The 115,343-nt window shown below is 59.7% G+C and carries 103 protein-coding genes, 3 tRNA genes and 1 riboswitch (2 of these 107 cut by a window edge); of the genes, 41 read left to right on the plus strand and 65 right to left on the minus strand.

The window, feature by feature from the left end; all coding sequences use genetic code 11:
* A protein-coding gene (locus tag GKO01_RS02740; protein WP_244901296.1) for a methyl-accepting chemotaxis protein crosses the window boundary here: on the minus strand, positions 1-178 show its beginning. Its footprint begins 1,268 nt before the window's first position; only the first 178 of its 1,446 coding nucleotides appear in the window; its start codon is at positions 176-178; the stop codon falls past the left edge of the window.
* Between the two features lie 169 nt (positions 179-347).
* A riboswitch (TPP riboswitch) is annotated at positions 348-476 on the plus strand.
* A 92-nt stretch (positions 477-568) separates the two neighbouring features.
* On the opposite strand from GKO01_RS02740, the gene GKO01_RS02745 reads away from it, so the two are divergent.
* From GKO01_RS02745 to pnuC, 3 genes are read left to right on the plus strand one after another with little or no spacing between them, the layout of a single operon-like run.
* A complete protein-coding gene (locus GKO01_RS02745; RefSeq protein ID WP_099285850.1) occupies positions 569-2,995 on the plus strand; it encodes a TonB-dependent receptor in 2,427 nt (808 codons plus the stop codon).
* 2 nt (positions 2,996-2,997) lie between these two features.
* A complete protein-coding gene (locus GKO01_RS02750) occupies positions 2,998-4,152 on the plus strand; it encodes a phosphotransferase enzyme family protein (RefSeq protein ID WP_099285647.1) in 1,155 nt (384 codons plus the stop codon).
* Positions 4,143-4,724 (plus strand): nicotinamide riboside transporter PnuC, encoded by a 582-nt coding sequence (pnuC, locus tag GKO01_RS02755; RefSeq protein ID WP_099285648.1) that lies wholly within the window; start codon positions 4,143-4,145, stop codon positions 4,722-4,724. Before GKO01_RS02750 ends, pnuC begins: the two co-directional genes overlap by 10 nt.
* A gap of 51 nt (positions 4,725-4,775) precedes the next feature.
* Here the strand turns inward: pnuC and GKO01_RS02760 are convergent, their stop codons facing one another.
* Genes GKO01_RS02760 through GKO01_RS02775 form a run of 4 tightly spaced genes read right to left on the minus strand, consistent with a single transcriptional unit; the run spans position 4,776 to position 10,996 of the window.
* Complete coding sequence (locus GKO01_RS02760) at positions 4,776-5,123, minus strand: hypothetical protein (protein WP_099285649.1); 348 nt, start codon at positions 5,121-5,123, stop codon at positions 4,776-4,778.
* Positions 5,124-5,135: 12 nt separating this feature from the next.
* Positions 5,136-6,602, minus strand: a complete 1,467-nt coding sequence (locus GKO01_RS02765; RefSeq protein WP_099285650.1) for an efflux transporter outer membrane subunit — start codon at positions 6,600-6,602, stop codon at positions 5,136-5,138.
* Positions 6,599-9,775, minus strand: coding sequence for an efflux RND transporter permease subunit (locus GKO01_RS02770; RefSeq protein ID WP_099285651.1), 3,177 nt, complete (start codon positions 9,773-9,775; stop codon positions 6,599-6,601). Before GKO01_RS02770 ends, GKO01_RS02765 begins: the two co-directional genes overlap by 4 nt.
* Before the next feature lie 6 nt (positions 9,776-9,781).
* Positions 9,782-10,996 carry an efflux RND transporter periplasmic adaptor subunit gene (locus GKO01_RS02775; protein WP_099285652.1) on the minus strand — a complete coding sequence of 405 codons (1,215 nt, stop codon included), beginning with the start codon at positions 10,994-10,996 and terminating at the stop codon, positions 9,782-9,784.
* Between the two features lie 114 nt (positions 10,997-11,110).
* Between GKO01_RS02775 and GKO01_RS02780 the strand changes: the two genes are divergently transcribed.
* Positions 11,111-11,791, plus strand: a complete 681-nt coding sequence (locus GKO01_RS02780) for a TetR/AcrR family transcriptional regulator (RefSeq protein ID WP_241009440.1) — start codon at positions 11,111-11,113, stop codon at positions 11,789-11,791.
* Here GKO01_RS02780 and GKO01_RS02785 read toward each other — a convergent pair.
* The 5 genes from GKO01_RS02785 to GKO01_RS02805 form a co-directional block, all read right to left on the minus strand.
* The gene (locus GKO01_RS02785) at positions 11,788-14,055 is read right to left on the minus strand and encodes a tetratricopeptide repeat protein (RefSeq protein ID WP_167383413.1); all 2,268 of its coding nucleotides are present in this window, start codon (positions 14,053-14,055) and stop codon (positions 11,788-11,790) included. The genes GKO01_RS02780 and GKO01_RS02785 overlap by 4 nt on opposite strands.
* 278 nt (positions 14,056-14,333) lie before the next feature.
* Positions 14,334-15,056: a MotE family protein gene (locus tag GKO01_RS02790; RefSeq protein WP_099285655.1), complete on the minus strand. Its 723-nt coding sequence runs from the start codon at positions 15,054-15,056 to the stop codon at positions 14,334-14,336.
* A 6-nt stretch (positions 15,057-15,062) separates the two neighbouring features.
* The gene (locus GKO01_RS02795) at positions 15,063-15,551 is read right to left on the minus strand and encodes a DUF6468 domain-containing protein (protein ID WP_099285656.1); all 489 of its coding nucleotides are present in this window, start codon (positions 15,549-15,551) and stop codon (positions 15,063-15,065) included.
* A gap of 14 nt (positions 15,552-15,565) precedes the next feature.
* Complete coding sequence (gene fliM / locus GKO01_RS02800; RefSeq protein WP_099285657.1) at positions 15,566-16,669, minus strand: flagellar motor switch protein FliM; 1,104 nt, start codon at positions 16,667-16,669, stop codon at positions 15,566-15,568.
* Positions 16,666-17,139, minus strand: coding sequence for a flagellar basal body-associated FliL family protein (locus GKO01_RS02805; RefSeq protein WP_099285658.1), 474 nt, complete (start codon positions 17,137-17,139; stop codon positions 16,666-16,668). Before GKO01_RS02805 ends, fliM begins: the two co-directional genes overlap by 4 nt.
* A gap of 63 nt (positions 17,140-17,202) precedes the next feature.
* On the opposite strand from GKO01_RS02805, the gene GKO01_RS02810 reads away from it, so the two are divergent.
* Both GKO01_RS02810 and GKO01_RS02815 read left to right on the plus strand, forming a co-directional pair.
* Positions 17,203-18,426: a lytic transglycosylase domain-containing protein gene (locus tag GKO01_RS02810; protein WP_099285659.1), complete on the plus strand. Its 1,224-nt coding sequence runs from the start codon at positions 17,203-17,205 to the stop codon at positions 18,424-18,426.
* A gap of 191 nt (positions 18,427-18,617) precedes the next feature.
* On the plus strand, positions 18,618-20,036 hold the full coding sequence (locus GKO01_RS02815) for an amino acid permease (protein ID WP_099285660.1): 1,419 nt from the start codon (positions 18,618-18,620) through the stop codon (positions 20,034-20,036).
* Positions 20,037-20,114: 78 nt separating this feature from the next.
* On the opposite strand, the gene GKO01_RS02820 is transcribed toward GKO01_RS02815, so the two are convergent.
* From GKO01_RS02820 to pstC, 7 genes are read right to left on the minus strand one after another with little or no spacing between them, the layout of a single operon-like run.
* Positions 20,115-22,217 carry a prolyl oligopeptidase family serine peptidase gene (locus GKO01_RS02820; protein WP_244901297.1) on the minus strand — a complete coding sequence of 701 codons (2,103 nt, stop codon included), beginning with the start codon at positions 22,215-22,217 and terminating at the stop codon, positions 20,115-20,117.
* A gap of 37 nt (positions 22,218-22,254) precedes the next feature.
* Positions 22,255-23,550: a sensor histidine kinase gene (locus tag GKO01_RS02825; protein ID WP_244901298.1), complete on the minus strand. Its 1,296-nt coding sequence runs from the start codon at positions 23,548-23,550 to the stop codon at positions 22,255-22,257.
* Positions 23,551-23,553: 3 nt separating this feature from the next.
* Complete coding sequence (locus GKO01_RS02830) at positions 23,554-24,276, minus strand: response regulator (protein ID WP_099285662.1); 723 nt, start codon at positions 24,274-24,276, stop codon at positions 23,554-23,556.
* Positions 24,273-25,007 carry a phosphate signaling complex protein PhoU gene (gene phoU, locus GKO01_RS02835; protein ID WP_099285663.1) on the minus strand — a complete coding sequence of 245 codons (735 nt, stop codon included), beginning with the start codon at positions 25,005-25,007 and terminating at the stop codon, positions 24,273-24,275. The genes GKO01_RS02830 and phoU overlap by 4 nt, the downstream gene beginning before the upstream one ends.
* Positions 25,008-25,013: 6 nt before the next feature.
* Complete coding sequence (gene pstB, locus GKO01_RS02840) at positions 25,014-25,802, minus strand: phosphate ABC transporter ATP-binding protein PstB (protein ID WP_099285664.1); 789 nt, start codon at positions 25,800-25,802, stop codon at positions 25,014-25,016.
* A 38-nt stretch (positions 25,803-25,840) separates the two neighbouring features.
* Positions 25,841-26,713 carry a phosphate ABC transporter permease PstA gene (gene pstA / locus GKO01_RS02845; protein WP_099285665.1) on the minus strand — a complete coding sequence of 291 codons (873 nt, stop codon included), beginning with the start codon at positions 26,711-26,713 and terminating at the stop codon, positions 25,841-25,843.
* A complete protein-coding gene (gene pstC / locus GKO01_RS02850) occupies positions 26,710-27,690 on the minus strand; it encodes a phosphate ABC transporter permease subunit PstC (RefSeq protein ID WP_099285852.1) in 981 nt (326 codons plus the stop codon). The genes pstA and pstC overlap by 4 nt, the downstream gene beginning before the upstream one ends.
* A gap of 365 nt (positions 27,691-28,055) precedes the next feature.
* On the opposite strand from pstC, the gene dps reads away from it, so the two are divergent.
* Positions 28,056-28,595, plus strand: coding sequence for a DNA starvation/stationary phase protection protein Dps (gene dps, locus GKO01_RS02855; protein ID WP_099285666.1), 540 nt, complete (start codon positions 28,056-28,058; stop codon positions 28,593-28,595).
* 61 nt (positions 28,596-28,656) lie between these two features.
* On the opposite strand, the gene GKO01_RS02860 is transcribed toward dps, so the two are convergent.
* The 8 genes from GKO01_RS02860 to GKO01_RS02895 all read right to left on the minus strand — a co-directional run bounded on the left by GKO01_RS02860 (position 28,657) and on the right by GKO01_RS02895 (position 41,242).
* Positions 28,657-29,100 carry a hypothetical protein gene (locus GKO01_RS02860; RefSeq protein WP_145994730.1) on the minus strand — a complete coding sequence of 148 codons (444 nt, stop codon included), beginning with the start codon at positions 29,098-29,100 and terminating at the stop codon, positions 28,657-28,659.
* A 92-nt stretch (positions 29,101-29,192) separates the two neighbouring features.
* Positions 29,193-30,419 carry a glycosyltransferase family 4 protein gene (locus tag GKO01_RS02865; protein ID WP_099285668.1) on the minus strand — a complete coding sequence of 409 codons (1,227 nt, stop codon included), beginning with the start codon at positions 30,417-30,419 and terminating at the stop codon, positions 29,193-29,195.
* Positions 30,420-30,554: 135 nt separating this feature from the next.
* Positions 30,555-31,520, minus strand: a complete 966-nt coding sequence (locus GKO01_RS02870; RefSeq protein ID WP_099285669.1) for a hypothetical protein — start codon at positions 31,518-31,520, stop codon at positions 30,555-30,557.
* Positions 31,521-31,703: 183 nt separating this feature from the next.
* Positions 31,704-34,667 (minus strand): glycosyltransferase, encoded by a 2,964-nt coding sequence (locus GKO01_RS02875; protein ID WP_244901299.1) that lies wholly within the window; start codon positions 34,665-34,667, stop codon positions 31,704-31,706.
* A 5-nt stretch (positions 34,668-34,672) separates the two neighbouring features.
* On the minus strand, positions 34,673-36,445 hold the full coding sequence (locus GKO01_RS02880; protein ID WP_099285670.1) for a tetratricopeptide repeat protein: 1,773 nt from the start codon (positions 36,443-36,445) through the stop codon (positions 34,673-34,675).
* A gap of 94 nt (positions 36,446-36,539) precedes the next feature.
* Positions 36,540-38,000: an HlyD family type I secretion periplasmic adaptor subunit gene (locus tag GKO01_RS02885; RefSeq protein WP_167383414.1), complete on the minus strand. Its 1,461-nt coding sequence runs from the start codon at positions 37,998-38,000 to the stop codon at positions 36,540-36,542.
* Between the two features lie 2 nt (positions 38,001-38,002).
* On the minus strand, positions 38,003-40,153 hold the full coding sequence (locus GKO01_RS02890; protein WP_099285855.1) for a peptidase domain-containing ABC transporter: 2,151 nt from the start codon (positions 40,151-40,153) through the stop codon (positions 38,003-38,005).
* A gap of 315 nt (positions 40,154-40,468) precedes the next feature.
* A complete protein-coding gene (locus GKO01_RS02895) occupies positions 40,469-41,242 on the minus strand; it encodes an SDR family oxidoreductase (protein ID WP_099285671.1) in 774 nt (257 codons plus the stop codon).
* 120 nt (positions 41,243-41,362) lie between these two features.
* Between GKO01_RS02895 and GKO01_RS02900 the strand changes: the two genes are divergently transcribed.
* Together GKO01_RS02900 and GKO01_RS02905 are read left to right on the plus strand one after the other, a co-directional pair.
* Positions 41,363-42,280 (plus strand): LysR family transcriptional regulator, encoded by a 918-nt coding sequence (locus GKO01_RS02900; RefSeq protein ID WP_099285672.1) that lies wholly within the window; start codon positions 41,363-41,365, stop codon positions 42,278-42,280.
* 79 nt (positions 42,281-42,359) lie between these two features.
* Positions 42,360-43,814, plus strand: a complete 1,455-nt coding sequence (locus GKO01_RS02905) for a protein adenylyltransferase SelO (protein ID WP_099285673.1) — start codon at positions 42,360-42,362, stop codon at positions 43,812-43,814.
* An 18-nt stretch (positions 43,815-43,832) separates the two neighbouring features.
* Here GKO01_RS02905 and GKO01_RS02910 read toward each other — a convergent pair whose 3' ends face one another.
* Positions 43,833-44,039, minus strand: coding sequence for a hypothetical protein (locus GKO01_RS02910; protein ID WP_099285674.1), 207 nt, complete (start codon positions 44,037-44,039; stop codon positions 43,833-43,835).
* A 222-nt stretch (positions 44,040-44,261) separates the two neighbouring features.
* Between GKO01_RS02910 and GKO01_RS02915 the strand changes: the two genes are divergently transcribed.
* The 7 genes from GKO01_RS02915 (at position 44,262) to mdoH (ending at position 52,658) form a co-directional block, all read left to right on the plus strand.
* The gene (locus GKO01_RS02915; RefSeq protein WP_099285675.1) at positions 44,262-45,527 is read left to right on the plus strand and encodes an adenosylmethionine--8-amino-7-oxononanoate transaminase; all 1,266 of its coding nucleotides are present in this window, start codon (positions 44,262-44,264) and stop codon (positions 45,525-45,527) included.
* On the plus strand, positions 45,524-46,702 hold the full coding sequence (locus GKO01_RS02920; RefSeq protein WP_099285676.1) for an aminotransferase class I/II-fold pyridoxal phosphate-dependent enzyme: 1,179 nt from the start codon (positions 45,524-45,526) through the stop codon (positions 46,700-46,702). The genes GKO01_RS02915 and GKO01_RS02920 overlap by 4 nt, the downstream gene beginning before the upstream one ends.
* Positions 46,699-47,325, plus strand: a complete 627-nt coding sequence (locus GKO01_RS02925; RefSeq protein WP_099285677.1) for an alpha/beta hydrolase family protein — start codon at positions 46,699-46,701, stop codon at positions 47,323-47,325. Before GKO01_RS02920 ends, GKO01_RS02925 begins: the two co-directional genes overlap by 4 nt.
* Positions 47,312-48,106 carry a methyltransferase domain-containing protein gene (locus GKO01_RS02930; RefSeq protein ID WP_099285678.1) on the plus strand — a complete coding sequence of 265 codons (795 nt, stop codon included), beginning with the start codon at positions 47,312-47,314 and terminating at the stop codon, positions 48,104-48,106. Before GKO01_RS02925 ends, GKO01_RS02930 begins: the two co-directional genes overlap by 14 nt.
* Positions 48,103-48,753 (plus strand): dethiobiotin synthase, encoded by a 651-nt coding sequence (gene bioD / locus GKO01_RS02935; RefSeq protein WP_099285679.1) that lies wholly within the window; start codon positions 48,103-48,105, stop codon positions 48,751-48,753. Before GKO01_RS02930 ends, bioD begins: the two co-directional genes overlap by 4 nt.
* 162 nt (positions 48,754-48,915) lie before the next feature.
* Positions 48,916-50,496, plus strand: coding sequence for a glucan biosynthesis protein (locus GKO01_RS02940; protein WP_099285680.1), 1,581 nt, complete (start codon positions 48,916-48,918; stop codon positions 50,494-50,496).
* A complete protein-coding gene (mdoH, locus tag GKO01_RS02945) occupies positions 50,472-52,658 on the plus strand; it encodes a glucans biosynthesis glucosyltransferase MdoH (RefSeq protein WP_099285681.1) in 2,187 nt (728 codons plus the stop codon). Before GKO01_RS02940 ends, mdoH begins: the two co-directional genes overlap by 25 nt.
* Before the next feature lie 85 nt (positions 52,659-52,743).
* Here the strand turns inward: mdoH and GKO01_RS02950 are convergent, their stop codons facing one another.
* Positions 52,744-53,235 (minus strand): DUF2501 domain-containing protein, encoded by a 492-nt coding sequence (locus GKO01_RS02950; RefSeq protein WP_099285682.1) that lies wholly within the window; start codon positions 53,233-53,235, stop codon positions 52,744-52,746.
* Positions 53,236-53,432: 197 nt separating this feature from the next.
* On the opposite strand from GKO01_RS02950, the gene GKO01_RS02955 reads away from it, so the two are divergent.
* Entirely contained in the window at positions 53,433-55,550 is a 2,118-nt protein-coding gene (locus GKO01_RS02955) for a S9 family peptidase (RefSeq protein WP_099285683.1), read from the plus strand.
* A gap of 136 nt (positions 55,551-55,686) precedes the next feature.
* Here the strand turns inward: GKO01_RS02955 and GKO01_RS15745 are convergent, their stop codons facing one another.
* The 5 genes from GKO01_RS15745 to GKO01_RS02980 form a co-directional block, all read right to left on the minus strand.
* Positions 55,687-56,541: a hypothetical protein gene (locus GKO01_RS15745; protein WP_145994731.1), complete on the minus strand. Its 855-nt coding sequence runs from the start codon at positions 56,539-56,541 to the stop codon at positions 55,687-55,689.
* A gap of 200 nt (positions 56,542-56,741) precedes the next feature.
* Positions 56,742-57,692, minus strand: a complete 951-nt coding sequence (locus tag GKO01_RS02965) for an efflux RND transporter periplasmic adaptor subunit (protein WP_099285685.1) — start codon at positions 57,690-57,692, stop codon at positions 56,742-56,744.
* 39 nt (positions 57,693-57,731) lie between these two features.
* Entirely contained in the window at positions 57,732-57,932 is a 201-nt protein-coding gene (locus GKO01_RS02970) for a DUF1656 domain-containing protein (RefSeq protein ID WP_099285686.1), read from the minus strand.
* Entirely contained in the window at positions 57,926-59,935 is a 2,010-nt protein-coding gene (locus GKO01_RS02975) for an FUSC family protein (protein ID WP_099285687.1), read from the minus strand. Before GKO01_RS02975 ends, GKO01_RS02970 begins: the two co-directional genes overlap by 7 nt.
* 168 nt (positions 59,936-60,103) lie before the next feature.
* A complete protein-coding gene (locus GKO01_RS02980) occupies positions 60,104-60,541 on the minus strand; it encodes a hypothetical protein (protein ID WP_099285688.1) in 438 nt (145 codons plus the stop codon).
* 215 nt (positions 60,542-60,756) lie between these two features.
* On the opposite strand from GKO01_RS02980, the gene ykgO reads away from it, so the two are divergent.
* The 3 genes from ykgO to GKO01_RS02995 all read left to right on the plus strand — a co-directional run bounded on the left by ykgO (position 60,757) and on the right by GKO01_RS02995 (position 61,888).
* Positions 60,757-60,882 (plus strand): type B 50S ribosomal protein L36, encoded by a 126-nt coding sequence (gene ykgO, locus GKO01_RS02985; protein WP_007281615.1) that lies wholly within the window; start codon positions 60,757-60,759, stop codon positions 60,880-60,882.
* Between the two features lie 41 nt (positions 60,883-60,923).
* Positions 60,924-61,553, plus strand: coding sequence for a tetratricopeptide repeat protein (locus GKO01_RS02990; RefSeq protein ID WP_174694215.1), 630 nt, complete (start codon positions 60,924-60,926; stop codon positions 61,551-61,553).
* A 92-nt stretch (positions 61,554-61,645) separates the two neighbouring features.
* Complete coding sequence (locus GKO01_RS02995) at positions 61,646-61,888, plus strand: hypothetical protein (protein WP_099285690.1); 243 nt, start codon at positions 61,646-61,648, stop codon at positions 61,886-61,888.
* Between the two features lie 10 nt (positions 61,889-61,898).
* Here GKO01_RS02995 and GKO01_RS03000 read toward each other — a convergent pair whose 3' ends face one another.
* Positions 61,899-64,139, minus strand: a complete 2,241-nt coding sequence (locus tag GKO01_RS03000) for a primosomal protein N' (protein WP_099285691.1) — start codon at positions 64,137-64,139, stop codon at positions 61,899-61,901.
* 45 nt (positions 64,140-64,184) lie between these two features.
* On the opposite strand from GKO01_RS03000, the gene GKO01_RS03005 reads away from it, so the two are divergent.
* Together GKO01_RS03005 and GKO01_RS03010 are read left to right on the plus strand one after the other, a co-directional pair.
* The gene (locus GKO01_RS03005; RefSeq protein ID WP_099285856.1) at positions 64,185-65,138 is read left to right on the plus strand and encodes a tyrosine recombinase XerC; all 954 of its coding nucleotides are present in this window, start codon (positions 64,185-64,187) and stop codon (positions 65,136-65,138) included.
* On the plus strand, positions 65,135-66,049 hold the full coding sequence (locus GKO01_RS03010; protein WP_099285692.1) for a retroviral-like aspartic protease family protein: 915 nt from the start codon (positions 65,135-65,137) through the stop codon (positions 66,047-66,049). Before GKO01_RS03005 ends, GKO01_RS03010 begins: the two co-directional genes overlap by 4 nt.
* On the opposite strand, the gene GKO01_RS03015 is transcribed toward GKO01_RS03010, so the two are convergent.
* The 5 genes from GKO01_RS03015 to GKO01_RS03035 all read right to left on the minus strand — a co-directional run bounded on the left by GKO01_RS03015 (position 66,019) and on the right by GKO01_RS03035 (position 70,144).
* Complete coding sequence (locus GKO01_RS03015; protein ID WP_099285693.1) at positions 66,019-66,438, minus strand: hypothetical protein; 420 nt, start codon at positions 66,436-66,438, stop codon at positions 66,019-66,021. The genes GKO01_RS03010 and GKO01_RS03015 overlap by 31 nt on opposite strands.
* Before the next feature lie 115 nt (positions 66,439-66,553).
* Positions 66,554-67,096, minus strand: a complete 543-nt coding sequence (locus GKO01_RS03020) for a hypothetical protein (protein WP_099285857.1) — start codon at positions 67,094-67,096, stop codon at positions 66,554-66,556.
* 73 nt (positions 67,097-67,169) lie between these two features.
* Entirely contained in the window at positions 67,170-68,444 is a 1,275-nt protein-coding gene (locus GKO01_RS03025) for an ammonium transporter (protein WP_099285694.1), read from the minus strand.
* Complete coding sequence (locus tag GKO01_RS03030; protein WP_174694216.1) at positions 68,444-68,782, minus strand: P-II family nitrogen regulator; 339 nt, start codon at positions 68,780-68,782, stop codon at positions 68,444-68,446. Before GKO01_RS03030 ends, GKO01_RS03025 begins: the two co-directional genes overlap by 1 nt.
* 138 nt (positions 68,783-68,920) lie before the next feature.
* Positions 68,921-70,144 carry a mechanosensitive ion channel family protein gene (locus tag GKO01_RS03035; RefSeq protein WP_099285858.1) on the minus strand — a complete coding sequence of 408 codons (1,224 nt, stop codon included), beginning with the start codon at positions 70,142-70,144 and terminating at the stop codon, positions 68,921-68,923.
* A 267-nt stretch (positions 70,145-70,411) separates the two neighbouring features.
* Between GKO01_RS03035 and GKO01_RS03040 the strand changes: the two genes are divergently transcribed.
* The 3 genes from GKO01_RS03040 to cysE are packed head-to-tail and all read left to right on the plus strand — an operon-like array spanning position 70,412 to position 73,137.
* Positions 70,412-71,089 carry a hypothetical protein gene (locus GKO01_RS03040; protein ID WP_099285695.1) on the plus strand — a complete coding sequence of 226 codons (678 nt, stop codon included), beginning with the start codon at positions 70,412-70,414 and terminating at the stop codon, positions 71,087-71,089.
* Between the two features lie 54 nt (positions 71,090-71,143).
* Positions 71,144-72,361, plus strand: coding sequence for a UbiH/UbiF/VisC/COQ6 family ubiquinone biosynthesis hydroxylase (locus GKO01_RS03045; protein ID WP_099285696.1), 1,218 nt, complete (start codon positions 71,144-71,146; stop codon positions 72,359-72,361).
* On the plus strand, positions 72,358-73,137 hold the full coding sequence (cysE, locus tag GKO01_RS03050) for a serine O-acetyltransferase (RefSeq protein ID WP_099285697.1): 780 nt from the start codon (positions 72,358-72,360) through the stop codon (positions 73,135-73,137). Before GKO01_RS03045 ends, cysE begins: the two co-directional genes overlap by 4 nt.
* A 44-nt stretch (positions 73,138-73,181) precedes the next feature.
* Here the strand turns inward: cysE and GKO01_RS03055 are convergent, their stop codons facing one another.
* Positions 73,182-74,342 carry an aldose epimerase family protein gene (locus GKO01_RS03055; protein WP_099285698.1) on the minus strand — a complete coding sequence of 387 codons (1,161 nt, stop codon included), beginning with the start codon at positions 74,340-74,342 and terminating at the stop codon, positions 73,182-73,184.
* 316 nt (positions 74,343-74,658) lie between these two features.
* Here GKO01_RS03055 and GKO01_RS03060 point away from each other — a divergent pair, with 316 nt between their 5' ends.
* The 3 genes from GKO01_RS03060 (at position 74,659) to GKO01_RS03070 (ending at position 77,758) form a co-directional block, all read left to right on the plus strand.
* On the plus strand, positions 74,659-75,477 hold the full coding sequence (locus tag GKO01_RS03060; protein WP_099285859.1) for an MlaA family lipoprotein: 819 nt from the start codon (positions 74,659-74,661) through the stop codon (positions 75,475-75,477).
* A gap of 10 nt (positions 75,478-75,487) precedes the next feature.
* Positions 75,488-76,081: an MlaC/ttg2D family ABC transporter substrate-binding protein gene (locus tag GKO01_RS03065; protein WP_099285699.1), complete on the plus strand. Its 594-nt coding sequence runs from the start codon at positions 75,488-75,490 to the stop codon at positions 76,079-76,081.
* A gap of 135 nt (positions 76,082-76,216) precedes the next feature.
* Positions 76,217-77,758: a hypothetical protein gene (locus GKO01_RS03070; protein WP_099285700.1), complete on the plus strand. Its 1,542-nt coding sequence runs from the start codon at positions 76,217-76,219 to the stop codon at positions 77,756-77,758.
* Positions 77,759-77,770: 12 nt separating this feature from the next.
* Here the strand turns inward: GKO01_RS03070 and GKO01_RS03075 are convergent, their stop codons facing one another.
* The 3 genes from GKO01_RS03075 to GKO01_RS03085 form a co-directional block, all read right to left on the minus strand.
* Positions 77,771-78,268, minus strand: a complete 498-nt coding sequence (locus GKO01_RS03075) for a GNAT family N-acetyltransferase (RefSeq protein WP_099285701.1) — start codon at positions 78,266-78,268, stop codon at positions 77,771-77,773.
* A gap of 75 nt (positions 78,269-78,343) precedes the next feature.
* Positions 78,344-80,023 carry an energy-dependent translational throttle protein EttA gene (gene ettA / locus GKO01_RS03080; RefSeq protein ID WP_099285702.1) on the minus strand — a complete coding sequence of 560 codons (1,680 nt, stop codon included), beginning with the start codon at positions 80,021-80,023 and terminating at the stop codon, positions 78,344-78,346.
* Positions 80,024-80,098: 75 nt separating this feature from the next.
* Positions 80,099-80,172 (minus strand) — tRNA-Ile (locus tag GKO01_RS03085).
* Positions 80,173-80,339: 167 nt separating this feature from the next.
* On the opposite strand from GKO01_RS03085, the gene GKO01_RS03090 reads away from it, so the two are divergent.
* The 4 genes from GKO01_RS03090 to GKO01_RS03105 all read left to right on the plus strand — a co-directional run bounded on the left by GKO01_RS03090 (position 80,340) and on the right by GKO01_RS03105 (position 85,612).
* On the plus strand, positions 80,340-82,559 hold the full coding sequence (locus GKO01_RS03090) for an FUSC family protein (RefSeq protein ID WP_244901300.1): 2,220 nt from the start codon (positions 80,340-80,342) through the stop codon (positions 82,557-82,559).
* 146 nt (positions 82,560-82,705) lie between these two features.
* A complete protein-coding gene (gene adhS, locus GKO01_RS03095; RefSeq protein ID WP_062030014.1) occupies positions 82,706-83,107 on the plus strand; it encodes an alcohol dehydrogenase subunit III in 402 nt (133 codons plus the stop codon).
* Between the two features lie 174 nt (positions 83,108-83,281).
* On the plus strand, positions 83,282-83,803 hold the full coding sequence (gene ppa / locus GKO01_RS03100) for an inorganic diphosphatase (protein ID WP_062030065.1): 522 nt from the start codon (positions 83,282-83,284) through the stop codon (positions 83,801-83,803).
* A 222-nt stretch (positions 83,804-84,025) separates the two neighbouring features.
* Positions 84,026-85,612: a carbohydrate porin gene (locus GKO01_RS03105; RefSeq protein ID WP_099285703.1), complete on the plus strand. Its 1,587-nt coding sequence runs from the start codon at positions 84,026-84,028 to the stop codon at positions 85,610-85,612.
* Here GKO01_RS03105 and GKO01_RS03110 read toward each other — a convergent pair.
* The 3 genes from GKO01_RS03110 to GKO01_RS03120 all read right to left on the minus strand — a co-directional run bounded on the left by GKO01_RS03110 (position 85,587) and on the right by GKO01_RS03120 (position 87,433).
* A complete protein-coding gene (locus GKO01_RS03110; RefSeq protein WP_099285704.1) occupies positions 85,587-86,993 on the minus strand; it encodes an FAD/NAD(P)-binding protein in 1,407 nt (468 codons plus the stop codon). The genes GKO01_RS03105 and GKO01_RS03110 overlap by 26 nt on opposite strands.
* Positions 86,994-87,159: 166 nt before the next feature.
* Positions 87,160-87,234 (minus strand) — tRNA-Gly (locus GKO01_RS03115).
* 124 nt (positions 87,235-87,358) lie between these two features.
* Positions 87,359-87,433, minus strand: a tRNA-Gly gene (locus GKO01_RS03120).
* Positions 87,434-87,605: 172 nt separating this feature from the next.
* On the opposite strand from GKO01_RS03120, the gene GKO01_RS03125 reads away from it, so the two are divergent.
* From GKO01_RS03125 to GKO01_RS03135, 3 genes are read left to right on the plus strand one after another with little or no spacing between them, the layout of a single operon-like run.
* The gene (locus tag GKO01_RS03125) at positions 87,606-88,559 is read left to right on the plus strand and encodes a thioredoxin family protein (protein ID WP_099285705.1); all 954 of its coding nucleotides are present in this window, start codon (positions 87,606-87,608) and stop codon (positions 88,557-88,559) included.
* A 4-nt stretch (positions 88,560-88,563) separates the two neighbouring features.
* Positions 88,564-89,250 carry an LON peptidase substrate-binding domain-containing protein gene (locus GKO01_RS03130; protein ID WP_099285706.1) on the plus strand — a complete coding sequence of 229 codons (687 nt, stop codon included), beginning with the start codon at positions 88,564-88,566 and terminating at the stop codon, positions 89,248-89,250.
* A 2-nt stretch (positions 89,251-89,252) separates the two neighbouring features.
* Entirely contained in the window at positions 89,253-89,432 is a 180-nt protein-coding gene (locus GKO01_RS03135; RefSeq protein ID WP_099285707.1) for a Trm112 family protein, read from the plus strand.
* A gap of 28 nt (positions 89,433-89,460) precedes the next feature.
* On the opposite strand, the gene GKO01_RS03140 is transcribed toward GKO01_RS03135, so the two are convergent.
* Together GKO01_RS03140 and GKO01_RS03145 are read right to left on the minus strand one after the other, a co-directional pair.
* Positions 89,461-91,029 carry a globin-coupled sensor protein gene (locus tag GKO01_RS03140; RefSeq protein WP_099285708.1) on the minus strand — a complete coding sequence of 523 codons (1,569 nt, stop codon included), beginning with the start codon at positions 91,027-91,029 and terminating at the stop codon, positions 89,461-89,463.
* Between the two features lie 100 nt (positions 91,030-91,129).
* A complete protein-coding gene (locus tag GKO01_RS03145) occupies positions 91,130-91,606 on the minus strand; it encodes a hypothetical protein (RefSeq protein ID WP_244901301.1) in 477 nt (158 codons plus the stop codon).
* On the opposite strand from GKO01_RS03145, the gene GKO01_RS03150 reads away from it, so the two are divergent.
* Complete coding sequence (locus GKO01_RS03150; protein WP_099285709.1) at positions 91,605-92,267, plus strand: protein-tyrosine phosphatase family protein; 663 nt, start codon at positions 91,605-91,607, stop codon at positions 92,265-92,267. The two genes, GKO01_RS03145 and GKO01_RS03150, sit on opposite strands and share 2 nt — an antisense overlap.
* A 12-nt stretch (positions 92,268-92,279) precedes the next feature.
* On the opposite strand, the gene GKO01_RS03155 is transcribed toward GKO01_RS03150, so the two are convergent.
* The 5 genes from GKO01_RS03155 to GKO01_RS03175 form a co-directional block, all read right to left on the minus strand.
* On the minus strand, positions 92,280-92,912 hold the full coding sequence (locus tag GKO01_RS03155) for a helix-turn-helix domain-containing protein (RefSeq protein WP_099285710.1): 633 nt from the start codon (positions 92,910-92,912) through the stop codon (positions 92,280-92,282).
* Between the two features lie 32 nt (positions 92,913-92,944).
* A complete protein-coding gene (gene lnt, locus GKO01_RS03160; protein WP_099285711.1) occupies positions 92,945-94,459 on the minus strand; it encodes an apolipoprotein N-acyltransferase in 1,515 nt (504 codons plus the stop codon).
* A gap of 76 nt (positions 94,460-94,535) precedes the next feature.
* Entirely contained in the window at positions 94,536-95,366 is an 831-nt protein-coding gene (locus GKO01_RS03165; protein WP_174694226.1) for a GNAT family N-acetyltransferase, read from the minus strand.
* Positions 95,367-95,437: 71 nt separating this feature from the next.
* Positions 95,438-95,971 (minus strand): Fur family transcriptional regulator, encoded by a 534-nt coding sequence (locus GKO01_RS03170; protein ID WP_099285713.1) that lies wholly within the window; start codon positions 95,969-95,971, stop codon positions 95,438-95,440.
* 105 nt (positions 95,972-96,076) lie between these two features.
* On the minus strand, positions 96,077-96,484 hold the full coding sequence (locus tag GKO01_RS03175; RefSeq protein WP_062029993.1) for a MucR family transcriptional regulator: 408 nt from the start codon (positions 96,482-96,484) through the stop codon (positions 96,077-96,079).
* A gap of 89 nt (positions 96,485-96,573) precedes the next feature.
* Here GKO01_RS03175 and GKO01_RS03180 point away from each other — a divergent pair, with 89 nt between their 5' ends.
* Positions 96,574-96,816, plus strand: coding sequence for a sulfurtransferase TusA family protein (locus tag GKO01_RS03180; protein ID WP_082790718.1), 243 nt, complete (start codon positions 96,574-96,576; stop codon positions 96,814-96,816).
* On the opposite strand, the gene GKO01_RS03185 is transcribed toward GKO01_RS03180, so the two are convergent.
* The 6 genes from GKO01_RS03185 to GKO01_RS03210 all read right to left on the minus strand — a co-directional run bounded on the left by GKO01_RS03185 (position 96,803) and on the right by GKO01_RS03210 (position 101,356).
* Entirely contained in the window at positions 96,803-97,246 is a 444-nt protein-coding gene (locus GKO01_RS03185) for a GNAT family N-acetyltransferase (protein ID WP_244901302.1), read from the minus strand. The genes GKO01_RS03180 and GKO01_RS03185 overlap by 14 nt on opposite strands.
* Complete coding sequence (gene tsaB, locus GKO01_RS03190) at positions 97,243-97,875, minus strand: tRNA (adenosine(37)-N6)-threonylcarbamoyltransferase complex dimerization subunit type 1 TsaB (protein ID WP_099285715.1); 633 nt, start codon at positions 97,873-97,875, stop codon at positions 97,243-97,245. Before tsaB ends, GKO01_RS03185 begins: the two co-directional genes overlap by 4 nt.
* Positions 97,872-98,492, minus strand: a complete 621-nt coding sequence (locus GKO01_RS03195) for a malonic semialdehyde reductase (RefSeq protein ID WP_099285716.1) — start codon at positions 98,490-98,492, stop codon at positions 97,872-97,874. The genes tsaB and GKO01_RS03195 overlap by 4 nt, the downstream gene beginning before the upstream one ends.
* A 3-nt stretch (positions 98,493-98,495) precedes the next feature.
* Positions 98,496-99,059, minus strand: coding sequence for a NifU family protein (locus GKO01_RS03200; RefSeq protein WP_099285862.1), 564 nt, complete (start codon positions 99,057-99,059; stop codon positions 98,496-98,498).
* A gap of 117 nt (positions 99,060-99,176) precedes the next feature.
* Positions 99,177-100,565: an ATP-binding protein gene (locus GKO01_RS03205; protein ID WP_244901314.1), complete on the minus strand. Its 1,389-nt coding sequence runs from the start codon at positions 100,563-100,565 to the stop codon at positions 99,177-99,179.
* Positions 100,566-100,585: 20 nt separating this feature from the next.
* Positions 100,586-101,356, minus strand: coding sequence for a response regulator (locus tag GKO01_RS03210; protein ID WP_099285864.1), 771 nt, complete (start codon positions 101,354-101,356; stop codon positions 100,586-100,588).
* A gap of 171 nt (positions 101,357-101,527) precedes the next feature.
* On the opposite strand from GKO01_RS03210, the gene fbaA reads away from it, so the two are divergent.
* Positions 101,528-102,604, plus strand: a complete 1,077-nt coding sequence (fbaA, locus tag GKO01_RS03215) for a class II fructose-bisphosphate aldolase (protein ID WP_099285717.1) — start codon at positions 101,528-101,530, stop codon at positions 102,602-102,604.
* Between the two features lie 64 nt (positions 102,605-102,668).
* On the opposite strand, the gene GKO01_RS03220 is transcribed toward fbaA, so the two are convergent.
* Positions 102,669-104,246, minus strand: a complete 1,578-nt coding sequence (locus tag GKO01_RS03220) for an efflux transporter outer membrane subunit (RefSeq protein ID WP_099285718.1) — start codon at positions 104,244-104,246, stop codon at positions 102,669-102,671.
* Between the two features lie 98 nt (positions 104,247-104,344).
* Here GKO01_RS03220 and GKO01_RS03225 point away from each other — a divergent pair, with 98 nt between their 5' ends.
* Positions 104,345-105,013 carry a TetR/AcrR family transcriptional regulator gene (locus GKO01_RS03225; protein WP_099285719.1) on the plus strand — a complete coding sequence of 223 codons (669 nt, stop codon included), beginning with the start codon at positions 104,345-104,347 and terminating at the stop codon, positions 105,011-105,013.
* Here GKO01_RS03225 and GKO01_RS03230 read toward each other — a convergent pair.
* The 4 genes from GKO01_RS03230 to GKO01_RS03245 form a co-directional block, all read right to left on the minus strand.
* Entirely contained in the window at positions 105,007-106,584 is a 1,578-nt protein-coding gene (locus GKO01_RS03230) for a DHA2 family efflux MFS transporter permease subunit (RefSeq protein ID WP_099285720.1), read from the minus strand. The two genes, GKO01_RS03225 and GKO01_RS03230, sit on opposite strands and share 7 nt — an antisense overlap.
* Entirely contained in the window at positions 106,581-107,687 is a 1,107-nt protein-coding gene (locus GKO01_RS03235) for an HlyD family secretion protein (RefSeq protein ID WP_099285721.1), read from the minus strand. Before GKO01_RS03235 ends, GKO01_RS03230 begins: the two co-directional genes overlap by 4 nt.
* Positions 107,688-107,847: 160 nt before the next feature.
* On the minus strand, positions 107,848-109,332 hold the full coding sequence (locus GKO01_RS03240; RefSeq protein WP_099285722.1) for a UdgX family uracil-DNA binding protein: 1,485 nt from the start codon (positions 109,330-109,332) through the stop codon (positions 107,848-107,850).
* Positions 109,329-110,561, minus strand: a complete 1,233-nt coding sequence (locus GKO01_RS03245; RefSeq protein WP_099285723.1) for a putative DNA modification/repair radical SAM protein — start codon at positions 110,559-110,561, stop codon at positions 109,329-109,331. Before GKO01_RS03245 ends, GKO01_RS03240 begins: the two co-directional genes overlap by 4 nt.
* Before the next feature lie 178 nt (positions 110,562-110,739).
* Between GKO01_RS03245 and GKO01_RS03250 the strand changes: the two genes are divergently transcribed.
* Both GKO01_RS03250 and GKO01_RS03255 read left to right on the plus strand, forming a co-directional pair.
* Complete coding sequence (locus tag GKO01_RS03250) at positions 110,740-112,212, plus strand: flagellin (RefSeq protein ID WP_099285724.1); 1,473 nt, start codon at positions 110,740-110,742, stop codon at positions 112,210-112,212.
* 138 nt (positions 112,213-112,350) lie between these two features.
* Positions 112,351-112,770 (plus strand): flagellar biosynthesis regulator FlaF, encoded by a 420-nt coding sequence (locus tag GKO01_RS03255; RefSeq protein WP_099285725.1) that lies wholly within the window; start codon positions 112,351-112,353, stop codon positions 112,768-112,770.
* Positions 112,771-112,927: 157 nt separating this feature from the next.
* Here GKO01_RS03255 and GKO01_RS03260 read toward each other — a convergent pair whose 3' ends face one another.
* Entirely contained in the window at positions 112,928-114,928 is a 2,001-nt protein-coding gene (locus GKO01_RS03260; protein ID WP_099285726.1) for a M1 family metallopeptidase, read from the minus strand.
* A gap of 33 nt (positions 114,929-114,961) precedes the next feature.
* On the minus strand, positions 114,962-115,343 hold the 3' portion of the coding sequence (locus GKO01_RS03265; RefSeq protein ID WP_099285727.1) for a methylenetetrahydrofolate reductase. 371 nt of this gene lie beyond the right edge of the window; only the last 382 of its 753 coding nucleotides appear in the window; its start codon lies off the right edge, out of view; it ends in the stop codon at positions 114,962-114,964.

Raw genomic sequence — 115,343 nt, forward strand, 5'->3', positions numbered from 1 at the left:
CCATACACTGCGAAAGCATCTGTTCATGCCGGTAATGAATAAACAGACGCTCGCAAAGCTGTTCGACCACAAACTGTACCACGGCGATCAGAACAAGAAGTGCAAACAGCACCTTGATTTTCTGTCGGACATAGGCGGTTTTTTCAATCCAGTTTAGCATGATCGCCTTTATTGACATCAGGTCTCACGCTCCGCTTGGACACCAGCGTGATGTTTTTTGAAAACTATACATGTCGTTATTAATAAAGAATGAAGAATACTCTCGAAATTGTTTGCAACACTCACCCTGCACGGCCCGGACAGAATCTGCTCATATTGACAATTTTCCGTCCCCAGACGATCTGTGACGCTTCACCGTGGGGAGCCCCGGCAAGGGGCTGAGATTCTGCTGTCATGACGCTTGTCCGTCATGGGCGCAGTGACCCATTGAACCTGATCCAGTTCACACTGGCGGAGGGATGGTGGTCGCTGCCTGCCGGACGCATTTTCACGAGCCCGCCAGCCAGCAGCTTGAACCTTTCCTATCAGCGCTGAACTTCCATTGCTTGCAGGCGAGGCGTTTTCCATCATGGCCCACGGACACCCCGGAGACTCTGCTGCACCCCGCCTGCGGTATCATGGCATCCTGCCCGCCCTGATCGGCACCACGGTCTGTCTGTCCGTCGCCCACGCGGCCGATACGAACAAACCGCAGACCCATCACACAGCGCCTGCCCCTTCAGCCGCGACTGCACCGCGCCCGGCATCAGCCGAACATATTATCGTCCACCGAATTCCAGACAGCGCGCCCGGAAACCAGCCGGGAGGCGGCCTGATCCACCCACAGGACGGTGTGAAATCCGTCAGTACGGTCAGTCAGGATTTCATTTCCAAACAGGCTCCCATGGCCACGGCCTTCCAGCTTGCCGCCATGCTGCCCGGCGCCAATGTATCCTCGTCCGATCCAATGGGATTTTCCCCCAATACCGACATCACCGTTCGCGGGCTCGACAACAGCGCCATCGGTTATGTGCTTGAAGGCATGCCGCTGAACGATGTCGCCGCGTATTCCGGCACGCCCAGCCAGTTCGCGGACAGTGAGAACTATCAGGAAATTGCCCTGTCGCAGGGCTCTGCCGATCTGGACAGTCCGGTGCTAAACGCCGCCGGGGGCCTGATGAACCTGACCTTCCGCGACCCCGCCCAAAAAGCGGGTGGTGACGCCAGCGTGTCTTACGGGTCCTACAACACCAACCGCGAATTCATCCGTCTCGACACCGGCGACATCGCCCATACCGGCATCCGTGGCTTTGTGTCCTACTCCCACGGCGCAACCGACAACTGGCGCGGGCCCGGACGCGACGAAAAGCAGCATGTCGATTTCAAGCTCCTCAAGGAATGGGGTCAGGGCAACCGCGCCAGCCTCATCGGCACTTTCAACACGACCATCACAAGCTGGTATCCCGAACCCACCATGGACACATGGAAATCGGACGGGATCAAAGGCCAGAACAACCTGCTGGCCCATTATGACAGCAGCAATCCGGAAAACGGCGCGAATTACTGGCGCCTGTGGCGGGACGGAGAGCGCACGCTTTACGGCGGCGCGCCGGTCCATCTGACCCTGACCGACCATCTGACGCTGGACGTCACACCCTACGCGCAGCTTGCCTATGGCAACTGGCCGGGCGGAAGCACCCTGTCCGAAACAGGACTTTATCAGGGCACACAGGCCCTGTCGGACACGCTGAACCTTCCCGGCGCACAGGACGGCGTGGGCGTAGTCCGCGCAGATTACACCCAGCGCAGCTATCGCTCGGGCTTTACCAGCGCGCTGCACTACAAAACCGGCTGGAACGATTTCGTCCTCGGATACTGGTACGATTACGGTGACGACAACGAGCAGCAGCCCTTCACGGCCGTTCAGACCAATGGCTACGCCCCGGACATCTGGGCGCAAAACGGCCGCGACGTAATCCGCCTGTCCAACGGCGAACGCCTTCTGGGCGGCAGCTTTCACACCATTTCCCAGACGAACGCACTGTTCGTCGGCGATCACATGTCCCTGCTGCACGACCATCTGGCCATCGACCTTGGCTTCAAAGCCGTCATGATGAGCCGCGATGGCACTAACAGCATGCCGGGCCCGCAATACCATGTCGGCTCCAACAGCATGGAGCCCCTGCCCCGTCTCGGCGTGCGCTGGCGCATTGACGCGGAAAACCAGATCTTCTTCAACGCCACGACCAATTTCCGCGCCCCGGACCAGAGCGCGCTGTACAACACCTATGACCCCTCTTCGGGCGAAATGTACGGAACCGGATCGGCTGATGTCCGGAACGAATATTCTATCTCCGAAGAGCTGGGATACCGCCGCACGGGGCGCTGGATCATCGGCAGCCTGACGCTGTTCAACTACAATTTCACCAACCGCCAGATCTCCACACAGGCCGTCCAGAACGGCTCTATCGTCAGCACGACGATGAACGCGGGTGGCCAGACTTCACGCGGCGTGGACGTAGAAATCGGCCTGCGACCCTGGCACCATTTCAGCCCCTATGTCTCGGGCGAATACCTGCACGCCACGATCGACAACGATCTGATTTCGGGCGGCGACCTGCTGCGTACCCGTGGCCGCATCGCTGTCCGCAGCCCGACCCTTCAGGCCGCGGCCGGGCTGAGCTACGATGACGGACACATCTTCGGCGTCGTCACCGTGCATTACACCGGCCACCAGTACGCGACCTTCATGAATGACGAGCGCGTCTCGGATCACACGACCGGCGATCTCGCCATCGGCTACCGCTTTTCGGACCATATCCATCTGCATCAGCCGACCCTGCGGATGAACTTCATCAACATCACGAACGAACACTACCTTTCCGGCGTGGCAAGCCCGACCATGAATGCGAAAGACACGACCGGCGTGTATGGCACCACCATCGCCGGAAGTGCCCCGAGCTACTTCATCGGAGGCGGGTTTGCGGCCCTGTTCACTGCTTCGACGGGATTCTGAGCATGGCGGAGGCTTCCGGGCAGTTCGGCGTCAATGGTCCCGAAAGCAGGCGGGACTGGGCCGCCCTATCTGATGCCGAAGCTCGCGATGTCCTCTCCCGTTTTCCGCTTCCTTCCCCCGCGCGGCAGGTCATCTGGCACGGACGACGCCCCTTTTCCTCCACGGGCGTCGTCCTTCTGGAAGATGGAAGCCGCGTTTTTCTCAAACGCCACGACCATTGCCTGCGCGATGCGGCAGCGCTTGCGGAAGAACACCGCTTCATCACACATCTGGCAGCGCAGGGTGTTCCGGTCGGCCAGACATGGCGCACCAAAAGCAGGGAGGCCGCACTCGATCTCAACGGATCGGCCTACGAAGTCTTTTCCATCATGCCCGGCCATGATCTTTACGAGACCGTGCAATCCTGGGAACCGTTCCACAACGTCCAACATGCTTTCTCCGGCGGCCAGCGTCTTGGCCAGCTTCACGCGGCTTCCAGGAGCTTCGACGCCCCTGCGCGCCCTTCCCGCCGCCCACTTCTCTCCACATTCGAGGTCATCACATCTCCCGACCTGATGACCGGGCTGGACCGCTGGATCCCACATCAGGCCGGGCTTGCCGAAGCCCTGACACACCACCGCTGGCGCGACGATATCCCCCTGGCCCTCCTGCCCTTTCATGAACGGCTGAAGCCACATCTCGGCACAATTCAGCCGCGCTGGGGACATGGCGACTGGCACCCGTCAAACCTGTTTTGGACCAGCACCGGGCCGGAAGCGCAGGTTTGCGGTATTCTCGATTTTGGGATGTCGGACCGCACCTGCGCCGCCTACGATCTCGCTGTCGCCATTGAACGCACCGCTATCGCGTGGCTCGATCCCGAAAACAACTGTCCTGTCAGTCTCGACCGCCTCCAAGCCTTCCTGTCAGGCTATCGGACACACTATGCCCTTTCGACGAAAGAGCGTCGCCTGGTGCCGCTTTTCCTGCCTCTCGTTCACGTCGAATATGCCCTGTCCGAAGTCGCCTATTACGAGACACTGGTTCATGACAGAGCCGGAGTGAAAGCCGCCTATACGGACTATCTTCTGGGTCACGCCCACTGGTTCTCGTCTCCTGCGGGGCAGCAATTCCTGCACTGGCTGACGGATAATCTCCAAACAGCGCCATGTCCCTGATCGAAATTCTGGGGGCCGTCCTCAGCGCACTTGCCGTCTGGCTGACATCGCGGCGCAGCATGATCTGCTGGCCCGTGTCTCTGGCCGCGGCAGGGCTTTATTCGTGGATTTTCCTTCAGGCCCGACTTTACGCCGATGCCGGGCTTCAGATCGCATTCTGCCTGTATGTCGTCTACGGCTGGCAGCACTGGCGCAAGATGGCGAAACCGGATGGCCGCATCCACGTCCGCCGCCCGACACGCCCCACACTTCTGAAAGGGCTGCTCTGCGGCGCGACGGGAAGTGCTGTCTGGGCGTTCGTCCTTGCCCGCTTCACCAACGATCCCACGCCCATCATGGACGCCACCCTCACGGCCTACAGCATTCTCGCCCAGTACTGGGACACCATGCGCTATCGTGAAACCTGGCTGCTATGGATTGTGGTGGACAGCGCCTATGTCGCCCTGTTCATAAGCCGCGGCCTTTATCCGACAGCCCTGCTCTATGCCGGTTTTGTCGTGCTGGCGGCAAACGGATACCGGCTCTGGAAACCCGAAATTTCTGCCGGAGCGGCATCCGGTCCGCACCCCTGAATGAAAAAAAGCCGCCCTGAATTTTCAGAGCGGCTTTTATCAAGACAGCATTCAGTCGACCGGTTCATCCTCCGGCAGAGGCTGGATCTGACGCAGCTTGCCGTAGCGGTCGTAATAAAAGACCGACGTTCCCCGCCGTTCGGCATAACCGTCCGGCTGACCGTCCTTCGTCTGGAACAGCAGCCGGAAGGCATCCGGCTGCTCAATCACTTTGTCCCCGGGCGGGCGATACCGATACCGGCTAAAATCGGCATGGCTCTTGGGCAGCGACGAGTTGTGATACAGGTCGTGCATGCTCGGCTTCTTGGGACCGTCATCCGCATCCTGCGCCACGGCCGTACCAAGGGCCGCGCCTGAAACGGCAAGAACGGCCAGTACTGGGACAATCAACCTGCGCATGATGCTCTCCGGTCAGTGCGTTTGTGCGGGCACCTTAGGCGAAACCGTCTTCTGGCTCCACCCACCACCGAGCGCGCGATACAATGTCACAATATTCTGGAACCGCGCAGCTTTGACCGTGATTGCATTCTGCTGCGCCTGATAGAGGGTGCGCTGCTGCGTCAGGGTGGTCAGATAGCTGTCGATGCCAGCCTTGTATCGCATGTTGGCCAGATCGAACGCCTGCTGCGACTGCGCCACCAGCTCGTCCATGTGGCGCTGCTGGGTCGTATAGGTTTCCCGTGCCGTCAACGCATCCGAAACTTCACGGAAGGCCGACTGTACGGTCTTTTCATACTGTGCCGCATTCTGACGGGACTGCGCCTTGGCCATCATCAGGTTCCCTTCGCTCTGCCCCCATGTCAGCAGCGGAACGCTGATGGACGGGGAGATGCTCCAGGTTTCAGCACCCGGTGTGAACAGCTTGCGGAACTGAAGCGAACTGGTACCTTCCGAAGCCGTCAGCGTAAAGCGGGGGAAGAACGCCGCGCGCGCTGCACCAACATTCGCATTGGCTCCCAACAGAGTGTGCTCGGCCGCACGAACATCCGGCCGCTGCTCCAGCAGATCCGAAGGCAGACCCTCCGGCAGATCCGCAATCATGGTCTGCGACCCGAAAGGCGCCGGTTCCGGCAAAGTCGACGGCAGCGGCGAGCCAACAAGAAGCTGAAGCGCATGCTCGTCATCCGCCAGCGCGCGCGTATATTGCGCCTCGTAGGCAGAAGCCTGCTCGACCTGTGTCTTGACCTGCGCCAGCGTCAGCGCATCCGTTTCGCCATTGTCATAGGAAAGCTGTGTCAGCCGCAGCGTATCGCGCTCTGACGCCAATGTGGCGCGCGTCACCCGGAGCTGCTCGCGATCAGCCAACCACTGGATGTAGGTCGTCCCGATCTGCGAGACCGTCGTGATGAGAACGTTCCGCGCGTTCTCGACGTTGTTCAGCACCGTTTCCTTCTGCTGACGCGTCAGGTTGCGGATGCGACCCCACAGATCGATTTCGTAAGACGAAAATCCGATCGACGTCTGATACAGACGCAGGGTCGAGATATGCTCACCAACGCCCGGCGCAAACGAAAAACCTGCCGTGTCGGATGGCGCCATGAACATCCCTTGCCCGCCAGCCGAGATGATCGGGAACAGGGACGCATTCTGGATCTCATACTGGCCGCGCGCCACGCCCACAGCATCAAGCTGCGCTGCGATGTCGCGGTTGTTTTTCAGAGCCAGTGCCACGAGCGCCTTCAAACGCGGGTCGGTGAAGAAATCCTCCCACCCGAGATTGGAGGCAGCCTGAGCCGCAGGTGTGTTCTTCGATGCCGTATCTGCAGGGTAGCTGTTCTGGATGGCCTGTGTGGGTCGGTGGTAAACCGGCGCCATGTTACAGGCCGAGAGCATCAGCATCCCGGCAAATCCGGAAGTCAGTCCGAGACGGGCCTTCATGCGCCGTGCTCCCCTTCGGCGACAGATGCCGCCTTGTTGTCCAGATGGGCATACGGGTTCTTGCGGTCCTTGATCCGGCTGACCCGGAACAGACGCAACACCACCACGAAGAAGACCGGGACGAAATAGACCGCCAGCAGCGTTGCCGAGAGCATGCCACCCACGACACAGGTTCCGATCGCCACGCGCGCCGCAGACCCGGCACCGGTCGCGATCGCCAGCGGAAACACACCGCAGACGAAGGCGATCGACGTCATGAGGATCGGACGCAGACGCTCACGCCCGGCTTCCAGAACCGAGTCTTCCAGAGTTTCGCCGTTTTCAAAGAAGGCCTTGGCGAATTCCACGATCAGGATCGCGTTCTTCACCGACAGACCCACCGTCGTGAGCAGTCCAACCTGGAAGTAAACGTCGTTGGCCAATCCGCGTCCCAGCGTCGACGCAATGGCACCCAAAACACCGAGTGGGAGCACGAGCAGCACCGCGAACGGAATGGCCCAGCTTTCATAAAGAGCCGCCAGACAGAACATGATGACCACAACAGCCAGAGCATAAAGCGGTCCGGTCGATCCACTCGACGCAAGCTGCTCGAACGACAGGCCCGTCCACTCATAGCCAATGCCACGCGGCAGTTTGGCCAGAAGTTTCTCCATTTCCACCATGGCCTGCCCCGAACTCGACCCCACGGCAGGCTGACCCTGAATTTCGTAGGAGTTCAGGCCGTTATAGTCCTCGACCTTCTGCGGCCCGTTGACCCAGTGTCCGGAAGCGAAGGCATTGAACGGCACCATCGTCCCCGTCGTATTGCGGACATACCAGCGGTTCAGATCCTCCGGCGTCATACGCGCCCAGGCTTCACCCTGAATATAAACCTGCTTGACGCGGTCATTGCGCATGAACTGGTTGACGTAGATGGAACCCAGCGCCCCTTCGATCGTCGTGTTGATGTCCGCATTCGTCAGACCGAAAGCATTGGCGCGCTCACGGTCAATATCGAGCTTGAACTGCGGCGCATCATCCATGCCCAGCGGACGAACAGCCATCAGAAGCGGATTTTTCGCCGCCTCGCTCAGAATCTGGTTTCGTGCCGCCAGCAGGGCTTCATGCCCCAGATGTCCGGTGTCTTCCAGTTCCAGATCGAAGCCGGTCGCATTACCCAGTTCCATCACAGCAGGCGGATTGACCGCAAAAATCTGCGCTTCCGGATCCATCCAGAAATGCATCATGATCTCACGCGACACGGTCATGGTGGTGTGTGCAGAGCCCGGGCGCTTGTCCCACGGCTTCATCCGGATAAAGAACGCACCCGCACTCTGGCCCTGCCCCGCGAAGCTGAAGCCCGTCATGGTAAAGACGGACTCAACATACGGACCGTAGGTTTTGAGAACGTAGTCCGTAATCTTACGGTTGACGGCCGCCGTCTGCGCTTCGGTCGCCCCGTTGCGCATTGTGACCTGACCGAAGATGATTCCCTGATCCTCGTCTGGCAGGAACCCACCCGGCACGCGCAGGAACAGGAACCCGACGAGCGCCGTCAGCAGAACGAACCCGATCATGCTGACAACCGGCACGCGGATCAGCCATTTCACGCCGCTAATATAACCGTTCGTCAGGCGGCCAAACCCCCGGTTGAACCAGGCCGCAGGCCCATGCTCATGTCCTTTATGCGTCGGTTTGAGCATGGACGCACAGAGGGCCGGCGTCATGACCATCGCCACCAGAACCGATAGCCACATGGCCGCAACGATCGTGATGGAGAACTGGCGATAGATCACACCCGTGGAACCACCAAAGGCCGCCATCGGAAGGAACACCGCCGTCAGCACCAGCACGATGCCCACAAGCGCGCCTGAAATCTCGTCCATGGAGACGCGGGCCGCTTCCTTGGGAGACAGCCCCTTGTCCGTCATGACACGTTCGACGTTTTCGACCACGACAATCGCGTCATCGACCAGCAGACCGACCGCCAGAACCATGGCCAGCATGGTAAGCGTGTTGATGCTGTAGCCCAGAATGGACATCAGCCCGAATGTTCCCAGCAGCACCACCGGCACCGCGATCGTCGGGATCAGCGTCGCGCGGAAGTTCTGAAGGAAGATCAGCATCACGATGAATACGAGGACGATCGCCTCGATCAACGTCTCGACCACTTCATGGATGGAGAGCGTGATGAACGGCTCGGTATCGAGCGGATAGACGAGCTTCAGACCCTGCGGAAAATAGCGGCTCAGTTCGTTCAGACGTGCCCGAACAGCAGCTTCGGTTCTGAGCTGATTCGCTCCCGGCGCCAGTTTGAGCGCCATCGCGGCAGCGGGATGGTTGTTATACGACGACCCCAGCGCATAGCTCTGCGCTCCAAGCTCGACCCGCGCCACATCCTTCAGACGCACCTGACTGCCATCCTGCTGCACCTTGAGCAGGATTTCCTGGAACTGGTCAGGCGTACTCAGACGTGTCGGGCCAATAATCGTGGCGTCGAACCCGATGCCCTTCTTGGCCGGAAGACCGCCAAGCTCACCCGAAGAAACCTGGATGTTCTGCGCCTGAATGGCGGACTGGACATCCCCGACCGTCAGGCCGAAATTGTAGAGCTTCGACGGATCCAGCCAGACGCGCATCGCATATTCGGAACCGAAGAGCGTATGATCGCCCACGCCCGAAACACGCGACAGCGGATCGGAAATGTTGGACGCGACATAATCCGAAATGTCCTGCCCGGACATGCTGCCATCTTCGGAAATGAAGGCCACGACCATCATGAAGTTCTTGGTCGCCTTCGTGACGCTCAGACCCTGCGCCGTGACTTCCGCCGGCAGACGCGGCTGGGCCAGCTGGAGCTTGTTCTGGACCTGAACCTGCGCAATGTCAGGGTTCGTGCCCTGCTCGAAGGTGAGGTCGATCTCCATCTGTCCGCTCGCATAAGACGAGGCCGACAGGTATTCGAGATGATCCAGACCATACATCTGCTGAAGGATCGGGCGGACAACCGTGTTGTTCACCGTCTCGGCAGATGCACCCGGATACATGACCGAAATGGCAATCTGGGGCGGTGCAATGTTCGGATACTGCGCAATCGGCATGCGCGTGATCGCGACACCACCAACGAGCATGATGATCAGACCAATCACCCACGCAAAAATGGGCCGGTCAATGAAGAAGCGGGACAATGACATGCGGGGTTACTCCGCCTTTCCCGCAGGCGCTGCGGGCGGCGCTTCATGAGGCGACACTTTTGCACCCGGCTGCACTTTCTGCAGGCCGCTCACAATCACCTTCTCGCCTGCTTTCAGACCGTCCGAAACGAGCCAGGATTCGCCAACCGTCCGCAGGACCTGAATGGAACGCTGACTGACCTTGTTCTCACCGTCCACGATCATGACATACGGATTGCCCTTGGCATCCCGCGCAACCGCAACCTGCGGCACCAGCAGACCGTGCGGATCAATACCTTCTTCAATATGGGCATTCACGAACATGCCCGGCAGCAGCAGATGATCGGGGTTCGGGAAAACGGCACGCATGACGAGCGTTCCGGTCGCCGGATCCACCGTGACTTCAGAAAGCTGCAACTTGCCGCGCAACGGATATTCGGAGTTGTCTTCGAGCTTCAGGCCGACCGCGGCCGCATCCGCACCATTCCGCTCCAGCTGCCCATCCGCCAGCTCACGTTTCAGACGCAACATGTCGGTGGCGGCCAGATTGACGTCCACATAAATCGGGTCAAGTCGTGTCACGACCGCAACCGGCTGGGTCTGCCCCGCCGTCAGAAGCGCACCCGCCGTATAAAGCGTGCGGCCAATACGCCCACTGATGGGCGCACGAACATGGGTATAATTCAGGTTGACGGCTGCTGCTTCCAGCGCGGCTTTCGCCTGTGCCACCTGCGCTTCGGCTTCACGCGCCGTTGCCAGCGTATTGTCGAAATCCTGCGAACTCACGGCGTGGGCAGCCACCAGCGGACGGTACCGCTTGAGCTGCCCATTCGCCCGCTCCGCCACGGCCTGCGCGTTCAGAAGCTGCGCTTTCGCCTGATCGTAAGCTGCCTGATACGGAGCGATATAAATCTGGAAAAGCTGCTGCCCGGCCTTGACGTCCGCACCCTGTTCGAAATCACGCGAGACAATAACACCATTCACCTGCGGACGGATCTGCGCCTGTTCGTAAGCATCCGTCCGTCCCGGCAGGGACGTCTCAAGCGTGACCGGCTGGGTCTTGAGCGTGACCACATCGACAGGCTGGGGCGGCATCTGGGGAGGGGGCGTTTTTTTCTGACACCCTGCCACCAGCAGCGGGAGCGCCAGAAGCGGCACCAGAAAACTGCCCCTCCCACCCCACGAACCGACCGGAGACAGGGCAGCAGAACAATTCAAAGACATTTTCTGAAAAGAAGGCATGATACGGCCGCTATCCTGTGATACAGAAACCCGCTAGTTTCCCGCGAGGACGGAAACTAGCGGGTTTCTTTGACAGACGTCAATTCGGTCTGTGAAATAATATTGGAGTTCATCTTGCCCAGTCAGTCGAGCAGCCAGTCCGAAGACCGGAAACAGCCCTGCTGTGGCCGCCCAGCGCAGCTCGACGAAGCGGAAAGACGCAACCGGATTCTCGACGCCGCCAGTTCGGTCCTGATCACCCATGGCTATCACGCCACGTCGATGGACAGCATCGCATCCTGCTCGGGAATGTCCAAAAAAACTCTCTATCAGTTTTTCGACTCCAAACAGGTCCTGTTCGAAACACTGATCCTTGAGCGGCTGTTTGCTCCCATAAACTACACACCCGTCCCAACGGACTCCATGGAAAAACAGCTTCTGGGCCTCATGACCAGTATTGCTGCCTGCATGTTCTGTGATGAGCGTCTGAGCCTGCTGCGCTCCGTCATTACGGAAACGAGCCGCAACCCCGCAGTCCGGCAACTGGTCGCAGATCTGTTTCAGCTCTCGGGGCGCGTTCTGCCCATTCAGAACTGGATGACCATTCAGTCCGAAGCAGGCAGACTGGACATTCCCGACATTACGGAAGCTTCGGACCTCCTTTTCGGCATGACACTCGGCGGCCCGACGCTGGGACGCCTTACACATTGCAAACCAAGTCGTTCAAAAGAAAAGCTCGAGGAATTCATGGCTTACGGCATAAGGGTTTTCCTCGAAGGGCATCGTCCCGTCAGCCCTCCCCTGAACGGGCATTAACCGCCAGCCGAGACGGGTGGCGTCGCGGCGCCATCCTTGCTCCCCGTCAACAGACTGAAAACACCTTCAGAAGCTGTCCCTTTCATCGACGGACCAAACCGAGTCTGAAGATTTCTGAGTGTCTGCTGATCCTGCGCTCTGGACGCATCTCCGCCAATCCGAAGAATGAGAGCCTGCTGGTCCGGAGAAAGCGGCGCCTTCGCCGCCTCGCCAGCTCCCGGCAGCGCGTCCAGCATGGGCGTCAGGGCCTCCACCGCCCGGGACCACTCCCCTGCCTTTTCAGCTATCTGGGCCCGCAGCGTCCAGGCCCGCGGATCCCGAATGCTAGCAAGTTCGCCCGCTGCTTCATCCGAACGATGATCGGCCAGAGCAATCTGCGCGCGCAGAAGCGCAACCTCCACGGACTGACTGCTGCTGCCTCCCGGTAGCGCCAGCGCAGCATCAGGAGAGCCTTCGGCAAACCCTGAGAGATCCTGCCGTGCTGCCTTGGCATCTCCCATATCGAGTTCCAGCTTGGTCAACCGGATCCGGACGGCCATGCCCTGCGCCCCACTTTGGAGATCCGCAAGCTTCCTCAAAGCATCCCGTTCCTGATCGGGCAGCCCCATGGCCTCATAACGACGGGCCAGACCGTCGAGAATATCCCGCTGTAAAGGAACGTTCTCTGAAGCTCCGTTCAGCGCATCCTTCAGAAACGCAACTTCATCCATATTCTGCCTCCCCCCTGAAGAGGCAGCCTGCGCCATACGGCGGATGATATCAGTCTTCTGGGGCTCCACTTCCGCCATATCGTCAGGATAGAGGCGATCCCATTCCCGAATCGCTGCCGCAGCCCCTGCGAGGTTGCCACCGTTCATCAGAGCCTCAATCTGCAAAAGCCGCGCATTCTTTTCCCGCCCTGCGATCCGAAGTGCCGGCAGGACGCCATCAACCTGATCGGCAACAGCCTGCGGGGGCAGAGTTTTCTTATCCAACGCCTGCTTAAGAAGCGCTTCTCTTGCCACCGGCCAAACCAGCGGCGACGCTTCATGTGACAGCGCCTTCAACTTCTCTTCTGCATCCGGTGCATTCCGGCGAGCCGCCAGAAGCGCTTTCGCAAGAGCCACTTGCGGCTCATCTGGAAACTTCTCAAGAATTTTCGTCGCGTTTTCATTTCCATAGCGCGCCACCCACTGGGCGGCAGACGGCAGGAGGCGATCTCGCAGAGGGGCCGCATATGCCTGAAGAACAGGCAAACCTGTCGCAATCAGGTCTGCCGTATGACTATGGTCGCTTTCCACCGTTCCCGATGCAATCTGCCCAGCCCTACTGGTGGGCGGCATGAGCATACGCATCATTCCACGCCAGAGCTGATCTTCAGGAGTACTTTCTCCATCTTCAGTCAGATAAGATAAGGCTTCGCGCTGGTTAAGCACGGCCGAAATCTGTTGCAACCGACGCGCCTCAGGTTTTTCCGCGCCTTCAGGCCAGTCCTGCAACGCCACCTGCATGACTTCACCCAGGAGCGGTCCGTTCCCCACACGCGCTGCCGCCTGGGCAACCCGCATACGAGCCTCAAACCGATCGGCCGATGAGGCCAGAGCGGCGGCGCGCACACTTCTTCTGAGGGCCTCACGCAATTCTTCTGGCGTTCCGCTTCTCAGGCTGACACCACTCAGGGAAGAGCCATAGGGCTGAAGCCGATTGGCCCCCATCAAAGGGAAACTCCCCGGCCCCATCGTATCCAGAACTAGCTTTCCGGCCGTCTGACGCAATTCGATATCATCAGAATCAGCCGCAACCACCACACCCATCAGACTGCTTCGAACTGCAAATCCGCTTCCCTGACGGCGCATGGGCTGTTCGATACGTCCCGATCGCGTCATTCCCAGAAGCAGCCTCCGACCCGAGGCCGGGTCATCCAGTGCCACGACCTGAGGTAATCCATCCTGAACAGGCGATGTGAACGTCAATGCGTTTCCGTCCTGCCCCAGCAGCATATCGGCCTGAGGTTTTGCGTCAGAAGCGATCGAAACCGTCCACCCCGCCCCCACAGGACGCAAAACCGGATCACGATCATCAGACAATCCAATCGTTATAACCGTTACATCAGGGAGAAGTCTGCTGGAGACGGACGTGAAGGGCCCGACGCCAGACAGGCCTGCCGTATCAAGAGCATGCCGTCCGGCCGCCACAAGGACGATATTCTGACCGTTCCGAAAAGCTGCAACAGGCGTCAGTTCCCCAAGCGGGAGCCAGAGTCCGGTCGCGTCAGGAACCTGCATGGACGCCGCAGACGACACATTAACAACCTGAGGTTGAGGTTCGGATATCGGAGTGAACCCCGCCGAAATCCGTTTCTCCTGCACAGCTTTTTCCGGGTGCGGGAAAAGAGGCGCAGGATCGTTTAAAAACGACCATCCAGCAGGCAACAGCTTATCATCCGCTGCAGGACCGACAGGGCCTTTCTCTGGTCCGGATTTGACACTGGACGTTCTGGTCTGCGCGGCGATTGCTCCTCCAAGGGAAGAGAAACCCAGAACTGCGGCCAGGATCACCCTTTTCATCCGTTGCTACCAATCCGGGCAATGGGACGTGCATGAGAATTTGCAAGAAGCTGTGTCGCCAGAATGGCGCGTTGAGGCGACATCGCTTCCATGATCGCCGAAGCCTTGCGAGAGTTCATCCTGTTGAGGAGCGCCGCACCAACGCGTAAATCCAGAATATTGAAGATCGCGGCGGCATCTTCCGGCCTCATCGTCTGATAGATTTTGACGAGCCGATCCGCGTCATCGTTCCGCAACAGGTCCGTATGTTGTTCGCTGCTTTCAAGCGCTGTTCGGGAATTTTCCAGCGCAGTCATGCGGCGCTGAAGTTCTTCCTCAGCAGCATCAACAAGACGTTGACGGTCATTCAGAGCCGCATCCCTGCGATTCAGTTCTTTCTCCCGTGAAGCGAGTTGCTCAGCGAGAGCAGGATCAGCGGGCTGGACCAAAGAAGGCACATCTGCGGATGCAGGACCCTTACATCCCCCTTTGGCACACAGATCATCGGTTTTCGGAGAAGCCCCAGCGGCAGGAGGAACGGTTTCAGCAGGCTTGGGAGGCTGAACCTGAAGAGGCGCCGGCGCAGGTGCAACAGGTTGAGGTTGGGCCATGGCGACAGCAGTCAGAGCGGACGATGAGGCCTCTGTATCACCCATCAGATCGCCCGCAATAGCGTAAATCTTGACCCCGAGAAGAACAATCATCAGGCCACAGGCAAGATGCAGAATACGGAAAAACATGCCTGATTATCCCTGCTTCTGACGAAGCGCTCGCAAGAGTTCACGCTCCGCCGCGCTTTTGCTGCCACTAGGCTTCATCGTTCGGACTTCATCTGGCTTTAGACGCAGGGCCGAACGGAAATTCGCTGCCTCGGATGGTTCCTCGGTCCGAGAGGATGCCTTTACTGCAACACGTCCAGCAGGCAGGAGCGATTCCAACTGTTGAGCGAGGGTTTCGGACCGGTCACACAGCATGGCCAGATCTCGCTTCAGACTTTTGCCGGATTCAACCGTCTTACCCAAAGCACGCCCCACGAGTTCCGTGGTCTGACGCAGATGATCAATACCCGACTGCGCCTGAGCACTGCTGGACTGAAGACTTGAAATCAGAGCATCGAGCTGTCCACGGTCACGTCGCAGCACTGAAAGGGCTCGCCCCAAGTACAGGCTGTAAAAAATAGTCACCAGAAGCAGCACTGAAAGGGCAATTTCAATCCCGAGCTGAAATCCGTCCATAAAATATGCTCCGATCAGCTATAGGATTTGGCACGATCCGTGCCGGGTTTCTGGTTAAGAACTTCTTCAATCTTGACAGCGATCTGTCCCTGTTTTCGCCCGACACGCCCTTTAAAAAGAGCATGTTCGCCACAACGCAGAGTGACGAGAGCTTCTGGTTTTCGGCGCAGGACCAGTTGATCTCCGGGAACGAGCTTCATGATGTCTCTCAAATTCACGGTCTGCTCTTCCAGAACGGCATCAAGGGTCAGATCAGTTTGCCAGAGCTCCTCCGCCAGATGACTTTCCCACATGCCGTCGTGACCGAACTTCTCTCCCATGAACTGCTGAAGAAGGATGTCCCGAACTGGCTCGAGTGTGGCGTGCGGCAACACGATATCCACATCTCCCCCTCGACCTTCCATATCAATGCCGAACCGTGATGTAATCACACCGTTTCCAGCACGGCAGACCATCGCAAAACGTGAGTTCATTTCGAGCCGCTCGAAATGAAAATTGACGGCACAGAGCGGGCTAAAACTTGTTTCCAGATCATCAAGAATAATCCTGACCATAGGCTCGATCAGGGCGCGTTCAATAGCTGTATGGTGCCGACCTGTTTGCCGAGACGGCGTCGGGCAATCGTTGCGGACATGCCCTCCAAGGAGGGCATCGACAATGCTGTAAATCAGCGAAGAACTCAGCACGAGAATGCCGTAATTGTCCCATTCTTCAGCCTTGAAGACTGCAATCATGGCCTGTCCTGGAACGTTTTCGAGATAATCTCCAAAACGCTGGGAACCCAGCCGGTCCATAGACGCTTCAACATTGTCGCTCGTAAAATTACGCAGGCTGGTGGTCAGAATCCGCGTGAAACGGTCAAAAACAACTTCGAGCATGGGCAGGCGCTCGGACGATATGCCAGACGTGCTGACAACACGTTCGATGCCGCTGCTTTTCGAAGGGCCGCTGACTTCGGAATCTTTCCCAAAAAAACTGTCAATTTCAGCCTGACTGAGAACCTGATCGTTGCCTTCCTCAAAACCCGCAAAACCGTTTCCGGCAAGCGGGAAAGCCGCAGCAGGTATCCCGGGATCCCGATCTGCAAACGTGGTGTCGGCCTGTCGATCATCGCTCACTGCACCAGCACCTCTACGAAAAAGAGATCCCTGACCCGAAGAGGCGCCACGATATTGGTGATCTGCGCCAGCATTGTTTCCCGCAGGCGGTAAATGCCGCTTCCGGACAGCTCCGAAGGCTGCATCCCATGCAGGCAAGTTTGGAAAGCATCCTGAATCTGAGGCATCAGGGCAGCGACATTTTCGGCATTTTTGCCGTCTTCAACTTCAAGTCGTGCGCCGATCCGGACATATCGCGTCCGCTCCGATCCGGAGTCGAGATTGGAGAGAATGGTCGGGATGGTGATGGTCGTCCATTTCACGGGCTGGGCAGCAGTCTTGGCAGCCGGGGTTGCCGCGTGATGAAAATGCTTCCATGCAAAGGCTCCACCACCAGCCAGAAGCAGGCATGCGAGCACTGCAAGGATGATGATCTTGCGCTTACCCCCCTTCTTGACCGGGGTTTCGTTTTCCGGAGTCTCCGTCGTCACCGTTTGCCTGCCTTCTCTTTCGGACAGTGCTCATCATCTGCGCAAAAGATTAACAGTGGGTTTATGATGCTCAGGAAAAGGCGAGTCTTCCTTCAGACGGGAACCATGATCCTGAGCCTCGCGGCCCTTGCGGGCTGCGCGTCCCAGCGTTCTCCTTACAACCGCTACTATTCTTCAAGCGGGGCCTACCGCGCACCGGGACCGGCCGGGGATCCCTGGCGGCCGTACATCCTGCAGGCCGCCAGCCGCTTCTCGATTCCGCAGGACTGGATCCGGGCCGTCATCCATCAGGAATCCGGCGGCCACCAGTTTCTGGACGGACGGCCCATCACCTCCCACTCCGGCGCAATGGGGCTGATGCAGCTCATGCCACAAACCTACGCCGACATGCGTTCGCGCTACGGTTTGAGGTCGGACCCTTACGAACCTCATGACAACATCATGGCAGGAACTGGCTATATCAGCATTCTCGCCCGAAAATACGGGGCTCCGGCCTTTCTCGCGGCCTACAATGCCGGCCCGCAGCGACTTGAGGAGTACCTTTCCGAGGGACGCCAGTTGCCTAACGAAACCGTCAATTACGTCGCAAGCATCACACCTCATCTGGGCACGCAGATTGCCATGACAGGCCCTCTGGCCGCCTATGCCAGCGCAGATCAGTTGAACGCCTCCCAGTCCGGAGCCTCCTATGCCGGACTGCCAATGGCCCAGAGCACTCCTGCGCCCGTCATGACGGCCTCGCGCAGTGTCGAGCAGGTCTGGGCGAGCCGACATGTCACGAGTGCTGCGGCACAGACACCGATTACAGGACCAATCGCCGCCCCCAGCGCCGTGCCGTGCAACCCGGACGACGCCTACGATCCAGACGTACCCTGTGCCGTCCAGCCCGTTGGAACCTCACAGCTCCCTCCACCTTCTGCAACAGCTACGTCCCGGCCTCTCGCAGCGCCTCCTGTCATACCGACACCACATATGCTTCCGGTTCAGCCTACGGAGTCGACCACAGTGGTCGTCGGCTATCACCGGCCGGGGAGCTATGGTCCATGGGCCATTCAGGTGGGGGCATTCGGCAGTATCGGACAGGCAAAATTCGCCGCAACCATGGCGCGGCAGGCGGCCTTTGCGCCGCTTCAGTCTGCCCGAATCGAAGTCCACCCTACGCCAAGTCACGGCACCACTGTCTGGCGCGCGCGCCTGACGGGCATCAGCCGCGCAGGAGCCGCCGAGGCCTGCTCAACTCTTTCCGGACAGGGAATGGCCTGCATGGCCGTTCCGCCGGGACATTGAAGGCACAGTCAGCGACCCAGTTTCACCCATGCAATCAATCCGCGTTGGCAATGTGGCGACTTTCGCCTATGTTCCCATGCATGAGACACATAGCTGCCGCGCATGAAGCGTAGACCCTCCAAGCCTTCGCCTCTCGTCACGCCCTTTCAGCTTTACCGATACCTTCCCCGAAGACTTCTCAGGACGCGCAGATGACGACAAGCCCGGCCCCCGATCACACCCCAAGCCATCAGACAGGGGCCATCAGCGAGGAAGGCTATCACAAGGATCTCGGACGCCGTCATGTCCAGATGATTGCCATCGGCGGGGCCATCGGTACGGGGCTATTCCTCGGGGCGGGCTCACGCCTCCAGATGGCTGGACCGTCTCTTGCCATCATCTATGCAGTCTGCGGCGTTTTTTCGTTCCTGATCCTGCGCGCGCTGGGCGAGCTTGTCATGTATCGCCCGACCAGCGGCAGCTTCGTGACTTATGCGCGCGAATTCCTCGGTGAACGTGCCGCCTATATGGCGGGCTGGTTGTCCTTCCTGAACTGGGCCATGACCGGCATCGTCGATATCACGGCCGTCGCGCTCTATATGCATTACTGGGCAGTTTTCCTGCCGGTTCCGCAATGGGTCTTCGCTCTTGTGGCACTGACGATCGTCGGCACCATGAACATGATCGGCGTGCGCTATTTTGGCGAGATGGAGTTCTGGTTCTCCCTCATCAAAGTCATAGCGCTGACGCTTTTCCTGATTGCAGGCGCCCTCATTCTCGGCACGCGCATGCCGGTTGCCGGCCACACGACAGGCTTTCACCTGATTACCGAAAACGGTGGTATCTTCCCGCATGGACTGTTTTCCGCCCTGATGCTGCTTCAGGGGGTGGTGTTCGCCTATTCCGGTATCGAACTGCTGGGGACAGCCGCAGGCGAATGCGAGGACGCCCGTGAAATCCTTCCGCGCGCCGTCAACAGCGTGATCTGGCGGATTGGGCTGTTCTATGTGGGCTCGGTTGTTTTGCTGGTCTGCCTCCTGCCCTGGACAGAATATCATGCCGGCACCAGCCCGTTCGTCACGTTCTTTCAAGCACTGGGCATCCCCGGTATCGGCACGATCATGAACATCGTAGTGCTGACGGCCGCCCTCTCCAGCCTCAATTCCGGCCTGTACTCCACCGGGCGAGTGCTGCGCGCCCTGTCTCTCGGTGGATCCGGCCCCCGGGCGCTGAGCAAGCTGAACAAAAGCTCTGTACCTTATGTCGGTATTCTCACCACGCTGGGCGTGTATCTGGTGGGTGTGATGCTGAACTATCTCATCCCGTCCCGCGTGTTTGAAATCGTCCTGAACTTTTCGGCGTTGGGCATCATCAGTACATGGGGCTTCATCCTGCTGTGCCAACTCCGGCTGCGGGCCGCGATCAATCGCGGGGACATCATGCCAACGGGCTTCAACATGCCCGGCGCTCCTTATACGACATGGGCGACGCTGGGTTTTCTGGGCTTCGTTCTGGTCATGATGGCTTTCGACTACCCGGACGGTACGATCACGATCGGCGCCATCCCGCTGATCGGCGCCGTACTAATCGGTGGCTGGTGCCTGCTGGACCGCAGCCGTCGCCACGGCTGATCCCGTTCTCTTGGCTTTTGACATTTGAAAAGGGCGCTCCGCAGAGCGCCCTTTTTCATCTCCGCATGATGGGAAGCCTTATTTCGCCTGCCCAAGTTCAGACCACAAATACGCATAGCTAAGTGCCTGAGTCTGGGCGATTTCCTTCTGGCTGGCCCCGAAGCCATGACCGCCAGCAACCTGCTCCCAATAATAATAGGGCAGTTTGAGTTCGCTCATCCGCCAAGCAAAACGCCTTGCATGAACAGGACCGACGCGATCATCCTTCGTGGTCGTCTCGATGAACGGCACGGGATATTTCACATCGGGCTTGAGGTTCTGAAGCGGCGAAATTCCGCGCAGGAACGCCTTCTGCTCGGGGATGGAGACCGTTCCATATTCCCCGACCCACGACGCGCCCGCCGACATGTGTTCGTAGTTCATCATGTCCAGCAGCGGCACTTCGATATCAACAGCCTTCCAGAAATCCGGATGCTGCGTGAACTCCACGCCCATCAACAGACCGCCATTGGAACCGCCCTGAATCGCCAGATGCTGCGGCGACGTCACTTTACGGTCCATCAGATCCTTCGCTACGGCAGCAAAGTCGTCATAGATCCGCTGGCGATTGGTCTTCAGACCCGCATCGTGCCAGGCCGGTCCGAATTCTCCACCGCCGCGGATATTCGCCAGAACATACACCCCGCCGCGCGCCAGCCAGTTATTGCCGATCCCGGCCGAATAGAACGGGAAAAGCGGCACTTCAAACCCGCCATAAGCGTAAAGAAGTGTCGGGTTGGTTCCATCCAGCGCCATGTCCCGGGGATGGACGATGAAATACGGAATGCTGGTGCCGTCTTTCGAGCGAACTTCCTGCTGTTCCACCGCCATCTTCGAGGCGTCGAACTGCGCTGGCAGCGTATGGAGCTTCTGAACCGAAGCCGTGTCGCTGTTGATCTCCCACAGCGTGGTCGGGCTCAGGAAACCGCTCGAAACAGCATAAGCCACCGGACTGTCTTCATCGACGCTGGCCAGATCGACCGACATGTTCTCTGGCAAAGGCAGATCCCGGTGCGTGAAGGCCGCGCCTGTGGGCGTATAGATCGAAATCTTGCCCCGCACATTGTCATAGAGCGTGACGATCAGATGGCCATGGCTCGTGGACGCCCCCTCGATCATCTGACGGCCCGTCGGTGCCACCAGAAGCTGGGGCGCGACCGTTGCCGCAGCCGGATCGACCAGCACCACGCTGCCCTGCGGGAAGGACTGCGCTCCGACCTTCCAGTCTTCCTTGAGCTGAACCACCAGACGACCATTGAACAGTCCGGCAACATCCGCCTTCAGGGGAATGGCGACCTGCGTCACCTGACCGCCCCGATACAAGAACAGCTTCGACGAAAACGCATCCAGCCCTTCGCGGATCAGCATGACCTGATGTCCTGCGCCGTCATGCAGCACTTCCGGCCCGACTTCGACGTCCTTCCGGCTGCCGGTGAAAACCGTCTGCGCCTGATCGAGGGACTGGCCGCGCTTGAGAAGCTTCACGATGTACGGATAAGAGGATTCCGTCACATCTGCAGACGTCCAGGGATAGCTGACCAGAAGCGTGTCACGGTCTAGCCAGCTTGAATCCTGCTTGGCATGCGGAAGATTGAACCCGCCCTCGACGAATTTTCCAGTCCGCAGATCAAATTCCCGCACGGTCTTGGCATCTTCACCACCATCGGAAAGATGGAGCAGGCAGAGATTCTGCTGGCTGTGCAGGCAGTCCACCCCGCCATAAACCCAGTTACGCTTTTCCTTCGCCGCCAGCGCATCCAGATCCAGCGCGACAGTCCATTCCGGATGATCGGTCGCATAGGAATCCGGCGTCGTCCGGCGCAGGACACCCCGCAAATGTTGGTCATCACGCCAGAAATTATAGATCATCCCGTCGATCTGGATGGGAGAGGCGAGACGATCATGCGTCTGAAGCAGTTTCAGGGACGTCGCATATAGGCTCTGGTAAAGCGGACCATGCCCCAGAAGGCGCAGAGTACGGGCGTTCTGCTCCTTCACCCAGGCCATCGCCTGCGCGCCATTGATATCGCTCAGCCAGCCGGGAATGGTGTCGGGAACATCCGCCGCATGCAGCGGCGTGAACATGCTGCCCGTCAGCAGAACGGCTAGACCGGCCCGGCGAAAACTGCGAAAAACTGTCACTGTAACAATTCCTTCTGATTGTTTCAGAAGGAAACTGTCATTCCACAAGCGAAACCGCAAGTGCGGTCCCTGCAGCCGGTAACCAGACCAGACAGGTCGTCCCCTTGCCCGGCGCGCTCGCAATCCGAAGACGCCCGCCATGCCGGTCCAGAATATGCCGTACGATGGACAGACCCAGGCCCGTCCCCTGCCCTGCCCCGTCAGTCGGCGCGCCAACACGATAGAACCGCTCCGTCAAACGGGGCAGATGATGCGCCTCCATCCCACAGCCATTGTCCTCAATCCCGAGAATGACGCCACCATCCGCAGGCCAGCGATCATCGGGGATGACAGCACGCCGGGCCGACAACGTAATGGTCAGGGGCTCGTCTTCTTTTGCACCATAGCGCAGGGCGTTCTCGATCAGGTTGAGCAGCACCTGCACCATCTCGTCCTCATCGGCCCGCACCATGAGATCGTCTTCGACTTCAAGGGTCAGCGTACGCCCTTCCCGCTCGAAACGCGGCGCGACTTCCCCGAGTACCACGGCCATCAGATCCGCCACATCCACGAGATCGCGCGGACGCTGATGCTCGTGCGCCTGAACACGCGACAGGTATAGAAGCCGGTCGATCAGCCGTTTCAGCCGTTCAGACTGCTGGCGCATGATATCGAGAAACTGTTGACGCATGACCGGATTTTCCCCGGCCGCGCCCTGCAATGCGTCGATAAATCCGCTCAGCGACGCCAGCGGCGTACGCAATTCATGGCTGGCGTGCGCCACGAAGTCCGTTCGCGTCCGGTCCGCAGCCCGCGCCTCGCTATGATCGTTCAGCACGACCAGAACACGCTTGTCCTGCCCCTTGCCGCCCGGAAGACGGCGTAGCATCAGATGAAGCGTCCGCGGAACCGGCACATCAAGCGTGAACGTCGTGGAGCAAACGGGCGGCAGGTCGCCACGGCTGTTACCCTCCGCTGTGCCGGATGGTGCCGGAACGCGCAAAGCCGCAGACAGGGCCGAGCGGGCCGCTGGATGACGCAGGATCGCGCCCACCGTTTCCCCGAACTGGGACGCTGCCTCTTCATTGACCTGCACGATCGCTCCCAGCCCATCCAGAACTACGGCACAGGCGGGCAACGGATCGACCGGCAGATCGGCCGGAGAGACGGGTTTCAGGTAGTCGTCAGGAGGCGAAGTCGGAACGCGTGGCTGACGCAGCAGGAGCCAGACCGCCAGCACCCATCCCGCGAGCGCCACACAGACAAGGACCATGCCTACCTGCAACGGCAGCGTGTCCGCTACAGACGGAAGTCCTCCTCCCGGCAGCGCTCCGGAAAGTGCTCCCGACGACACCCGTCAGGCGCCGTCCGTCGTCGGGCCGTCATCCAGCGCATAACCAGCCGCACGCACGGTCCGCACCAGATCCATCTCGCCCGGCCCATTGATGGCCTTGCGCAGACGCCGGATATGAACGTCGATCGTCCGGATCTCGACATGAATGTTCTGCCCCCAGATCCGGCGCAGCAGATCCTCGCGGGAGAACACCTTGCGCGGATTGCGGATCAGCAGATCCAGCAGGCGATATTCCGTCGGCCCCAGAGACAGCATCCGACCGCCACGCTCCACGCGGTGCGTTTCAGGATCGAGCGTGATATCCGCGAAGGACAGGCGATCATAGGAAGACTGGTGCCGCCGCAGCAGAGCGCGCAAACGCGCATCGAGCGTATCGACGCTGCACGGCTTCATCAGATAATCGTCCGCGCCCGTGTCCAGCCCACGGATCGCATCCTGCTCGGCCGAACGCGCCGTCAGTAGCAGCACCGGCACGTCCCGCAGCGCAGGGTTGGCTCGGATGCGACGGCACACATCCAGTCCGGACAGGCCCGGAAGCATCCAGTCCAGAACAACGGCATCCGGGCGGGACGTCTCAAGCGCCAGAAGCGCCGCCTCTCCGTCTTCCGCCGTCTCGACGCGATAGCCGCGCTGTTCGAGATTGTAGCAGGTCATCAGCAGCAGGGCAGGATCGTCCTCGACGAGAAGAACGAGCCCCTTGGCACGTGCGGGGGATGGGCTCTTCACCGAACGTCCGGCTCCTGCATCGTTTCCGTCACCGTCAGGGCGGAAGCCGGGCCACCGCGCGGGCGCAGGGACGGCAGATTATCGCCGGTCACGGCGTAGAAAACGCGCTCGGCGATATTGGTCGCATGATCGCCAATCCGCTCAAGGTTCTTGGCGATGAACAACAATTCCGTGCAGGCGCGGATATTGCGAGCATCTTCCATCATGTACGTCACGAGTTCACGGAACAGAGCCGTGTAATATTCGTCCACCGCACGGTCCGAGTGCCAGACTTCCATGGCGCGGTTGGAATCCTGCTGCGTGATCGCATCAATCGAACGGCGCAGGTTTTCCTGCACGAGACGCCCCATGCTGCGCAAACCCGAGAGCGAAATCTGGTTTTCCGGCATCCGGATCCGCAGCGAACGACGCGCGATGGAAGACGCATAATCGCCAATCCGCTCCAGATCGCCCGTAATTTTCAGCGCCGCCACGATTTCACGCAGATCGCCCGCCATCGGGCTTCGCAGCGCCAGAAGACGAATGGCAAGACCTTCGACCTCACGTTCGAGCTGGTCCACTTCCGGGTCTTGGCGCGCCGCCGCATCGGCGGCTTCCTCGTTACGGTCCGCAATGGCAGACAGCGCGAGAGCAACCTGATTTTCGACGATGCCGCCCATCTGCGCCATCATGGAGCGGAGCTGGCCCAGCTCCTGTTCGTAGCTTTTGACGATGTGGGATCTGTCAGCCATGACGCGTTATCCAAACCTGCCGGTGATGTAGTCCTGGGTCTGCTGCTGCTTCGGATTGGTGAACATCCGGTCCGCGCTATCCACTTCGATCAGACGCCCCATGTAGAAGAACGCTACCTGATCCGCACAGCGTGCAGCCTGCTGCATGTTGTGGGTCACGATCGCAATCGTGAATTCTTCCTTGAGTTCGTCAAGCAGTTCTTCGATACGCGCCGTTGAAATCGGGTCGAGCGCCGAAGTCGGTTCGTCAAGCAGCAGGACTTCAGGCCGCGTCGCAATGGAACGCGCAATGCACAGACGCTGCTGCTGACCACCGGAAAGACCGGAAGCAGGAGCGTTCAGACGGTCCCGGACTTCGTTCCACAGCGCCACACGCGTCAGAACGTCCTGAACGCGCGCATCCATGTCCGCCTTGTTCAGCTTTTCATGCAGACGCACGCCGAACGCGATATTGTCATAGATCGACATCGGAAACGGCGTCGGCTTCTGGAACACCATACCCACACGCGCACGCAGGATATTCAGGTCCAGATCGTGATCCAGAATATTGCGCCCGTCGAACATGACTTCGCCGGTCGCACGCTGGCCGGGATACAGGTCATACATGCGGTTAAAAATCCGCAACAACGTGGATTTGCCACAGCCGCTCGGCCCGATCATGGCCGTTACCCGACGGGCCTGAAAATCCACCGAAATGTCGTGCAGGGCGTGGTTTTCGCCGTAATAGAAATTCAGGTTGCGGACAGCCAGCGCCACTTCAGGGCTCTTCGCCGCCTGCGGATCAGTCTTGGTCATCATGGAATCCTGTGTCATCCCCTGCAGTGTTCCCGGGGTCATCCGCGTCGCGCCGAGACGCGGACGGCAATATTGATGGCCAGCACACCCATCGTCACCAGAAGCGCACCGGCCCAGGCAAGCTGTACCCAGTCTTCATAGGACGCACCGGCATACTGGTAGATCGTCACCGGCAGGCTCGCCATCGGGCGGGTGAGGCTGAAAGACCAGTTCTGGTTGCCCAGCGATGTAAACAGCAGCGGCGCCGTCTCACCGCTCACACGGGCCAGCGCCAGAAGAATGCCCGTCAGAACGCCCGTCTTGGCGGAACGCAGGCACAGCGACAGCGTCACCCTCCAGCGCGTTGCTCCCAGAGCCGCACCAGCTTCGCGCATGGCAGTCGGAACGAGACGCAGCATGTCCTCGGTCGTACGAACAATGATCGGAACAGCCAGAATGGCCAGAGCCACGGAACCGGCCAGCGCGGAGAAATGTCCGAACGGCGCCACCATAACCTGATAGACGAACAGACCCACCAGAATGGACGGCACCGACATCAGCACGTCTGAGACGAACCGGACGCAGGATGCGAATTTATTGGTGTCCGTCCCGTATTCCGAAAGATAGATCCCGCATCCGAGCCCGAGCGGCGTCGCGAGCAGCAGGGCCAGAAACGTCTGGATCAGACTGCCCACGATGGCATTCGCCAGACCGGAAGACGAGCCCGGCGGCCCCATCGGTTTCATGATCGCAGCAGCGGACAGTCCGGCAAGCCCGCGGGACAGCAGGGTCCACAGGATAGACGCCAGAACCAGCACGAGGATGCCCGCCATGACCATCCCGAAAGCGGTGGCCACATGATCGGCGCTCCGACGACGGGCTGCGCGGGGGTTGGGCTTCCAGCCGTTGGTGGAAACGACGCTATCGCTCATTTCGTATTCCCCCGCAGCATCCGCGCCAACGCCAGACTGGCGAATGACAGCAGCATCAGAATGAAGCCCAGCGCCAAAAGCGCCGAAAGTCGCAACGATCCAGCCGGACTTTCCGGAAACTGAAGAGCGATCAGAGACGCAACCGTGCTGCGCGGCGCAAACAGCGACCAGCCAACATCCGTCACGTTCCCGATCACAAAGGTTACGGCCATGGTCTCGCCCAGCGCGCGCCCCATGCCCAGCACGATCGCACCGATCATGCCCGAGCGGGACCACGGCACCACAACCTTCCACATCACGTCCCAGCGCGTGGCTCCAAGGCCATAGGCGCTTTCACGCAACATGTTGGGCATCGCGGCAAAGACGTCGCGCATCACTGCCGTCATGAAAGGCGCAATCATGACCGCCAGAACCAGACCGGCCGTCATCAGGCCCGTTCCGAAGGGCGCACCATGAATAATGAATTTGATGCCCGGCACGTGCTTGAAATGATGGGTCAGGAACGGCTGGACCGTCCGCGCCATGAAGGGAACGATCGTGAAAAAGCCCCACATACCGAAGATGATCGACGGCACGGCAGCCAGAAGCTGAACCGCCGTCCCCACGATGGCGGCAATCCGGGGCGGCGCCATCGCCGTCAGCCAGAACGCCGTGCCAAAGGCCAGCGGCAGCGCGATCGCCACACCGATCAGCGTACTGACAATCGTCCCGAACAGCGGCGCCCAGGCACCATAAAGATCCGCAACCGGATTCCAGACATCACTGAAGGCAAAACCCAGACCAAACGTCCGAAACGCCTGGCTTCCCCCAATTCCCATGAGGACCACAAGCCCCCCCAGCACCACGAGAACCAGCAGCGCAGATGCCGCCACCAGAAAATGGAAGGCGGTGTCAGGACCGCTGCGGCGGCTCCCACTTCGGGAAGCACCGGCCGTGTCGCGGGCCTCTTCGGACGGCGTGGCTGTGGCAAGGGTCATGCGTGAAAAGCTCTGACTTGAAAAACGGGCATTATCCGGCGACCGAAGCCACCACATCAGTGCATTAGCCCTCCTGTCGGGGAAGAACAACCGGAACAGGAACGACACCCGATGAAAGATTTATGTCATTACCGCATCAAATGCCCGGAACACACCTCACTAAACCTAGAGAAAAACCCCGCACGACGTTCTTTTCCAAAACAGAAAACCATCAGGTCAGAAATGGAAGCACCCTCAAAGGAACCTCCTTACGGATAACACGTTTGGGACACTGACAGCCCCGCATCAAGCGGAGTGCCAAGACATCTCAGCGGCTTTGACGGTCCTCTGAAACGGGCCGTAAGCCAGTGCTCAGGAGTATTCACATGGTTTCCAGAACAGACCGTCATGTGACGCAGAACAACACAGCGGACAACACCAAGAATGTTTCCATCGAAACGCTGAACGCCCGCCTGTCGGACCTGATCGATCTGGCGCTGATCACCAAGCAGGCCCACTGGAACCTCAAGGGACCGCAGTTTATCGGCGTCCATGAAATGCTTGATGGCTTCCGCACCAGCATTGACGGTTATTCAGACACCGTTGCAGAGCGTGCCGTACAGCTTGGGGGAACAGCACTCGGAACCGTGCAGGACGTTTCCAAAAACAGTGCCTGCACGCCCTATCCGAACAACATCTATCGCGTTGCAGACCACCTCGCGGCCCTGATCGACCGCTATGCGACAGTGGCAAACAACGTACGTGAGTCCATCAAGGTGACGGACGAAGCGGGCGATGACGACACGGCTGACATTTTCACGGAAGTGTCCCGTGGCCTCGACAAGCACCTGTGGTTCCTTGAGGCCCATGTTCAGGAGCCGACCGGTCAGATGCGTGATGGCGACCACAAGGGCAGTCGCAACTGATCCGAACGATTTCTTAAAAATATCAAAACGCCCCGCAGGCTCCTGCGGGGCGTTTTGATATTCAGAGACAGCGATCCAGATGCTCCCGAGCGAAAACAAGCTGCATAGAGTCATGTACCCGACAATCCTCCTCCGATTGCGGAACTGTGCAGGCTTCAGAACTGTCCTGTAACGGCTCATGCTTCACAGCAGAAGAAAACGACTGCTCATCTGGCAGAGCCGCGGCAATCAGAGCCGCCAGATGTTCAAAATCACTGGTTCCTAATGGCCCCGGCTCAACGTGCGGCCTTTGGTGAACGATCCAGTTTTTTGTCAGCTCTTTCAGGCTGCCCCATTCCCGCACTCCCTCCGAAGACGGCGTCTCAGCCATTCCCTCCGTTGTCGCAACAGCAAGGGCATGAAAGTCGGAGTCTGTAAGCAAAGCAGGATGGGACGATACGCCCTTTCTGCAAACCCAACTCCTCAGAGAGTTTTTGATAGCCGAGACAACTTCGTTTTTAACCATGATCTGCGCGCTTCATCATCGGGAATTCGTCAATTCTGCAATCAAAAACGGCCACAGAAAGAGATCAAATCCCTGTTGTTTGCTCTTCGACGTCATTTCGTCTTGATGATCCGTTGAACCAAATCGTCATAACGCTCCAGATAATCATCCAAACAGAGTTCGGCTTCAGCATAACGCCGGGCTTCCTGCCCCAATCGACGGGCGCTGCGACGATCATCCAGAAGCTGCAATGTCGCCTCTGCGATTGCAGCTGAGTCCAGAAACGGTACCAGACGCCCGGTGACATCATGCGTAATGAATTCCCTGACGGGCGCTGTATCACTCCCGACAACCGGACAACCTGTCGCCATAGCTTCACGTAGAGACCAGGACGCAACAAACGGATAGGTCAGATACAAATGAGCATCTGATCGTCGCAGTAAGGCTCGGAAATCATCATATTCGACCTTTCCGACAAAATGCACACGGTCAAGGTCCAGCTTACCCGCCAGTTCGCGCAACATGAATTCGCGCCAGCTTCCTCCACTAGGAGGAAGTGTGCCGTAGCTGACCCTGTCTCCACCCACAAGAATGACCTGCGCATCCTTACGCTCGGCCAGAATACGCGGGAGCGCGCGCATGACCACATGAAATCCCCGATAGGGTTCAAGATCACGGGCAACATAAGTGACAAGCGCATCTTTGGGGGTGATCCGAACCCCGTTAATGACGAGATTGCGCCGCTTAGCCTGAGGCTCGGGGGAACAGAGATCCAGATTCACCCCTTCCCGCAGCAGTGAAATTTTTTCCCGCGCCCATTCAGGATAGGTTTCACGCTGAAATTTTGTCGGGCTCTGACCATAACCGTTTGTCAGACAAAGTGCTTGCAGATTAATCGAATTCTTGACCCGCACGGCAGCCGCCAGTTCCGCAGAGGGCGGGAACTCCGGGTCAAAACCGACATCATTCTGATCCGCGTGGTAGAAAAACTCGAAATATCCAAGGATCGGACAACCGGGGAAAACATCCCCCAGATTCAGCAGTTCACCCCAGCCATGATGTCCGACAATAATATCAGGCTCATAACCCAGCCCCTTGAGCGTGCGGGCCGCAGTTGCAACGGCTTCGGCACGGAGCAGGCCATATTCAAATTCTCTCAGATGGGGATGCGTCTCCATCGAAGGCAGACGCGGGACACGGTAGATAGCGCGCCTGACACCCGGAATATGGTTGTTGTTCGCCTCCGAAATAAAGACGATCTCGTGACCCTGCGCGAGGAGATGACGGACAAAATGAAGGAATTGCCCGGGAAAATTCTGATGGACGAATAGGTAACGCACGTTTTCTCCGGAGCGACTGGAACCCTCCGTGAAGTCCTGTTCGCGCACGGAGAAGACAGCGGATGACAGAGACCTTCAAAGTGACCGGGGAACACAGGTTCCTTCCCCAGTCACTTTGCCAGACCTCAATGGCAGTCAGGAAACCGCAGCAGATTTACGCTTTCTGGATGCGGCGGGTTTGGCCGGAGCATCAGCGGCTTTTGCAACGCGTGCCTTTGGGGCAGCCTTTGCAGGAGCTTCCGGCTCCACCAGTGCCTCATTTTCAGGCACGATTTCAAGCAGGAAGGCTTCCAGAGGGGCGAGGCTTTCAGCTTCAAGCGCCTCGGAACCATCAACAGGGCCAAGGCGCGTTCCATCCGTGAAGGACGCCGTAAGACGAATCTTCAATGTTTTCGCGGATTCACCCTTCAGACGAACACGCAACCCGAGGATCGGAAGCGCCATGCCACGCGATCCACAATACTGACCGCCTTCAGCCCAAGGGGAAAGCCATCCCTTGCCGAGAACGGCCTGATATTCAATGTCCGCAACCGGAACGCCATTTTCGGGAGCAATACTAAAGCCCTCAATCCAACCCTGGCTGCCCGGAACACCCATCCAGTGCCCGATACCACCCGTCACATCGCCACGGCGTTGGATATGTGCGGAAATATCCTTGGAAACGGCCTGCTCCGCCGCAGTTTCAACCTTTTCAGCAGCAGGAGACGCGGGAGCGGATTCTGGAACAGCAGATTGCGAAGGTGCTGTAGTCACAGGACCGGCAAGCTGTGCAACCTGCAGACGAGGAGCTGCGTGAAGGCTGTCAGGCTCCTGATACGTTGTCACCAGAACAGCGGCCGGACCACGCATGACTCGCACCAGAGCAGCGCCGTTTGAGCCACCGATCCAGCCATCTTCCTCGAAAGTGCTGACGGCCACGATTCCGGGAGGCGTACCCGGCGCGCGTGAAATCCGGACGCCCGGCAATCCGGCGGGACCTGCAGGAGCCTGACCAGCAGCATGGAAAATGCAGAAAATTCCTGCATCCAGCACCATCATATGTGCCCCGGCCTTAAGGTCGATGACCCGGTTCTGTCGTGGTGCTTCGGCGGCGTTAGACATTCCCTACTCCCAATTGCATCCGTTCTTACGGGCAATAATACTGGCATGTTTCTAGACTGTCACGAATGGTCGTCACAGTTATGAGCGGTATTCCGACGAGATGTTGCAACAGCTTTCGACAAATACCGGTTTCTGTTCAAGCCACCATAATGGACTGTTTCGATAGAAAAGGTAAACCATCCCTCACTGAAGCGCGCCCCAGCGTCGAATCACTATCATGGCAAGCTGAAACGGCGGCATCCCCAGTGGTACAGCCAGACCAGTTCCGCTTCGCGTGACCCGCTCTCCCTGTGCGCCCAGATCGAAACAGACCGCCTCCAGACCGCTGCGCCAGATATGGCCCAGAGCATAACACCAGGTCTCCGGTGCAATGGAAGGAATCAGCCCGACATCTGGCTGCTGCTGCTGGATCAATGCCTGCACTTCATCTTCACGATATTCACCCGTAACCCGGACTCCGAGCGACATCAGAGCATCGTCATCATGCGTATGTCCAACCAGAGAAAGCTCAATCGGAAGGCGGTGCTTCTGGATTTCGGCAGCTAGTGTCAGCAGGACGTCGTACCCTTTCCACCGACTGATCCCGCCCACGACACAAACCCGCACCGGTTGCCCATATGCGGCGTGATGACCTGTCCGGATACTCTTGCGAAGCGTAGCATCATCTTCCAGCGCAACAGCTTCAATAATCACACCGGGAAAGTGCCGTCTGATCCGTCGCACGGTGTCTTCAGAAGGCGCCATGAGCCTTCGGGCGCCAGACAGCTCCTGTCCTGAACGCGCCACCAGAGCAGACACCGAAATGTCTTCTCCCAGATAACCACCCCAGCGTGTCACACACTGTTCACATCCCGTTATGTCCGGCTCGCCACAGTAACGCCCCTCTCCGTCGCAGAGGGAAATACGCGGGCAAAACCAGACATGGTCGTGAATAAACACATCATACGGCACCCCAAGCCGCTCATGTAATGTTCTGACGCAGGGTGCATGGCCTATCAGATGATGCCATTCGACAACCTGGACCCGCACGGTCCGAAGCACGTCCAGCAGAAGCGGAAGGTCCTCGGAAAGGCGGAACGTCAGGTTGGGGAAGCGCTTGTCGTCCAAAGCATCTTCCAGACTACATCCTTGCTCATGGGGACGCAGAGCAAGCGCCAAGCCACCATCAGCTTCAAACACTTCCGAGCGTTCACGCACCACCCGCCCGACACCGCCTCCTGCGTCATGCTGCACCATCAGCATAGCAGACCGCCCCCCAGCCAGACGGATCAAACGTGCGATATCCAGTCTGCGCCGGGTTGTATGCAGAGGGTCGGCGTCGATAAAGCGTTTCACCAGACGATCATAACCGGGGTGCAGAGCGTTAAGAATCTTCAGATTCCGTGCACCAAGAGATTTTCCGGCCGTCCCGAATGAGACCGATCCGATATGGGCGACAAACAGATCCGGGGCGGGGAGATGTCGAAAACCGCTCGCAGACGCCCGAAGGCAAAAATCGTTTTCCTCGCCGTACCCCTGACCGAACAGATCCTCCCGAAACAGACCAATCTCGGCCAGACAATCTGCGGAAATCGCCATACAAAAACCGTGAGCGGTAGGGAGGTCCGGCCCGTCGCAAGAAGTTTTGCCCGTTGCTTTGAATGTCTCCTGACACAGCCGGTCCAGCGCCCGCATGTCCGCAAGTGACGGAACCGGATTGGGACGATCCACGGCAGGATAGGACAGGATCGTCGCGTCATTGGAAAATGGCGTCACCGTTCCAACATCGGTGAAGGCCAATCTTGCCCGCATCCGTTCAACCCAACCCGCGGGAACGAGCGTATCGCTGTTGAGCAGCAGAATATCCCGCCCCTCTGCCGCCCGCATGCCGTCATTGGCAGAAATCGGAAAACCTTGATTCTGGAGATGGCGGATCAGGACGATCCGGCCTTCCGCTGCCAGTTGATCGAGCGCTCGCGCCAGAGGAGGCTCAGGGGTCGCGTCGTCCACGACGATCACCGACACATCGGCCGGGCATGTCGCCAGCACGGTGCGCAAACAGGCCATTGTCCGGCGCAGATCCGCATAAACCGGAATGACAACCGCGCATCCCGGACTTGTGCGGGGACAGCGCGGGCGTGGCGTCCAGGTTCTGACCTTTACGGGCCGCAGTCGGGCAGGCAGGCCACCTCGTCGGCCCAACGTCAGTCTCCCTACGAGCGGATCTACGGGTGCTCCCGTCAAAAGACATCCGTTTTCGTCTCGCAATGCCAGAGGGCCAGTGTCGTTTTCTGGCACACGGCTGGTTGGGATATGAAAAACCTTCGTGCGGGCCAGAGGAATGTCGCTGTCCACATCCTCTGCAAATGTCTCGGCCCGGAAGGTGGCCCCATCCCAAAGCGTGACACAAGGGCTATATTCAGGTTCAGCCGGAGCCCAGATCCAGCCTCTCAGGCCATCAGACGTCGCTTCAACAAAAGATTCACATCGCGTCAGGACACGAATGTCCAACGGACTGCCGAGAACATGCCGACGACCAACGCGCACGTCCAAAGAACGGGCCGAACGCCAGTCTTTCGGCAGATCATATGTGCCGCTTTCGTTTCCCTGAATGCACTCCTGCCCGTCCAGAAACAGCTTGAACGGTCGGGATACTTCGATGAAAATGGTGTCCGTATTGGATGCGGTCATCCAACCCGGACGTCCAGCCGCAACAGCGATCTGTCTGGCCAGAAGATGCGTTTGCGGCGTGGCATGGAAACGCGAAAGAGCCGTCTGCATTCTGTGAATGGCCTCTTCCATCCGCTGAAGCCGCACAAGGCAGATAACCTCCAGAAACGCTGCTTCCCGCAAGCCGAAATCCTGACGCAACCCCTCCATTCGCACCAAACAGTCGCTGATCCGCCCTGCCGACAGACAGGCCAGCCCGACGGACCATTTCAGATTGGGATTATGACGGGACATTCTTTCCGCCCGCTCCAACCAGAACAGACCCAGAGACGTATTACCCGCCTGAAGAGCGGCCTGTCCTCTGGCAAAAGCCTCCTGCGCTCTACGGCTCATGGCCTCCCGCCAGCGGAGCCGGTCTTCTTCGCTGACAACCCGTCCAAAGCCCGCGAATGACGCACTCAGTTTCTGTTCGCTGGAGGCGAGCCGCTCAGAAGACACGCAGATCAGTCATCGTCATCGGGCTGCGCTTCGTCCAGAAGGGCCAGTTCCGCTTCTGCATCCTTGATGTTCTGCGCTTTCGCACGCTCCAGCCATATCCGACCTTCAACCGGATCCGTCACACCAGCCAGTCCACGGCAGAGGTAACGACCCAGCATCATCTGCGCCAGTCCGTTACCCCGCTGCGCGGCCTTGCGGAACCATATCTGAGCCTGAGGCCGGTTTTCGGGAATATCATGTCCCCCACCATAAAGCGCCGCCAGCGAGAACATCGCATCCACATTGCCACTTTCAGCAGCATTCTGATACAGCGCCAGGGCTTTCTCATGATCCCGGCGTCCATTGATGCTTCCATCAACCAGCAGCCCAGCAACCGCGACCTGAGCCTCAGCCATGCCAGAGTCCGCAGCTTTTTCCATCCAATACAACGCCTGCGTTGGATCAGGTTGTACGCCGCGACCTTCAAGCAGCATCCTGCCATACCAGTACTGGGCATTCACCACACCGTCCGCAGCTTTCTGCATCCACCGTGCGGCTTCACGTCCATTCTGTTCGCCAGTCACGCCCTCGGCAAAACAGACGCCGAGATTGTAAGCCCCCACCAGATCGCCTTTTTCAGCCGCTTTTTCAAAGCGGGCGTGCAGCGCCTGTTTTTCATCGGGTGTAGCGGAAGCCCCTGCGAGGATCAGGTTGCCAAAATCGGCATCTGCATGTGCATCCCCAGCTTCAGACGCAATTTTGAACCAGTGGGATGCGACATCAGGGTCCTGATGCACCCCGTTTCCAGTCAGATACAGCAGTCCCAAAGCCCGCGCTGCGCCAGCATGCTTCTGTTCTGCGGCAAGCCGATACCATTTTGATGCCTCAACGAGATTGGGCGGCAAATCTCCACCATTAGCGCACAGATCACCAAGTAAAGCAGCAGACTGCGTGTCACCATTCGTCGCAGCCCGCTTCAGCCAGGTTTCAGCCCGGCCGAAATGCCTGCGGATTCCGGTCCCCTCCAGAAGCATCAATCCGTAGCGGGCCTGCGCCGTCACAATATTGCGTTCGGCCGCCTCATGAAAATAGGTAGCGGCTTTGCCGAGATCGCGTGGCACACCCGAACCTGATTCATACATCCGGCCAAGAATATCAAACGCCGTCCCAAGACCACCTTTCGTCGCTTCCATCAAATGCCGGGCCGCAGAAGAAAGCTCCTCATCTGTCCTAGCATTGTCGAGAATGGAAAGGGCCACTCCCAGATGCCCTTGCGAACATCCTGCCGCAGCAGAGCGGTCGTACCATGAACGGGCCTGCGACAGATCCCGCAGATCTTCAGGCCCGTTCGTAAGAATATAGCCAAGAAGCGCCTGGGCATCAGGAGACCCGGCTTCCGCAGCAATCTTGGCCCAATGGAGGCCAAGATGAAAATCCGGATGTCTGGGACCAGACGAGGGGACGTGAGAAAGATCCAGTCCATCGCGGACTGACTGAATTTCAAATCCTTCCGGAAGCCCCACCGTGTAAAGAGTGGCCAGAACGAAAGTTGCTTCAGTATGACCCGCCTGTGCCGCCTGATAGATCCAACGGGCTCCATCTCCCAAACTGGGAGGAACGCCGATTCCATCCAGATAGGCACGCCCGACGCGGAAGGAGGCTTCCCCGTCTCCAGTCGCCGCGAGGCGACTGAACAGAGCAAATCCCTGAACCGCCTTGCCACTTTCCGTCAGACGGATTGCATATTCTAGCTTCCCCTTTGACGAAAACAGGGCGGCAAGTCGAGATTTGAATGACATGGGCAGCACAAGTCCTGAATCACTGTCGTGTTGGAACGCCCGGACTTTACCGGACGTTCAACTTGAGTGTTGTTAGAAACACTCAAACTCCCTGTTACGGCTCCCTCATACCATTCGTCAGGGCAGGCGTAAGGTTGTTGAACAGATACTGCAGCACGGTCCGTTTTCCGACGTCGATATCAGCAGTCAAAGACATGCCCGGCATAGGATGGAAAAACGATGGCTGACCATGCAGCGTGTAACGGTCAATCCGCAAGCGAACACGATAGACACCCAACGCAGTGGAATCTTCGGAAGACGGACTCCCATTTCCACTCGCACCGCCATTCTGCGACGACGGTGTGAAAGCATCGGCACTGATGACACGAACCGTAGCTTCTGCACCCCCATATTGGTCATAAGGGAACGTCGAGAATTTCAGGATTGCGTGATCTCCAACCTGAACGAAGCCTACATCCTGCGAGCGCAAAACGGCCTCCATCTCCAGCCCATATCCCGTGGGAACAAGGGTAATGAACTGCCCCGCAGACTGAAGAACGGAGCCGACCGATCCCTGCCCAACAGTCAAGACAATACCATCTTCCGGGGCACGCAGAAGGACAAGATCCTGACGCAGACGGGCTTTTTCAAACGAGCTGCGATATTCTGACAGATGATGACCGGCCTCCGTCAGTTCCGAGTAAATCTTGGCCTGCCAGTTACCAATATAACCGTCGCGTTCCGCCTTCATGGCAGCCAGCTTTTTCTCGGCAGAATTCGCACTTTGCTGAGCGGATATTTCCGACCGCTCGGCTTCCATCATTTCGCTCTGGGCACCGAGAGTTGAAAGCCGGGATCCCACCTGATCAGCCTGTTCGCGCTGTCTCATCTGAAGCACTTCAGACGCAACCCGCATCTTGCTGCCATACATGGCCGCATTGGCACGGTATCCCTGAATGTCGCTTTCAAGACCCGCAATCTGCTGATCGTAATTTTCGATATGGCCCTGATATTCGGCCTTGCGACGCAAGAACGCTGCTCCCTGCTCCACAGATGCCGGATTATTCAGATCGACCTTGTAGTCCTGACCGGCAGCTTCTGCTTTCAGACGATCATACTCAGCCTGATAGGCATCACGTTGCAGCCGCATATTTGTAATATCGGCTTCGGTAATCGTCGGATCGAGATGGGCGAGAACCTGCCCCTTTTTCACGAAATCGCCAACCCGCACATCAATCGAGCGGATAATTGCCGTTTCAAGCGGCTGCACAACGATCGTCGGCTGCGTAGAAATCAGGCGCCCGGGTGTTGAGACAACACGGTTGATCGGGAAGAATGCCATCGCAGCCAGGGATGCCATAAACAGCCCCCCGATCAGCAGGATAACATAACGCGCTGAGGGCGTGGCTGGAAGATTGACGAGCCCGGCTGTCGGTGAATGGAATTCCAGCAACGCTAGCGGAATATCATCAGGAGCAAACGGATCCGCAGCAGAGCGCGGAATATGCTGGTTGAAGTCTTCGTCGGCCTGCTGGGGCGTCCGGTCATCTTTCGGAATCATGTCGGAAGAGCTCATGATTACTCTCCTTCAGTCAGTTGCCCGGCAGCGCCAGGAACATCGTTATCTGCCATGTGCCGGTTCTGCTGCAGCCAGAGCATCCGGTAGATCTCGCAACGTTCAAGCAGGATCTTGTGCGGTGCGATATCGACCAATTTACCCTTATCCATGACAGCAATTTGATGGCAGTCCACAAGAGAGGAAAGACGATGGGAGACGATCACCATCGTACGACCCTTGCCGATCCGCTGCAGGTTGGCGTTCACAAGCGCTTCAGATTCCGGATCCAGAGCCGAGGTCGCCTCATCAAGGATCATCAGTTTCGGATCACTGATGACAGCACGTGCAATCGCAAGCCTCTGCCTCTGACCACCCGAAATATTGGTCGAACCTTCTTCAATCCATGTGTCGTAGCCAGCCGGCATACGCTCAATGAACTCCTCAGCACCGGCAAGGCGCGCGGCCCGGATGGCATCATCAATCGTCAGACCGGGCCGACCAGCAGTGATATTGTCACGGATCGTACCACGGAACAGGAAGTTGTCCTGAAGAACAACACCAAAAGAGCGACGCAGATGGGTCAGGTTAATTTCCCGCAGATCCACTCCGTCAAGGCGCAGATAACCCGTATAGTTACGGCTAACACCTTGCAGAAGGCGCGTTACTGTCGACTTTCCAGATCCTGAACGTCCCACAAGACCAAGCATTGTACCTGCCGGAATATCGAACGTCACATCATTCAGGGCTTTGCTGGTCGATCCTGGGTAAGAGAAATCAACATTTACGAAAGACAGCGCGCCTTTGATGACAGGACGCATCCCGGTTGTCAGCGCCTTGGTCTCCGTAGGCTGGTTCAACACTTTTCCGGCTTCGCTGAGGGAAACACTGACCTCATTGAATGCTTCCATCAGTCTGGCGAGATTGACCAGCGGACTGGCAACACGCCCGCCCAGCATCATGAAACCCATCAACGCGCCAGCCTGCATGGAGCTTGCATTTGTAAGAATGAGATAGGCACCAATCAGGATAATGCCGCGGTTAATAAAAATTTCGAATGGCATGGCAAGCGTCTGCGGCCAACTGGCCATGCGCCCTGCCGCCAGTTTCCAACGGACAACTTCAGCCGTTCGCTCGTCCCATACTTCACGTCGTGTCGCTTCCAGAGCCAGCGTCTTGACCGTCCGGATACCGGCGACCGTCTCATAGAGAACCGAGCCACGCTTCATTTCCGCTATAACCTGTCGACCGATGACACGCGTAACAGGAGGCAGGAAAATCACAACAATGAGACCGATACATCCTGCGGCGGCAAGTGTCATCCAAGCCAAAGTGGCACTGAGGATGAACAGGACAGGAAGGACCACAACAAGCGTAAAAAGATCCAGCAGGGTTGTCATCAACTGACCGGTCAGAAAGTCTCTAACCTTAAAGACAGACATAAACCGGCCCAGAATCTCACCCGTCTGTTCACGCTCGTAGAATTCGAGCGGAAGGGCAAGAAGTCTGTTGAACGCATGCAGCGAAATTCTCGCATCCAGTCGGGTAGAGAGAATCAGAGAAAGTTCGCGGCGGGCGTAGGTCAGCAGAATTTCATAAAACGACAGAATAAGAATAAAGCCGCTCATCGAAATGAGCGTCGCCATGGAGTGATAATTCACCACACGATCGATAACCTGCATGACGATCAGTGCTGGAAAAATCTGAAGGATACTCAACACCAGCGACGCAAAGGCGATGTCGCGCATGACCTTCTTTTCGCGGAGCACCATCTTGGAGAACCACAAAAGGTCGAAGTTGGCGTCCGCTTCGGATTCGTCCCGACGGCGTTTGACCAGCAGGACATCTCCGGTCCAGACCTGCATGAGTCGCAGCTCGTCAACCGGAACCGGCGCATCCCCTTCCCCGCCCATCGGATCTCGGAGCCAGACCACGCCTTTTTCAGCATCAGCGCGAACCATGAGGCCCGCTGATCCGTCCTTGAACATCAGGACAACAGGCGGCGCATTACGGATTTTGATCAGGTAGCGCCAACGAAGGCGCATGCCTTTGGCAACAGCACCCTGTTCATTCAGCCATCTTGCCAGAGTAGCGGGGGACGGTGAATCCTCCCCCGGCTCGGCCGCAAAATCGCGGATATCCAGTTCCAGACCGTGATAACGGGCTGCGGCCAGCACGGCGTAAAGCCGGATGACGGTCGGACTGACTCTTCCGCCCGGGCCTGACAAGCTCTGGGTATGCTCCACGAAATGTCCTCTATGCTGTTGTCGCGCCAAAGGCGGACCAAAGGGCGGCACCAAAGGCAGGAACGCCAGTTCGTCTTCTCATGAATAGAGAAGACTCTCTTTTCCGTCACCACCCCTACAGGCCGGAACGGAAAAATACCTAACGCCAGCATAGTCCAGAAGGATCAAAAACTCATTAACAGCTTCAGGAACAGTCCCGTTTTGCAGGCATATTTTTCTTACGCCCGCAATGCCGGGAACCCATTACTTCGTCGTATAGCCACCATTGACCAGAATGGTCTGTCCTGTCATCCACCAGCCGTCCGACACAAGACAGCGAACGATCGGGACGATGTCTTCGATATCGGTCAGGCCGGTCCGACTGAGCGACGATAAGGCTGCTGCGGTCTTGTGATAGGCCACGGCTTCAGAGCCTTCCTGACCGTAGAAAAATGGCGTGTCCATCGGACCCGGACCAATGGCGTTGACGGAAATGCCGCGGCTTCCGAACTCCTTCGACGCCGCGCGCGTCACATGTTCGACGGCAGCCTTGGACCCGGCATAGGTTGAATAAAACGGCGTATAGGCGCCCAGCAGGGACGTCACGATCGTGAGCAGCTTGCCGTTGTCGTTCAGATGACGTCCGGCTTCCTTAATGAAAAAATAGGCCGCCTTTGCATTGACCGCGAACATCTCGTCATACTCGTCCTCGGATGTCTGAAGGATCGGCTTCTTGAGGACTTTTCCGGCCGTATTGATGGCGATATCCGGCTTTCCGAAAGCCGCCACGACCTCTTCGAACAGTCTGGAATTCGCGCTGGCGGTGGTCAGATCGCCCTGAAACGCCTGTGCCTGAACACCGAGCTTCGTCAGCGCCGCCACTGTTGCGTCCGCCTCTGCTTTCGTGACGGCGCTGTTGTAATGAATGGCGATGGCAGCCGCGCCCTGAGCGGCGAGATCCAGAGCGATCAGTCTGCCGAGATTTTTGGCGCCTCCCGTAATGAGAGCGGTTTTTCCCTTGATGCTGTGATCGGCCATGAGAGGATGTCCTCGCAATGATGGATGATGACAGGGACTATGATTTGTCGATAAATCCGGAAAAAGTCTGAAATTCTGACATCATCCGTCAGATTTTCCGAACAAAACACGGAAGACATCATGGACCGGATCGACCTGCTTCGTATTTTCATCCGGGTTGCGGAAAGCGGCAGTTTTACGCATGCGGCCGATACGCTCCAGATGCCCCGTTCCACGGTTTCGACCGCCATTCAGGAACTGGAAAACCGGCTTGGCACACAGTTACTAGCGCGGACGACGCGTTCTGTACGGCTCACCGATGACGGGCAGAGGTTTCAGCAGACAGCCCTGCGGCTTCTGGGGGATTTCGAGGAAGCCGAGAACCAGTTCCGGCTTCACAGTTCGGAAACGCGCGGTCATGTGCGGGTCAACCTGCCCAGCCGGATCGGGCGACTGGTGGTGGCTCCCGCCTTGCCCGCGTTTCTGGAGCAGTATCCGGGGCTCGATATCGAGCTCGGCATGACGGATCGCAGCATCAATCTGGCCGAAGATGGAACCGACTGCGTGCTCCGGGTTGGCCCCTTGCAGGATTCCAGTCTGATCGGACGCAGGCTCGGACTCTTGCCCGTCTTCAATGTCGCAAGCCCGTCCTATCTGGAGCGTTTCGGCATTCCCCTGACACCTGATGACCTGTCAGCCCATCAGGCCGTTCTCTATGCCTCCCCCTCCACCGGGCGGATCGAGGCATGGGAATGGGAGCGGGACGGACGGGAAGAAAGCCGCGCGGTTCAGGGGCGTGTGACGGTGAACAGTGCGGAAGGATTGGTCGCCTGCTGTCTGGCCGGGCTCGGCCTCGCACAACTCCCGGCCTATGACGTCTTGCCCCATCTCCGGCGTGGAGAACTGGTGGACATCCTGCCGCAATGGCGGGCCGCGCCATTGCCAATGACGCTGCTCTTCCCACACAGAAAGCATCTCTCCCGCCGGCTCGAAGTCTTTACGGAGTGGCTGACGGGGCTTCTGGAACGACACTGCTTTCCCCATGAACTCCGGGACTAAACAAAGAAGAGAGGTCTTTCCTTTTGGTCTTTAGTGAGCCATCTAAAGACAGACTTTTCCAGTCCTGATTGGATCTCCGATGCAGCTTTCCCGCATCTATGCGTCCCTGCCCGAGCAGTTTTCCGCCCCCCTCACCCAGGCGCCGCTCCGCAATCCGCAGATCGTGGCATTGAACGAGCCTCTGGCGCGAGAACTGGGGCTGGACCCGGACTGGCTCCGCAGCCCTCCGGGACTGGCATTTCTGGGTCAGGGAAGTCGACCGGATGGCACACCTCCGGTGGCAATGGCCTATGCGGGGCATCAGTTCGGGCATTTCGTCCCAAGCCTCGGGGACGGACGGGCGATGCTGGTCGGAGAAGTCACCGATCGGGCGCGGCGGCTTCGGGACATCCATCTCAAAGGCTCCGGGCCGACACCGTTTTCACGACGCGGGGACGGACGGGCGGCTCTGGGGCCGGTCCTGCGGGAATATGTGGTGAGCGAAGCCATGCACGCGCTCGGCATACCGACGACACGCGCACTGGCCGCCCTGACAACGGGCGAGAGCGTGATGCGCGAGACCATGCAGCCCGGCGGCGTCATTGTGCGGATTGCGTCCAGCCATGTGCGGGTCGGGACATTCCAGTATTTCGCGGCACAGGACGACACTCAGAGCGTCCGCATTCTCGCGGATCACGTCATCGGGCGTCTGTATCCGGAGTTATCGGACGCCGAAAACCCCTATCTGGCGCTGCTTGAAACCGTGACGGCCCGACAGGCGGACTTGGTGGCGCGGTGGATGCTGATCGGGTTCATTCATGGCGTCATGAACACGGACAACATGTCCATCGCGGGCGAAACCATCGATTTCGGCCCCTGCGCCTTTCTGGACGCTTATGATCCGGCAAAGGTTTTCAGCTTCATTGATCAGAATGGCCGCTATGCCTACGGGAACCAGCCCGACATGGCTCTGTGGAATCTCGGCCGACTGGCGGAAACCCTCCTGCCGCTCTTGGACTCCACCCATGAACGGGCGGTTGAACAGGCCAAAAGCGCGCTGATGCGCTTTGATGGCGTCTTCAACGAGTCCTATCTCGGTGGCTGGCGCAGAAAGATGGGGCTGGCTCTGGAAGAAGACGGAGATGCCCGGCTGGCGGGGCGACTGCTGACGGCCATGCATCGTGGAGAAGCGGATTTCACGCTCACATTCCGCAGACTTGGGGACGCTGTTCAGAGCGGACGGACTGAGGACGTCGTGTCGCTGTTTGGGCCGGGGTCGAAGATCGAAGACTGGATCGGGGACTGGAAGGGGCGGCTGGATCGGGAAGAACGCTCCGCAGAGGCCTGCCATGCCGACATGCAGGCCACGAATCCGCGCATCATTCCGCGCAATCACCGGATCGAGGAGATGATCCGTTCAGCCGTAGCAGGCGACTATACGCCGTTCCATCGTCTGAGCGAGGCGCTGTCGCATCCGTTTGAAGACGGAGCTGACGGGTTCGAAGCCCCGCCGACAGTTCATGAACAGGTGAAAAACACCTTCTGCGGCACCTGATACGCCGCAAAAACAGGATCAGGCTGGCTGCGGCGTCAGCATACGGCTGCGGTTGAACAGGCTTTTGACCTGAGCATAAAGCGCGCCAAAGTCGGACATGCAGGCATTGTGCAACGCGCGCACGCTCTCATGCGTCGCATAGAACCGCAGGGTGTTCAGGCTTCCCGTCATGATGGCTGTCCCCAGAAAGACGCCATCGACATGAATGACCTTGGAACTCAGCATTGGTCTTCAACCTCGTCATGGCCCCCGCGTCGGGAGCACAGAATGTTTCCACGTTCTTTTAGGAACGCATCACTAACGGGGCTCATGCCACATCGTTGCCTGACAAAACGTGACCCTTTTATGATACGGCGTCCCGCCCGCGGAACGATCCCGCCTTTCTCTATGACGTCACAGGAGACAAGGGGATGGACTCACCCCAAACCATGCGGGAAAACGCAAACCATGCCTCGCACCCCTCATACTGCCGCTGACCTCCCCCATCTGTGGCTGCCCTACACCCAGATGCAGACTGCCTCCTTCCCCGTGAAAGCCGCCCGCACATCCGGCAGCCGGATCACGCTTGCGGACGGGCGCGAGCTTGTGGACGGCGTGGCGGCGTGGTGGACGGCGTGTCACGGCTACAGCCACCCGCACATCCATGAAGCGTTGGTCCGTCAGGCCGGGCAGATGCCGCATGTGATGTTCGGAGGCATGGTCCACGAACCGGCCATCCGTCTGGCCGCGCGGCTGGCCGCGATGCTGCCGGATGATCTTGAGCGCGTGTTTTTCACCGATTCCGGGTCGGTCGCGATGGAAGTCGCGATCAAGATGGCGGTGCAGTACCACATCAATCGTGGAACCACGGGTCGGACAAAGATCCTCTCTTTCCGCGGCGGCTATCACGGGGACACGCTGGGCATGATGTCCATCTGCGACCCCGAGGAAGGCATGCACAGCCTGTTCGCCGGCGTCTTGCCCGAACAGGTTCTGGCCGATCTGCCCGTGGATGCGGACAGTCTGGCGCGGCTTGAAGCCCTGCTGGTGGAACGCGGCGACAGCATCGCAGCGATGGTCACGGAGCCGCTGGTTCAGGGCGCAGGCGGGATGCTGTTCCATGACCCCGAAGTTCTGCGCCAGCTGCGCAACCTGTGCGACCGGCATGGAATCCTGCTGATCCTCGACGAAATCTTCACCGGCTTCGGTCGCACAGGGACAATGTTCGCCTGCGAACAGGCCGGGATCGTGCCGGATATCGTGGCCCTTTCGAAGGCTCTGACGGGCGGCACCATGGCGCTGGCCGCCACCGTAGCCCGGCGCGGCGTTTTCGAGGCGTTTCTGTCCGACAGCGCCGGGCACGCCCTGATGCACGGACCGACCTTCATGGCCAACCCACTGGCCTGCGCGGTCGCCAACGCGTCGCTGGACCTGTTCGAGTCCGAGCCTCGGCTGGAGCAGGTCGCAGCGATCTCGGCCCAGCTCGCGCGGGAACTGGAGCCCTGCCGCGCACTATCCGGTGTGAAGGACGTGCGCGTCCTCGGCGCCATCGGCGTCGTGGAGCTTGAGACGCTGGACAACCCGGACGCCCTGCGCCGCGCCTTCGTGGAACGTGGCGTCTGGATCCGGCCCTTCCGCAACATCGTCTATCTGACGCCAGCTTTTACGATCACACCCGAAGAACTCACACGCCTGACGACAGCCATCGTGGACGTGTTGCGGGAGGGCGCATGAGCCTGTTCGACAGCCATTTCACAGCCGCCCTGAGCGAGCGCGAAACCGCAGGGACGCGCCGGACCCTACGTCCGGTAGTCCGGCAGGACGGCATGATCGTCCGCGACGGACGGCGGATGCTGGATGTGTCGTCCAACGACTATCTCGGGCTGGCGGATCACCCGCTGCTGCGCGAACGCGCTGCCGACTGGGCGTTACGCTTCGGGACAGGCGCGCGCGCCTCGCGGCTGGTCAGCGGAACACTGGACCTGCACCGGCAGGTCGAGACGAAAATGGCGGCCTTCAAAGGCTGTGAGGACGCGATCCTGTTCGCCTCGGGCTGGCAGGCCAATGCGTCCGTCATGCCCGCTTTGTGTGCACTCTCCGTCGCCCGAACAGGCGCGCCGATGCTGGTGTTTTCAGACCGCCTGAACCACGCCAGCCTGCATCATGGCTGCGCGGCGGCAAGCGTGCGGCAGATCCGGTTCCGGCATAACGACCTGTCCCATCTGGAAAACCTGCTGAATCGCGAGGCCGAAAAACCCGGCCTGCGGATGATCGTGACGGAGAGCGTGTTCTCCATGGACGGAGACCGGGCGGACATTCCGGCCCTGCGGGCACTGGCCGACCGGGCGGGCGCGTTCCTTTATATTGACGAGGCCCATGCGACCGGCGTTCTAGGGCCGAAAGGTCGCGGCCTGTCCTGCGGGATGGCCGATCTGACGATGGGCACATGCAGCAAGGCGCTTGGCGGGATGGGCGCTTACGTCGCGGGCTCGAAACCGCTCTGCGACTATCTGGCGAACCATGCGTCAGGCTTCATCTACAGCACAGCGCTCCCCCCTGCAATTCTGGGCGCGATCGATGCGGCACTGGATGTCACACCTGGTCTGGATGAGGAACGCGCCCGGCTGCTCGGAAAGGCGGAACGACTTCGGGTCATGCTGCATGGCGCGGGGCTGTCCACGGCGGACTCCACGACCCAGATCGTGCCGGTGCTGATCGGGGAATCAGAAGGCGCCATGACGGTAGCCGCCCGACTTGAAGAGGCCGGGTTCCTGACGGTCGCGATCCGGCCACCAACGGTCCCCGCAGGAACCGCACGGCTGCGGCTGGCACTCCATGCCGGACTGGACGATGCCGCAATCGATCGCCTCGGACAGGCCGTCATCGCTTTGACAAGAGACGTTGCATGACACGCGCGCTCTATCTCGTGCATGGCTGGGGCTTCGATGCGTCCTTCTGGGCACCACTGCTGTCGCATCTGCCGGATGTGAACGCGCAGGTCGTGGATTGCGGGTATTTCGGCGCCGAACATCGTCCTGCATTGCCCGAAACGCCTTATCTGGCGATCGGACATTCCGCCGGATCTCTGGCGCTGCTGGGGCAGGATCTGCCGGGATGTGACGGGCTGGTATTTTTCAACGGCTTCCCGCGCTTTACTGCCGCACCGGACTTCCCGAACGGCACACCCGAACGGGTTCTGGTCCGGATGCGCGCACGCCTGAAACGCGATCCAGCCGCCGTACTGCACGATTTCCGGGCCCTTTGCGGAACGGAAGCCCCCCTTCCCGGTGAGCCGGATACTGAAACACTGGATAGGGGACTTGAGGCGCTTCAGCAGCAGGACCATCAGGCGCAGGCAGCCGACTGGGGAAACAGGCTGCACTGGATGACGGGCACGGACGATCCGTTCGGGGCCGCACAGACCGGGTTCGCATCACCGGGCGAACGGGTCTCAGGCGGCCATCTCCTGCCCCTCACCCATCCCGGACTCTGCGCGGACTTCGTGCGACGGAGGCTCGATGACGCAGGCTGACGACACCCTGCGCCGCAACAGCATCGCCGCGCGCTTCGACGCGGCGGAGGGCTATGACGCCGCCGCACATATCCAGCGCCGCTGCGTCACTGCGCTGATGGAGCGCATCCGGACGGCAACGACGGAGCAGACACCTGCCTCCATTCTGGAATTCGGCTGTGGAACGGGCTTCCTGACAGCCCGGCTTGCCGGGCAGTTCCCTCAGGCCTCTCTGCTGGCGAGCGATCTGGCCCCCGGCATGATCGCACGGGCCAAGCAGCACCTTGCCGAAAAACCCATCCGCTTTCACATCATGGACGCCGAGCATCCGGACACATCCGGGCCGTTCGACCTGATCGCTTCCAGTCTGTGCCTGCAATGGTTTTCCAACCGAGCCGAGGGATTACGCAGGCTCTGCGACCTCCTCGCACCACAGGGACGACTCATCGTCGCAACCCTCCTGCAAGACAGTCTGGACGAATGGAAACAGGCCTGTCTGGCGGAAGGCGCACCCTGCGGCGTGCCGGATTATCCGTCCGTCCCGACCGTGGAAGCGGAATGGCCCAACAGCGGTACCGGATCGTGGGAGGTGCTGACCCTGCACGATCCTGTCGGCAGCGCGCGCGAGTTCCTGCGGGGTCTGCGGCAGATCGGGGCATCCCTGCCCCGTCAGGATAGCACCCCCGCCAGCATCGCGGCCCTGCGCCGGGCCATGCGGCATTTTGACCGCACAAGTTCCGACGTGACCTATCAGATCGGTATCGGGACGTTTGTGAAATCCGGAGAAGGACCACAGTTATGAGCTCTCAACGCGGCGTCTTCGTCACGGGAACGGATACCGGCATCGGCAAGACCCTCGTCAGCGCCATTCTGTGCCGCGCCTGGAACGCCACCTACTGGAAACCGCTTCAGACAGGCCTTACGGACGAAGATGGCGACACGCCGACCGTGCGGGATCTGGCCGGTCTGGACCCGTCCCGCATCATTCCCCCGGCTTATGCGTTTCAGGCCCCGCTCGCGCCACTCGCGGCAGGGGATCTGGAAAACGTGACGGTCAATCCGGGGCGGCTCGTCCTGCCACAGGTGCCGGAGACACTTGTCGTGGAAGGCGCAGGCGGGCTGATGGTGCCGGTGCGTGAGGACATGATGATCATGGACCTGATCGAGCGTCTGGGTCTGCCCGTCGTTCTGGTTACACGCAGCGGACTGGGGACGATCAATCATACTCTTCTAAGCCTTGAGGCCCTAAGGCGGCGCGGTGTTCCGGTTCTGGGCGTGGTTCCGGTCGGACCGCCCAATCCCGGAAATGAACGCGATATTGCACACTTCGGAAAAACGCCTATCCTGTTCCGGGTTCCGCAGTTTGACGCGATAACAGAAACGGTCGTCTCTGAATTATCGGGTCACGTTCCGTCACTTGATGTCTTGCAGCAACAGATTTCACAATAATGTGTCATCTTAGGCGCATGCCATAAAAAGGCCGCGTCAACCCTTGTGAAATAACGTCCTCGTCATAGAAGGGCTCTTCGCAACGCAAGGCTTCCGGCATATCGCTGGGACATCGGGCTTCGTTGCGGAGATGCCGACAGAAACAGGGATATTGGGAAAAGTATGAGTATCCTGCGCCGTGATCTGGTCAAGCTTGGGGCCGGACTGACCCTTCTGGGAACAGCCTCCCGTATGGCCCATGCCCAGTCCACTGCTCCTCTGGCCACAGCTCCTCTGACTGGCACCAAGCCTGCTGCTCCCCCTGCACCGCAGGCGACGCCGTTTGACAATGGTACGGTTCGGCTTCTGGCGCAGCGCCTGTCGAAGACAGCCTATTCCCCACCGTCCCAGACGCTGCCCAGTGCCATTGCGAACATGGATTTCGACCAGTTCCGCAGCATTGCCTTCAATCCGGACAAGGCCCTGTGGCACGGCCAGAATCTGGCGTTCGACGTGGAGTTCTTTCCGCGCGGCTTCCTCTACAAGCCGCGGATCGGCATGAACGAAGTCACGGGCGGACAGTCCACCCCCATTCCCTACGACCCCGACGCCTTCACCTATGCCAACCCCGTTCTGCGCGTCACAGACGATCTCGGCTACGCCGGCCTGCGTCTGCGCTACGCCATCAACACGGCAGGCATGATGGAAGAATGCGCGGTCTTCCTCGGCGCATCCTATTTCCGGGCCGTGGCCAAGGGTCAGAATTACGGTCTGTCGGCCCGCGCTTTCGCAAACGGCACCGGCAACCCCAAAGGCGAGGAATTCGCGCTGTTCCGCGAGTTCTGGATCGAAAAACCGGAACCGGGCGTGGAGTCCATCGTCATTCACGCGCTGCTCGACAGCCCGTCCCTGACCGGTGCGTTCCGCTTCACCATCCGTCCCGGCGATACGACCGTCTTTGACGTCCAGTCTTCGCTGTTCCCACGTCAGGACATTACGGAATCCGGCATCGCCCCTTTGACGGGCATGTTCTATTTCGACGCGAACGCCCGCAATCACGTCGATGACTGGCGCCCTGCCGCGCATGACAGCGAGGCTCTCCAGATCTGGACGGGCGCTGGACAGCAGCTCTATCGCCCCCTCACCAACCCGACCGACCTCCAGTTCTCGGCCTTCGCAGACAGCAGCCCGCATGGTTTCGGTCTGATGCAGCGCAAGCGCTCGTTCCATGATTATGAGGATCTGGCGCTCAACTATCAGAAGCGCCCGTCTCTCTGGATCGAACCGATCGGCAACTGGGGCGACGGCGCCGTCGATCTGGTGGAGATCCCGACCCCCAACGAGGTGAACGACAACATCGTCTCGTTCTGGCGCCCCAAACAGCCCATGAAGGGCGGTCAGGAATACAGTTATATCTACAGAATGTACTGGGGCTGGGACACGCCGTGGCCGACCCAGATGGCGCGCGTTGCCGCAACGCGGATCGGAAGCGTAACCGACCATCCCGAAGCACGCTTCTTCGCGATCGATTTCACGGGCGCGCCTTTCCAAAACGTGCCACCGGGTACGAATTTCCATCTGATCACACAGGCCAGTCCTGGCACGATCCGCAATGTCGTCGTGGAACCGAACCCGGAAATCCAGGGCTGGCGCGCGACCTTCGAATTCGTGCCGGGCGATGCGAAGAGCTGCGAACTTCAGGCCCAGCTCGCCAATGATCAGGGTCCGGTTTCAGAAAAATGGATGTATCGTTGGACGCCGTGACCGAATTGTCTTCTCACGCCACTCCGGAAGCCGCCCCCTTCCTGCCGCCCGAAGCGCCGCTGGCAATGAAGCCGCAGAACCTTCAGCAGCCGCCGGACCGTCATGGCCGCTCCTTCGATCCGCTGCCGACGACGCCTTCGTTCCTCTGGGCACGCCGTCTGTTCGTCTTCGGTGGCGCGATGCTGCTGACGGGCTATGGCATTTACAGGATCAATCAGGTTTTCAACTCACTGGGCGTCTCGGCGCTCGGCGTCATCATCCTAATCCTGTTCGCCATTCTCGCCTTCTGGATCGCCCTGTCCTTCATGTCCTGCCTCGGCGGTTTCGTGTCGCTGATCCGGCGTGGCGGCCTCGGGCTTGGCATTCACCGCACAGGCCCGCTGCCAGAACTGAAAAACCGCACCGCCGTCCTGATGCCGACCTATAACGAGGATCCGACGCGGGTTCTCGCGGGTCTGCGCGCCATTCATGACAGCATTCTGGCGACGGGACAGATCGACGCCTTCGATTTCTTCATCCTGTCCGACACGACCAATCCGGACGTCTGGGTGCAGGAAGAGCGCGCCTTCCTTGAGTTCCGTAAAGCCACGAACGGCGAAAAGCGCGTCTTCTATCGCCGCCGTCACAAGAATACGGATCGCAAAGCGGGCAATCTGGGCGACTGGGTGACGCGGTTCGGCGCCTCCTACCAGCAGATGCTCACCCTCGATGCAGATAGCGTGATGGATGGCAGCCTGATCGTCCGGATCACGGCGGCCATGGAACAGCATGAGGGCGTGGGGCTGATCCAGACGCTCCCCGTCATCGTCGGTGGCCGCACACTTTTTGCCCGGATGCAGCAGTTCGCAGGCCGCGTTTACGGGCCGCTGATCGCGCATGGCATTGCCTGGTGGCACGGTTCGGAAGGCAATTACTGGGGCCATAACGCCGTCATCCGCACGCAAGCCTTCGCCGAACAGGCCGGACTGCCGCATCTGAAGGGCCGCCCGCCGTTCGGAGGGCACATTCTGAGCCATGACTTCGTGGAAGCTGCCCTCATGCGCCGTGGCGGCTGGGCCATCCACATGGTGCCGGGACTGTTCGGCTCCTATGAAGAAAGCCCGCCATCGCTGACGGACGTCGCCATCCGCGACCGCCGCTGGTGTCAGGGCAATCTGCAGCACAGCAAGATCCTCGGCACAAAGGGCATGCATTGGGTCAGCCGCGTTCATATGCTGACGGGCATCGGCTCCTACATCATGTCCCCGCTCTGGTTGCTGTTCCTGCTCTTCGGCATCCTGATTTCACTCCAGTCGCATTTCTATCATCCCGAATATTTCGGCTCGACCCCGACGCTCTATCCGCACTGGCCGCGTGTTGATCCGGTGCAGGCCAAGCTCGTCTTCATTGGGACGATGGGCATTCTGCTCGCACCGAAGGCTCTGGCGTTCATTGCCATGCTGTTCGATCGCGCGGCCCTGAAGGGTTCTGGCGGTGTTTTCCGGCTCGCGGTCTCTATCGTGCTCGAAACCCTGATCGGCGGCCTGATTGCGCCGATTGCCATGCTGATCCAGACATCCGGCGTCATTTCGATCCTTCTGGGCCGGGATTCCGGATGGAACGCGCAGAACCGTGACGATGGCCGGGTTTCGCTGAAGGACGTGGCGCACGGCTACTGGATCTACACCATGTTTGGCCTGCTTCTGGCCGTTGCGGCATGGTCCGTCTCGCAGGCGCTGTTCCTGTGGATGACGCCGGTGCTGCTCGGGCTGGTGCTTGCCATCCCGCTGGCCGCGCTGACCGCAAGCCGGGACGTCGGTCTGGGCCTGCGTCGCGCAGGGCTTCTGCTGATCGAGGAGGAAACCGCCCCTCCGCCGATCCTCCAGCTTGCCGCCGCAAATGACGCCGCGCGTGAACGCGCTGCCCATGCCCCCGATGCGCCGCCGGAAGAAGCCTTTGCCGCACTTCGCGAAAACGCGGCACTTCTCAACGCCCACGAAGGCGCGCTTCCTCCGGCCCGCAGCCCCGGCAGCCCGATCGACCCGCATCTTCTTGTCGGCCTGCTTAAGCTACGGGAAGCTCCTTCTCTCCAGATCGCGCTGGAGCGCCTCTCCCGTCAGGAAAAGGCCGCTGTTCTGGGCAGTGCCGAAGGTCTGGCTCTCATGGAAAAGCTCGCGGCCTGAAGAACTACAGGACGTCACGACACAAAAAACGCCCCGGCCATCATAGCCGGGGCGTTTTTCATTGCAGACCTGTAGGCCGGAGCAATTACTTGAAAGACTGGGCCTTCTTGACAAGGTCGTTGCACGTCGTGACGCGCTTGTCCTTGGAGAGGGTGCCGATATCGAAGACGTTTCCATCCGACATCTGAAGCAGCCCCTTGCCGCCCAGCGAATAGAACTCGTCACTATGGACGTCCGGGCGCTTGGCGATCTTGCGAGCCGCCACGGTCGGAGCCGTTCCGAGCACCAGCTTGTGATGCGTACAGTAATAGGTCAGACCAGCGATATTGCCCGCCTGTGCGCCCTCGATAGAGGGAAGGCCATCAGCACCCAGAACGCCCGGTGACGCAGCGCTCAGGACATTCTTCCCACCTGCGACCGCCTGAACATGAACGCCAGGCAGTCGGGCCTGTGTTCCGGCGGGAATGGTCATCACAGGGCTGCTCTGCGGAACCGGCGGTACGGTCTGGGCGACGGCAGCACCGGAAATGCTCAGGCCAGCAGCGGCAAGAACAGCAAAATACTTGCTTGAAATCATGATACTCTTCTTTCCACATCGCAGGATGTTCTGTTTGCACCCCAAAAGGAGAAACAGAATTCATCCGGTCTGGAGCGTCCTGAAGAATGCTCCGTTGACCTGAATAACACTTGAGAGCCGTTGCAGTTTCTTGAGGAAGCCTCTTTTCCAGTCAAAGTCCGATTGAATGCCGGGCGTTTCTGCGTCACAGTTTGGTCATGTCACAGCGCCCCGATGCCCCCTCCGCCACACCCGTTCCTCCCGTCGGCCGTCGTGAGCCGCTGAGCACCACGCAGCTTGCTCGGACCCGCACGGATTCCTATGCTTGGATGAAAGACGAGAACTGGCAACAGGTCCTGCGGGACCCGTCTGTTCTGCGCGAAGACATCGCCACGCATCTGAAGGCGGAAAACGCCTATGCGGAGGCCGTTCTGGCCGGGATGGAGCCGCTGCGCGAGACGCTGCTTCAGGAAATGATCGGCCGTATTCCGCCTGCGGAATCCTCGGTTCCGGTTCCCGACGGCCCATGGGAATATTCCGTACGTTTCGAAGACGGTGCCCAGCATCCGCTGCGGGTCCGTTACCCACGCGGTGGTGGAGCGGAACAGGTTCTGCTCGATGCCGATGCACTGGCCAAACAGCATGACTATTACGCGCTCTCGCAGACGGACCACTCGCCCGATCACCGCTACTTCGTCTATGCGGAAGACATTCAGGGCTCCGAGGTCTACCGTATTCAGGTCGCGGATCTGGAAACAGAAACGCTCTGCGCCGAACCCGTGTCCAGCACGACGGGCAGCTTCGCCATTTCACCGGACAGCCAGTGGCTGTTCTGGATCTACCGCGACGATAATGGCCGCCCCTCAAAGATCTATCGCCGTCCACTGACGGGGGGCGAGGATGTTCTGGTCTTCGACGAAACCGATCCGGGGTTCTTCCTGAGCATCGGCGTCAGCGCGTCGCGCAAATGGATCGTCATCGAACGCGGCGACCACGATACGAACGAAACGCTGCTCATCCCGGCTTCCGATCCGACGGCCTTGCCTGTCGTGGCGGCACCCTTGGTACGGGGCGAGCGCTATTCCCTGACGCACTGGAATGACCGCTTCATCATCCTGACCAATGCCGGTAGCGCCGTGGACTTCCAGTTCATGCAAACACCCGATACGGCCACTGGACGCGAGAACTGGACGCCGTTCGTCCCCTACCGCGAGGGCCACTACCTGTTGGGCGCCAGTGCCTCGCGCGGGCATCTCGCCTGGGCCGAACGGCGGGACGGGAACATCCATATTCTCGTGGTGCCCGAAGGCACGCAGGGCGATGTCCGGGCGCAGGCGAAGGCCATCGGGATGGACGAAGCGGCCTATGACCTGACGATGCTGGGCACGCTGGAATATGATGCCCCGATCCTGCGCTACATCTATCAGTCCCCCACCAATCCGGCACACTGGTACGATTACGACATGGCCAGCGGCGCGCGCACCCTCCGCAAAATCCGCGAGGTTCCGTCCGGCCATGATGCCTCCCGCTACGAGACGCGGCGCCTGTTCGCAACATCGCCAGACGGCGCGCAGGTTCCCATCACGGTCCTGATGCGCAAAGGTCAGGTTCTGGACGGCTCGGCACCCCTGCTTCTGTATGGCTACGGCTCCTACGGCATCGCTATGGACGCGGATTTTTCCACAACCGTGTTCAGCTTAGTGGACCGGGGCTGGATTCACGCCATCGCCCATGTTCGCGGCGGCTCCGAAAAGGGCTGGAACTGGTTTCTGGACGGCCGCGGGACGAAGAAGCCCAACACCTTCATCGACTTCATCGCCTGCGCCCGGCATCTCGTGTCGGAAGGCTATGGTTCGGCAGGACGCATCGTCGCGCAGGGCGGTTCGGCCGGTGGTCTGCTGATGGGCGCAATCACGAACATGGCGCCCGAACTGTTCGCAGGCATTGCCGCGCAGGTGCCGTTTGTGGACATGCTCAACACGATGTCCGACGTCTCCCTGCCACTCACGCCGCCGGAATGGCCGGAATGGGGCAATCCGCTGGAAGACCCCGCCGCGTATGACCTGATCGCCAGCTACTCGCCCTATGACAACATCACCGCCAAAACCTATCCACCAGTTCTGGCAATGGGTGGCCTGTCCGACCCGCGCGTGACGTACTGGGAGCCCGCCAAGTGGATTGCAAAACTGCGAGAAGTCACCTCCGGCGGCCCGTTCCTGTGCCGCATCAACATGGAAGCCGGGCATGGCGGCTCGTCAGGCCGTTTCAAACGTCTGGAAGAAGTCGCCCTTGTTCAGGCCTTCGCCATCTGGGCGATAGGTCGACTTAGTGAGTGACAGTTATTAAAGAAATTACAAAGGTCTTTTTAGGTCCGCTCTTAGAGAACGGACCTAAAATAATATATTTATTATAATATACTATGAAATAATCAAAATATCTTCGGAAAAATTCAAATGTATTCTTTATTTTCTCTTAAAAATCTATATTTAATATATCATCACTTAAAAATGGTAACACTCTAGAAAGATAAGATCTATTCGTACGAAAATATTTCTCGCTCCCTCTAGGTGAGGCGGAAAAATCCATTACACTTATGCCAAGAAATTCATCGCTAACAGAGATACTTACATACTCGTCGGCCTCCGTAAATTGATATCCATTTTTTCTCAATACATAGCAATCATGTAACTGACGTATACTTATTTCTTTTGTTTTTTTCCAGAAATTTTCTGGTTTTATATTGTATTTATTTATTATTTCAGTTTCAGAATTTTTAATATTTTCAGATGCTTTTTTCTTGATTTTTTCAAGAAATCCCTCAGGCAGCTTTCCGTCCTGTCGAAGATGATTACAATCATGCACTTGGGAAAATGCAACACGTATTTTCTTTCCAAGCGTTGATGGATCAATAGGATGATCGCCATATTGATAAGGAACATCAGGGTCAGTTATACCAACTCCACCGAGCCATGACCGAATAAAAAAACACTTAACTCCAAAGTATATAGTAAGATGTCTATTCTTGGTGAATCCCCTATAATTATGAAATTTATTCAATTCATCGCTGTTATTAGGTCTTTTTACGAAAGTAAAGTTTTTTAACCATTTTCTCCACTTTTCCTCTCTCCATTCCCCGGTTTTTAATTTATATGCAATTATAGCTTCTTCTGAGTCCTGATAATATCCATCAGTTCTTTTTAGAACCAGTGCTGGACGCCGCGCCAAAAAAGATCCGTAAAAAGATCTTCTGAGATGTGGGTTACTACAGTTTCTGATGACTTCTTCTGATGGGCGAATGATGTCACCGACTAATATATTGGTGCACATTTTAATATCCTTGAATTATTCGTTTCCATCGTAGATGTCAGTCAAAGCGATTCAGAAAAATCTACCGTAGTCACGAGCAAGGCAACGATTGAAAGAGAAACTAGAATAAAAATTCCTAATTTCCGCCTTTTTATAAAAGAGATCAGAACGCCGAAGCTTATTGAAAATAAGCTTCACCAGAAACTTTTATTCCAAAATTCTTACCGGTGCCCGAACAGATGCCGGATGTCGTCGCCGAAATGCTGGAAGGCGGCGTGGGTAGAGCGGTGACGGCGGTTGCCTTCTTCTGACACCACGGTCACGGTCGCCGTCATGCCAGCCGCCAGCGTCAGGTCATCCGGGATCTTGTCGATCTTCACGCGCACCGGAATACGCTGCGCCAGACGCACCCAGGTATAGACCGGGTCCACTTCCGGCAGGCCCTGCTTGTTCACCTGCGCATTGTTGCTGGCGATACCGCGCGTGATGCTTTCGACATGCCCGAACAGCGGGTCATGATAGCCCATCAGATCCATGCGAACGAGATCGCCCACGTCGAGATCATGGACCTTGGTTTCCTCGAAATAGCCATCCACCCAGTAAGAGCTGGTGTCGATGATGTGGATGTTGACCACACCGGCGGTGGCGAAATCGCCGGGTCGCATGATGAGGTTGGTCACGATGCCGTCGATGGAACTGCGGACCTGCGTTCGCTCAAGGTTGATTTCAGCCTGATGCTCGGCGGCTTCGGCTGCGGCGTACTGGGCCTGCATCTGCTGCGAAAGCGCTTCGTACTGCCGTTTTTCCTCGACTGAAACGGCAGTGCCGGGAATGGCCTTGCGCCATTGGGACTGCACGAGGCGGAATTCCAGATCGGCTTTGCGCTCGGCCACATGGGCCTTGGCCGTCTCCAGCGCCACTTTAAAATCGAACGGGTCGATGACGTAGAGCACCTCCCCCTTGTGAACGAACTGGTTGTCCTTCACCAGAACCTCGATGATCTGTCCCGAAACGCGCGGCGCGATATTGGCGACCTGCGCACGCACCTGTCCGTTCCGCGTCCAGGGCGAGGCGGTGTAGTAATCCCACAGAATGACGACCACGAGCGCCGCCACTGCAAGGATGCAGAGCGTGATGGTCAGGCGGATCAGGCGATGGGCACTGGAAAGCACGGGACGGTCACCTTGGGTTCGGTTCGAAACAGGAAAGGGTCAGAGGATCAGGGTGTAAAGGCCAATCAGGCAGATCAGGATACCGAACTGGGCCAGAGGCGGATCCCAGACGAAACGCCACAGATCGAACCAGGCCAGAATCCAGCGCAGAACGGCCAGTGTCAGCAGGGCCAGCGCCAGATTGATGACGAAGGCCGACACCAGCACGCCATCGAGATCAACGACCTGTCTCGTCACCATCGCTTGCGTCCTATTCCATAGTGATGCACGGCCGAGCGGTTCTGACGCACCATTGTCCGCACCGATTCCAGACCGCCGATACAGTTGATGATCATGGACTGCTCCTCGCGGATACCGTCTGAAAGGCGCTCATAAAACATGGCCTGAAGCTCGGGAATTTCAGCTTCCAGAAGACCGAGCCTGTCATGCGCCAGCAAACGCCGCACATGACGAACCATGGGTTTGAGGCCGGGAAGATGCCCCGCCTGATCCAGATAATTCCGGACGCGGGCAATGGTGCTGGAAAAATCCTCCAGCGCGACGAAACGGTTGAAAACCCGACGGGAACGCAGCCCCGGATCGTGCAGCCGCTCCGTCCACATCAGAAACTGGCTGAGACGCTCGTATTTCCGGCTCAGCAGCGGCGGCCCCATGCGCTCGCCGTGCCCGGCAAGTTGCAGTTCCAGATCATGGGCGATGGAGACCGCTAGCCGGAACCGGTGCCGTCGCGCGGTCGGAGGCCAGAGCAGCACCAGCAGCACGAAGGACAGCACGGCGGCCATCGCATAGAACGTGTTGCGCGTGATGAACGCCAGCGGATCGTAGTTGTGATGGTTGCCAAGCGCGATGAACACCAGAAAGAACACACCATAATTGAAGCCGATGGCGCTGGTTTTCGGGTTCATCAGCAGCAGGCAGGAAATCACGGTCTGCGGCAGCAAAACGAGCGCAAGGCTCAACATGCTGCCCACATGCGGCAGGATCATGAAGTCCAGCCAGGCCGCCACGAGAATACCAGCCGGCATTCCGATAATGGCGCCCTTGCCGAACTGCGCCGTGTCAATGGCAGTGGACGCCAGTGTCAGGACCAGTGCCGTCTGGGACAGGGACGTCACCGAGGCCGGGATACTGGAGCCCAGACACAGCGCCGCTGCAACGCTAAAGCCCAGCAAGACGCGCATGGCGTTGATAAAGGCCGTCACATAATCCGGGTTACTCGCAAGGTGCGCCAGTTTGAGCGCATCGCCCGCCGGGGTGGCGCGCAGAAGCGTGTTCATGCCTGTGCGGATATGCAGACGGTTGCTGAGAAGCGTCGAACAGCGTTCCAGAAACCATGCCTCCCGCGCCGAGGGTACGAAATCTGGATCTTCCGCGCGGATTCCATCCAGAATCGTGTCCATCGTCTCAAGACGGGTCGTACCATCCTCGGACCGCTCGTGCCAGGCCCGGACGTGGCGGATCAGCAGGTCGGAAATGCCGCCAGTCTCCAGCAACCACGCAATTGCACGGCTCGTGGTCAGAACCGTCAACATGCCAATAATGCCCAGCCGCGCGCCCGCCATCCGCAGACGCCCGCGCTCGACTTCCGTTCTCGCGTATGAAATCTGGGTCATGAGCGCGAGGATTTCGCCGCTCAGTCCGATCATTTCCTCCGGCGTGGCAATCGGATCGCCCATAATCGCGGCCTTGCCGGTCTGCCGCACGCGATGCGACAGCGTCTCCATCGCCTTGGAGAGCCTGCGCCACGCTTCGGGAGAGCCGGACAGAATGTTCACGACCGCGATGGACGCAACGCCAATGGCAATATCGGACGCGCGCGCGATACTGACGGAATAGATGTCCTGTGGATGGTCCATCGTGGGAATGGCCACCAGCGCAACAGTATAGCCCGCCAGCAGAGCGCCATAAGAGCGGAAATCGCGCTCCAGCGACCCCACAAACGCGCAGGCCGCAATCCACAGGGCCGCACCGCCGAGAAAAAGGGCGCGCTCCTGATTGAACATCGCCACCAGAATGATGGAAACACTGACGCCGAGCACGGTCCCAGCCAGACGGTAAAACGCCTTGGACAGCGCCTGTCCCCGCAAAGGCTGCGCGAGGATCATGACCGTCACGCCCGCACTGGCGGGCGTATCAAGCTGTGACCAGAAGGCCGTTCCAAGCGCCAGCACAAGTGCAGACCATGTTCTGAGACTGAACTGGACCCATCCTGGGCGGAAGACTGACTGTAGTGCGGCGGTCAAGAGCGATGCCCCCCGCCCGACACAGACTTCATCAGAAACAGTCCCACGGCCCTCATTACCAGAATCAGACTTCTGACCTTAGGAGCAGCGGGCCGGAAAAGTTAGTCCTCGAATCTTCTGGACATATTTTGACAGACGGCGTTTTCCCATCTGGTCTGTCTGGAAGAATTACTCTTCTTCGTTCGGCAGAGCGTTGCAGGCCGCTGTCAGCTTAGGGTCGGGATGCGCAGCCGCCTTGCGGCAGTAGGTCCGCGCATCGGCACCACACATATTCGTGACATCCTCCATTTCAGAGGACAGAACGTCGCGCGCAACGCCGATATCCTGATTGTGCTCCGGGTCGATGCCCTCTTCCTTGCCCAGAGCCGTCTGGGCCTGATGCATTTCCTTGAGCGCATTGATGCAGGAGTCGCCCGCGGCATCCGGATTGGTCTGGAGCACCCGGAGGATCTTGTTGATGGCGAAACCCTGCTGGTTGATCGTCGGATCGTCGTCGTTGGTCTTGGCTTCTCCGTCATCCGCTCTTGCGGCCACGGGCGCGGCAAGAGCGACGGCGAGAGGAAGAAGAGCCAGCAGCAGGGCGGGGCGGGAATGGCGCTTGATCATGAAACTGACGTTAGGAGAAAACGCGGGCTGGACAAAGACCCTGAACGACGCTGTTGCAGGTTGTTGCAAATCAGCAGCATCAAGGAATTCCGCCACACAGATGGCTTGTTAGCTTGACTCTGCAAGGCGGGATGGGTAATCGGGGCCATTCTTTCGCGGGCGTTTTGGCCCGCTGTCCGGTCCGCAAGGGCCTTACCCGTCGAGAGCCTGCAACCATGAAGATCCGCAACAGCCTGAAGTCCGCCAAGGTCCGCGACAAGGACTGCCGCGTTGTCCGCCGCCGCGGCCGCGTTTACATCATCAACAAGAAGAACCCGCGCATGAAGGCTCGCCAGGGCTGAACCCCTTGGTCTGCCGGATGACGGACGGGCGGCGCTGGCTGATGGCTGGCGCCGTTCTGCTTTGTAGCCCGGCCCTGACTTTTCTGCCAGTTCAGGCCGCACCCGCCGCAAATCCTGCTGCGCCCGGCCCCGCAGTCTCTCCGACTGCCAAACCGCCCGCCTCCGCGCCCCGCTCCCCGCGCAAAACGCTCCATGACCGCCTCATGGATGCGGAAAAAGCGCTCGCCATGGCCGGGAACGAAAAACAGGCTGGCGAGATTTCCGAACGTGCCGAAGGCCTCCGCAGCCGCGCCCTGACCGGCAGCGTGCAGATGCTCATTACCGATTCGCACGATGCGCTGGAAAAACATGATTTCCAGCAGGCTCAGGACGATCTGACCGCTGCCATCACCATCCAGCCCGACCAGCCCATTCTCTACCGTCAGCGCGCAGCGATCCGACTGGCAGCGGGCGACAATAACGGCGCGATCACCGATCTGGGCGTCGTTCTTCAGGCCGACCCCGGCGATCCCACGGCATGGGGGATGCTCGCGGAAGCCGAACATGACCGACACCAACCCGAAGCCGCCCTTCAGGCTTTCCACCAGATGCTGCTTCTGAACCCGAAATCACCCGATTCCGACACGCAGCTCAAAACACTGGAAAAGGCCCGCGACGGCCAGCAGGACTGACGCTTCCGGGCAGCATCTTCCATGTGCGGCGCTGGCAACCCCTTGTAATGTTGTGTGTTGATCCCCTGATTCCATTTTTCAGGAGATCCCTTATGACCAAGCCATCCCCCGCCGCCGAAACCGCCATTGCAGACGCCAGCTCCAAGAAAAGCTGCTGCTCCAAAATGAAGACCTGCTGTCAGAAGGCCACGCGCGCTCGTGAAATCGGCCTCGCTGGCATGACAGCCATGGCGACGTTCGGACCCAAGCGTTTCCGCCCGTATTTCCAGCAGATTCTGGCAGTCATCGCAGTTGCGACAGCCGCAATAGAGTTCTTCCGCAAGCGTAAGGACTGAGTACTCAGCCCTAAAGGAAGGAAATAGGGTCGATATCGATATCGACCTTCGCTCCGCCCGTGGGTTTGATATCCCCCAGCCACTGACGCAGAATCGGCTGCACGGCGATGCCACGCATCGTCCGTAGCAAAAGCCTGCGCCGGTGTCGTCCGCGCAGGACAGCGAGCGGGGCCGGCGCTGGTCCCAGAACCTGCACCCCTTCCCGCTCCGGCGCGGAGAGCGCAATCTCCCGCGCTAACGCGTCCGCGGCGTCCGCACTCGGCGCGCTCACGATCAGCGCCGCCAGCCGCCCATAAGGCGGCCAGAACGACGGGCGTCTCTGCTCCGCTTCCTGTTCCATGAAGGTCTGGAAATCGTTGGAGACCAACGCCGTCATGACCGGATGCTCGCCGACATAACTCTGAAGCAGCACGCGCCCGCGATGCTCCGCACGGCCCGCACGGCCCGCCACCTGATGCAGAAGCTGCACCGTCCGCTCGGCCGCGCGCAGATCCCCGCCGCCCAAACCAAGGTCGGCATCCACAACGCCCACAAGCGTCAGTTTCGGGAAATGCCAGCCCTTGGCCACGATCTGCGTGCCGATGATGAGATTGACTTCCCCGTCCGAAATCTTCCGCACCGCCTCCGCCGTCGCAGCCGGGGAGCCAAGCGTATCGGACGACATCACCAGCAGTTTCGCTTCCGGAAACCGCAGCTTGGCCTCTTCGGTAATGCGCTCGATTCCCGGCCCGATGGGCACGAGTGAATTCTCGGCATGACATTCCGGGCAGTCTTTCGGAATCCGCTCATTATGCCCGCAGTGATGGCAGGTCAGAATACCCCGTGCCCGATGCTCCACCAGCCAAGCTGAACAGTTCGGGCACTGCATCCGGTGTCCACACGCCCGGCACAGCGTCAGCGGCGCATAACCGCGCCGGTTGAGGAACAGCATGGCCTGCTCCTCTTTCTCCAGCGTCTCATCAATAACGGTGCAGAGTTTGGGCGACAGAAACAGACCGCGTTCCGGCGGGTCGGCCCGCATATCCACCAGAGACACATCCGGCAGGGTCGCCCCACCATGCCGTGCGGTCAGAAGTTCGTGCCGGTAGCGTCCGCTCTCCACATTCGCAAGCGTTTCAAGCGATGGCGTGGCAGAGACGAGAATGGCCGGTGCATCCGCCAGACGGGCGCGAACAACCGCCATGTCCCGGCCATGATACATGACGCCTTCTTCCTGTTTGAAAGCGCTCTCATGCTCCTCGTCCACCACGACGAGACCCAGATCGGCAAACGGCAGGAACAGTGCCGAGCGGGCCCCCACCACAACACGGGCGCTCCCTTCCGCCACGGCGCGCCAGGTCTCGCGCCGCCGCTTGGCTCCGAGATCGGAATGCCAGACAGCAGGTTCAGCCCCGAAGCGCCGGATGAAGCGGTCCGTCCACTGGGCAGAAAGCGCGATTTCCGGCAGCAGGACCAGAACCTGCTTTCCCTTAGCCAGACAGGCGGCCACGGCCTCGAAATAAACCTCCGTCTTGCCCGATCCGGTCACACCCTCCAGCAGCGTGACCTGAAACCGCCCGGCCTCAACGGGACTGCACAGTTCCTGCGCGACCTCGGCCTGTTCTTCGGAGAGTTTCGGCGCCCCATGCGCCGGGTCTGGCAGACCGAACGGAGCAGCCGGAGCAATGACGGCCTCCCGCAGCAGACCGGCCGTAGCGAGACCGCGAATGACGGCCGCACTCGCCCCGCTGCGATCTCCCAGTTCGGCAGTACTCATGGGTGTGGAAGACGCAAAATTCAGCACGGACCGGCGCGCGGGCGTGATCCGCAGATCGCCTTCCGGCATTTCCGTCCGCACCCAGCCCAGAGTGGGTTTGGGTGCATCTTTCAGATGGATGCGCGTCGCCATCGCCAGAACCAGCCCCGGCGGCGTGAGCGTATAGGCCGCCACCCAGTCGATAAAACGGCGCAGGCTCTGCGGGAGCGGGCGCACATCCAGCTTCCCGACAACGGGACGCAGACGTTCGAGTGGAAGTTCACGCCCGACCGGCAACGCGAAATCGGCAGGCAGCGTGCGATCGGTTTCCCACACGCACCCCACGGTTTCACGACGCCCCAGCGGGACCGTCACGAGGTCTCCCGGCTCAAGCGGCATGGGAGCGAGATAGTCGAGCGGCCCCGGAAACGGCAGCGGCACGAGCACCGAAACGCGCGTTCCGGTGGAAGGTGGCTTTCGCCGGGGATCAGGCTTGGATAGGCTGCTGGATGCCATGACCGTGTCTAACCTCCCCCGCTCCGAAATGCCATGACCGCATCCCTGATGGCGCTCGATGCCCTGCGCGACTGGACTGAATGGCTGACGCATGAAAAGCGCTCCAGCCCTCGCACGGTCGAGGCCTATCGCCACGACATCCTTCTGGCGCTGACGTTTTTCCAGCAGCATCTGGGCGGGGAGGTCACGCTGGCGGATCTGGGGAAACTCTCTCTCGCCGACCTGCGCGCCTGGCTCGCGCATGAAACAGCCCGCAGCGAAAAGCCAACCCGTCGCGCCACCAGTGCCGACTCGCGAGCCCGCTCCCGGGCACGGCATGTCTCGGCCCTGCGGTCCTTCTTCCGGTATCTGACGCTGCGGCACGATCTGTCCAATCCCGCCCCGTCCCTGCTTGCCACGCCACGCATGAAAAAACGCCTGCCCCGTCCGTTGGGGCAGGAGGCGGCTCTGGCGGCCCCGGAAGGCATTTCCGATGATGCCGAGACCAGTCAGGCCGCCCTGCGCGACCGGGCTCTGTTCACGCTCCTTTACGGCACGGGGCTGCGGATCGGCGAGGCACTGGCGCTCGACATGAGGGACCTGACGAATGCGGGGCAGAACATGCTTCGCGTGGTTGGCAAAGGCGGCAAAGAACGGCTCGTGCCGCTGCTTCCGGCAGTCATCGAGGCGCTGGAAAGCTGGAAAGCGGCGCATCCCACGCCCGCGCCCGATGCGCCCCTGTTCTGCGGCGTGCGAGGCGGCCGCCTCAATCCCGGTGTGGCCCAGCGCGCCATGCGGAACTGGCGCAAAGGCGAGGGCCTGCCCGATTCCGCAACTCCTCATGCCCTGCGCCATTCCTTCGCCACGCATCTGATGGAAGGCGGCGCGGACCTGCGCACCATTCAGGAACTGATGGGCCACGCGAGCCTGTCCACGACGCAGGCCTATACGCTGGCGGACGAAAAACACCTGCTGGATGTCTGGCGCAAAGCCCATCCCCGTGCGGATCAGGAGTCATGAAACGCCTCCTGTCCGCTGCCCTGATTCTGGGCCTGTGCATGACGACAACCCATGCGGCTCCGGTCTGCGAGATGAGCCGCGCCGTGGTGCTGCCATTGCGCGACGATGGCGGTTATCTGAGCGTGCCGGTAACGGTAAATGGCCATGACGCATCGATGATCGTCGATACAGGCTCCGAAGGCAGCCTCATGACTCCCGGGGGCGTCGCAGCCTTCCACCTGCCGCCCGACCCACAGCATCGGACAATGATGCAGGGCCCGAACGGTGCGCCGCGTGTCGTGCCGAATGTCCGGATACAGGATTTAAAACTCGGCACACCGCGTTCGAGAGAATTCGCGCTCGGGGCCGGAACGATGGCGGTTGGTGCCCTCCCCGGCTCTCCCATGATCACGCCACCCGTTTTCGGGCTGCTCGGCGCGGATGTGCTGGCGGATTACGATCTGGAATTCGACGTCCCGCACCAGCGCCTGACATTATGGCGCGTCCGTCTGGGCTCCCATGTCTGCCAGCCCCCGCCTGTCTGGAGCGGCCACTGGACGAGTGTGCCTGTCCGCCGGATCTCAGGCCGCCTGACAGTGCCTTTCACGCTGGATGGATTGAGCGGAACGGCCCTTCTGGACAGCGGTGCGCGTTCGCATATCGTCAGCACGGATTTCGCCCATCGCCTCGGCCTGACGGACGAGCAGCTCGCCCTCGATCCGGGCGGCATGACCTCAGGCGTGGATCTGCACGAACGCGCCTATCACTGGCACCATTTCAAACGCTTCGAACTGGGTGGCACCGTCTGGAGCCGCCCCGTCCTGACCGTCGCCCCGGTCCACGATCAGGCCGACATGCTGCTGGGCTCGGACTGGTTCGCCCATCACGACATCTGGCTGTCCTATGCCAGTGGGCAACTTTTCTTCCGGTAACGCAAAGAGGACTGGGCGATTTTGTCTGGATATTCGCGGATGCTGCGCTCAACATATGTCACAACAGCGAGCCAGAAAACGCGGGCCGTGGGATAATCCCCCGGTTCTTCCTCACGCCGGAAATCATATAAAATCGCGGCCTTGGTCCAACGCTCAAACGTGACATCATCCCATGTCAGCCAGATCCGGGCATTATCAACAAGGATTTTTCTGTCGGGTCGGTAATGTCTGCAAAACGAGGCGAGGCATTCGACAAGGTTATTGCCTTCTATATCCCAGTCCTGACCCAACGAGCCCACACCAAGATGCCATACACCCCGATAAATATCGTACACTTTATCTTTGATTTCTTCCTGTTCGAGGAAGGTGCCTGATCCAGCCGTTGTCATGCTGCTTTTCAAAGTAAGGGCAGAGTAGGACAGGCCAATAAGTCTAAATATTGTGAAAACCGGATCAGAAAAAAGCTCTTTCCCGAAGGAAAGAGCCTTTTTGGAAAAGCGGAGTTTATTCACCCTTGAGGCGGGAATTGCACTGCGACCAGTAGCCGCCGCCTTTCTGGATCCACTTCAGCGACCCATTGCCGCCATTCGCCTTGTTGGCGTTGTACTGGGCGACGCAGGTCTTCTGGCGGGCGCGGCCAGCGGAGAGCTTACTGAACTCGGGGGAAATGGCAGTCGGGAACACGACATTACCCGAGGACGCAACGGCAGCCTTCGGAGCGATCGGGGCTTTTGTACCAGCCGGAGACGAGTCCGCAGGCGCGGCGCTTGCAGGAGTGGCTGGGGCCGTCGTAGTGGGAGCCGTTGTCGGGGCAGCAGCAGGCGTTGTGCTGGCTGCGGCGGCCGGAGCGGTGGCCTTGGCCGCGTCACCACAGGAAGCGGCCTTGAATGCCTTATAGGACTGGCCGTTCAGGGAGCCGTTCTGCTTGGCCGTCTTGAATGCGGCATGGCATTCCTTGGCGGTCAGGGCGTGAGCGGGTGCGACGCTCAGTCCTGCGGCCAGCAGGGCGGCGAGGGAGAGGCCGGAAAAGGCTTTTGTAAACGTCATGCAGAAAGAACCTTCATTCTGAAATCGGCGGGAGATAAAAGCCCCCCGCAGCTTGAGCATCAGAGAAGCGCGATCAGTTGATGCGCTCACCGTGCAGAACCATGTCGAGACCTTCACGCTCTTCGTCCGGCGACACCCTCAGGCCCATCGCCAGATCCAGAACCTTCAGAATCACGGTTGTCATGATAACACACCAGACAATCGTCACCCCTACGGCCTCGGCCTGCGCGATGACCTGATGGACGCTGGCGACCGTTCCAGTCGGGTTGGACGCCGTGGCCGAGAGCGGACCATAGGCGAACGCACCCGTCAGGATGGCGCCGATGATGCCGCCTGTGCCATGCACGCCGAACGCATCAAGGCTGTCATCGTAACCGAAACGATGCTTGAGCCATGTGGCGCTCCAGAAGCATCCCGCCCCTGCGATCAGGCCGATGACGACAGCACTTCCCGGCAGTACGAAACCCGCCGCTGGCGTGATGGCAACCAGACCGGCCACCGCACCTGAAATAATGCCCAGAGCGGTCGGCTTGCCCGTCCGCGCCCATTCGACAACCATCCAGGCCACGCCGCCTGCAGCCGCCGCGACCTGCGTCGTCAGCATCGCCATACCCGCACGGCCATTGGCGCCCAGAGCAGACCCGGCATTGAAACCGAACCAGCCTACCCAGAGCAAGGACGCGCCGATAATGGCGTAGGTCAGATTAAAGGGCGAAAAGTCTTCATGGCCCAGCCCCTTACGGCGACCGAGAATGATGGCACAGACCAGACCGGCCACACCGGAATTGATGTGCACGACCGTCCCGCCCGCAAAGTCCACCGCACCAAGCCCCGCGACCCAGCCGGTCGGGCTCCACACCCAGTGCGCGACCGGGGCATAAACGAGCAGAAGCCACGCCACGCTAAACAGGCACATGGCGGAGAACTTCATACGATCCGCATAGCCGCCCGTAATCAGCGCCGGGGTGATGACGGCAAACGTCATTTGGAACATCATGAAGACGCTCTCAGGGATCGTCATCGTCACGGCGGCGGGCGTTCCAGCGCCCAGCGTGAAGGCGGAATCGACGCCTGCGCGGAAATTATCCGCCACGCCATGCAGCATGACGCGCGACAGATCCCCGATCCACGGCGAGCCAGTCGAGAACGCAAGGCTGTAACCCGCGACCATCCAGACGAGGCTGGCAATGCAGCAGATCATGAAAGACTGGATCAGCGTCGCCAGCACGTTCTTCTTGCGGACCATGCCGCCATAGAAAAGCGCCAGACCGGGAATGGTCATCATCAGCACGAAAGCCGTACTGACAAGCATCCAGGCCGTATCGCCCGTATCGATGGGTGCGCGCATCAGAGTGCGCCCTCGCCGGTTTCTCCCGTGCGGATACGGATGAGCTGGTCGAGGCTGGAGACCATGATCTTGCCGTCACCGATCTTGCCGGTACGGGCTGCGGTCATGATGGCTTCGATCACGTCCTCGACGATCGCGTTGGAAACGGCGACCTCGATCTTGAGCTTGGGCAGGAAGCTGACGTGATACTCGGCGCCACGATAGATTTCGGTCTGGCCTTTCTGGCGACCGAAACCCTTGACTTCGGTAACTGTCAGACCCTGAACACCCAGCGGGGTCAGGGCTTCGCGGACGTCATCAAGCTTGAAGGGTTTGATGATGGCAGTAACGAGCTTCACGAACGGCATATCCTCGTTGCGATCGAGTAATCTTTGTCAGAGTATGCCTCAGATCATGCCAGTCTCATAATGATATTGGCAGCCCGACCGTACCGCTCGTGTTGAAATCCCCATGAAGCGTTGTCTGAACGCCCCGCCTCAGGCGCGCCCGGGCGTCACTGCGGGAAGGGAGCCGGGCATATCCGGGCCGCGATAGGGGCCATTCTGCGGCCGGTTGACCGCCGGGGCCACCAGACCATCCGGCCAGGCGTTCTGATCGGGCGCGCCGGAGACAATGGCCGTACGGCCACGCGGCAGACATTCCGGCATTTCCAGACGCAGACGACGCAGCATCCGCTCGCGAATATCGCAGGCCAGATCCCACATCGAGTCCGCATCGGGCGCCCCTGCAATCAGACGCACGGAAATGACCTGCGCGTTGCTGTCCGCGATCTGACAGCCGATGGAGGTCTTGTCCTGATCCCAGTCCGGGCATTTGGCCAACTCCTCGAAATACATCTCCCGCAGACGGTCAACCGGCGTCTGGTAGTCCAGCCACAGAAACAAGGAGGCGATCAGGGACGGCGAACTGTGCGTCCAGTTCTGGAACGGATTTTCAAGGAAATACGAAATCGGCACGATATAGCGGCGGCGATCCCACGTCCGCAGAACAACATAGGTCGCGTTGATTTCTTCCACCCACGCCCAGTCTCCGTTGAGGATCAGCATGTCTTCCATGCGGATGGGCTGGGTGACAGCAATCTGGATGCCCGCGATCAGGTTCGTCAGAGCAGGACGCGCGGAAAGACCGACGATCAGGGACGCCGCACCGGCGGACGCAAACAGCGACACACCGAATTTCTGCACCGAATGAAACACCATCAACGAAGACGCAGCCGTCAGCACACCGAACGAAATCTCGATCAGGCGACGCAGGACACGGATCTGCGTCTGGTGCGAGCGGACCGTGATATCATCCATATGTTCCTTGGCGCTGATCCGCGTCAGGTATTGATCCGTCAGCAGACGAAACGTCCGGATGATGCCAAAGCCAAGATTGAGAATGAACAGACAGATGAAAATCTGTTCCAGAAACGCAGTCGTTGCATCCGTAAAGCCGATCGTGGCCTGAAGGGCGGCACTGGCGGCAATGATCATCAAACCATTGCGGATAGGCGCCCGCAGCCGCCCAATAATGGCATGAATGAACTGGACACGCCGCAGGCCCGGCAGCCGCGGGAGGGCATCCGTAATGATGCGGCTGGACAGCAGCGCGATACCCGCCGCGAACACCAGAATCAGAATCGAGCCCAACGGAGCCGGAAGCCAGTCCAGCATATGTCCAAGCCGACTGACGGACTTGATGTAAGAGTTTTCAATCATGCGTTCTGCGCTTCCTTCTCTTCTTGCTGTCTGGCGCGGGCCTCCGCAAGACAACATCATCCGCTGCAGATCGTTCCCGAATCGCGTACGCGGATTGAAATCATCCAGGAGCGTGCTGGTCGAATCCCCTTCCATGAAAGCACAGAAGCCTCACACGGAGGACCACAACACCCATTTTTCACGTGAAGAAGACAGTTTGACTATGGACCGCAGATCCGTTTTCAGTCTGTCTTGAACGTTATAGTTCAGCAATTCAAGGATGCCTCCATGGGGTACGATCTCGAGATTACGCGAAACCCCCTCTGGTCCGGCAGGCCCGGCAAACCCCTGTTGCTGGAAGAGTGGTTCGACGTCATCCAGAAAGATGATGAACTCCAGTTCGCCGTATCGAGCCAACCCGAGAAATATCCGACCTGCAATGCAGAGTGGCTGAACCATCCCGATCCCTCCAAAAAGCCGGAAAACACGCTGTTCTGCTGGACCGGAGACGCCATCAGCTGCAAATATCCAGATGAACAGCAGATGGCCAAAATGGTCCGGATCAGCCGTCGCCTCAAAGCCGTTGTCGTTGGTGACAGTGGTGAGCGCTACGATCTGGACCCGAACGGGAAGGTCGTAGTCAATGATGAGGCTGCCCCGGAACTGCCTCTGCCCCTGATTTACGGTGCGGGTGCGCGGTCCTGCGCGGATTTCACTCAGACCGCCACCGACACGACGTCCCCCGTCAGCGTGATTTTCTACAACTGGTATCTCGGGTTTGTAACGGCCATCAACGCCGCCCGCCACCAAGACGGAAAAAGCGTGATGACACTGAATCTGACGCCCGAAGTAGTGCGCGAGGATCAGGCCTTTCTCATCCAGTACTGTCGGGAACACCCCGAACGCAGTTTCCATCAGGCTGCCCTCACCCTGCTTCAGATGCGTCTTGCCCGCTGCCCTCCATAAGGAAAGCGCCCCCTTCCGCTCAAACCCTCGCAGGAGTAGGACAGGGGCAGGGAGATGAGTACGATGAAAAAAACCCATTACGACCTCTGCATCAACGGCGCCGGCCCTGTCGGCGCTACGCTGGCGTGTCGTCTGGCGGCAGAGGGCGTGCGCGTCCTGCTCATCGACCACAATGCCCTGCCCGGAATGGAAGATCCTGCTCTGGACGGGCGGGCCTATGCCATCGCGGAGGGCTCCCGCCGGATGCTCGCGGACGCAGGCATCTGGGACAATCTGCCCAATGTGGCCCAGCCGATCCACGAAATCCGTGTTGCGGACGGACGCCCACATGAGGCCCCCTCCCCGCTGACGCTGCATTTCGGCCCGGAAGACGCCCCCGAAGGCCAGAGCTTCGGCTGGATGGTCGAAGCGCGGGACCTGCGGCTTGCGATCAACCAGACGCTGAAGCAGTACGACACGCTTGATGTGCATGCGCCGGATCTGGGAACCTTCACGTTCCACCCGGATCATGTCTCCATCCGTCTGGCCTCAGGCAAAACCGTGACGGCGAAGCTGGCCGTCGCTGCGGAAGGACGCCGTTCACCGCTCCGTCGTCAGGCGCGGATCGGCCTGACCAAGATTCCGTATAACGAGTACGGTATCGTCGCGACGATCGCGCATGAAAAGCCGCATCATGGCGTGGCGCTCGAACATTTCCTGCCGGAAGGTCCGTTCGCACGCCTGCCCATGCCCGGCACGGCTGAACACCCGCACCGTTCCGCCATCGTCTGGGCCGAAGGCGAAGGCCGCGCCCAGCGTTTCCATGACCTGCCGGACGAGATTTTCGCCCGCGAAATCAAGGCCCGCATGGCGGACGAGGATCTGGGGGAGATCACCCCGACCGGCCGTCGCTGGATCTATCCGCTCTCGGCACAGTATGCGCACAGCTATATCGGCCCGCGCCTTGCTCTGGCCGGTGACGCCGCACACGGCATCCACCCCATCGCAGGTCAGGGACTAAACATCGGCTTCCGGGACGTGATTTCGCTCGCAGACCTGCTGATCGAGGCGCATCGCACGCGCAAGGACATGGGCAGCCGCGAGCTTCTCGTCCGCTATCAGCGCAACACCCGCCCTGGCAACATGGCAATGCTGGCCGCCACAGACGCGCTCGAACGCCTGTTCGGCAACGACAATCCGGTCCTGCGGCGCCTGCGCGATATCGGCATCGCGGGCGTCCAGCGCTTCCCTGCCCTGCGCCGGGCCTTCGTCCGAAAGGCCATGGGCGTATGACGGAAGCCATCATCGAAACGCCCTTCGAAAGAACATCGGACCTCACGGCCTTCTGGCAGGACATGCAGTCGCAAGCCTGCAGTTGCCATGACCCGCTGATTCAGGACGTGTTTTCTACCAATATCGGAGACCATCCGGATTTTGCATCCGCACTGGCCTCACTGCTGGGCACGAAACTTGCGGACCGCTCCATCCCGGCCACGACGATCACCCGTCTCGTCGCCTCGATCCTAAGTGCCGATCCCGATATCGCCGAAGCAGCGGCAGCAGACATTCTCGCGACCTATGACCGCGACCCGGCCTGCCCGGACCTCGTCACGCCCTTCCTGTTCTTCAAGGGATGGCAGGCGCTTCAGGCCTACCGGATCTCGCATCATCTCTGGACGAAGGGCCGTCAGCATCTGGCCCATCATTTCCAGAGCCGGATCAACGAGCTTTTCGCCATCGATATTCACCCCGCGGCCCGTCTGGGGCGACGGCTGAGCATCGACCACGGCACGGGGATCGTCATTGGCGAAACCTGCATCGTCGAGGATGACGTCTCGCTGTTTCAGGATGTTACGCTGGGCGGCACAGGCAAGCTGAGCGGCAACCGTCACCCCATCGTGCGGCGCGGTGCCATGATCGGCGCTGGAGCCAGAATCCTCGGGCGTCTCGTGATCGGAGAATATGCCCGGATCGGCGCGGCTTCGGTGGTGCTTGAAGATATCCCGGCCTATTCCACCGCCGTCGGCAATCCGGCGCGGATCGTGGGCACCACTCCTCGCCCGGCATAAAAGCAGTCAGGGTCCGGAGCCTGCGCCCCGGACCCTGATGTCTTTTACTTGTTCGAGAACTTGAAGATCGTCGTGTAATCGAACGTCTGGCCCGGCTTGAGTTCAGTCGTCGGGAAAGACGGGTGGTTCGGGCTGTCGGGATAATGCTCGGCCTCGAACGCAATCGCATCGCCCTGACGATAGGCATGACCGGACACCCCGGCATAACCACCATCCAGCGAGTTGGACGTATAGACCTGAAGCCCCGGCTGGTTCGTCAGGATTTCCATGCTGCGGCCCGAACGTGGATCATAGACCTTGCCCGCCAGACGCGGTGCCTGACCGGACGGCCCGTTGACAACCCAGTTCATGTCATAACCACGCGCATACATCATCTGTTGGTCATTGCTGCGCAAACGATCGCCGATGACGGTCGGCTTGCTGAAATCGAGCGGCGTCCCGGCGACAGGCGCAATCTGGCCGGTCGGAATGGACGTTGCGTCGGTCGGCGTAAAGCCATCCGCGTTGATCTGAAGAATTTCCGGCTCGATGGAACCCGAACCTTCACCGTTCAGGTTCCAGTAGCTGTGATTCGTCAGGTTCAGAACCGTCGGCGCATCGGTCGTGGCGACATAATGCAGCGACAGGGCGTTGTCCGTGCCCAGCGTATAGGTCACATGCGTCGTCAACTTTCCGGGAAAGCCCTGATCGCCGTCCGGGCTGACCAGCTTGAGCGTCACATATGCGCCATTGTCGTTGGTGCCGGTCTTCTCGATCGTCCAGACGTTCTTGTCGAAGCCCTTCTTACCGCCATGCAGCGCATTCGGCGGAGCCGTCACATCCGTATGGTAAATCTTGCCGTCCACGGGAAAGCTGCCGCCGGCGAGACGGTTCGCGTAACGACCGATGATGGCGCCGAAGAACAGACCGCCCTTCGCGCTATCAACCGTGTAGCCCTTCAGATTGTCGAACCCGAGAACCACGTCCTGAATATGCCCTTCGCGATCCGGTGTCTCGACGGACTGAATGATGCCGCCATAGGTGATGATGCGGGCCGTGGTGCCGAGACCGTTCTTCAGGGTCACGATCCGCACGGGCTTGCCATCCGGCGTGTTGCCCCAGGGCTGATTGGCCACGGTAGGGTGTGCCTGCGCCACACCGGCACTCATGGCCAGAGCTGCGACAGTGGCGAGAAACGTACCCTTCGAGCCGAAGAATCTGGACATTGGAAACCTCCCGGGTGTTGAGTTGAGGCCACACTGATCCCAAAAATCTCGAAGGGTCAAAGGCCCGAAAGCAGCCGGAAAGCATCTGGATCGTTAAAGCATCTGGCCTCTTCAAACGCGCAGCATTTGCAGACATACAGGGATGCACGCTATCGGAGGATACGTTATGACTACGCCCCTCCGCAGTTTTCCGCGACGGATGGCGCGTGGCCGATCGGGGTTCATGGAGTCCTTCAGGGAACGGATTACGAAAATTTCCGTTTTCCGGTGACTTCTTCGTGAGCACTGGGCCGGGAAGGGTATTTTGGGGATGGTTATGGACTTTCGGCAGGACGACAACGCAATCCGGGAGACGCGCTTACGCCGTGTGTCACGTCGCAGCAGGACACTCGCAGGTGCGCTTGCCCTGCTGGCATTGGGCGCCTGTGGCTCAATACGTAACCCTCCCCCGACAGATCCGGACGATCTTGCGGACTACAAGGCCGCGAACGACCCTTACGAACCCCTGAACCGCAAGATGTACAACATCCAGATGTGGGCTTATCACAATGCCCTACGTCCGATCGGAAAGGCTTGGATCTGGGCTATTCCTAAGCCTGTGCGTCATTCCGTAGCAAATATCGCCGAGACTTGGCGCGAGCCTTCAGTGTTCTTCTCCGACGTCGGCGCAGGCAAGCCGCGGCGCGCAGGCGACACCTTTATGCGTTTTGCGATCAATATGAGCGCTGGTGTGGGCGGTATCTTCGATGTCGCCGGACTTGTCGGCTACAACCAACATGAAACCGATCCGGGCCTGACAATGGGCACGTGGGGCGTACCGAGCGGGCCTTATCTCTTCCTGCCGTTCCTCGGCCCGTCCAATTTCCGCGATAGCGCAGGTTACGGAATCTCCCAAGGCCTGACGCCAATCAACTATGTGCCCCGCGGCTATGAACTGCTAACCTTTAACTGGGCCTACAACACCGCCGGGACCATACAGGGCTATGCCAGCTCCATCGACCAGATCGACCATGTCGAACAGGACAGCTTGGACCCGTACTCCTATATCCGAAGTGCATGGCAGCAGAACCGCCAGAGCCAGATCGACACGATCAAGAACGACGGCCGCGCAACCACTCCCGACTGGTACAACTGAGGACAACGACATGTTCAACGTATTTTCGCGCCGCACTGTTCTTGGGGCCGTTGTCTCCCTTGCTGTTGCGACAGGGGCTGCGCAGGCCAGCACGGCCACGGACTTCGTGAACTCTTTCGGAGGCCGTCTGATACAGGTCGTCAATTCGCACGAGTCCCTGGACCAGAAGAAGAAAGAAGTCCTTCCTCTGCTTAAGGAGAATGTCGACATCACCGGGATCGGCCGCTACTGCCTCGGCAAGTACTGGCGTACGGCAACGCCGGCCCAGCGTGACAAGTACATCTCCCTGTTCGATCAGGTTCTGGTCAACACCATCACAGACCAGATCGGCAGCTATCAGGGTGTGAGCTTCCGCGTCACCTCGACGACCACAGTCCCTGAGGGCGAGCGCGTCAATGCGCTGATCGACCGTCCGGGCCAGCCGGAAGTCAACATGCAGCTCATCATCGGCGGCAACCCACCAAAAGTGGTGGACATGTATGGCGAAGGTGCGAGCCTGCGCATGAACCAGCGCGGCGATTACAGCTCCTATCTCGCCCGTCATAACGGTGACGTTGACGCACTGAACGCCGCTCTCGAACGTCAGCTCAGCCACCACCAGTAAACACCGCAGCCCCTGCGATTATAAGGCTCTGCGACGGGCGGCTTTTCCCCGGAAGCCGCCCGTTCTGGTATCCAGAACGAAGTCATGGGACCAGATGACAGATCTACAACGCCCAAAAACCATCCAGCCTCTCCAATGAAGGCATTTCCTGTCCCCACCCTTCAGCGCATCGCTCTGGCGGCCTTCAGCCTTGCCTGTCTGGTGTTTTTCGGCTGGGCCTGCTGGAAAGGTCTGTGGTTCCTGTCATTCTGCGATGAAGGCGAGCATCTGCTGGGCGGACAGATGCTGAACGAAGGCGGCAGACTTTACGTCACCTACATCGACTCGCACGGGCCAGCCATCTTCATGCTGACCCAGCTCTACGGCGCTGTGTTCGGATGGCATTTTCCACAGGGCGCGCGACTGTTTCTGATTGTTCTGGCGCTCTTGGCTGCAGTGTCCATCAGCATCACACCGGCCTTATCCGACCGTCGCCATCGCCTTCTCGCCAGCCTGATCTTCCTTGGAAGCCTCGCATCCTACTGGCTGATGGATGCGTTCTACATGGTCAGCTTCTATCCGGTGGCCGGATTGATCACCGTCGGCCTTCTGGCGCTCTTCGCCGTCCCGACGTGGCTCAACAAAGCGCCCCACCCCTCGCTCTGCGCGCTCGCAGGAGGCTGTTTCGTGCTGGTTCTGGCCTGCGCTTACGCCTACGGGCCGGGGATGGTACTGATCGTGGGCTCCGCGTTCTGGCTGCTGGCCGCACAACGGGACTACAGCGCCATCCGCGCTTTCACGGGCGGGGCAGCCCTGACAACACTCCTGCTTGGTGTCTGGTTCCTCAAATATTCGGATTTTGGGAGTTATGTGGTTTTCCACATTCTCTTCAACCAGATTGCCTATGCTCCCTTCATCAATTTCGGGCCAAAAACCTTTCTGGCTTCCTTCGTGCCGTCCTTCCATGGGGAAGCATTCTATCCCACGCTTGCACATCTCCTGCTTGCGGGGTCACTCGCTCTGCTCTTCTACCGCCGCCCGACCCGGAACCGGATCGCCATCCTGATCGGGTTTGCAGGCGTCATTCTCCTCAACGCCCGAGCCGCAACAGGCTTCAAGGACGGACAAAGCCTGATCATAGCCTTCGCCCTGACGGGGATGGCATTTATGGGATTCTTCGAACAGCGTCAGAAAACTGCCCGGACACTACCGCTCAACCCGTTAGCCTGTTCTGCCTTGATGGTTTTGGCGTTCTGGGGAAGCAGCCATCTTGCCACAAACACCCCCTTCGGCTGGACCTATCGGGACAGCACACACCAACCACCCTATACACTCTACCAGCCCCTCAATGACTCCATCAGCCAGAAGGTCAGAGCCCTCGTACCACCCGGGCAGCCCATTCTGATGCTGCCCTATACGCCCGAATTTTACTGGATGGCCGATCGGCGCCCTCCCGAGGGCTTTTACGAATATCTGCCCTGGGACTGGGTCTATGCCCAGCATTCCATACCCGGCTACCCACGCGATCTGTGCCAGAGCCTGCTCAAATCTCCGCCGCCACTGATCGTCTATACGCCGGAAACCGATCCCACTTCCCTGACAGTTCGGCCCTTCTTCGCCTGCGTCAAAGAAAGACTTGCAAGCCTTTACGCGCCCGTTGAAGGGTTTCCCTCGCTCCACGTCCTGCGCGCCCGATAGGGCGGGCACAGTTCAGTCTGCTGTGATCTCGTACAAAAGCATGGTGTCGCCATTGCGCTCAAACGTCTTGACCGCCCTCAGGCCAATACTGCCCAAAACTGTGCGGGACGCCAGATTGTCTTCCCGGGCCACGGCCACGATACGCTTCTCGCCCGTATCCAGCACATAGCGCAGGGCCGCAGCAGCCGCTTCGCGGGCAATGCCACGCCCGGCAGCCCAGGGAAAAATGGAAAATCTCAGACCCAGACCGCGCCCGTCGGGACGCTCGTGAACGCCGGTAATGCCAACAAAACGGCCATTTTCGCGGATCGCAAAAATCCCCACGCCACGCCGTGCCCAGAAACTGACGTCTTCCGCCATCTCCTGTTCGGTCGTCGTACGATTACGAACGCCGCCCAACATCCGCGCAAACGCACCGGCATCACTTTTGAGCGCAACCATGTCTTCAAGGTCCGGCCAGTTGACCGGAGTCAGGACAAGCCGGGCGGTTCGGATTTCACGCCCCAGCACGCAGCTCTCCCCAGACCATCAGCAGAAACCTTCAGCGGACAGGGGTGTCCCGTCCACTGAAGGGAAAACGCCGGATCAGCGGGCCAGCGGACGATACTTGATGCGACCCGGCTCGGTTGCATCCGGCCCCAGACGACGGCGCTTGTCAGCTTCGTAGTCCTGGAAGTTGCCCTCGAACCACTCGACATGGCTGTCACCCTCGAATGCGAGGATATGCGTGGCCAGACGGTCAAGGAACCAGCGGTCATGGGTGATGATCACGGCGCAACCGGCAAATTCCGCCAGAGCGTCTTCCAGAGCACGCAGTGTATCGACGTCAAGATCGTTGGTCGGTTCGTCGAGCAGGATGACGTTGCTGTCCTGCTTGAGCATCTTCGCGAGATGGACGCGGTTGCGCTCACCACCCGACAGGATGCCCACGCGCTTCTGCTGATCCGCACCTTTGAAGTTGAATGCGCCCACATAGGCCCGCGACGGTACCGTACGCTTGCCAAGCTGAATGACGTCCGTACCGCCGGAAATTTCTTCCCAGACCGTCTTGTTATCATCGAGCGTGTTGCGGGACTGATCGACGTATCCCAGCTTCACCGTATCGCCGATCTTGAGCGACCCGCCATCCGGCGCATCATCGCCCGTGATCATTTTGAACAGCGTGGACTTACCTGCACCGTTCGGTCCGATCACGCCCACGATGCCACCCGGCGGCAGCTTGAAGCTGAGATTGTCGATCAGCAGACGATCGCCAAAGCCCTTGCTGAGATTTTCGGCTTCAATAACCGTGCCACCCAGACGCGGGCCCGGCGTAATTACGATATCCGCCGTGCCGCCTGCCTTTTCAGCATTGGCGGCCAGCATTTCCTCATACTTCGTGATACGCGCCTTGCTCTTGGCCTGACGGGCCTTGGGCGAGCTGGAAATCCATTCCTGCTCGGCAGCAAGAGCACGCTGACGGGAGCTTTCTTCCTTCTCTTCCTGCGCCAGACGCTTGCGCTTCTGAACGAGCCAGGAGGAGTAATTGCCTTCGAACGGATAGCCACGGCCACGCTCGAGTTCGAGAATCCAGTTTGTGACGTTATCAAGGAAGTAACGGTCATGGGTGATGACCATGACGGTGCCCTGATAGTCCCGCAGCGTCTTTTCGAGCCAGCTCACGCTTTCGGCGTCGAGATGGTTGGTCGGTTCGTCAAGCAGCAGGATGTCGGGCTTTTCGAGCAGCAGGCGGCACAGCGCCACGCGGCGGCGTTCACCACCCGAAAGCTTCGTAACCGGGCTGTCGGCTGGCGGGCAACGCAGCGCATCGAGCGCGATTTCCAGCTTGCGGTCCAGCTCCCAGCCGTCGCCAGCGTCGATCTTTTCCTGAAGATCGGCCTGCTCGGCGAGCAGCGCGGTCATTTCGTCGTCCGACATCGGCTCGGCGAACTTCATCGAAATTTCGTTGAAGCGGTCCACGGCCTTTTTCAGGTCCCCGAAGCCCTGCGCAACGTTCTCGCCGACCGTCATGCTCTCGTCGAGCTTGGGCTCCTGTTCGAGATAGCCGATACGGACGCCCTCGGCGGCCCAGGCTTCGCCGCCATATTCTTTCTCAATGCCCGCCATGACCTTGAGCAGCGTGGACTTACCCGCGCCGTTCACACCCAGCACACCGATCTTCACACCCGGCAGGAAGGACAGCGTGATGCCCTTGAAGACTTCGCGCCCACCCGGATAGGCCTTCGTAAGGTCCTTCATGACATAGACATACTGGTAGGCGGCCATGGGAGGTCTCCTCAATCGGTGGATGGGCGGGGAAAAGCGGAACATCTGTCCCGCGAAAATCAGATCGGCACACCGTGCGCCCGGAGGGACTCGAACCCCCAACCAAGCCGTTATGAGCGGCCGGCTCTAACCAATTGAGCTACAGGCGCGCGGGTGCAGTCCGCAATCGCCCAACTCGGGTCTTTTTGCAAGGGCTGACATGGTGGAATGTGTCTTTTTAAGTTAGTGTGTCACGCCTTCCCGTTCCCTAAAGGCCGTTCAGGCGACCTTTGCTGCCGTTGCGAGATGGCCTCACTGGTCCGTATTGCCCGAAGGGATGTCCGATGCCTGCAAATATCGCGAAAATACCCAGCAGTACCTCTCAGACATGATACAGGCCGGGCCGGTCGCGCTTATCCGCAAACTGCGCTGGCTCTACGCTCCCGATCCGGTCATGGCCGGATATGCGCTCCGGACAACGTTCACCTCGCTGCTCGCGCTCGGAATCGCGTTGCGGATGGAGCTTGGCAGCCCGCAATGGGCCGCGCTGACCGTATGGATGGTCGCGCAGGGCACGCGCGGACGTAGCCTCGCGAAAGCCAAATGGCACCTGTTCGGCATGGTGGTCGGCGTCATCAGCGGGATCATACTGGTCGCCTCCTTTCCGCAGTCGCCCCTGATGTTCATTCTCCTGCTGGCAGGCGGAATCGGCGCGTTCTGCATGATCGGCACATTCATGCCCGGTCCGGCGTCCATGACGAACTACCGCATCCACGGTATGCGCGCCTCGGGCTTCACCTACGCAATCGTCTCCCTCGACGGCATCGCGGACCCGCACCACATTTTCTCGATCGCCATGGCGCGCGCCACCTACATCTTGTTGGGCATCGTGTTGGAAGCTTCGATTTCCGGGCTGTTCCAGCTCGGCCTGACCAAACGGACGCGCCACCAGCTCGCCAGCACGTTTGAAGACACACTCAAACCCGCCCTGACCGCCATCGCGGACATTCTGATCGGCAAGGACGGGGCGATGCAGAACGTGCAAGGTATCTTCACCCAGATCACGACGCTCGGCGATCAGGTGGAGTTCGCGGAAGTCGAACTGGGCCGCCGCGACCACGCCGGAGACCATGCCCGCGCGGCGCTGGCGGATATCGCAGTCCTTCTCGCCCGCGCCCTCGATCTCGCGACCCTCATGCGCCTGCCGCTCAGTCAGGACGACATGTTCCATCAGGAAGCCGAGGCCATCCGGGACGTGTTTCTCAAACTCCCTGCCCGACTGGAAGGGACGGAGACCATGAGCGCCCTTCTGGCCGATCTGCTGGCCCTGCGCCGTCAGTGCCGCCAGAAAGTGGTGATCGATTTCAACACCGCCCAGCCGGACGATGCCGCGCGCGAAGCCGTCCTTCGCCACGGCATGCTTCAGCAGGCTCTCGTCGAACTGATCGACGCACTCCGCATGGCGTTAAGCCAGTTCGAAGCCAGCCGACACCCCGAAGCACACGACCATTTCCATGCACCAATCCGCTCCTACCGCGACTGGCAGCAAGCCATTACCAACAGCCTGCGCTCCTCCGTCACGGTCTTCGGAGCGGGCCTCATCTGGATTTGCACCGCCTGGCCCAGCGGGCTGACCTTCATCATGTTCGTCTGCATCGTGTGCAGCCTGTTCTCAACTCTGGAACGCCCGGCACTGGCCACGCAGGCGTTCCTGCGCGGAGCCTGCTGTGCGGTCGTCGCGGCGGGCATCCTGAATCTGGCCCTGATGGGCAAATCGACGACGTTTGAAATGCTAGGCATGTGGTCGGGCCTTGCGATGATGATTGGCGGTCTGGCCTTCGCCTACCCGCCCCTGACCCTCCCGGCCGTATCGTACAACCTGTTCCTGCCCATCCTGATCGGCCCGTCCAATCAGGCCAAAACCGACGAAATTACCTATTTCAACACAGCCATGCCGCTTGTTCTGGGGCTGCTCTACGCCTCGTGGATGTATCGCGTTTTTCTGCCCTACGACCCCGCCCATCAACGCTGGACCATGCGCGAAAACATCCTGCGTGACCTGCATCGGATCGCGGATGGGAGCGCCCGCGAAACGGTGGACAGCGTGGTCTCGCGCAATGTGGACCGCTTCGTGCGGCTCATGACCAATTCGGGCTCAACCCCGTCGCCCGTCATTCAGGCCTATCTGACGGGAATTCTGTCGGGCATGCGCGTCATGCTCAATCTTCTGCGTCTTCAGGCCATTCGCCGCGATACGCGGCTTGTCGGGGATGCCAGCAAGGCGCTTTCCCTCGTCATGGGGCGCATGAGCCATTTCAGCGGACGCTATCACGGACATTACGGCCGCACCCTGCGGGCGACAAAGCTCGCGATCCTGCATCTGCGAACATGCGAGCGCAACGAGTCCCGCCCCCGCGAACGCTTCATCCTGATCGCCGCCCTGACCAGTCTGGACGTCATCGCCACGGAACTGGACACAAACCGTGTTTTCTTCGACGCGAACAGTCCGTATCTCGACCCGTCCGTCCGCTCCGAGGAACTGGAATCGACTGGCTGACACAATCCTCACGAACCGATCACGAAGAAATGTTCTGAAACACACTTCCCTTTTCCGGGAAACGGGGGAATTGTTCGTTTTCAGCCGCGGGATACCGCGGACGACAGGTTTAAGACCTACTGGGTTTCAGAACTAAGGATACCGTGATGTTTCGTCGTATCGTGCCCGTCCTCGGCCTCGCCCTCGGGCTCGGTCTGGCTTCCCAGGCCGCCATGGCACAGGAACAGTCCCCCCCGCCCCCGCCAGCCGTTCAGGGCACACCGAGCAAGGACTTCACGGGCGTTTCGCCCGCCAACCTCGCTGGCATCATGAACTACTGCGTCGAGCAGCAGTATGTGTCCTATGACGAAGGCAACCCGGTTCTTTACGGGCTGAGCGAGAAATACAAGGCCACCGAACAGACAGTCGGCAATTTCGACTACGCGCTCGGCACCGCCGGTTACTTCGACAGCAATGGCAAGCGCTTCTACCTCGTGGCCTACACGAACGAAGACGACCGCCGCGCCGCCTGTCACGCAGCCGTCAAGGCCGCACAGCCGATGCTCTGAGCCCTGCCCGCAGGACCCGGATTTTCGCAAAAACTCCCCTGCCCCACGGCACGGGGAGTTTTTTTATACCCGCTTCCCGCCGTCAGACCGGACTTCCCTCCTTTCCGCTCTGGGCAGGGACCACAGGCGCCGGTAATATCCCCGCCTCTCCAAACAGTTCAGGACATGAACATCATGGACGTTTCCAAGATCTCGCCCGGCAAAGACCTGCCCAACGACATCAACGTCGTCATCGAAATCCCGCAGGGATCGCAGGTGAAGTACGAAGTGGACAAGGACAGCGGCGCCCTCGTCGTTGACCGCTTCCTCTTCACGCCGATGGCCTATCCGGCTGCCTACGGCTTCATTCCGGGCACGCTGGCCGCCGATGGCGATCCGGCTGACGCTCTTGTCCTGACGCCGTCCGCCGTCGTGCCGGGTGCCGTGATCCGTGCGCGCCCGATCGGCATGCTGAAGATGGAAGACGAAAGCGGCCAGGACGAAAAGATCATCTGCGTCCCGCACGACAAGGTGCATCCGCAGTTCACGAACGTCCATTCCGTGGACGACCTGCCGGAAATCACGAAGAAGGCGATCACGCATTTCTTCGAGCGTTACAAGGATCTGGAACCCAACAAGTGGGTCAAGGTCACGGGTTGGGCTGACAAGGCCGCCGCAGGCGAAGTCATCATGGCTTCGGTCGCCGCCGCCAAGTAAACTCCTGACTTCCGTCGGAGGAACGCCCATGGCGTGCCCCCGACGGACACCCTGATGGGTACGCTTTCAAAACCCCCTGCTTCCCCCGGAGGCAGGGGTTTTTGTTCGATATCACATATATTTGTGGGAATTTATGATACAAGTAACATTATATTATGTTCTTTACCGGTAAATATATGTTACCTTCGGAAAGCTAACCTGCTTTTCCAAGGAATCAGCGGATTGTCTCGAGTCCATCTCCACGCAGCTTTCTGCCTGGCCACAATTCTTCCGTCCTGCGTCATGGCCCAGAGTGCTGGGACCCAGAACACCTCAGGGACCTCCTCAACACCCGGCACGGGATCCGCTTCAGACCGGACGCTCTCGACCTTTCAGGCCTATAGCCCGGACGCAAAAGTCACACAGATCAAGGTCACAGCCCCGCAGCAGGGAATTCCGCCAGTCATCTGGCCGTCCGAAAACTCGGAACTCCCCAGCGAGCGCGTCGACACGCCTCTGAACCAGATCTATTTCGGCAATGAATGGGTTCCTCCCCTTCCACAACCCGAAGCTCTTCTGACGAACCCGTTCGGCTGGAATACCTGGCTGCGCGACCGTGGCATCGCGTTAACGATGGACACCACCAACGAGTTTTCCGGTGCCATCACCAGCCCGACACCGGGCTATGGTCTGAAACAGGGCAGCAGCAATGCTGGCCAGTACAGTCTTGAGAACGATATCGACTGGGAAAAGCTTGCCAATGTCCGCGGCTTCTCGACCCATGCGCTCGTCGTGGGCCGGTACGGTATCCCCGGCAGCCGCATGTTTGGCGATAACCTCAACCCCAGCTCCGAAATCTACGGCGCAGGCGGCAACGTGGTCGTCCATCTCGTCTATGCCTATGCCGAAGAGACAATCGCCAAGGGCCGCGTGGACCTTGCGGCCGGGCGTATCCCGTTCCTGAACGATTTCTCGTCCAATCCGCTGTATTGCACCTTCCAGAACAATGCGTTCTGCGGAAACCCGAAAGCCTCGTCCGACAACACGACCCATTCGTCCTACCCGGATGCGGGCTGGGCATTCCGCGCCCGGACCCGGCCAACCGTCAGCACCTACATCCAGACCGGCGTCTATTTCGCGCAGGCCGGAATTTACGGCAACGTGCAATACCGTACGGGTTTTAAGTTCAATGGCGGTGACATCCACGGCGAAGCAATCCCGGTCGAAGCCGGGTGGGAACCGCTGTTCGGCAAGGACAAGCTGCCCGGTCACTACAAAGTTGGCTACGCCATCGACAACGCGCCCCACAAGGACAACTACTATGACATGAACGGACAGCCCTATGTCATCAGCGGCCTGCCCCCCCGGACCGTGAACTATTCATGGTCGGCCTGGGTTCTGGCCGATCAGATGGTGCTGCGCCATCACGTTAAGGGCAATGCCGATGCCGGCCTGATCCTGCTGGGCGGCATGTACGCCAACAGCCCGCGCACCCAGCTTCGTGGCCAGCAATATTTCGCGGGCCTGATTGATACCGGATTCTGGGCCTCACGCCCGCTGGATACGATCGGTATCAACTTCTCCTATGTCCGCGTTTCCAAGAACGCGACCGCAACGGAACGGCTTCAGGCCCTGTATGGCGTGCCGCTCATGGCAGGCTCCCTGACGCCGCAGACATTCGGCGAAGTTCTGGAAGCCACATACCGCATCCATGTGATGCGCGGCGTCACCTTCGCGCCTGACTTCCAGTACTATTTCCGTCCGGGCGCACAGAAAGCCCTCAAGGACGCCGCAATGCTTGGCTTCAAGAGCCATATCCAGTTCTTCTGAGGCCCTCTTCAGGAAGCACCACGTTACAGGGTGCTTCCTGAACATCATAACCGCACCGCTCCGTCAGGAGAGCGGCCAGATCTGCTGCCTGTCTGCGGATTTCCGGAATGGCCGTCGTTTCAAATAACGTCCCCCAGCGCATGGGCCCCAGAGCAAACAGATCTCCGAAACACTGTCCGCCCGCATCAGTCAGCGCACCATCGTCCCGGCAATGCAATCCCCCCAATGCTGTTCCACGCACCATCCCAGTCCGCAAAAGCTCATAAGGAAAAGTGTCTGGCATCTGATCGTAAGAGCGGCTTGGCCCCGTACAATTCACGACATGATCGGCTGACAGTGTAAATACCCCCGCCGGACAGCGCGCCTGCAGAAACACTTGTGCGCTCTCAAAATCCAGACGGGTCACCTGCCCCCGCCAACAGACCAACGTACCATTCTCCAGTTCGACGCTCATAAAATCTGCCACATCAGGCGCAATACGATGCCGCACGATATCCCAGCGTCGCTGAAGGTGCCGCCGGAAACGCTTTTTCTCCGTCAGATCGAGTGCCTGCCACAGCAGATTGATACGCGGACGCAGCGCATCCACTGCACTGCGCCAGCTGATCCCACATGCCAGACTGCTTCGGAACGCTCGGAAATAGGCCAGCGCCGCCGCAGGTGTTTCCTCAGGAATAATGTCGGTTGTCGCCGCAAAAGAAGGTGCGTGACGTTCAGGACACCAACCATGCCGGGACAATGCCACAACCCGGCCGCGATGACCGTTTTCCCGCAGACGCATCAGCACATCAAGTGATGTCAGCCCCGTCCCGATCAGAACGACGGCATCCTCGGGTCCAACCCGCTCATAAAATCCGTTATCCCAACCCGACGAATGATACCGCCCACTCCGGGCCAGCTCGGATGTCACACGGGCAACAGGCGCAGGACCATAATTGCCGGTTGCAAGCACGACCTGATCCACCCGAAGCACATCCCCATCTTCAAGGGTCAATTCCAACCGCCCCGCAACCCGCTCACAGGACAGAACACGCGTCTGGCGCCATTCAGGACGTGCCTGCGCCCACAGAGCGGACAGGTACCGGCCGAACACAGCTCTTTGCATGAACTGGCCAGACGTGACGTCCGGATCGTGATGTTTGCGAAGCCAACGCAGAAAATGCTCCGGATCACCGGGATCAGCACTCATGCCACCAGCAGGAACATTAAGGAAATGGCATGAAGAAAGCGTTGAATACGCCAACCCCACCGCAGGACGATCCGCAGGATCAATGATGATAATCTGCGCCCGGACATGCAGTCTGCGCAGATTCCAAGCCAGCAGTGTTCCACTGGCCCCGCCACCAATGATGGCAATAAAAGGCCCGTCTGAAGGGGACATACTACCGTTTTTCTCCACAGAATCGCCTGTGAAGCATGGTCGAAACGCAGGCAACTGAGCGGGACGTTTCGTAACAGACGCTCTCGGAAAGTCCGGGACACAGAACGCATAACCCCATCACTCGAAACCGGGAGGAGGAATACTTTTCATTGTTCTGGAAACTGTCTGGAGCGGGCGATGGGATTCGAACCCACGACCCCAACCTTGGCAAGGTTGTGCTCTACCCCTGAGCTACGCCCGCACTCCGTGGAGGGGCTTATGACCGAATCAGAGAAAGCACGCAAGAGGAGAAGATGTCATCAGGACATCACTTTGGCGGCAAAGTGCAGAAACGAAAAAAGGCACCCGAAGGTGCCTTTTTTCACTGGAGCGGGTGATGGGATTCGAACCCACGACCCCAACCTTGGCAAGGTTGTGCTCTACCCCTGAGCTACACCCGCACTCCGTGGAGGGGCTTATGACCGAATCAGAGAAAGCACGCAAGAGGGATTTTTCGATTCTGATGCAATATCTGCTTCCCCGCCTCCTCCGACATGGTGTGGACTTGCACCACAGGCACACACATCCGATCTTTCAGGGAACTTGTCTTCCCAGCGAACGGTTCCCGCCACAATGAGCAGCACATTCGACGAACATCTGATCGGCCAATCCCCCACAACATCCCCGGCAGGCGCAACCGCCACCATCATCAACGCCGATCAGTCCAGCTTCATGGCGGATGTCGTGGAAACCAGCCGCACGATTCCGGTTCTGGTGGATTTCTGGGCGCCGTGGTGCGGCCCGTGCAAACAACTGACGCCCGTTCTGGAGAAAGTCGTCCGCGCAGCCGGAGGGCGGGTCAGACTCGTCAAGGTGGACGTGGAAGCCAACAAGGCCCTCGCCGCACAGCTCGAACAGCTTGGACTGCCGCTTCAGTCTATTCCCGTCGTCGTGGCGTTCTGGAAAGGGCAGGTGCTGGATCTTTTTCAGGGTGCCCAGCCGGAAAGCGAAATCCGCCGTTTCGTGGAGTCCCTGCTCAAACTGGCCGGGGACGTCATGCCCGCCACGGAAATTCTGACAGCCGCCCGTCAGGCGCTCTCAGACGGCCATGCGGATCAGGCAGCCGGTCTGTTCTCGCAACTTCTGGAAGCAGAACCGGAAAGCCCCGAAGGCTGGGGCGGCATGATCCGTGCGCTGATTGCCCTGAACGAGCCGGAAGCCGCCGAAGATGCCTCCTCGCAGGTTCCTGCCAAACTGGACACCCATCCAGAAATCACGGGGGCCCGCGCTGCACTAGCGTTGCATATAGAAGGCACCAAAGCCGCCTCGGAACTCGACACACTACGCCAGAAAAGCGCCGCAGAACCCGATAATTTCGATCTGCGCCTTAAACTGGCCGCCGCTCTCAATGGAGCCGGTCAGCGGGCGCAGGCTGCTGATACGCTGCTGGACATCCTCCGCGCCGATCGGGATTGGAACGATGGCGCAGCAAAAACCGAGCTTCTGCGCTTTTTTGAGGCATGGGGACATACGGACCCTGCTACGCTGGCCGCAAGACGCAAACTCTCTTCCCTTCTGTTTTCGTGAGCCGATGACCGAAACCCCCGATCTCCCGCCTGACGACGTACCGAACGAGCCTCCCCGGCGGGCTCCGCCCCTGACGGAGCTGACGTTGGCCGATATTCCACCCCGCGTCGGCCTGTTTCCGTTGTCAGGCGCACTGCTGCTGCCCGGCGGCCATTTGCCGCTGCTGGTCTTTGAAGCGCCCTATGTGGCGCTGCTGGAGGACGCGCTGGCCGGACGCCGGATGATCGGCGTCATCCAACCCCTCATGGACCCCGATACGGACGAGCACCCCCTGCTCTATCGGACCGGAACGCTGGGCCGCATCACAGAATTTGCCGAACATGCGGACGGAACCTTCACTGTCACCCTGCTGGGAATTTCCCGCTTCCGTCTGATCCGCGAAACCCCGACCGAGCACGGATGGCGCGAAGGAATCATTGATGCCACCCCATTCGCCGCCGATCTGGTCGAAGAAGATCCGATGCCGATCAATCGCGACCTGCTGCTGGAGGGTCTGAAAACCTATCTCGAGTCCCGCGACCTTCAGGCAAGCTGGCCGCTGATTGAGGATATGGACGATGAGACGCTGCTGGTTGTCCTGCCGATGCTTGTACCGTTCACACCAGTGGAAAAGCAGTCCCTGCTGGAAGCCATGACGTTGGACGAGCGCGCCGGGCTCTTGCTGGATCTGCTTGAGAGGGGCATGGAATAGTCATGACGACTGAACTCGATCCCCGCCTCCTCTCCCTTCTGGTCTGCCCGCTGACCAAGGGGCCGCTGACCTATGACCGCGAGACCCAGGAGCTGATCAGCCCCCGGGCCAAGCTCGCCTTCCCGATCCGCGACGGCATTCCGGTTATGCTGGCAGACGAAGCCCGTTCGATTGACGCCTAATTTCTGGGCCTGATCACTGGGCCTGAAATCAGGCCCTTTCCCTGATGCCGTTCTGGGGTGGCACTTTCGGCGCGGAGGATACTCCTCCACGCTTTAACGGGCCGGGCTGAGCTTTACGGACCTTGAAGTTTCGCACAACGCGCGTCAGTTCCCCGGCATCGCCGACCAGTTTCTGGCTGGCGCTGCTGGTCTGATGGACGATCGCGGCGTTACTCTTGGTCACGCCTTCAAGCTGTGTCGTGCTGGCGTTGATGTCCATAATGCGCTGGGCCTGCGCTTCGGCACCGGAAGCGATCTGCCCCACAGCGGTTCCCAGACGTTCAACCGACGTGCTGATATTGCCAAGGGCCGTACCGGTTTCATCGACCATCTGCACTCCGCGCTGCACATCCTGCATGCTACTGGCGATCAGCGACTTGATTTCCTTGGCCGCTGTGGCGGAGCGCTGCGCCAGCGCCCGGATTTCCTGTGCGACGACGGCAAAACCACGTCCTGCATCTCCGGCATGCGCAGCTTCCACACCCGCATTGAGCGCCAGAAGATTGGTCTGGAACGCGATTTCGTCAATGACGCCGATGATCTGGACGATTCGGTTGGAGGATGACGAAATCTTGGCCATCGCCTCGACGGTCTTGCCGACGATTTCACGCCCCTGTTCGGTTTCCTGACAGCAATCGGCCACGGTCGTATCCGCTTGGCGGGCTTCTTCGGCCACAGCCTTCACCGAAGACGTCAACTCCGCAATATTGCGCGCGACTGCCGCCAGCGCATCAACCTGTTCGGCGATACGGCCCGTGATGTCTTCCGTGGAGCCGCTGATTTCGCGGGCTCTCTGTTCCACGGCCCCTGAGGTTTCGCGAACGGCATGGACGATACGCCCGAGCCCTTCGCAGGCACGATGAAACGCACCTCCCATACGGCTTGAGCCGTTTTCCAGCGCAGGATCAATCTGCTGGACCAGATCGCCGCCTGCCATGCGATCCAACGCATCAGCCAGCGCATCCGACAGGGCAGCGAGGCTCTGGATCCGTTCGTTTTCCGCACGCGACCGTTCCTGCACGTCCAGATTCTGAGTGTAGGTTTCCAGACCGAGTTCCATATCGAGTAGACCACAGCGGATCAGAAGCCCGATCTGAGAAGCGACCTCTTCAGCGGAGTTTTCCTGCGCCGGACGACGCAGAAGACGATCCAGAAAGCTGCGGCGTGGTTCGGGCCAATACTTGCGGACCAACCCCGTGACCATACCTTCGATCAGGAGGGCATATGCCCCGACATACCACTGGGGTTTAAGACCGATCCGGGCATGCGTATTGCCGATCGCACGGGTGCTCGCGACGTAATCGGCACCAAAATCACCTTCGAGAATCTGCTTCCAGTGCTTTTCCTGCTGACTGCGCGCGCCGTTACGGTGCTGTTCGCTGGAAAAGAACTTGTTCAGGGCCGGGGTTTTGAGAATCCGGCCATAAAAATGGTCCAGCGCAGCCCCCAGAACGCTCAGGGCCTGCGGTCGGATTCTGGCCAGATGGGCTTTCTCAGCCGCGCCGATGCCAAGAAAAAGCAGTCGTTCGGCAATGTCTGCCTTGACCTGCTCAGTCATAGTCGGAGTCTCCAGAGCGTGGATTTGGCGCTTATTCAAGGCAAAGCCCCTAACACGCCAAGAGTTACGCAATCATGAAGAAACCCCGACGGATTCCCGATCAGTTCGGTGTATTGTTCTGACCGTAGGACACCTCAGTATCAGGTGTTGCCGGATGCGGCGCGATATCGACGCTTCCGCCCTGCCCGCCAAAGGACATCCCACCAGAGGATGGGCCGCTGCTGGTGTCATGGGAAGGCGCTGCCGGACTTTCCGCACCCGGCGGCATGGGCATAACCGGCGCATCGTCGGCATAGGACACGCCGCTTCCCTGACGGTGACGGGCGCTGCCATGAGCATGCGATCCGTGACCCGGGCCTGCACCCGGCGGCGGAAGGGGGGCCATGTCCGGGGATGGCCCGCTGAGCATGGAGCCGCAGCCTGTCATGGCAAGAAACGACAGCATAAAGAGGGAAGAGACGAAACGCATGGCAGGCAATATAGCACTTTTCAGCGGTTGACGCATCCCTTTGCGGGATGGGACACAGCGCGTTCCCGCCGCGATCAGCGGCCTGTCCAGCAAGGATGCATTTACCATGTTCGAAGGCCGGATCACGACCCCCGCCACACGGCGGCGCGCCTGGTGGGACAGTCTGTTCGTGGATCACTCCATCTTCCGGCTCGGCTGGACCAATCTCGCCCCCGTTGTGCCGGGCAAGGTCTGGCGCTGCAATCACCCGACGCCCTCGCGGTTACGGAGCCTGAAGCGGCGGCTTCATCTGAAGACGCTCGTGAACCTGCGCGGACATCGCAAATGCGGCTCCGATGCGCTGTCACGCGGGGCCAGCGCAAAATTAGGTCTGACGCATCTGGACATGGCCTTCGAAAGCCGGGGCGCGCCGCATCGTGACCGTATCCTGCGGTTTTACGACATGTACCAGACGCTGGCTTTTCCCATGCTCATGCACTGCAAATCCGGAGCGGACCGCGCAGGTCTGGCGTCGGGGTTGGTGTTGATGTTCGAGGGCGGCACAGCTCAGGATGCTCTGGGGCAGTTGCACTGGCGGTTCGGGCATTTCAACAGCTCCCGCACCGGGATCCTGGATGCGTTTTTCCTGCGCTACCAGAAAGAAGCCGAGGGACGTCTGCCGTTCATGGACTGGGTGCGAGATGAATATGACGAAGATCGTCTGCGCGCCGATTTCAAAGCTGGAAAGCTGGCGTCTTTCGTGAATGACAGCATTCTGCGCCGGGAATAAAAGCCCCAGCGGTTAGTCCGCTTTCGGGTCTGCCGGGCCGAGGGAGCGGATCAGGTCCAGCATCCGTTTACGGACCGCTGGGTCGGGAATGCGGTAATAGGACCGCACCAGATCAACCGTCTCACGGCGGCTGAACAGGGCCGCCTCATCCACAGGCAGATCGAACAGACGGGGCGGCAATGGCGCGCGCGGAGGAGCCGTCCGGGACGGAGGGGCACCGAATGCAGACTGCGTTTCAGCAAATCCCATAACGGGCGCCTGAGCGGGCTGAGGCTGGCCAAAAGCCGAACTGAATGCCGGAACGGATTCCGAGAACTGCCGGGGCGTGGCTGAGGGCGCAGAGGCGCGTGTGTCCTGCGACTCCTGCATATCATCGAAAAAGAAGCCGATCGGCACATCCAGCACCTGCGACAGATCGTAAAGACGGCTGGCGCCCACGCGGTTTGCACCGCGTTCGTATTTCTGGATCTGCTGGAATGTCAGGCCGAGAGCTTCGCCCAGTTTTTCCTGCGACAGTCCCAAGAGGGTGCGACGCAGCCTGATCCGGTTGCCAACATGGACATCGACCGGCCCAGCCGCAGCGGAACTGCGTGGTTCGGAGCGGCTGCGATCCGTGGAAGAAGGCTCTTTTTCTGACACTTCCAAATGGTTAATTAGACAACCACAGATTGTCAATATTAACCTTTTACACCCTGTCCGTACTGTTTCCGACGCGCAGGAAGCAGGGCAAGTACCATGCACAGGATCGAAAGCGTCAAAGGCGTTGCACGCCCGAAACGGGAGAAAACCGTCGGGGGAAGTGGTGACGGGATATCACTGACCAGAACATCAGCCAGTCCCCAACCCAAACGGGCGGTTTCATGTCCGGTTGCATCATAGATGGCGGAAATCCCGGTATTGTTAGCAAAAACAACCGGAAGCCCCTCTTCCACGGCCCGCATCCGCCCGGTAGCGAGATGTTGGCGCGGACCGGCGCTGTTGCCATACCAGGCGTCGTTTGAAATCGTCACCAGCCAGTCCGGACGGTCGTTGCGAGCCGTAACAGAACCGGAGAAAATAATCTCGTAGCAGACCATCGGCCCCACGCGTCCCAGACCCGGCAGGTCCCATGTCTTCAGGCCCGGTCCCGGTGTCAGAACGCCGGGCAGGACGTTGAACGGCAGGATCCACGGCTGGTATTCGCCGAACGGCACCAGACGACTCTTATCGTAAATGGCCGCAATGCTGCCATCGGGAGCGACCGCGATCAGGCTGTTGAACCAGTCCTTGCCGGACTGGCGGTCCGAGCCGACCAGAGCCGGGGCGCCGTCTGCCGCCCGGGCGATCATCTGTCGGGCCAGCGTATCTTCGTCCAAAAGGCCGGGGAAACCGGATTCCGGCCAGATCACCACAGGCGACCGACCGCCCTGCGCATAGGCTTTCTGCGCGCCCTGTGCGGTCAGGCTCAAATAGCGGCGGAAATTGCCGACTGCATCCGCATGGCTGATGACTTCCGCTTCCGGCACGTTGCCCTGCACCAGAACGGCCCGGGGATTGGTGATATTCAGGGGCGTTGCAGTGGACAGTCGCCATGCACCCGCACCGACCCACAGCACTGAGACGACCAGTACCGCCAACGCCGCACGTCTGCCACGGAACAGAGCGAGCGAGCCGAGCACGAGCGCCAGCGACAGCCCATCCACGCCAAGTACGGCGGCAGGCTGGATCAGAACATCTCCAGCGAGACCCGGCACTTCAAGGTCGCTGCCGAGCGGGTTCCAAGGAAAACCCGAGAACATGAAGACGCGCCCCATGTCCATGACGGTCCAGCTTCCGGCGAACATCAGCACCCGTCGCCATCCGGGCGGCACCACGCGGCACAGAACCGCCGGAACGCAGATGAAGGGGGCGATCAGCAGGGCAACGCCGGGGGACGCAAACGGCACGATCCACCAGAATTCGTGGACGCGCGTCAGGATCGCGTTCGTCAGCCAGTAAAGCCCGACCGTGTGGAAGCCCATGCCGAACAGAAAACCGCACCATGCCGCCTGTTTCCATGAGCGCGCATCTTCCGACACGCGATACAGGACCATCAGCCCCATAGGCAGCAGGAACAAGAAATGGACCGGAGGCAGGGACAGGGCTGCGAGCGCTCCGGCAAGCAGCATCAGTCCGGCGAGCCGCCAGCCGCGGACAGGGAGCGTCGAAATCATGGGAAAACCGTCCGGCTGACGAAGGGGCTGAAATAGAAAACAGCCGGACCCTAAAGATCCGGCTGCGGGAAGGCTGTCAGTCGAGGGCGTCGCGGAGGCGGCGTTCGTAATGGCGGTAATACTTGTCCGCCAGAAGCTCACTCTTCACCAGAACAGCGACATCTGTGGTGTTGAACTGCTCGTCCACCACGGCACCATCGCCGACATAACCGCCCAGACGCAGATAGCCCTTAATCAACGGCGGGAGCTTGTTGAGGCAGGCGCGGTAGTCCAGCACATGCGGATCGGTGCGCTGCATTTCCACATAACGGTCCGGCAGCGCGCGAATACGCAAGGCCGGGGGAGCCAGATGGTTGTGGTGCATGTAGGTGAGCTGGTCGGCCAGAGCATCCGGGTCGGTTCCCGGCAGACTGCCGCACCCGAACAGCACGTCGATCCGGTGCAGGAAGATGTAAGACGCAATACCGCGCCACAGGAGCTGCATGGCGGAACGGCCGCGATATTCCTTCGCCACGCAGGAGCGACCAACTTCGAGCAGACGTCCGGGAAATTCCGTCAGGGTCGAGATGTCGTATTCGGAAGACGTGTAAAAACGCCCGACCTTCTCCGCAGCATCGGAACGCAGCAGACGATAGGTTCCAACAACACCGGCTGCACCCGGGCCCTTGTCATGGTCAATAACCAGAAGGTGATCGGCAGCTTCGTCAAATTCATCGACGTCACGCTTGGTGCGGAAGGCGCGCTCGTCAGGATGGGCACCGAGTTCTTCAAAGAAGACGCGATAGCGCAGGGCCTGAGCGGCGTCGCGCTCCTCCTCCGTCTCGGCGATGCGCACACCCAGCGTGCCACCACGCAGTTCCTGAAACCCGCCTTCGCGGTTCAGAGACAGGGTAGAGAGCGTCTCCATCTGACGCAGGGTTTCTTCGCTGCTGACCAGCGTATGCGGAGCGGAAATGGGGGGGCCATCCAGTTTGGTGGTCATGATCCGCTCTTGTTCCTGTTTTCGGGAGAAGATTTTTTCCTGTTTTCGGGCTCGGCACGACGGCCGAACAGCTCGATGCGATGGGAGACGAGGTCAAATCCCAAACGCTGGGCCAGCTGCTCCAGAAGACGAACCGGTTCGTCGTCCTCGAACTCGATGACACGGCCGCTATCGACGTCAATCAGGTGGTAATGGTTGCCGCTGTCGCTGGCTTCGTAGCGTGCCCGTCCGCCGCCGAAATCGCGACGTTCGAGAATGCCTTTCTCCTCAAGGAGACGCACCGTGCGATAGACGGTCGCCACGGAGATGCGGCTGTCGATCTCGGAGGCACGGCGATAGAGTTCTTCGACGTCGGGATGATCGTCAGCAATGGACAGGACATGTGCGATGACACGTCTCTGGCCGGTCATTTTCAGACCGCTTTCCACACACAGGCGGGCAATGTGCGAATCATCCGGCACGGGGGAAGAGGAGGCCTTCCGATTCCCGGGGCTGCTGCGTCTCTCAGCGGTTTTCGTATCTGCGACCATATCTGCGGCCTAGCCGAAAAACAGGCGTGTTGTCCACTTTATGGAGCCTGTCGGGATTTTCCCTGTCGCCGGGATGAAGAAACCGGCGACAGGGAAAAGAGGCTCTCAGTCTTCGCGACGACGGCCAAGGCCGATCTTGCGGGCCAGCGAGGAACGGTGGTTCGCGTAGTTCGGAGCAACCATCGGGTATTCCGGCGGCAGGCCCCAGCGCTCGCGATATTCCTGCGGCGTCATGTTGTAGGCTGTCTTGAGGTGACGGCGCAGGAGCTTCAGCTTCTTTCCGTCTTCAAGGCAGATGATGTAGTCCGGGAAAACCGACTTGCGCGGCGAAACGGCCGGGACCAGCTTCTCGGCAGGAGCCTCTTCCGGAACGTTCACCGTTGCAAGAGAGTCATGGACGGACCGGATCAGGGCCGGGAGAGCGTCAGCCGGAATATCGTTGTTTGATACATAGGCCGTAACAATCTGCGCGGTCAGCTGATGCAGTTCGGGAGCATTTGTCTCTTGCGACATGATAAATTTAAGTCCTTCATCCTTGAGAGAGTGAGCATGTAGCAGTCATGAATTGCTACGTTCAAGCATAAAAAGAAAGAAACGGGCCCGTGACAGAAAATGAAATATTCTTCATAGATATAACGGAGAAAAAGTGCCCCATGACGACTGTATATGTGCGGGCCAAACTCGATGCCATGACTTCCGGTCAGGAACTTGATGTGTGGCTCTATGGAACAGAAACACGAAAGAACGTCAGGGCATCAGTGCAGGCACTGGGGCATACAATTCTAGCTGATTCCCCTGTTTCAGACAGAGCGGATCTTTACTGTCTGAGTATCAAAAGGCGTTAGAAACAAGGACATGCGCGTCACTTCCGTCCCTGTAATAGCCGCGGCGCAGGCCAGCTTTTACAAAACCGCAAGCTTCATACAGCGCAATGGCCGGATTGTTACAGACTGCTACTTCTAGAAATACTTGTCCTTTGGGCAGAATGGCCTGCACCAAAGACCTTCCGACACATCTGCGGCGAAAATATGGATGAACGGCAAGTGTCAGGATTTCCGTTTCATCCAGAACTGTCCGCGAGAGAATGAAACCGGCAGGAATATTGTCGATCAGTGCAATGACGGCTTCCGTTCCCTGCATGGATAGTAAATCAATAAAGGACGCCGCACTCCAGACTTCTCCGCTATGAAATGCGGCTTCATGAAGCTCCGCCAGAAGCGGCGCACATTCGATCCCCATCGTCCGCAGTTCAAACGCCTGTCCCGGACTGCTCACAGGGGCAAGGGTCTCAGACCGGCTGCGGGCGGTTTGGCTTCGGGCGGATCGACGTAAAGCGGCATGAGGGGGCCGGGAGAAACGCTCTCTGCGGCCTGAACGATGCCCAGAGCGGTCGGGGCCTCGCAGGACAGCACAGGACACGGCCAGTCCGATTTTTCGGACACGGCATCGCCCGTCACACAGGCCCAATCTGCAGGGTCGAGATCGACGGTCTGGCTGGCGGTGACGGGGCCGTGCGGCGGGTCCACGAACACCCGTCCCCGACGCGCGATGCTGACGCAGACAGCATCCGGACTGCTGAGGGTGGCGCGGATGGCTGCACCGAGCGTGACGCCGATCGTGGGACAGTTCCAGCCTGCCGCCAGACCTGCGGCCAGTGACAGGGACGAGCGCAGTCCGGTGAAGGATCCCGGACCAAGGACAGCCACAACGCGATCAGGGGCCGTGGTCCAGTCGTTCTGTGCCAAAAGATCGCGAATGGCGGGAGCGAAATGCTCGGAAGCGCCGCGCCCGGCCATCAATTTTTCCGCGATAACCCGACCGTCCTCAACCAGAGCCACCAGACTGGTCAGACCTGCCCCTGCCCCGGCTCCATTGAAAACGACCGTCCGTGAAGACCCCGTCACAGACACAGACAGGCTTCTCCGAAGTCCAGACGGGGCGCACGCGGCTCGGCATGGTCGGGGGCAGGTTCGTTTTCCGCCGGATAGCCAAGCCCGACAAGGAAGTTCACGCGCCAGCCGGTGGCGTTCAGCAGCGTGTCTTCGACCATGAAACAGTCAAAGCCGGACATCGGCATGGCGGACAGGCCCAACATCCGGGCGGCCATGATGAAATAGGCACCTTCGAGCGTGCCGTTGCGAAAGGCCGTTTCGTCAGACAGGCCCACATCGGCGGCGAACCAGTCGCGCAGACCCTCCTGCGGGTTCAGACGGGGCAGCGCTTCAAAAAACAGCGGATCATGGCACACGACGGCCAGAACCGGGGCCGCCATGGCGCGAGATACGTTTCCCGGCGATAGCGCGGGGCGGATGCGCTCGCGGGCGTCCTGTGTCGTCAGGAAAACGAAGCGACCCGGCGAGCAGTTGCCGGAGGTCGGCCCCAGCTTCACCAGATCGTACAGACGGCGCAGGACATCCTCCCCGACCGGGCGCGGCGAGAAGCTGCGCGGCGTCCGGGCCTGCGTGAACAGGGCTTCCGCGCCCGGAACCGGTGCGCAATCAGGGGCTGTCTGGCCGTCCATGGTTCAGTCCTCGACCTGTTCGACCGAAGCGACTTCGGGAACATAATGCCGCAGCATATTCTCGACGCCGTGCTTCAGGGTCGCACGCGAAGACGGGCAGCCGGAGCAGGCGCCCTGCATGGCCAGATAGACCACGCCGTCCTTGTAGCCACGGAACGCGATGTCCCCGCCGTCACCGGCCACGGCAGGGCGCACACGGGTGTCAAGCAGGTCCTGAATGCGGCTGACGACTTCGGCGTCTTCGGGAGCAACATCATGTTCGGGAGCGGACTGTGTTCCCGAAAGAACCGGGCGGCCGCTTTCAAAGAACGTCGTGATCGTGCCGAGCACGACGGGCTTGAGGTCGCCCCAGCTGATGTCGTCGGACTTCGTGACGGAAACGAAATCGCCACCAAGGAAGACGCGGCGCACATTCGGCTGTTCGAACAGTGCGGTCGCCAGTTCGGAGCGTCCGGCAGCGACATCGGCATCGCCGAAATCGACGGGACGGGCATCGCCGGTCACGCTGCGGCCGGGCAGGAATTTCAGGGTAGCGGGATTGGGGGTGTCTTCGGTCTCGATGAACATCGTGGTCATGTCCTTGCGTTCCAGTCCGCCCTGACATGTGCCACTTCGCCTCAAGGTGCAAGTGTCGGGACTGCATTGGTCCGACTTCGCGTGTTTTTAACGCTAGAACACGCCCGATCAGACCTCTTCGCCCTGCCCCTCGCCTTTTCCCTCGGTTTTCCCCTCGTTTTTCCTTGATGGAGACGGGAGTCCCTTCGGCAGGATGATGGTCGCGCACAGCCCGCCATAGCCTTTCGAGGCATCTCCGCGCCCGAGAACCAGAGTGCCGCCCTCGCGCGAGATTTCGCGCTGCACGATGGCCAGACCCAGCCCGATTCCCCCCGTCGCCCGCGAGCGTGAGCTTTCCAGACGATAGAACGGGGCGATCACACGTTCGTATTCGCTTTCGGGGATTCCGGGGCCGCTGTCGCTGATGGCGATTTCCAGCGCGCCGTCCTCACGGGTGCGGAGCGTGGCGAGGACATTGCCGCCATAGTTAATGGCGTTTTCGATCAGGTTCGACAGGACGCGCTTCATGGCGAGCGGACGAACATGGACCAGCGCGCGGTCCGGCCCTTCGTAATGGGCCTCATGGCCACGATCCACATGGTCGTCCACGAGGGTTTCGAGCGTCGCAACGATATTGATGGTACGGGGGACTTCGGGATCGTCGGCCCCCGCCAGATAGGCGAGGATGCCGTTCACCATGGCTTCCATCTCGTCCAGATCGGCCTCGATGGCGGCCTGTGCTTCGCCGTCATTGAGAAAGCCGCAACGCAGGCGCAGGCGCGTCAGGGGCGTTCGCAGATCGTGCGAAACCGCCGCCAGAGCCTGCGTTCTGTCGTTGATGAGGCTCTGGATGCGCTCCTGCATCGCGTTGATGGCACGGGCGAGGCCGCGGACTTCCGGCGGACCACGCTCAGCCAGCGGCACCCATGTTTCGTTGGAGCCGATGCGGTCGGCGACCGAGGCCAGCGCACGGAGCGGCATACTGAGGCCGCGGATCAGCATGGTCGCGGCGATGGCGACCGCTCCAGCCGCAATCGCTGCCGAGGCCAGACCGCGCGTGACGCGATGATGGCCGAGCATCCCCGGCACCCGGAAATGGATGTAGCTTCCATCCGGCAGACGCTGGGACCCCAGCACGTCCGCACTCCCCGGCCCCAGCGTATAGAGGTCCAGATGGGCCTGTTCGAGAATGGGATCGTCCGCCTTCAGACGCTGGACGAGTTGTGTGAGCGCGACGGGGGAGCGCCCCGGTAATACGGGTGCGATGGAGGCTGGCTGCCAGGCCACGCTGAGTTCGCTGCCCAAGAGCATAACAGCCAGAAACGATCTCTGGCTGACAGGTGCCGCAGCCAGCACGCGCAGATCCGTGCTCAGCGCCTCGCCAAGCTGGGCGATGCGCACGTCATCGACGATATAGGTTTCAGCCTGACCGTAGAAAATGGCGTTCGTCAGAAACACCAGTGTCACTGCGACGGTCAGGACAACGCAGACGCGCCCGACCAGCCCCAGCGGCCACAGCAGGATGCGATTCTGAATGTTCAGACCCGTTCAACCTCTGCCACGAAGATGTATCCAAGGCCGCGCACGGTCCGGATGAGTTGGTCGGCGTCCGAGCCCAGCTTGCGGCGCAAGCGGCTGACGAGAACATCGATGCTCCGGTCCGACACATCCCCCAGACGGGTCCGCGACAGTTCCAGCAGACGATCACGCGCGATGACACGCTGCGGATTGTCCAGAAAGCTGGTCAGCAGGTCATGTTCCGCGCCGGAGATATCGACGGTCGCGCCCGACGGGTCCGTCAGTTCGCGGCGGCGCAGATCGAGCGTCCAGCCCGCAAAACGCAGCGTCTCGCGGCGGACACGCTCCTGCGGAGCGCCGGTGGTGGCGATGCCGCGACGCAGTACGGCCCGCACACGCGCCAGAAGCTCGCGCTGTCCAAACGGCTTGGGGACGTAATCATCCGCGCCCGATTCGAGACCGGTCACGCGATCGCGCTCTTCGCCCCGGGCGGAGACCATGATGATCGGCACCTGGGCGGGAGGCGTCTCGTTTTCGTGCTGGGCACCCTGGCCGCTGCGCAGCGCGCGGCACAGTTCGATGCCGCTTTTGCCCGGCAGCATGATGTCCATGATGATGAGATCGACGGGTGCGACTTCAAGCGCGGCCCACATCTCCTCCCCACAGGCAACACCTCGTGCGCGGAAGCCGCCGCCCTGAAGGGCACGGAGGATGAGGGTCCGCATTCCGGCGTCATCTTCGACGACGAGGATACGGGCGGGAAGATCTGGGTCGGAAAGATTTGGCACCATGTCTTTTTCCATAGTCTCCACAGGGCGGGCATCACAAGCGACAAATCCTGACAATAAATCTTTCAGTGATTTGAAGGCTCATGACGAAAACCGATTGGTATCGTACAGTACAACGCATTACAGCCGCACCCGTTTTGCTGGCCTGTTTCATGCGTTCAGTTGGAGCCGCCAATGTCAAGAATTCCACCCGGCGTCGTCAGTGGCGCCAGTTATACGGCCCTTATCAAGGCCTGCCATGAAGGGGGCTATGCCCTTCCCGCCATTAATGTCGTCGGCACCGACAGCGTGAATGCCGTTCTGGAAGCAGCGGCCCGGAACGGATCGGACGTCGTCATTCAGGTTTCGAATGGTGGCGCGCGCTTCTATGCCGGCGAAGGCCTGCCCGACGCCCATCGCGCCCGCGTGCTCGGCGCGGCCTCGATGGCACGACACGTCCATCTTCTGGCGAAGGAATACGGCATCGCCGTCATTCTCCATACCGATCATGCCGACCGCAAGCTGATCCCCTGGCTCGACGACCTCATCACCCTGAGCGAGGAAGAGTTCCGGACGACCGGCAAGCCGCTGTTCACCTCCCACATGCTCGATCTGTCCGCCGAACCGCTCGAGGACAACCTTGCGACGTCAGCCGCGATGCTCAAGCGCCTTGCTCCTCTGGGGATGGGGCTGGAAATCGAACTGGGCGTGACCGGCGGCGAGGAAGATGGCGTTGGCCACGACCTCGAAGATGGTGCGGACAACGCCCATCTCTACACGCAGCCCGAAGATGTTCTGAAGGCCTGGAACCTGCTCTCCCCGATTGGCACCGTGTCGATTGCCGCGTCTTTCGGCAACGTGCATGGCGTTTACAAGCCGGGCAATGTGCAGCTTCGCCCCGAGATTCTGAAGAACTCGCAGGAAGCGGTCGAGCAGGCCACGCAGAGCGGTCCCAAGCCGCTGCCACTGGTGTTCCACGGCGGTTCAGGCTCGACGCTTGCGGAAATCGACGCCGCAGTGTCCTACGGCGTGTTCAAGATGAACCTCGATACCGACATCCAGTTCGCGTTCGCACAGGGCGTGGGCCACTATATTCTGGAGCATCCGGTCGCGTTCCAGCACCAGATCGACCCCAGCACTGACAAGCCGATGAAGTCCCTCTACGATCCCCGCAAATGGCTGCGCGTGGGCGAGAAATCCATCGTCGGCCGACTGGACGAAGCCTTCGAGATTCTAGGCTCCAAGGGCCGGTCCGTCGCACATAAAGCCTAACGGATAAGGGCCTGACGGGACCGGCTTGCGGGAGGCTTAAGCCTCCCGTTCAAGAGCTTTCCGTTCAGGGACCGGGCGTTGCGGAGGCGAGCTGCGCTTTCGCCACGTCCGGATTGTTGGGAAGAGCGTCTTCCCAACCCCCGCCGAGCGCGTTGTAAAGACGCGTCAGGTTGGTCGCCAGCGTGGCGTCGCTGCTGACAAGATCAAGCTGGGCGGACTGAAGCTGTGACTGCGCGTTCAGAACGTTCAGATAGTTCGTCAGGCCGCTGCGATACTGGCTCTGGGCCAGCATGAGCGCATGGCTGTTGTCGTTAACGGCACCCTGAAGGCCCTGACGATGCAGCTGTTCGTCCCGATAGGCGATCAGCGCGTTGTCCACGTCATGCCATGCCTTGATGACCGTCTGTTGATAGGAAATCGCCGCCGCTTTCTGCGCGTATTTCTTCAACTCAAGCTGACCGTACAGCCGTCCGCCCTGAAAGATCGGGAGCGAAATGGACGGGCCGACATTCCAGGCACGCGCATTCCAGAACCCCAGATCGCGAAACGACAGGGTCTGGAAGCCGAAATCGGCATTGATCGTGACCTTGGGATAGAAATCCGCCGTGGCCTCGCCCACTTCGGCCACCGCACCACGCAGATGGGCCTCGGCTTCGCGGATATCCGGACGGCGCTGGGCCAGTTCGGACGGAATGCCAACGGGCACCACAGGCGGCACGACCGGCACGCCGGCGTTCTTGTCCAGCTCAGCATTCAGGCTGCCCGGAGGCGCCCCCAGAAGCAGCGCAAGCGCGTTTTCTTCCTGCGCCACAGCCTGTTCGAGCTGAGCTTCCTGACCCTGCGTGTCATGCAGACGGCCCTGCGCGGAGTCCACATCCAGCTCCGTCACCAGACCGCCATGATAGCGCTCCTGCGCGATGGAGGTGATCTGAGTGAGAACCCGCAGATTGTCACGCAGGATCTTCAGGCGCTGCTGGTCGCCACGCAGGCCCATGTAACCCCGCGCCATGTCGGCCTGCTGGGCGATGAGAATGGAACGGCGTTCCTCGTCCGTCGCCTGAAGATCGGCCTTGGCAGCATCATACTGGTGCGCGACACGGCCCCATAGGTCGATTTCATAGGTCGCATCAATTGCGCTGCGCCACTGGTTCAGTAGCGGAACGGTGGCACCATCGGCCCCTCCCTGAAGGAGTGGTCCGACCGAAGATCCGAGGGTGTTACCAGCGGATTTCGCGATATTGCCGCCCACCCGACTGATGATCTCCTGCATTTCCTTGGTGCTGTACTGGCTACGCTGATACGAGCCCGAGGCGCTCAGGGCCGGAAAGCGCTCGGCCCCCGCCATGATAAGCTGTGCGCGGCTCTGCGCCAGATTGGCGGTCGCAAGGCGGAAGGACAGGTTCTGATTGACCAGACGGGCTTCCAGAGACGTCAGTTCGGGATCGTGGAAAACCTGCCACCAACGGCTGTCGGCCTTCACCTCACTGATAATGCTGTCGGGCGCACCCGCCATATGGTCGGTATAATGCGCAGGCGACCAGGGCTTGGGCGCGTGATATTCAGGCCCCACCATGAGGCAGCCGGACAGGGTGAACAGGGCGCAGCCGCAAAGCAGCGCGCGGGAAGTGAAGGCTGCGCTCACAAAGAAACTCCTGAAGCGGAAATGATCTTGCAGTGACCGACCGGTTCGGTCAGCATGTCAGGAATACAACCTGACGGACAGAAGGATTTTTCGCTCACATGACGGGCATCACGGACGACGGCCACGCGGACACTCCCGACGGATCGGCCAACACCGATCCTGCGGGAAACGCCAAGCGCGAACAGATTCTGAAGGGGGCCGGAACGATCTTTCTGGCGGACGGCTACGAAGGCGCGTCCATGTCCCGTATCGCGCAGATGGCCGGCGTGTCCAAGGGAACGCTCTACAACCATTTCGATGGCAAGGCATCCCTGTTTTCCGCGTTCTTCGAGGAACAGGCCCGCTGCCATATGGCCTCCATCGAAGCGCTGTCGCACGGCAGTGAACAATCCATCCGCGTGACGTTGATCCGCTTTGCAGACATGACGGTTCATCTGCTGATTTCGCCGATGGCGCTGGGGCTGCATCGCATCATCGTCAGCGAAGTCGAAAAATTTCCCCATCTGGCCGACACGTTCTGGCGCTACGGTTTTGGCCGAACGCTCAGCAACCTGACGGAATATCTTGCGCGCAGCGTGGCCCTTGGGGAACTGGAGATTGCTGATCCGAGCCTCTCGGCCGAGCAGTTCATGCTCATGTGTCAGGCCCGCATCATCCAGCACCGACGCTTCGGACTGCCGGTCGATGACAGCGATGCCGCCATTGCGGAATTTGCCGCCTTTACCGCCGACAGCTTCCTGAAGATCTACGAACCGCGCCATCAGTGACCGCCGCCTGAGGCCTGAGCCGCCTTCTTGCCGTTGGGAGACAGCAGGAAGCACAGCGGCACCACGAACAGCGCAATCACGCCAATCCAGTTGAAAACTTCATTATAGGCCAGCATGGAGACCTGAGAGGTGAATTCCTGAAAGGTCCGGTAGAGAGCGTAATGATGTGCCTGCGCAGCCGGGAAACCATGCGCTTCCGCGACCTTTTGAGCATTGGCGATATAGGAATTAAACCCCGGATTGGCGGGGGTCATGTGATCCGCAACATAGGTTTGCTGGCGCTGCCGGGTCTCGATGATCGCTGCCGTCGCCAGAGAAATGGCGAGGGAGCCGACATAGTTCCGGGCCATCGAGAACAAAGCAGACGCATCCGCATTCAGTTCGCGCGGCAAGGTCGAGTAAGCGATCGTCGAAATCGGCACGAACAGGAACGCGAGCGAGGCCGTCTGACTGATGCGATAGAACATCAGATGCTTAAAATCGATCGCAGCATACAGGTTCGCGGCCTGAAACATGGCCATGCCCATCGCAAAAAATCCGAACGCGATCAGATAACGCATCTGGATAAATTTCATCAGCTTGCCCACGATTGGGATCAAGCAGATCACCGCGACACCGCCCGGCGCCAAAAGTAAACCTGAAGTGGTTGCCGTGTAGCCAAGAACCTGCTGGGCAAATTGCGGCACAACAATCGCCGAGGAATAGAGCGTCGCGCCCACCATTGAGATCAGCAGTGTGCCGACAGCAAAATTACGGTCCTTGAAAACGGATAGGCGGACCAGAGGGTTTTTCGCATAGCACAGCCACAGAATGGCCCCGACAACGCCGATCACACCCAGCACAGCCATTGTGACGATAAAGTGTGAGCTGAACCAGTCGTCATCTTCGCCACGATCACTCATGACCTCAAGACATCCTAAGCCCAGCGTAATTAGGCTGATGCCGATAACATCCACCTTCTCGCGCTTTTTGCGCTCCCATGGTGGATCTTCCACAAAGGCCGTCACGGCCATCACCGTCAGAATACCAAAAGGCACGTTGACGAAGAAAATCCAGCGCCAGGAGAAATTATCGGTCAGATAGCCGCCCAGCATCGGCCCCAGAACCGGGCCGACGATGGTGGCGATGGCCGTCAGGCCGAACGCTGCCCCGCGCTTTTCAGGCGGGAATGTATCCAGGATGATGGACTGCTGGCTGGGTTGCAGGCCGCCTCCGAAGAAGCCCTGCATCAGCCGGAACACCACCAGCATCGGCAGCGATGTCGCCAGTCCGCACAGGAAGGACGAGACGGTGAACATCGTAATGCAGATCAGGAAGTAGCGTTTGCGGCCAAAGAGCCGCGACAGCCAGCCTGAAATCGTCAGCACGATGCCGTTTGCCACCAGATAGGACGTCAATGCCCAGGTGGCGTCATCATACGAACTGCCGAGCGACCCCGCGATATGCGGCAACGCCACGTTGACGATGGTGGTGTCCAGCACCTCCATGAAAGCCGCCAGCGTGACCGTAACGGCCACAAGCCACGGATTGTGACTGGGTTTCCAGTCCTGATGCCCGGCAGTATCACTCATTTCACATAAACCGTCGGCTCGACAGACAGGCCAAGGGCCAGCGGAAGGTTCGGATCAAGCCCGCTGTCCACCACGATCTTGACCGGAATGCGCTGGACCGTTTTCACGAAGTTTCCGGTCGCGTTTTCAGGAGGGAAGGCGCTGAAGGATTCACCCGAGCCAAGCTGGATGGAATCCACATGGCCATGCAGCTTGAGCTGCGGGTAGGCATCGACGTCGATATCCACCTTCTGCCCGGCACGCATGTGAGTGAGCTGCGTTTCCTTGTAGTTCGCCACAATCCAGACTTCCGGCTCGACGATGGAGAACATCTCCTGCCCGACCTGCATGTAGTCGCCACGCTCGACGTTACGCTGGGAAATCCAGCCATCATGCGGAGCGCGGACTTCCGTCCATTCGAGGTTCAGGCGGGCCTGCGTCAGTTCCGCATTGGCGGACGCAAGGGAGGCTTGCTCCTGTGTGACGCGGGCATCGGCACTCGCCACGTTTTCCTTGACCGGCTCAGCCTGCGTCAGCTGACCCTGCGCCTGAAGGACGCGGGCCTTCGCCTGATCCAGCGCAGCGCGGGCATAGTCGATATCCTGCTGCGACGTAGCGGCACGCGCCACTGAACGCTGGCGACGGTAATCGGCTTCGGCCTTGATGAGTTCGGCCTGAACGGCAGCGAGGTTGCCCTGTGCCGTAACGAGCTGTCCGGGGAAGTTCTTGTGCGCCACGGCCAGCATGAGCTGATAGGCGTCGATATTGGCCTTCGCCTGAGACACGGCGGCTTCGGCCTTGTTGAGGGAAGCAGCATAATCCCGGCTGTCGATTCTTACGAGCAGATCACCGGCATGGACGAATTGGTTGTCATTCACCAGAAGCTGCGTGACGTAACCGTTGACATGGGGCGCTATGGCAACCTTGCGACCGGCCGTGTAGGCGTCATCCGTCTCGATATTGTTGCGGGTCAGGAAAAGATAGGCCCCGATACCCACGAGAACCAGAATCACCAGCAGGATCAACGCGATCCGAACAACGGGATTGCGCTTTTTCTGCGGCTTTCCGTTCTTGTCGGATGTCGTGTCATCCTGCGCGTGATCGGCCTGATCGCCTTGCGCCATAGTGTTTTTCTCGCTTTGAAAACAGGTCTGTCAGATCGTGACCGGGCTTGGTGTGCGGGGTTTGGAACCCTCCACTGACCGATCGGTTCGGTCATCCATGACATATCGTCTCGCAGCCTTCAAGCTGGAAAAAACTGATCCGTTTCCAATTTCATATCCCTTACACTTTCGGGCGGCCGCAAAAATCCCGCAGACGCACAAGGCCCTCTCCGAAGCGCTGCCGTTCGATCTCTCCCTGTGCGCTGTCCCCAAGACGCAGCAGCCAGGACGGGTGAGCCAGTGCCAGACGCTGGACGGCATTTTCGCCCTCTCCCACCGTCCAGAGCGTTCCGCGCCTCTCCGCCATCACGCTGCCCGGACCATCCAGCGCCTTCAGAGCCGTGGCACCAAGCGAGACGATGAGTTTGGGACGGACCAGCGCGATTTCCTGCTCTAACCAAGGGCGACAGGCCGCGACATGCGCCTCATCCGGGCTCTGATGGATGCGACGGCGTCCTTGAAGGCGGAAACGGAAATGCTTGACCGCGTTCGTCAGATACAGCGTGCTACGATCGACCCCCGCTTTTTCCAGCGCCTCCTGCAAAACCTGCCCAGCCGGACCAATGAAGGGCCGTCCAGCCAGATCCTCCTGATCGCCCGGCTGCTCGCCGACGACCATGATCCGCGCATCGATCGCCCCCTCCCCGACGACGGCCTGCGTGGCCGCACAGTGCAGCGGACAGGCGGTGCAGGTCCGAATTTTCGCCGCCAGATCTTCAGGCGTATGCGAAAGAGGTTGGACGGGAAGATTGTCGCGGGAACGCAGCTTTCCGTGAAAAGCCGGAGCCGGCAGAGGCATTTGTTCGGCCATCATCCGGACGCGCGCTTCAGCCCCGGCCACAAGCTGCGGGATCAGGCGCGTTTCGGGCAGGTTTTTCCAGTAGCGACCCGGCATCTCACGCCGCATGGCTTTCGTGCGGACACGGGCCGGATTGAAGGTGGAGGCATAATAGGTGTTCCACAGATCCCCGAACCCGTCATCCAGTTCCGGCTGTTCGCAGGGTTCGGCGGAGTAAGCCAGGTCCTTCCCGTCCCAGCGGATGGACCCGCGAGGCGTCAGGATCATCCAGTCCATGTCCGTAAAGCGTTTTGCAAAGAACGGCGCGACCCGTTCGAGAATATGATGCTGCGGTTCGAACCAGGCGAGGAACCGTCGACGTCCCCCTCCCCCGATCTGTGCGGGCAGTTCGCGAAAGCGGACGAAAGCCGTCATCTTGTGACAGTCCTGCCGGTTCTGCCGGATCATGATCCGCGCTTTTGCGATATCGACATCCGTCGCCACATCCAGCAGATGCGGATTGCCCTGAACGCGCCATGCGATCCGATAAGCGAGCGCGAACCGGCCCGGATCGGAATGGCACAGCATGTCCCGCAGCAGGGCGATGCAGGACGCGCGCAATGTCACGCTTTTCAGGACCGGCCCCTCCGTCAGCGCCACCATGCCGTCGCTGTCATTGGTCTGCTGCCCGAACAGATCCGTCTCGCCGCCCCTGATCCGCCAGTCGAGGCTCTCCGGCGGAATCGCACGCTGCAAAGCCGCACGCGCCATCTCCCGCCAGGGCTCAAAAGCCGCACTGTCCTCAAGAGTCAGGACGTAACGTGTCACAAAAGCTTCATCTGCTGGGGCGCGGGGCTGAACAGGCTGCGCAGGTCGTGCCGGTCCGTCAGGCGGGCGGGACTCCAACCCGGCGTCTGCACAAAGGGCCGAACCTTTCGGATGGACACGTTCAGCCGCGCCAGATCCTCCAACCGCACGGCCTGATGCCGCCGCGCCCTGAGAATGGCCGCCACGGCCTTCACACCCAGACCCGGAACCCGCAGCAGCATTTCCTTGGGCGCCCGGTTCAGATCCAGCGGAAACAACGCCCGGTTATCCAAAGCCCAGGCCAGCTTGGGGTCCAGTTCCAGATCCAGCATTCCGTCCGCACGTCCGGCCGTTAGTTCTCCGAAAGCAAATCCGTAGAACCGGAACAGCCAGTCCGCCTGATAGAGCCTGTGTTCGCGCTGAAGCGGCGGACTTTTCGCAGGCAGCAGAGCGGACGCATCGGGGATGGGGCTGAAGGCAGAGTAATAGACGCGCCTCAGACCATAGGAGCCGTAGAGATTGGCGCTGCTGGCCAGAATATCCTGATCAGACGCCGCATCCGCCCCCACGATCATCTGCGTGCTCTGCCCGCCCGGCGAAAACCGTTCGGCCCGGCGCCCGGTATGGCTGCGGTCCTTGCCCGCATCAATCTTCAGCCGCATCTCCCCCATCGCCTGCCGGATACCGCCCGCTTTTTTCTGCGGCGCATACTGCTCCAGCCCCGCCACGGTCGGCATTTCCACATTGATCGACAGACGGTCCGCATAACGCCCCGCCTCTTCCAGCAAACGCGGCGACGCATCGGGGATGGTTTTGAGATGGATATAGCCCCGAAACCCATGCTTCAGACGCAGATCCCGCGCCACCTGCACAAGCTGCTCCATCGTGTGGTCGGACGACCGGATGATGCCCGAGGACAGGAACAGCCCCTCAATGCAGTTCCGCCGGTAGAACTCAAGCGTCAGCCACACAACCTCATCGGGCGTAAAGCGCGCACGCTCCACATTCGAAGACGACCGGTTGATGCAGTAGGCGCAGTCATAGACGCAGAAATTGGTCAGCAGGATCTTGAGCAGCGACACGCACCGCCCATCCGGCGTATAGGCGTGACAGATTCCGTTCCCTGTGGTGGACCCAAGCCCCCCGCTCTTTGCGGAGTCCCGACGCGTCGAGCCACTCGACGCACAGGAGGCATCGTATTTCGCCGCATCGGAGAGAATCGCCAGTCTCTGGGAGAGTGTTTTCTTCATGTCTTGTTCTTATTTCGTTCCGGAGTATGGAACGCAAGAGAAACCGTGAAATTAACCTGTTGTTTCCCAGTTTTCCGTTATTTTTGAAGGGCTTTTTTTAACGGAACCGATTCAGCTTCCGTTAACCACTCCCCCCTATCCTGAGGCCGCAAACCTGCACCGACGGAGAACCGATTCAATGTCATTGTCAATCAATACGAACACTGCGGCAATGGCCGCGCTCCAGAGCCTGAACCAGACGACGGCAGACCTGACCCAGACCGAAAACGCGGTTTCCACGGGCAAGTCCGTCAACACGGCGTCCGACAATCCCGCGATGTATTCCATCGCCCAGAACATGACGGCACAGATCTCGACGCTGTCGGGTGTTTCCACCGGTCTTGCGTTCTCCGCTCAGGTGCTGAACACGGCAACGACGGGTCTGTCGAGCATTTCGAGCGCGCTTCAGTCTCTCGCCACCACGATCGGCACGAACACGACAGGCGTCGACAACTCGACCCTGAACGATGCCATCACTAAGACACTGGCCTCCATCGACTCCGCCGCTACGGGCGCGAAGTTCCAGGGCGTGAACCTGCTCTCCGGTCAGACGGGCAACGGCACGACCTATACAAGCCTGTCGACCGCCATGGACGCACAGGGTTCCACCTTCACGCAGAACGGCTTCAACGTGACCTCCGCCGGTCTGGGCCTGTCCAATCTGAGCATGGACACGGCAGGTATGGATATTGCTCTGGGAAGCACGAATTACACCGGCTCCCAATCTCTTAAACTGAGCAGCGTACCTGCGATTGCATCGACAGGAACAGGATCGACTGCTACCGCTGCGATGGGATCGGCAACAGACCCACTGGTCAGCTACAACTTCGTTATGGATGAAGCAGGCACACAAGCTGATGCGCTGACGGCTCTGAATACCGCTTCCGGCGGAACATTCAGCCTTGTTAACGGCAAGCTGCAAGAAGGAACATCCACCACTACATCGACCACCGCCTCTGACGGCTCCGTGACGTTTTCTCTGGCCAATGGCAAGAGCGTCGTGGCTTCCAAGGATGGTAATGGCAACGCGGTCTACAGCGTTACAACAGGAACCGATGCGAACGGCAACGCAACGGCCAAGACCGTGATCTCCGATGTTAATCTCAGCGCTGCCACGGGCAACACGACTGCCACAACGACCGGCTCCCCGAGCCAGCTCATGGTCAACAAGACCAACCTGCTCACACAGGCCATGCAGTATCAGGGCTTTGCTGTAAGCCGTGATTCTTCTAACAACCTGACGGTTGCCGGTAACAACCTCGACACGTCGAGCACGGCCTTGACCGCCGCCAACGGACTGAATTCCTCCGCCACCCCCACGGCCGTCACCGGTGCTGCCGTCGTCAGCACCATCGTTCAGGCTGCTATTTCCAGCGTGACGCGCACGGCGTCCACGATCGGTTATTCCAGCACGACGATCTCCAACCTTCAGACCACGACATCCAGCCTGTCCGACGCCCTGACGACGGGTGTTGGCGCGCTGACGGATGCCGATCTGGCAGCCGAGAGCGCCAAGCTGACCTCGCTTCAGACGAAGCAGCAGCTCGCCGTTCAGTCGCTGTCGATTGCGAACTCGCAGTCGTCCACCCTGCTCAGCCTCTTCCGCGGTTGATCAGGTTTCTGGAGGGTACCGGTCTATCCGGTACTCTCCAGACTTTCCCCAGCCAGAGTGCGGGGACTGTTTCAAAAGCCTCTGGACGCAGGGGACAGAGGTTTCTGAAACAGTCTTTTTCACACGGAGTTTGCCGTCATGACCTACGCAGCCTCACAGTATCAAAAACAGTCCGGAAGTTATCTGTCTTCCCGGGAGATGGAGGTCATGGCTTTCCGACACGTCAATTCACTGCTCACGCAAGCCAAAGATCATGAAAAAAAGGTCGCCGCGCTGGCCGCCAATCTGAAGCTGTGGAGCATTCTCTCTCTCAGCGTCGAGAGAGTTGATTGCCCCCTCCCCTCTGTGCTGCGCGATGATATCCTTAAGGTTGGATCGTGGTCGATGCGCTATTCCAACGCGGCCTTTAATGCACCGAAAGATCTGCAGCCTCTCGTTGACGTCAACAATGACATGATCGAAGGCCTCTCTGCGAACACCAAGCCTCCCGTCTTGACGACAACATCTTCGGCTTATGCCGGCACGACCGGCCAATCTTCTCTGGAACTTGTGGGCTGAAGTTTCTCGCCTTGCGGGCATACATTTTCTGCGAGACGCAAGAAAACTAATAACCAGAGCATGGAAAAAGGGCGCCGGTTCACCTGGACGCCCTTTTTCCATGCTCAGAAGCAACGACAGGCGAGGCGTTCTCGATGCCTCGCCTGTCGTGACAATATCAGGGCGTAATGGTCAGTCGGTTATCGGAACGGTCGATATCCGGGATGACATGGTCCGGGTCGAGGGTCACGGCCTTTAGGCCGTCATGAACCGGCAGCGAAACAACAATATCGCTGCTCTGGCGCCAGGCTTCGGTCGGGATGCGGAGGTCTTCCGATTTCCCGTCCGCATAATCGGCACGCAGAACCACCGGCAGCGGAAGTGCTCCGTAATTGCGGACCTGTACCGTCACAGGCTTTCCGGCGTCGTGATGGACGGCTCCAAGCGCATAGTCCGGGGCGGCATTGGTGAAGTACCAGCCGCGCCAGAACCATCCCAGATCCTCGCCCGCTTCGCTGCTCATCAGGCGGAAGAAATCTGACGGAGACGGGTGTTTGTAGGCCCATTCGGCAATATAGCGCCGGAAGGCCGCGTCGAACCGGACTGGTCCGAGGATCTGTTCGCGCAGCAGTTTCAGCCCGTAAGCGCCTTTGAAATACGTCACGCTGTGGCGATATTTTTCAGACACACCATCGGCGGCCGTCATAAGAACCGGTGCATCCGGGTCAGTCAGGACCGGGACGATATCCTGCGCGGGATTGCCGGTTTGGGGAGCGAATTCAGAATCACGCTTGGGAGCGAACTCGCCATTATTGAAGTGATCGGACGCATAGACGTCGATGAAGGTGTTGAAGCCCTCATCCATGAAGGCATTGCGACGTTCGTCCGTCCCCACGATCATTGGGAACCAGCCGTGACCCAGCTCATGGGTCGTGATCCAGAAAAGCTGCGGATCGCGGTCGCTGATGCCGTCAAAAACGATGCCCGGATATTCCATTCCCGCGCCATGACCACCCAGATTGATGGCGTTCGGCCAAGGGTATTCGAACCACTGCGACGAGAAATATTCGATGGCGTGTTTGACGTAATCTGTTGAGCGATCCCAGCCATGCGGCCCGATCCCCTCACGCGGATAGACCGACATCGCAAGTCTCGGCACGGCATGATAGTTCGTCCAGGGCACGACGGGCGGCAGGTTGATGCGCGCGGCATCCCAGACAAAGGCTGGCGAGGCGGCAAACGCCACATCGCGTGTGTTCCGCATCCCGTAATGCCAGGTGACCTCGCCACTCTGTTTCAGATGGCTTTTTGGATCGGTGATGTCATCGAGCGTGCGGATCATGACGCGCGCATCGCTCTGCGCGGCCTGTGCAAGACGGTTCCGCTCGACGGGGGTGAGAACCTGTTCGGGGTTGAGCAGCGCGCCGGAGCCTACGAGCGTGTAGTTCCACGGCAGCGTTACGCTGTAATCAAAGCTGCCATATTCGAGGAAAAATTCCTGCCCCAGATAGGGCAGCGTGTTCCAGCCCCGACGGTCATCATAGACGCTCAGGCGCGGATACCACTGCGCGACTTCATAGATGTCGCCTTCGCGGGTCGGCGTAACAGCGGTACGGCCGCCCCACGGACCGGGGATTGTGTAATGCCAGTCGATTTTCACGAAAGCCACGCCATGCGGATCGATCGTGCGGGGCAGCGTGAGCTGCATCCGCGTGTCGGAAATCAGCGGCGTGACCTCCACTTCACGGCCACCCTGCACGACCGAAACGTGTTCGATCGTCATGCCGTCGGTATGATCGCCCGTCATCATGTGGCTGCCGGGAATAGCGCCGACGGCAGCGCGCGTGTCGGCGCGGTAGATATTCTGGTCAAGCTGGAGCCACAACACATCCAGTGCCTCGGGGCTGTTGTTGCTGTAAGTCACGGTTTCGGAACCGTGCAGCACATGGGCCTGCGTGTCGATCCGCGAATGGATGACGTAGTCCGTGCGGTTCTGCCAGTATTGCGGCCCCGGAAGCCCCGACCCTGAGCGATAGACGTTCGGAGCGTCGGGAAGGGTCAGGGGCGCGAAGACAGTGGCCGGGTCAGCGAGGGTTTTCGCAGTGACGGTCTCGGGCAGCAGGGCGGCGGGAACGAGTACGCCTCCCAGCAGAGGAAGCAGAAAAAGGCGCACAGACATCCGGGGCGGGCCCTCCGTTGGGTAAGTTCGATGTTATTCCGTTATAATATCTCCAAGCGCTCCCAGATAGGAGGCAAGATCAACTTTCAGCGGCATCAGATAGGCATTGTCGTTTTTCTGGTTCACGACACCGAGCATCCGGCGCGCAAAAGCGATGTTGCCGTCGAGCGTCCCGTCGTAATCGCGCGGGAAGATGACGTGGTTCATGCGCTCCCAGTACCGGCGGGATTTGTCGCCCAGAACGGGGGAAATGCCCCAGAACACCGTGTCGTCCCGCAGCCAGTCCATGCAGCATTCGAGCATCGGAATGTCGAAAAGCGGCTGGGTGAAGAAGCCACAGGCCCCGGCGTCGCGCTTGCAGGCAATCTCCTCAAGCTCGTGATAGGGCGCTCGGCGATAGGGATCGAACACCGCA

It is taken from the genome of Gluconobacter kondonii, from assembly GCF_002723995.1.
Lineage (GTDB): Bacteria > Pseudomonadota > Alphaproteobacteria > Acetobacterales > Acetobacteraceae > Gluconobacter > Gluconobacter kondonii.

Coding starts and splice junctions, on each gene's coding strand:
- GKO01_RS02745 (WP_099285850.1), top strand. CDS start 569: ATGGCCCACGGACACCCCGGAGACTCTGCTGCACCCCGCCTGCGGTAT.
- GKO01_RS02750 (WP_099285647.1), top strand. CDS start 2,998: ATGGCGGAGGCTTCCGGGCAGTTCGGCGTCAATGGTCCCGAAAGCAGG.
- pnuC (WP_099285648.1), top strand. CDS start 4,143: ATGTCCCTGATCGAAATTCTGGGGGCCGTCCTCAGCGCACTTGCCGTC.
- GKO01_RS02760 (WP_099285649.1), bottom strand. CDS start 5,123: ATGCGCAGGTTGATTGTCCCAGTACTGGCCGTTCTTGCCGTTTCAGGC.
- GKO01_RS02765 (WP_099285650.1), bottom strand. CDS start 6,602: ATGAAGGCCCGTCTCGGACTGACTTCCGGATTTGCCGGGATGCTGATG.
- GKO01_RS02770 (WP_099285651.1), bottom strand. CDS start 9,775: ATGTCATTGTCCCGCTTCTTCATTGACCGGCCCATTTTTGCGTGGGTG.
- GKO01_RS02775 (WP_099285652.1), bottom strand. CDS start 10,996: ATGCCTTCTTTTCAGAAAATGTCTTTGAATTGTTCTGCTGCCCTGTCT.
- GKO01_RS02785 (WP_167383413.1), bottom strand. CDS start 14,055: ATGCAGGTTCCTGACGCGACCGGACTCTGGCTCCCGCTTGGGGAACTG.
- GKO01_RS02790 (WP_099285655.1), bottom strand. CDS start 15,056: ATGTTTTTCCGTATTCTGCATCTTGCCTGTGGCCTGATGATTGTTCTT.
- GKO01_RS02795 (WP_099285656.1), bottom strand. CDS start 15,551: ATGGACGGATTTCAGCTCGGGATTGAAATTGCCCTTTCAGTGCTGCTT.
- GKO01_RS02810 (WP_099285659.1), top strand. CDS start 17,203: ATGATGCTCAGGAAAAGGCGAGTCTTCCTTCAGACGGGAACCATGATC.
- GKO01_RS02815 (WP_099285660.1), top strand. CDS start 18,618: ATGACGACAAGCCCGGCCCCCGATCACACCCCAAGCCATCAGACAGGG.
- phoU (WP_099285663.1), bottom strand. CDS start 25,007: ATGGCTGACAGATCCCACATCGTCAAAAGCTACGAACAGGAGCTGGGC.
- pstB (WP_099285664.1), bottom strand. CDS start 25,802: ATGACCAAGACTGATCCGCAGGCGGCGAAGAGCCCTGAAGTGGCGCTG.
- pstA (WP_099285665.1), bottom strand. CDS start 26,713: ATGAGCGATAGCGTCGTTTCCACCAACGGCTGGAAGCCCAACCCCCGC.
- pstC (WP_099285852.1), bottom strand. CDS start 27,690: ATGACCCTTGCCACAGCCACGCCGTCCGAAGAGGCCCGCGACACGGCC.
- dps (WP_099285666.1), top strand. CDS start 28,056: ATGGTTTCCAGAACAGACCGTCATGTGACGCAGAACAACACAGCGGAC.
- GKO01_RS02860 (WP_145994730.1), bottom strand. CDS start 29,100: ATGGTTAAAAACGAAGTTGTCTCGGCTATCAAAAACTCTCTGAGGAGT.
- GKO01_RS02870 (WP_099285669.1), bottom strand. CDS start 31,520: ATGTCTAACGCCGCCGAAGCACCACGACAGAACCGGGTCATCGACCTT.
- GKO01_RS02880 (WP_099285670.1), bottom strand. CDS start 36,445: ATGTCATTCAAATCTCGACTTGCCGCCCTGTTTTCGTCAAAGGGGAAG.
- GKO01_RS02885 (WP_167383414.1), bottom strand. CDS start 38,000: ATGAGCTCTTCCGACATGATTCCGAAAGATGACCGGACGCCCCAGCAG.
- GKO01_RS02895 (WP_099285671.1), bottom strand. CDS start 41,242: ATGGCCGATCACAGCATCAAGGGAAAAACCGCTCTCATTACGGGAGGC.
- GKO01_RS02900 (WP_099285672.1), top strand. CDS start 41,363: ATGGACCGGATCGACCTGCTTCGTATTTTCATCCGGGTTGCGGAAAGC.
- GKO01_RS02905 (WP_099285673.1), top strand. CDS start 42,360: ATGCAGCTTTCCCGCATCTATGCGTCCCTGCCCGAGCAGTTTTCCGCC.
- GKO01_RS02910 (WP_099285674.1), bottom strand. CDS start 44,039: ATGCTGAGTTCCAAGGTCATTCATGTCGATGGCGTCTTTCTGGGGACA.
- GKO01_RS02915 (WP_099285675.1), top strand. CDS start 44,262: ATGCCTCGCACCCCTCATACTGCCGCTGACCTCCCCCATCTGTGGCTG.
- GKO01_RS02920 (WP_099285676.1), top strand. CDS start 45,524: ATGAGCCTGTTCGACAGCCATTTCACAGCCGCCCTGAGCGAGCGCGAA.
- GKO01_RS02925 (WP_099285677.1), top strand. CDS start 46,699: ATGACACGCGCGCTCTATCTCGTGCATGGCTGGGGCTTCGATGCGTCC.
- GKO01_RS02930 (WP_099285678.1), top strand. CDS start 47,312: ATGACGCAGGCTGACGACACCCTGCGCCGCAACAGCATCGCCGCGCGC.
- bioD (WP_099285679.1), top strand. CDS start 48,103: ATGAGCTCTCAACGCGGCGTCTTCGTCACGGGAACGGATACCGGCATC.
- GKO01_RS02940 (WP_099285680.1), top strand. CDS start 48,916: ATGAGTATCCTGCGCCGTGATCTGGTCAAGCTTGGGGCCGGACTGACC.
- mdoH (WP_099285681.1), top strand. CDS start 50,472: ATGGATGTATCGTTGGACGCCGTGACCGAATTGTCTTCTCACGCCACT.
- GKO01_RS02950 (WP_099285682.1), bottom strand. CDS start 53,235: ATGATTTCAAGCAAGTATTTTGCTGTTCTTGCCGCTGCTGGCCTGAGC.
- GKO01_RS02955 (WP_099285683.1), top strand. CDS start 53,433: ATGTCACAGCGCCCCGATGCCCCCTCCGCCACACCCGTTCCTCCCGTC.
- GKO01_RS15745 (WP_145994731.1), bottom strand. CDS start 56,541: ATGTGCACCAATATATTAGTCGGTGACATCATTCGCCCATCAGAAGAA.
- GKO01_RS02970 (WP_099285686.1), bottom strand. CDS start 57,932: ATGGTGACGAGACAGGTCGTTGATCTCGATGGCGTGCTGGTGTCGGCC.
- GKO01_RS02980 (WP_099285688.1), bottom strand. CDS start 60,541: ATGATCAAGCGCCATTCCCGCCCCGCCCTGCTGCTGGCTCTTCTTCCT.
- ykgO (WP_007281615.1), top strand. CDS start 60,757: ATGAAGATCCGCAACAGCCTGAAGTCCGCCAAGGTCCGCGACAAGGAC.
- GKO01_RS02990 (WP_174694215.1), top strand. CDS start 60,924: ATGGCTGGCGCCGTTCTGCTTTGTAGCCCGGCCCTGACTTTTCTGCCA.
- GKO01_RS02995 (WP_099285690.1), top strand. CDS start 61,646: ATGACCAAGCCATCCCCCGCCGCCGAAACCGCCATTGCAGACGCCAGC.
- GKO01_RS03000 (WP_099285691.1), bottom strand. CDS start 64,139: ATGGCATCCAGCAGCCTATCCAAGCCTGATCCCCGGCGAAAGCCACCT.
- GKO01_RS03010 (WP_099285692.1), top strand. CDS start 65,135: ATGAAACGCCTCCTGTCCGCTGCCCTGATTCTGGGCCTGTGCATGACG.
- GKO01_RS03015 (WP_099285693.1), bottom strand. CDS start 66,438: ATGACAACGGCTGGATCAGGCACCTTCCTCGAACAGGAAGAAATCAAA.
- GKO01_RS03020 (WP_099285857.1), bottom strand. CDS start 67,096: ATGACGTTTACAAAAGCCTTTTCCGGCCTCTCCCTCGCCGCCCTGCTG.
- GKO01_RS03025 (WP_099285694.1), bottom strand. CDS start 68,444: ATGCGCGCACCCATCGATACGGGCGATACGGCCTGGATGCTTGTCAGT.
- GKO01_RS03035 (WP_099285858.1), bottom strand. CDS start 70,144: ATGATTGAAAACTCTTACATCAAGTCCGTCAGTCGGCTTGGACATATG.
- GKO01_RS03040 (WP_099285695.1), top strand. CDS start 70,412: ATGGGGTACGATCTCGAGATTACGCGAAACCCCCTCTGGTCCGGCAGG.
- GKO01_RS03045 (WP_099285696.1), top strand. CDS start 71,144: ATGAGTACGATGAAAAAAACCCATTACGACCTCTGCATCAACGGCGCC.
- cysE (WP_099285697.1), top strand. CDS start 72,358: ATGACGGAAGCCATCATCGAAACGCCCTTCGAAAGAACATCGGACCTC.
- GKO01_RS03055 (WP_099285698.1), bottom strand. CDS start 74,342: ATGTCCAGATTCTTCGGCTCGAAGGGTACGTTTCTCGCCACTGTCGCA.
- GKO01_RS03060 (WP_099285859.1), top strand. CDS start 74,659: ATGGACTTTCGGCAGGACGACAACGCAATCCGGGAGACGCGCTTACGC.
- GKO01_RS03065 (WP_099285699.1), top strand. CDS start 75,488: ATGTTCAACGTATTTTCGCGCCGCACTGTTCTTGGGGCCGTTGTCTCC.
- GKO01_RS03070 (WP_099285700.1), top strand. CDS start 76,217: ATGAAGGCATTTCCTGTCCCCACCCTTCAGCGCATCGCTCTGGCGGCC.
- ettA (WP_099285702.1), bottom strand. CDS start 80,023: ATGGCCGCCTACCAGTATGTCTATGTCATGAAGGACCTTACGAAGGCC.
- GKO01_RS03090 (WP_244901300.1), top strand. CDS start 80,340: ATGTCCGATGCCTGCAAATATCGCGAAAATACCCAGCAGTACCTCTCA.
- adhS (WP_062030014.1), top strand. CDS start 82,706: ATGTTTCGTCGTATCGTGCCCGTCCTCGGCCTCGCCCTCGGGCTCGGT.
- ppa (WP_062030065.1), top strand. CDS start 83,282: ATGGACGTTTCCAAGATCTCGCCCGGCAAAGACCTGCCCAACGACATC.
- GKO01_RS03110 (WP_099285704.1), bottom strand. CDS start 86,993: ATGTCCCCTTCAGACGGGCCTTTTATTGCCATCATTGGTGGCGGGGCC.
- GKO01_RS03125 (WP_099285705.1), top strand. CDS start 87,606: ATGAGCAGCACATTCGACGAACATCTGATCGGCCAATCCCCCACAACA.
- GKO01_RS03130 (WP_099285706.1), top strand. CDS start 88,564: ATGACCGAAACCCCCGATCTCCCGCCTGACGACGTACCGAACGAGCCT.
- GKO01_RS03135 (WP_099285707.1), top strand. CDS start 89,253: ATGACGACTGAACTCGATCCCCGCCTCCTCTCCCTTCTGGTCTGCCCG.
- GKO01_RS03140 (WP_099285708.1), bottom strand. CDS start 91,029: ATGACTGAGCAGGTCAAGGCAGACATTGCCGAACGACTGCTTTTTCTT.
- GKO01_RS03150 (WP_099285709.1), top strand. CDS start 91,605: ATGTTCGAAGGCCGGATCACGACCCCCGCCACACGGCGGCGCGCCTGG.
- GKO01_RS03145 (WP_244901301.1), bottom strand. CDS start 91,606: ATGGTAAATGCATCCTTGCTGGACAGGCCGCTGATCGCGGCGGGAACG.
- lnt (WP_099285711.1), bottom strand. CDS start 94,459: ATGATTTCGACGCTCCCTGTCCGCGGCTGGCGGCTCGCCGGACTGATG.
- GKO01_RS03165 (WP_174694226.1), bottom strand. CDS start 95,366: ATGGAGACGCTCTCTACCCTGTCTCTGAACCGCGAAGGCGGGTTTCAG.
- GKO01_RS03170 (WP_099285713.1), bottom strand. CDS start 95,971: ATGGTCGCAGATACGAAAACCGCTGAGAGACGCAGCAGCCCCGGGAAT.
- GKO01_RS03175 (WP_062029993.1), bottom strand. CDS start 96,484: ATGTCGCAAGAGACAAATGCTCCCGAACTGCATCAGCTGACCGCGCAG.
- GKO01_RS03195 (WP_099285716.1), bottom strand. CDS start 98,492: ATGGACGGCCAGACAGCCCCTGATTGCGCACCGGTTCCGGGCGCGGAA.
- GKO01_RS03200 (WP_099285862.1), bottom strand. CDS start 99,059: ATGTTCATCGAGACCGAAGACACCCCCAATCCCGCTACCCTGAAATTC.
- GKO01_RS03210 (WP_099285864.1), bottom strand. CDS start 101,356: ATGGTGCCAAATCTTTCCGACCCAGATCTTCCCGCCCGTATCCTCGTC.
- fbaA (WP_099285717.1), top strand. CDS start 101,528: ATGTCAAGAATTCCACCCGGCGTCGTCAGTGGCGCCAGTTATACGGCC.
- GKO01_RS03225 (WP_099285719.1), top strand. CDS start 104,345: ATGACGGGCATCACGGACGACGGCCACGCGGACACTCCCGACGGATCG.
- GKO01_RS03230 (WP_099285720.1), bottom strand. CDS start 106,584: ATGAGTGATACTGCCGGGCATCAGGACTGGAAACCCAGTCACAATCCG.
- GKO01_RS03235 (WP_099285721.1), bottom strand. CDS start 107,687: ATGGCGCAAGGCGATCAGGCCGATCACGCGCAGGATGACACGACATCC.
- GKO01_RS03245 (WP_099285723.1), bottom strand. CDS start 110,561: ATGAAGAAAACACTCTCCCAGAGACTGGCGATTCTCTCCGATGCGGCG.
- GKO01_RS03250 (WP_099285724.1), top strand. CDS start 110,740: ATGTCATTGTCAATCAATACGAACACTGCGGCAATGGCCGCGCTCCAG.
- GKO01_RS03255 (WP_099285725.1), top strand. CDS start 112,351: ATGACCTACGCAGCCTCACAGTATCAAAAACAGTCCGGAAGTTATCTG.
- GKO01_RS03260 (WP_099285726.1), bottom strand. CDS start 114,928: ATGTCTGTGCGCCTTTTTCTGCTTCCTCTGCTGGGAGGCGTACTCGTT.